Below are 114,438 nucleotides of genomic sequence, written 5' to 3'. Positions count from 1 at the left end.
ACCCCGGCCGGTGTGGTCACCGCGCTGATCGGCGCACCGTTCTTCCTCTTTCTTGCCAGGCGCGCCCTATGACCCGGCCACGATCGCGCTTATGGCTGCTGCTCGGCCTGTTGCTGCTGGCGACGTTGATCAGCCTCAGCGCCGGCACTGTGTGGCTCCTGCCTGACACCGTGCTGGAGCGCCTGCTGGCGCACGACGCCCTCGACTTCGAAGTGTGGAACCACCGCCTGCCACGCAGCCTGATCGCGATTCTGGCCGGTTGCGCCTTCGGCCTGGCCGGGGCGATTGTGCAGGGTGTGATCCGCAACCCGTTGGCCTCGCCGGAAATCCTCGGCGTGACCCAAGGCGCTGGTTTGGCGCTGACCGTGGCGATCATCAGTTGGCCGCACATGCCGATTGCATGGCTGCCGCTGGTGGCTTGCCTGGGTGGCGCCGGCGGCGCGCTGTTGCTGGCGCTGTACAACACCGGGGTGAGTTTTTCCGGGGTGCGCTTTGCGCTGTCCGGTGTGGCGATTGCGGTGACCTTGTCCAGCGTTACCGAGTTTCTGATCCTGTCCCATCCGTTGGACATCAACACCGCTTTGCTCGCGCTGACAGGCAGCCTGTGGAGCCGCAATTGGCACCATGTGGCGCTGGTGCTGCCGTTCCTGATGCTGATCCCCTTGGGCCTGTGCCTGGCCAAGCCGCTGAACCTGATCGCCCTGGGCGATGAAGCCGCCCACAGCCTCGGCACGGCACTCAGTCGCACGCGCTGGTTGGCGATGGTTTGCGCGGTGCTGCTGACCAGCCTGGGCGTCGGTGTTATCGGGCCGATTGGTTTTATCGGTCTGGTCGCGCCGCACATGGCGCGTCGGTTGGTGGGCGGGCAACACCAGTGCCTGCTGCCTGCTGCGATGCTGATCGGCGCGCTGTTGCTGGTGCTGGCCGACACCCTCGGGCGCACGCTGATCGCGCCCAGTGAAATCCCCGCCGGGGTGCTCACTGCGGTGATTGGCGCGCCGTATTTTCTTTGGTTGCTGGCACGGTTCAAGGGCTGATCACATGAGTATTCTTCACGCACGCGAGCTGGATATCGGTTACGGCACCACGCGCATTGTGCAGGGCTTGTCCTTTGCGCCGCCAACCGGAAAGGTCACCGCCCTGATCGGCCCGAATGGCTGCGGCAAGTCGACCCTGCTCAAGGCCTTTGCGCGCATCCTCAAGCCGACCGAAGGCGAACTGAGCTTGGATGGGCAGGCCTACGCCAGCCTGTCCGCTCGCCAATTGGCAAGGCAGATCGCGTTTTTGCCGCAGGTGCTGCCGGTGCCCGAAGGCGTCAGCGTGCGCCAGTTGGTCGCCTACGGCCGCAGCCCGCATAACTCGTTATGGGGGCGCTTGAGCGGCAGTGATCGGTCTCACGTGACCCAAGCCATGCAGCGCCTGGAGCTGGACGTGTTGGCTGATCGCGCATTGGCAGACCTCTCCGGCGGCCAGCGCCAACGTGCCTGGCTGGCGATGGTGTTGGCGCAGAATGCGCCGGTAGTGTTGCTGGATGAACCCACCACCTACCTCGACATCAGCCATCAGGTCGAACTCATGGACTTGATGGGCGAACTGGCCGCTGAAGGCAAGACTGTGATCACGGTGTTGCACGACATCAATCAGGCCTGCCGCTACGCCGACCACCTGGCCGTGATGCACGGCGGCAAGTTGGTGGCTGATGGTGCGCCGGGGGAGGTGATCAGTGCCGGGTTGATGCGGCAGGTGTTCGATGTGCAGGTGCAGGTGATGCAAGAGCCGGTCGCCGGTACACCGATGTGCCTGGTGGAAAAGAGCACGCGCACTCACGATTGATGCGGTTGAAAAGTGTAAGAACCAACAAAGTAAGGCGCTTGAGTTATTTGAGGGGTGTAAGTGCAATGAAGTGGCTAATTGCAACTCCTGGAGTGATGGCTATTAGCTGCTAAGGCTCTGGTGCAGGGGTCTTGGCCGTTATGTTTATTTTATTCCCCACCCTCCGGAACTAGAGCTATAACTTCCAGTCGATAACCCCGGCTTACTGTCGCCTGGGTTGTGGCTAACTAATGGCATGTTTCCGTAGTTTCAAATAGCCATACTTTCTCGCAATACAAGATCCCTGAATATTATGTCGTCAGCGCCTATCGATGCCTGCCAGATGCAGACTCCGCACACCGAACAGGTGTGCGCGTGGCTGATGCAGCATGCCGGGCTTAAAACGGTGGACCTGGAGCGCGCCCGCCGCCTGTCCACGGATGACTTGCTGAGCCTGCTGACACGCCTGGGCCTGGTCTCCGAAGTGGAACTGGCCCGTGCCTGGGCGGCATTGCTCGACGCCCCGCTGTTGCTGGCCGACGCCGCGCCGCCGCTGCTTGACCCCTTGCCGGCCTTGACCGAACGCTTCATGCGTCACTATCAAGTGGTGCCCATGGGCTGGAGCCAGGGCGGCCTGCGGGTGCTGGCGGCCAACCCGACGCAACTTTATCCGTTCCAGGCCCTGGCCTACGCGTGCCAGGTGCCGGTGTGGCTGACCATCGGCCCGCGCAACGAAGTCGACACCCTGATCGAGCGCTACTACGGCCAGGGCCGCTCGGCCATGGGCACACTGATCGAGAACCTCGATGAGCAGGGCGGCGCCCAGGAAGATATCGAACACCTCAAGGACATGGCCTCCGAAGCGCCAGTGATCCGCCTGGTCAACCTGATCCTGCAACGCGCCGTGGAACAGCGCGCCTCGGACATCCATATCGAGCCCTTCGAAAGCCAGCTCAAGGTGCGCTACCGCATTGACGGCGTGCTGCACGACGCCGAAGCGCCGCCCGCCAGCTCGTCGGCGGCGGTGATTTCGCGGGTGAAGATCATGGCGCGGCTGGACATCGCCGAGCGCCGGCTGCCTCAGGACGGGCGCATCATGCTGCGCATCCAGGGCAAGGAACTGGACCTGCGGGTGTCCACGGTGCCCACCAGTTTCGGCGAGTCGGTGGTGCTGCGCCTGCTGGACCGGCAGACCGTGCGGTTCGACTTCCCCAGCCTCGGCTTTGACGGCCAACGCCTGGCCACCTTCCTCGACCTGCTGGAGCGCCCCCACGGCATCCTGTTGGTCACCGGGCCCACCGGCTCCGGCAAGACCACCACGCTCTACACTGCGCTGTCGCGGCTCAACACGGCCGAGCGCAAGATCGTCACCGTGGAAGACCCGGTGGAGTACCAGCTTGAAGGTATCAACCAGATCCAGGTCAAGCCCGCCATCGGCCTGGACTTCGCCGGGGCGCTGCGCTCTATCGTGCGCCAGGACCCGGATGTGATCATGATCGGCGAGATCCGCGACCTGGAAACCTGCCGCATCGCCATTCAATCGTCGCTGACCGGGCACCTCGTGCTTTCCACCCTGCACACCAACAGCGCCGCGGCGAGTATCACGCGGCTGCTGGACATGGGCGTGGAAAGCTACCTGATCGCCTCGACCGTCAGCGGTATTCTTGCCCAGCGTCTGGTGCGGCGCCTGGATCCGGCCAGCCGCGTGGCCTTTGAAGCGCCGCCGGAACTGATCGCGGAACACGGCCTGGATCGCTTGACCGAACAACGCCCGATCCTGCTCTTTCGCGGTGACTATCACGGCCGCAGTGCCCTCACTGAACTGCTGGTGATGAACGATGAACTGCGCAGCCTGCTGATGCGTCATGCCGATGCCTCCACCTTGGAGCAGGCCGCTCGCCGGGCCGGTTTGCGCACTTTGTATGAGGAGGGGCTGCGTCAGGCGCTGGCGGGTATTACGTCACTGGAAGAAGTGCTGCGCGTCACCCGTGGAGAGGGCGCGTGAGTCTGTTCAAATTCCGCGCCCTGGACAGCCAGGGCGTGGCGCAGAACGGCACGCTGGAAGCCCGGGATCAGGCCGCTGCCGTGGCTGCCTTGCACAAGCGCGGTCTGTTGCTGTTGCAGATCGAAACGGCGGGCAGCCCTCTATTGCGCAGCGCGCGCGGGCGATTGAAAGGCGCAGCGCTGGTGAGTTTTACTCAGCAACTGGCCACGTTGCTCGGTGCTGGCCAGCCCCTGGAGCGCGCCCTTGGCCTGTTGCTCAAACAACCCGGCCAACCCCAGGTTCGCGCACTGATTGAACGCATCCGCGATCACGTCAAAGCGGGTAAACCGCTGTCTACCGCATTGGAAGAAGAGGGTGACACGTTCTCGCCGTTGTACCTGAGCATGGTGCGTGCCGGTGAGGCCGGTGGCGCGCTGGAAAGTACCTTGCGCCAACTCAGCGACTACCTGGAACGCAGTGAGCGTCTGCGTGGCGAAGTGATCAATGCGCTGATCTATCCGGCCTTCCTGGTGGTGGGCGTACTCGGTTCCCTCGCCTTGTTGCTGGCCTATGTGGTGCCGCAATTCGTACCGATCTTCCAGGACCTGGGTGTGCCGATTCCGTTGATCACCGAGGTGATTCTCGCCTTGGGTGAGTTCCTCGGCGCCTATGGCCTGGTGGTGTTGGCCGGGCTGATCGTGAGCGGCGGGTGTTGGGCGGCACGTCTGCGCAATCCGGCATTTCGAGAAAAATACGATCGTCGCCTGCTCGGTATTCGTGTGATCGGCCCGCTGCTGCAACGGGTCGAAGCGGCACGCCTGACGCGCACCCTCGGCACGCTGCTCAGCAATGGCGTGGCGTTGCTGCAAGCTTTGGTAATCGCACAGCAAGTCTGCACCAACCGCGCGTTGCAGGCCCAAGTTGGCCATGCGGCGCAATCGGTAAAAAGCGGCGGCACCCTCGCCAGTGCGTTCGGCAGCCAGCCGCTGCTGCCGGAACTGGCGCTGCAAATGATCGAAGTCGGCGAACAGGCCGGCGAACTCGACAGCATGTTGCTCAAGGTGGCTGACATCTTCGACGTCGAAGCCAAGCGCGGCATCGACCGTCTGCTTGCTGCCCTGGTGCCGTCCCTGACCGTGGTCATGGCAGTGCTGGTGGCGGTGATCATGTTGGCGATCATGCTGCCGCTGATGAGCCTGACCAGCAATATATGAAGGAGCTGAACTCATGAGAAAACCACGCCGCCAAAGCGGTTTCACCCTGTTGGAAATGCTCGCGGTGATCGTACTGCTCGGCATTGTCGCCACCATCGTCGTGCGCCAGGTCGGCGGTAATGTGGACAAGGGCAAGTACGGCGCGGGGAAGGCCCAGCTGTCCAGTTTGAGCATGAAGATTGACAGCTACGCCCTCGACGTCGGCGCGCCGCCCACCAGCCTGCAACAGCTGGTGGACAGGCCTGGTGGTTATGCCAAGCCTTCGGACCTCAAGGACCCGTTCGGGCATGCCTTCGGTTATCGCTTTCCCGGTGAGCATGGTGCGTTCGACCTGATCTTCTATGGCCAGGATGGCCAGCCGGGCGGCGAAGGCTACAGCGCCGACCTGGGCAATTGGGAGTAACGCGGCCATGTTCCAGCGCGGCTTTACCCTGCTGGAAATGCTGGTGGTGATCCTGTTGCTCAGCCTGGCTGCCGGTTTACTGGGGGTGGGTGTGCGCCAGGGTCTGCAAACGGCGAAAGAGCGTCGCGCGGTCGGGCAGATGGTGGAGGCGTTGCGCACCACACGGGCGGGGGCGATAGTCAGTGGGCAAGCCGCGCGCACTGAGTTTGACCTGCGAGATCGGACATTCCAGGCGCCGGGACGAGCGTTGCAACGTTGGCCGTCGCAGCTGCAAGTCACGCTGCACACTGCCGAACAGGTCGGCCCTGCCGTCGAGTTCTACCCTGACGGCAGCTCCACCGGCGGCAATCTTCTGTTGGTCAACGGCGCCCGGCGTTGGCGTATCGATATCGGCTGGCTCACCGGCAGCGTGCAATCCAAGGCGCTGCCATGAACCGCCAGGCTGGCTTCACGCTGCTGGAAATGCTCGCCGCGCTGACGCTGATGGCGGTGTGCAGCACGGTCCTGCTGGTTGCGTTCGGCCAGAGCGCGCGCTCGTTGTCCCAGGTGGCCCACAGTGACCGGCTCACCCATGCGGCGCTGACCATTTTCGATCAGGAAGCCGCAGGACGGTTGAGCAATGGCGTCAGCCAGGGCGAACTGGACGGCATCCACTGGCGACTGACAACCGCCCGGCAGCAAGCGCGTATTTTTCGTCTCGACCTGGTTCTCGACGAGGGCCCGCACCAGGCCCGTTTCAGCACGTTGAAGGCACGCCTGTGAAACGCCGCGAGCAGGGTTTTACCTTGCTGGAAATCCTCGTGGTGCTCAGCTTGCTGGGCGTGTTGCTGGTGCTGGTTGGCGGCGCATTGCTGGGCGCCAATCGTGCCGTGTCCAAGGCCCAGGCGTATACGGTGAGCCTGGATGAAGTGCGTGCCGCGCAGCAGTTTTTGCGCACGGCGATCAGCGAGGCGTTACCGCTGGCGGTGGGCGAAGGCGGTGGATTTTTCGTCGGCACGGCGCAGCGTCTGGAGTTCGTCTCGACCTTGCCCGGTGTGCTCGGTGGGGGGATCCAGCGGTTCAGCCTGCAACAGGTCGAACAGGATTTGCAGGTCGGGTTTGCTCAACGTGAGCCCCAGGTGCTGCTGAGAAGCATCGAGGGTCTGCAGTTCAGTTATCGCGGTACGTCACCGCTGGGCCAGCCCACCGGTTGGATCAATGAATGGCCATGGCCCAGGCGTTTGCCGGCCGCCGTGCGCATCGCCGCCAGCGTCGACGGCCCGGTGCCCTGGGTCACCCAGGTGATTGCTTTGCGCTTGAACCTGTCCAGCGGGAGTGTGGAAGAATGAGGCGCCAGCGCGGTGCGGCCCTGCTGCTGGTGCTGTGGGTACTGGCCTTGCTCAGCGTGTTGCTCGGCGGCCTGGCCGGCTGGGTGCAGCTGGAAAGTCGCCAGGCACTGTGGTTGCGCCAGCACACACAAACCGTGCTGGCCGCTGAAGCCGGTATCGCCATGGTCATGGCCGACCGGCGCTGGGTGGCCGATGGTCGTGACATCCCCTTGGTGTTTGACGACGCCCAGTTACACGTCAGCCTGCGCAGTGAGCGCGGCAAGCTCTACCTGATCAATGCCGAGGCACAGGATTTCACACGTCTGGCCCTGGCCTGCGGCGCCACCTCGGCCCAAGCTACACAGTTGACCAAGGCCCTCCAAGTGCGCCGTCAACAGGGGCTTGTGCCATTTCGGGTGCTGGAAGAAGTGCGCCAATTGCCTGGCATGACGCAAGCCCTCTATAGCCAATTGCTGCCCGAGATCACCCTGTGGAGCGACCTTGATCGCCCCGATCCCGCCTTCGCCAGCCCGTTGATGCGCAAGGCGTTGAACCTGCCGCGCCAGCACGCCGAAGGTGCCGACCCCGGCGAAGTGCTGGTGGTCGACAGCCGCGCCGAGCGCCCCGGTGGTTATCAGGCGCGGCTGCAAGTCACCGTTTTATTAAGCCCATCGGAGGACAGCGCACAGCCCTATCGGGTGTTGCGTTGGCAAGAATGAATCGACTGGAACCCATCGCCCGGCACTGGCGCGGCAGCCTGTTGCAACAGGCCTGGCGCCTATGGCTCGCGGAGCTGCGCGCCTGTGTGCCGAGTTGGCTGGCACGGCAAGAACCGCCGGAGCAGATCCACCACTGGCCGGTCGCAGCGCCTGTCGCGCCGGGCAGCGCGCGCCAAGTGCTGATGCTCGGCGCGGATGCTGTGCTGCTGCAACGCGTGCAACTGCCGTTGGCCGCCGGGCGCAATCTGAGTGTCGTGGTCGGTTATGAACTGGACCGCTATACCCCATTCGAGGCCGACCAACTCTACTTCGTCGCACGCCAGGAGCGGCGCACGCCCACCCACCTTGAGGTCACGCTGGTGGCGATGCTGCGCGAGCGCCTGGACCAGATTCTCACTGACTGTGCTGCCCTCGGCCTGCATCCCCATCGCGTGGACGCGGCCAACCTCGGTATCGATCTGTTGCCCGCGCCACTGCGCCCCCGTCAACGTCCGCCCGGCATGGGCTTGCAACGCAGCCTGCCGTGGTTGTGCGGGGCCTTGCTGATCGCGGCGATGCTGCTGTGGCTCAACGACCGCCAGCGCGTCATCGACGCCATGCACGCCAGCGTCCAGCAACAGAAAGCCCAGGTTGCCGAGGTGTATGCCCTGCGCCAGCAATTGCTCAATACCCGTGGCGCGGCGCAATACCTTACCCGGCGCAAACTGGCGCAACCGCCGCTGGCCGCGCTGCTCAATGACCTGACCACTTGCCTGCCCGGCGACACTTGGCTCGATCAGTTGGACGTGAAAGACGGCGAAATTTCCATCTCTGGCCAAAGCGCCAAGGCCAGTGCGCTGATCACCCGTATCAAAGGCTGCCGCAGCCTGGAAAATGCCCAGTTCGAAGGGGTGATCCAGCCCGATGCGCGCACCGGCAAAGACCAGTTTGCCTTGCGTGCCCACCTACGCCAGGAGACCGCCGATGCGCCGCCCCCTCACACCCCGTGAACGCCGATGCGCCGCCTTACTGGTGCTGGCCGTGGTGGTCGGCACAGCTTATTGGCTGTTGATCGACAGCTGGTTCGCCGGGCCCCTGCGCGATATGGGCGAGCAGGCTGAACAGCTGCGCGAGCAGCAACAGCGGTATGCCGGTGTATTACGCCAACGCGAGGCCTTGCGCCAGCAGCTTGAACAGGCCCGTCGAGACCCAGCCAGCAGCACCAGCCTGTTGCCGGGAGATGACCCCGACGTCGTGGCGGCCGACCTGATGCAACGCCTCGCTGACCTGATCAACAGCCACGCCAACCTCGGTGGCGGTTGCAGCCTCACCCAGCGCAAGCCCATCACACCGGACCAAGACGACGGCGAGCCGTATCGCCAAGTGAAAGTCAGCCTGACTCTCGACTGTGCCATCGAACCCTTGGAAGCATTGCTGCATGAACTGGAGTATCAGCCGCCGTTCCTGTTCGTGGATGAACTGCGCATCCGTCGCAGTCAGCAGGCGCCAGCCAATGGCGGTGCAGGCAAGTTGGTGGTGCACTTGCTGGTGCGCGGTTACCTGCAACCGGCGCCGGTGACGCCATGATCGGCAGACTACGCCCCGTGGAGTGGGGTTTGCTCGGCTTGTCGGGATTGCTGAGCGTGTTGATGGCGGTGATCCTCAGCAGCATCGGCGATGAACCGCAGTGGCTGCCTGAAGCGCCCACGCGTGCCCATCCCACCGCTCAGGTACAGGTCGCGCCGAGTGTCCCGTTGGAAAACCTCGCCGCCACTTGGCAGGCGCCGCTGTTCAGCCCGGACCGCAGCCCGGACCGCGTCGTGGGCAGAGCCCAGGTCACCAGCCTGGCCAACCTGACCCTCAGCGGCATCATGATCACCGGCAACCTGCAAATGGCCATGCTCAAGCAGGCCGACGGCCGTGCCCTGACCGTGCGTCTCGGTCAGGCCCTGCCCAACGGCTGGCGCCTGGACCACCTCACTCCGCAATACGCCCGATTCAGCCTGGATGGCCGCACGCAAACCTTGAGCCTCTACGCCAAACGCCTGCCGCCGCCGTCCAACCGGCCCCCCATCACTTTGCCCCGCGAGCCTCTCCCTTGATTGACATGCGCACCTCAACGTTTTGCCTGGCTACCGCTTTTGTCCTGAGCGGCTGTGGATCCTTCCCCGACCGCCTCGATCCGGACGACGATCTGCTGCACGAAGCCATGCAAGGCACCGGCTCGCAACGCCCGCCGACCGAGCAAGCCGCGCCGGAAAGTCCACCGCCTGCGATAAAAACCCCAACGCAGCGCCAACTGATCCGTGGCAACCAGCAGTTCGTGCGCGCGCCGGCAGCGCAGCCGGTGGCGAAAGAAGAGGGCGGCGATATCGTCTTCAACTTTGCCGACCAACCCATCGAAGCGGTGATCAACAGCGTGATGGGCGACCTGCTGCACGAAAACTACAGCATCGCCCAGGGCGTGAAGGGCAACGTGAGTTTTTCCACCTCCAAACCGGTGGACAAGCGACAGGCGCTGTCGATCCTCGAAACCCTGCTGTCCTGGACCGACAACGCGATGATCAAGCAGGGTGATCGCTACGTGATCCTGCCCGCCAGCCAGGCGGTGGCCGGCAAACTGGTGCCGCAGATGAGCGTGGCCGCACCGTCCAGCGGCCTGTCGGCGCGGCTGTTTGCGCTGCGCTATATCTCCGCCACCGAGATGCAGAAACTGCTCAAACCCTTCGCCCGCGAGAACGCGTTCTTGCTGGTGGACCCGGCGCGCAACGTGCTGAGCCTGGCGGGCACCCCGGATGAGTTGGCCAACTACCAGGACACCATCGACACTTTCGATGTGGACTGGCTCAAGGGTATGTCGGTGGGCGTGTTCGGTCTGCAACGGGCTTCCGTGGCCGAGCTGATGCCCCAACTGCAAAGCATGTTCGGCCCAGACAGCGGCATGCCCCTGGCCGGCATGCTGCGCTTTTTGCCGATTGAACGGACCAACTCGGTGGTAGCGATTTCTTCCCAGCCGCATTACCTCAGCGAAGTGGGCGACTGGATCCGTACCATCGACGAGGGTGGCGGTAACGAGCCGCAGATGTACGTCTACGACGTGCGCAATATGAAGGCCGCCGACCTGGCCAAGTACCTGCGACAGATCTACGGCACCGGCGCGATCAAGGACGATACACCGGCCAAGGTTGCGCCTGGCCTGCGCACGACGACTCTGTCGTCGCTCAATACCGGTGGCCTGCAGAACAACCCACCTGCTGCCGAAGAGCCGGAGCCGGAAGAAAAGCAAGTCGCGCCCATCAACGCTCTTGAAGCCGGCACCCGCATCACTGCGCAAAAGAGCAGCAACCAACTGCTGGTGCGCACCCGTCCGGCACAGTGGAAAGAGATCGAAGCGGCCATCAAACGGCTCGATAACCCGCCGCTGCAAGTGCAGATCGAGACGCGCATCCTAGAGGTCAAGCTCACCGGTGAACTGGACCTGGGCGTGCAGTGGTACCTGGGGCGTCTGGCGGGTAATTCCTCCAGCACCAGCGTGGCCAACGCTTCCGGCAGCCAGGGCGCACTGGGCGGCGGTGGGGCTGGGCTTGGGGCGACGGATTCGTTGTTCTATTCGTTTGTCAGTTCGAATTTGCAAGTGGCATTGCATGCGCTGGAAACCAATGGCCGCACGCAGGTGCTGTCGGCGCCGTCGCTGGTGGTGATGAACAACCAGCCAGCGCAGATTCAGGTGGGGGACAACATTCCGATCAACCAGACCACGGTGAATACCGGGGATGCGGATACCACCTTGAGCAGCGTCGAGTATGTGCAGACGGGGGTGATCCTCGACGTGGTACCGCGGATCAATCCGGGTGGGTTGGTGTATATGGATATTCAGCAGCAGGTCAGTGATGCCGAAAGCCAGAGTGCGAACAGCGACACGCCGGTGAATCCGCGTATTTCGACGCGGTCGGTGTCGACGCAGGTGGCGGTGCAGAGTGGGCAGACGGTGTTGCTGGGGGGGTTGATCAAGCAGGACAACGGAGAGAGTGTGAGTGCCGTGCCTTATCTTGGGAAGGTTCCGGGGTTGCGGTGGTTGTTTGGGAGTACCAGCAAGTCAAAGGATCGGACGGAGTTGATTGTGTTGATTACGCCTAAGGTGATTACCAGCAGTGGGCAGGCGCGGCAGGTGACGGATGATTATCGGCAGCAGATGCAGTTGTTGCGGCCTGGTCAGTAGGTGTTCATATCCGTTATTTAGGTAACGGCGGAACCAATAGCCGCCGTAACCTAAAAAACGGATATGTACTCAGCCGACCGATCGCCTGATATCGGCGCCGTGGCACATCGCACACCGTTGGGTAAATAGGGTTTTCCCGTTGAGGTTATCCGCGAAGGACAGTGAGGGTTGGGTGAGCGATAACATATCGAGCCAAGCGATAAGTACCCGTTTCATATCCATATGACCTTGTGGCTTGAATCAGATTGGGATCGAGGGAGAACCTGATGCCAGCGCGTTGAGTTTGAAAGGTCGCCATTCTCCTTGTTTTATCATGATCGTGTCCAAAGCCGCTTCAACGCCCCGCGACAGTGTTGCTATTTATTATGCCTTTTTCGAATGTTTTTTCTGAGTTTAAATCAGTAATTTTAATAATTGGCATGGATCTACAAAGCCTTTCACAAGCCCCGCCCGCGGGCATTAAGGTCATTCTCCACAGGCCAGCACCGCGGCCATCCACGGAGGAATACCTTGATGCCCATCTCACCCCGGCAACTCAAATTCGGCAACCTCCTATACCGAACCCTTCAACGTGGCGCGGCAGTTTGCGTCCCTGGACCACATCAGCGGCGGCCGCGCCGGCTGGAACGTGGTCACCACCGGCTTGGAAGGCGCGGCCGGTAACTTTGGCCGCGAGCAACACATCGACCACACCGAGCGTTATCGCCGCGCGGCCGAACACCTGGAGGTGGTGCAGGGCCTGTTGGACTCTTATGAAGACGACGCCTTTGTGCGTGACAAACAAACCAAGGTGTTCCTCGACCCGCAGCGCCAACACCGCCTCGATCACCACGGCGAGTTTTTCTCGGTCACCGGGCCGCTGAATATAGCCCATTCGGCCCAAGGCCAACCGGTGATTTTCCAGGCGGGAATCTCCGAATCCGGGCGCAGCCTGGCGGCGAACTATGCCGAGGGGATTTTCGCCGGCGTGGGCAATTTCGAAGATGCCCAGGCGTACTACAGCGACATCAAAAAACGCACCGCCGCCGCTGGGCGTAACCCTGACCACGTAACCATCCTGCCGGGTATTTCGCCAATCATTGCGGATACCGATGAGCAGGCCCAGGCCATCGACCGCGAGCGCAATGGCGAGCTGGATCTGCACAAAGCGTTGGTGCAGTTAGGCCGGCCATTCAATTACCACGACTTCTGCCGATCGCAAGTGTTTTGACGTTTCCGGACATAGCGCTACTGGTAAAGCTCAGAGTTGCTGCCAAGCTATCAGTTAGGCCACGGTCGACGTCAGCTACCAGCCACAGAAAGCCGATGGTGCCAAGGACGGTGGCCCAGTGAAGTTCGGCTGGAATATCCGGCAGAACGTCAAGGTTTGAGGCTTCTAGGAGAATTGCTATGAGGCTATCGGACAGCCGATCGCTTTGGTGTATCACAGCCGCTCTCATCTTTGTTGTAGGGCTTCATGGCTATCTCATTGTCGACGGGTTAATTCGCGGTGTGGCGATTTCTTACAGTCGCGTGGGGCCTTCCGTCACCTACACGCTTGTAGGGCAGCCGAAGTTGTTCTGGTTCACGATCATTTGGAACGTAGTATGTGAAGCCGTATTCATTGCTCTAACCCTTGGTATGGCTTGGGCCGCCAGGGAGATGTCTAAAAACGAGCGCCCCAAAAAACGTTGATATCCAGGCTCCATCGCTACTCCTGCAACTGCAACGCTTGCTGCTTGAGCTTGCGCTTTTGTTCGAACGGCAACTTCTCATCATCCCCATACGGCGCGCTGTACCAGTTGCCATAGGTCGGGTTGGGCAGCAGAAACCAGCGCTGCCCCAGCCAGTTCATGTAGGGCGCCACGGCTTTGCGTTGATCCGCGACGGTGTTGTGCTCGGCCTGGACGAAATCCCCCAGAGAATCGCCGGCCATCAACAACACGCGGGCATGGGCGGCGACCCATTGGCGGCGGCAGTTTTTGCCGTAGCCGGCGCTTTCGCAGTGGCCGGTGGGGGTGCTGGCGGCGAGGACGTGTTCGTCGCTTTCCACCGGGAAACCGCGCAGGCGCAGGTTTTTCACTGTGGCGGCGACCTGGCTGTGTTCGCGGTTGGTCAGGTAGTAGATCGTGATGCCTTTGTGTTGGGCCGCTTGCAGGAAGGCGACCGCGCCGGGCAATGCCTGGGCCTTGGCCTGGTCGACCCAGGTGTTCCAGCGGTCGTAGGAATAGATCTGGTTGTTGACCACATCGCGGGCGTTGAGCGGCACGTTGTCCAGCAGGGTTTCGTCGATATCGACCACGACCGCCGGTGGCAAGCCTTTCAGGTTGCGTGGCGGGAAGGGCAGGGCATCCCAGGTCGGATCCGCCAGGGCCACGTCGAGTTGGCGGGTGGCATTGGCAAAGAGCTGGCGGTAGATCAACTCATGCTCGATGGAGGTCTGGGTCCAGAGCACGGCGTCGAGCTGGTCGTTGGCCGGCGGCGTTTGTTGGCAGCCGGCCAGCAGGCAGAGGCTGGCGAAGATCAGTTTACGCATGGACAGTCTCGCAGATGAAGGTTGAATGGGCGCACATTAGCCTAATCACGGGCGCCATACAGGCATGTTGTCTTCATCAATTGTCCAGTGAGGCTGGCCAGGTCGCAGGCAGACACCACCGGCCCAGCGCACACGGCCGTTCAGCACGGCGTGCCCCAGCGTAGTCAACGCCAGCACCTGGCGTGGCCATTCGAGGTGCGTTTCAGTGGCCGTCAGCAAAGGAAAAAAAGAGGGTGTTGCAGGGTCTGGGGCGCAGCCCTTTCCGCGGAAGGTGGCGTAGAGCGCGCCAGGCCGGAAATATAGGCAGTGCTGCGCTCCATTGCAAATCAGTGGTATGTGTCTGGCTTGTGATCGAGCCAATGGGTCTTGATCCCCTTCGCCCATGCCACGGTGTAGAAACAGCTCAGCAACACAATCCCCCATTGTTCGGCATTGATTGATGACCAGAACCAGAACGGCTGACCAGCCATGCCGAACAGGCAGGCGTAGCGGCGCACTTTCAAGCGTTTGCTCTGGCTGAACCAGATGGCGACGACGCCGAGGGCGGCGATCATGATTTGCGCTATCACGGGCGGCTCCTTGAATGGGAAAAGGCAGCCTTGAGCACAAGGCTGCCAGGGCATTACTTGTCCTTGCGCGCATCCAGGGTCTTCTGATGCTCTGCCAGAAATGGCTGCTCCGCCGGATCAAAGCGGTCGATCCCGGCGGTAAAACGATGCCAGTATGGGTACAACGGCTGGCGTCGAGTCACGGCTTCGATGCGTGAGGATTGTTCCTGGGTCAGTTTCAGTTCTGTCGCGGCGAGGTTGTCGCGCAGATGCTCCTCGGTGCGGGCGCCGACGATCAGCGAAGTGATACCCGGTCGATCCTTGAGCCACGCCAGGCATGTGCGGGCTACCGAAACGCCGTGTTCACCGCCGACGGCGGCGAGGGTTTCAATGATGTCGAGCGCACGCTCCTGGTCATGCACATAGGGTTCCGGCCAGCCGCTGCCTTGGCGGGTGTTGGCAGGCGGCTTGTGGCCGCGGCGGGTAGAGCCGGTCAACAGGCCTTCGCCCATCGGGCCCCACACCAGCGTGCCCACCGACTGGTCCAGCGCCAGTGGCAGCAGTTCGTACTCGGCTTCGCGGGATTCCGGGGTGTAGTAGATCTGCTGGGTGATGGGTTTGAGCATGCCGTGCAGCTCGGCCTTGCCCAGGGTTTTCATCATCTGCCAGGCGGTGAAATTGCTGGTGCCGAAGTAACGGATTTTTCCCGAGCCCACTAGCAGCCGCAGAGCTTCGAGGGTTTCCTCGATGGGGGTCATGCCGTCCCAGTTGTGCAGTTGGTAGAGGTCGATATGGTCTGTGCCCAGGCGTTTCAAGCTGGCTTCGCACGCGCGAATCAGGTGGTAGCGCGACGAACCTGAGTTGTTGGGGTTGTTGTCCACGGGGCTGCGGCCCTTGGTGGCCAGCAGGATATCGTTGCGTTTGTCGCCCAGCGCTTTGCCGACCACCTCTTCGGCCAGGCCATGGGAGTAGAGGTCGGCGGTGTCGACCATGTTCACACCCGCGTCGAACGCGATATCGAACATGCGTTTGGCCAGGGGCACATCCACCGATCCGCATTTCTCAAACTCGGCGCGACCGCCAAAGGGCACGGTGCCCAGGATGATTTCGGATACCAGCAGGCCGGAATGGCCCAGTTGTCGGTATTGCATGTCGCCTCCTCGGTAACGTTGAACCTAGAGTTCTGAGCCACACCGGATGCGATAGTTTGAATTTTTTGAATGAAATCCTGGCGAGTGTGCCTCACCATTGCGCCATCCAGATTGAGAGGAACACCGCGTCCATGAGCGCATTGATCGAAACCCGCGCCCTGACGCGCCTGGACGAGCGCCGTCACGTGGCGTTGCTCCAGCCCACCGATTTCACCTTGAATGCTGCTGACCGCGTGTCGATCACCGGTTCATCCGGCTCCGGCAAAAGCGTGTTCCTGCGCGCTCTGGCCCTGCTGGACGCGCCCAGCTCCGGGCAGATCCTGTGGAATGGCAAGCCAATCGGCAACGCGCAGATTCCCCACTACCGCTGCCACATCAGCTACCTGTCGCAACGCCCGGCGCTGCTCGACGGCACGGTGGAAGACAACCTGCGTTTTCCCTTCAGCCTCAAGACGTCACGCAAACGCCGCTTTGACCTTGCCACGGTGATCACGCTACTGGGCCACGCCGGCAAGACGCCGGACTTTCTGGCCAAGCGCGCCGCCGATCTGTCGGGCGGCGAATCCCAGGTGGTTTCGCTGATCCGCACCCTGCAACTCAACCCCGAAGTACTGCTGCTCGACGAGCCCACCGCCGCCCTTGATCCCACCTCATCCCGCGAAGTGGAAGCGCTGATTGACGCCTGGTTTGACGCAGATCGCGCCCGCGCTTGTATCTGGGTGTCCCACGACCTGGCCCAGGCCCGGCGCATGAGCGACATCCATTTGCAAATGAGCGCCGGTGTATTGAGTGGAGTGCCCCAGCCATGAACTATCAGAACCTCACCGCACTGGACATGGGCATCGCCGCTTCGCTGATCCTGATCAACGGCGCGCTCTCTCTGCTGCTGCGCCTGGGCCTGGAGCGCCAGCTGTTCCGGGCGGCGGTGCGCACCGTGGTGCAACTGCTGGCCATCGGTTATCTGCTGGGCTGGGTGTTCGAATTTGCTTACTGGTACGTGGTGCTGCCGTTGATGTGCGCCATGACCCTGATCGCTGGTATCTCGGCGGCGGGGCGCGGGCGGCGGACTTACCGGGGGCAGCGCGTGGACAGCATCCTCTCGGTGTGGGGCAGTTCATGGCTGGTGACGGCGGTAGGTTTGTTCGCGGTAATCCGCATCCATCCTTGGTACGAGCCGCAATATGCAATCCCGATTCTCGGCATGATTCTCGGCAATACCCTGACCGGCGTGTCGCTGGGGATAGAGCGCATGACCCAGGAGCTGACATCGGGGCGCAACACCATCGAAATGATCCTGGCCCTTGGCGGCTCACGCTGGGAAGCCGCGCAGGAAGCCATCCGCCAGGCCGTGCGCGCCGGGATGATCCCGACATTGAACCAGATGACCGTGGTGGGCATCGTCAGCCTGCCCGGCATGATGACCGGGCAGGTGTTGGCGGGAGAGAGCCCGGTGGATGCGGTGCGGTATCAGATCGTAATCATGTTTCTGATCGCCGCGTCGTCGGCGTTGGGCACGGTGGGTGCGGTGCTGCTCACCTACCGGCGGTTGTTTTCGGTGAGCCATCGGTTTTTGCGCGATCGGCTTCAAGAACGCTGATCGAGATTGTTTCACCGGACGAAATGCTGGATTGTAAATCCTGGTGATTCCAACGGCCAGGGCAGCGGCGGAACATGTGGGGCGTTGGTACCCCACTTTATTGGAGCCTCTCATGATCAAACTCTACGGTTTCCCCTTGTCCGGCCACTCCCACCGCGTTGAGCTGATGCTGTCGCTGCTCGACCTGCCTACGGACTATGTGCTGGTGGACCTTAAGCAAGGCGCCCACAAAGCGCCCGAGTTCGTTGCCGCCATCAACCCGTTCGGCCAGGTGCCGGCGATCGATGACAATGGTGTCGTGCTGGCGGACTCCAACGCGATCCTGATTTACCTGGCGAACACCTACGGCAAAGGCCAATGGTTGCCGAGCGACCCGGTGGGGCAGGCCCGTGTGCAGCGTTGGCTGTCGACCGCTGCCGGCCAACTGCACGCCGGCCCTGCGTCTGCGCGGCTGGCCACGGTGTTTGGTGCCGAGGTCGATACTGCCGTCGCGATTACTCGCTCGCATGCCTTGCTGAAATTGGTGGAAGCGCAATTGAGCCAGAGCCGTTTCCTGGTCGGCGAGCAACCGACCATTGCCGATGTGGCTTTCTACACCTATACCGCTCACGCGCCGGAAGGCAATGTTTCGCTGGCCGACTACCCTCATGTACGCGCCTGGCTTGCCAGTATCGAGGCGTTGCCGGGGTTCGTGGGCATGCCGCGCACGGCGGTAGGCTTGCAGTCGCAATAACTTTCTAGAGGCGTGCCGATGGACCGATTCCATGAAATGCAGGTGTTCCTGGCCGTGGCCGAGGAGGAGGGCTTTGCCGCCGCCGCGCGCCGTCTGAAAACCTCGCCACCCAGCGTGACGCGGGCCATCGCCGCCATGGAGGAACGCATCGGCACCCAACTGCTGGCGCGCACCACCCGCAGCTTGCACCTCACCGAAGCCGGTCAACGTTATCTGGAAGATTGCCGGCGCATCCTCGCGGAACTCGATGAGGCCGAAGAAGCCGCAGCGGGCAGTTATTCGATCCCCTGCGGCCATTTGACGGTGACCGCGCCGGTACTGTTCGGCGAACTGTATGTGGCGCCGGTGCTGGGGGAATACCTGGACCGGTTCCCCTTGGTAAACATCAACGCCTTGCTGGTCGATCGCGTGGTCAACATGACTGACGAAGGCGTGGATGTGGCCGTGCGTATCGGCCACCTGCATGAGCCGGGGCAGCAGGCAATCAAGGTCGGTGAAGTGCGCCGAGTGGTGTGTGCATCGCCGGACTATCTCGAACAGTACGGGCGGCCTACGCATCCGTCACAGTTACGTGAGGCCAAGATCGCCACGTCGTCATCCAGCCAGTTGGTGAGTGGCTGGGAATTCGTCGACGGCGGCCAACCCTTGACCGTGTCCATTGAGCCACGTCTGGTGGTCACGGCGAACAATGCCGCAATCAACCTGGCGCGCTTGGGCTGGGGCATGACGCGGGTGTTGTCCTATCAAGTCGCAGCGGCGGTGTCGGCGGGTGAGTTGGAGATTGTCCTCCAAGCCTATGAGTCGGCGCCGTTGCCGATCCAGGTGGTGTTCCAGAAAAGCGGCCGGGTGCCGGCCAAGATCAACACCTTTGTCGACTTCCTCGCCCATCGCCTGGGCCAGGACGTCGCCTTGAACCCGGCGATGAAACGGCGCAACTGATGGAGCGTTATCGCGATATGCAGCTGTTCATGGCGCTGACCGGGCAGCCAAGCCTGGCCTCGGCGGCGCGTGACGCACAGGTTTCCGCCCCGACCCTGGTACGCGCGATCGCCCGCCTGGAGGCGCGTTTGCGCGTGCCGCTGCTGGAGCGCAGCACGCGCGGCGTAAGCCTCACCGACGCCGGCAGCGCCTACCTGGCGGACTGCGTGCGCCTGCTCGCTGCGGTGGACGCCGCCGAAGCGTCTGCCAAGGGGCTACACGTGCAGGCCCAGGGCAATTTGCGGGTGTTTTTGCCGTTGCTGTTCAGTCGTTATGTGATGGCGCCGGTCCTGGCTGACTACCTGGACCGCTATCCCGAGGTGAATCTGGTCGTCAGCTACCACGACTATTATCCGAACCTGCATGAAGAAGGGCTCGACGTCGCCATCCTTGTCGGTGATCTGCCCGATTCTTCACTGATTGCCCGGCCTGTGGGGCAGGTGCGGCCTATCCTTTGCGCCAGCCCCGGCTATCTCGCTGCTCACGGCGAACCCCTGCGCCCGGACGACCTCAAGCAGCACCGACTGATCGCCAGCGCCGATCAGGTGCACTGGGATTTCCACGGCTATCAACTCAAGGCCCGCGCCCGACTCGGCTGCGCCACCGTGCAGGGGGCGATCAATGCGGCGGTGCATGGCGCAGGGTTGATTCGCTGCCTGAGTTATCCGGTGCACGAACACCTGCAGAGCGGGCAACTGCGTCGCGTATTGCCGGATTTTGAACTGCCGCCACTGCCTGTGCAGGTGGTGTACCGGGAAGGTCGCAACGCGCCGATGCGCGTGCGCAGTTTTGTCGACCATTGTGTGACGGCGCTGCGCGAACACCCGGCATTTCAGCGAGCGTAATAGTGGATTGCCTGGCGTGGTGATTCTCACGCCGGCTGGCAGGGCGCAGCATCTGTATATCCAACCTGAGGTGCGCGCCATGAACCTGATCGAACAATCTCCCTGGCATGCCGGCGAACGGCACATACAAGAAGCGGTGGGCGTGGCCGACCGCATGGCTGTGGTCGGGCCGAAGGTGATCCGCGATCACCTGCCGGAACAGCATCGCGATTTCTACCCCTTGTTGCCTTACCTGATACTGGGTGCGGTGGACGAGCAGGGCATCCCGTGGGCGACGATGATCGAAGGCGCACCCGGTTTTGCCCACTCGCCGGACCCGCAGACCTTGCAGATCGACAGCCTGCCGTCCGCGACCGACCCGGCCCGCAACGCCTTGCGTATGGGGGCGGCCGTCGGCCTGTTGGGCATCGACCTCAATACCCGCCGCCGCAATCGCATGAATGGCCGTATCGGTGCGCTTGACCATGAGGGTTTTTCGGTCGACGTGGTGCACACCTTCGGTAACTGCCCCAAGTACATTCAGCTGCGCCCGGTCGACGGCGTCGCCCGTAAACCCGGAACAGTGATCGAACGCCTCAACGAGTTGGACACTGCCGCGCAAATCTTGATCCGCAATGCTGACACCCTGTTCGTCGCCAGTTACGTCGACATGGACGGCCAACGTTCGGTAGACGTCTCGCACCGGGGTGGTAACACAGGCTTTGTGCGGGTCGAAGGCAACGTGCTGACCATCCCGGACTTTGCCGGCAACCTGTTCTTTGCCACCCTGGGCAACCTGCAAGCCAACCCGGTGGCGGGGTTGTTGTTCATCGACTTTGAATCGGGCGATGTGCTGCAAGTGGCTGGGCGCACCTCATTGATCCTCGACGGCCCCGAAGTGGCTCTGTTTGAGGGCGCACAACGGCTGTGGACCGTGACGGTGGAGCATGTGGTGCGACGTCCGGCGGCATTGGCGTTGAGGTGGCAGTTCGAGGAGTTTTCGCCGTTCAGTCTGGCGATGGGGCGTTGGTAGGCGACGGCGCTCAAATGAGGGAGCTGGCTTGCCTGCGATAGCGGAGTGTCAGGTGGCGTTGCTGTGACTGATCACACCGCTATCGCGGGCAAGCCCGGCTCCCACAGGGGATTGCGTTTTCTGATGCAATTGCGTGGTTGATCAGGCCACCGGGCATTCCCGATTCAGCGCCTCATCGACCAACAACTGCGCAATCTCGACCATCTGCACCATCGCCAGCACCTTTTTACGGCTTGACCCATCAAGGTGTTCGGCGCAGTCATAGGCGCAGACAGACGCTGAATCAAGCATCTCGCTGGCATTGCTCAAGGCGGCTTCGGTGCTGAGTCCGGGACGGACGGTGAAAATGACATCGGGAGGGAGTTGCGGTTGGTCATCCGTGGTGGATGGCGGGGGATTGGGGGTGACTTTTTTCATGGTGAGACTCCTATGAATGAGTACCTCCATTTCGCTACCACACGAAGTAAGGAGGCGACTGTACACGGGGTGGTAGACCGGTCATAGAAACCCGGCAGGCCGAAGCCACCCATGCACAGCCGCCACAAAGCAGCCCGCACAAAAAAACGCCCTCGAGCGTTTTGGGGTCTATGAAAGAACTGGGCTACCACACCCGTTCGCTGAATTTGCAGCGACCCGCGAAGGTTAGCGGCGAGGTTCATCGGACGCAACCCGAAAATTATGTAAGAACGGTCCGATAAAAAGGGCCTTCTATGCCATTCGTGCCCCCCGGTTAACACTCAATTGCGCAACGCCCGGTGGTTACCCGCGCGTTATGAGGCAATACTCCCTCAGCTTTCCGCCCTGAGGTTCCAACCATGAATTTACCAAGCCGCCTTGCGCTCCTGATTGCCGCCGCCGCTGTTCTCAGCGCCTGTGGCGAAGCCTCCAAAATACCCTTCCAGGCCGGAGTCGGGCCTGCGCCGCAACTGCCCGAGCCCAGTACTTCTTTGATCCCCACGCTCAAGGTGTCCAAGGCCGTGGGCTGGCCTGACGGTGTGCAACCCACTGCCCCCCAAGGCTTCACCGTCACGGCCCTGGCCGACAACCTCGATCACCCGCGCTGGGTCTACACCCTGCCCAACGGTGATGTGCTGGTCGCTGAAAGTAATCACCCGCCCATGCCCGAAGGCGCCACCGACGGTGGCACGGGTGTGATCGCCTGGGCACGGCGCACGGCGATGGGAGTGGTAATGGGGCGTGTGGGCGCGGATGCGCCGAGCGCCAATCGAATTACCTTGCTGCGCGATGCCGATCACGATGGGCATGCCGAAGTGCGGACCGAGTTCTTGAGCGGCCTGATGTCGCCGTTCGGCATGGCGCTGTTGGGCAACGACTTGTATATCGCCAATGCCGATGCGGTGGTCAAGGTGCCTTACACCACAGGCCAGACGCATATCGACGCCACTCCGGTCAAGGTCACCGACCTGCCGGCCGGCATCAACCATCACTGGACCAAAAACCTGCTGGCGAACCCTGAAGGCACCCGGCTGTATGTCACGGTGGGATCCAACAGCAACGTCGGCGAAAACGGTCTCGACGCAGAAGAGGGGCGTGCCGCGATCTGGGAACTGGACGTGACCAGCGGCGAGAAACGCCTGTTCGCCAGCGGCTTGCGCAACCCCAACGGCCTGGCCTGGAAACCGGGTTCTACCCAACTGTGGACGGTGGTCAACGAACGCGATGAAATCGGCAGCGACTTGGTGCCCGACTACCTCACTTCGGTGCAGGACGGTGCATTCTACGGCTGGCCGTGGAGCTACTATGGCAGCCACGTCGACGTGCGCGTCCAGCCGCCACGCCCGGACAAAGTCGCCCAGGCCATCGCGCCGGACTACGCCCTAGGCACTCACGTCGCGCCGCTGGGCCTGACTTTTTCTGACCCGCGCGGCATGCCGGGCGCCTTTGCCGATGGGGTGTTTGTCGGCGAGCATGGCTCCTGGAACCGCAACCCGCAGGCGGGCTACAAGGTGGTATTTATTCCGTTCAAGGACGGCAAACCGTCGGGTACACCGGTCGACTTCCTCACCGGTTTTCTCAATGCCGAAGGTGAAGCGCAAGGCCGGCCGGTGGGTGTGACCCTGGACGGGCAGGGTGCGTTGTTGGTGGCGGATGATGTGGGGAACAAGGTGTGGCGCGTGACACAGAGCAAACCCTGACCCGATATGTTGCGGGATGTTGAACCGCCGGATTGAACGATGCCCTTGGGTTAGCCTTGTTTTCCTACAGACAACAAGGACGCGTCATGCAACCAAAGGTCATCAATCCCACGACGGTATTCAACTCCCTGCAATACGGCTTCAGCCAGGCCCTGGAGGTGCCGCGGGGCCGGCGCTTCCCGCATGACCCGCCGCCGTCTTCGTGGATTATCGTCAGCGGGTTGTCGTTGCCGGAGTGGCTGATCGAGATCGAGGCGGAGGCGGTGATTCCTCAGGGTTAAACGCGACAACCCCGCTCGCGTCCGCAAGGGCTTCTCCCCACGCACCGCCCAACGCCGTATACAACTTCACCTCCGCCACCAACTGCGCCAGGCGATCGATGATCAGCGCCTGCTGCGAGCTGAACAGCGCACGCTGTGCATCGAGGAAGGTGAGGTTGCTGTCCACGCCGCTGCGGTAGCGGTGTTCGGCCAGGTTGTAATACTGCTGGTTGGCCGCGACAAAATCCCGTTGCGCTTCCAGTTGGTCGGTAAAGGTCTGCCTCGCCGCCAGGCCATCGGCGACTTCCTGGAAGGCGGTCTGGATGGATTTTTCGTACTGCGCCACGCCGATATCTTTTTGCAGCTTGGCGTAGTCGAGGCTGGCGCGCAGGCTGCCGGCATTGAAGATCGGCAGGTTGATCTGCGGCTGGAACGTCCAACTGCCCGAGCCGCCTTTGAACAGTCCCGACAGTTCCGTGCTGGCGCTGCCGGCGTTGGCGGTGAGGCTCACGGACGGGAAAAACGCAGCGCGTGCGGCGCCGATATTGGCGTTGGCGGCGCGCAGTTGGTATTCGGCCTGGAGGATATCCGGACGGCGTTGCAGCAAGTCTGAAGGCAGGCCGGCGGGCACGCGTGCGACCAGATCATCGGCGAGTGGACGCGACGGCATTTTCTCATCTACCGGGCCGCCCACCAGCAGGGCCAGGCTGTTGAGGTCCTGGGCGACCTGGCGTTCATAACGGGCGACGCTGGCACGTGTGCTTTCAACGCTGGTACTGGCTTGCACCACGTCCAACGCCGACGCCTTGCCGGCGGTTTTGCTGCCGCTGGTAAGGCGCAGGCTGTGCTCGTTGGCGACCAAGGTTTGCCGGGCCAGGGCCAGCAGTTCCTGGTCGGCGCGCCAGGTCAGGTAGGCGTTGGCGACGTTGGCGACCAAGCTCAATTGCGCGCTGCGCCGAGCCTCTTCAGTGCCCAGGTAGGTGAGCATGGCCTGTTCGCTGAGGCTGCGGATGCGGCCGAATAAATCCAATTCATAGGCGCTGATGCCCAGGGTCGCGGAATAGCTCGACGTGATGGCCGGCTTGCCCGTGCCGTTCACATCCCCCGGCAAGCGCCGGCGCTGACCGGCCCCGGTCGCAGAGACGGCCGGGAACAGATCCGCACGCTGGATACGGTACTGCGCCTGAAAGGCCTCGACGTTCAGTGCCGCCACCCGCAGGTCTCGGTTGTTGATCAGGGCTGCGTCGATCAGCTGTTGCAGCGCCGAGTCATGGAACAGCTGCCGCCAGTCCGACGTGCCGGATTGCGCCCGTGCGTACACGCCTTCTTGGGGATATTGCGCCGGTACAGGTGCCTCGGGCCGTTGATAGTCCGGGATCAGCGAGCAGCCGCCGAGCATCCCTGCCATCGCGAATGCGCTCAATTTATTCATCAGGCGCCAACCATCCATTTGGCCAGACCATGTCGACCGCTCACGCCCAACTTGGCGGCGGCGCGCTTGAGGTAGGTTTCGATGGAGCTGTTCTTCACGCTGAGTTTTTCCGCCATTTGCGGCACAGTACCGCCGGTCAGCAGGCCCAGGCACACTTCTTGTTCGCGTGCCGACAGGGTGATTTCTCCGAGGGACAGCCGCTTGTAGAACTCACGCTGCAATTGGGATTGCTCCAGCAGGGTGTGGGCCGGTTCGGCGTCGGGGTGGGGCGCCTGGCGCAGACTCTGGGCGTGACACTCGATCAACGGCAGCAGGGTGTCTGACAGGCACTTGAGAAACGACAGCTCGGCCAGGGAAAACCCGCGATGGGTAGGCGGGCGATAAAACGAGATCACACAACGCCGGTTGCCCTGGCGCGACACCAGGTTGCACTGGTGCGAGGTGCCGCGAGGGAACGCGCTTTTGGCCTTGGCCTTCAGTTGGATCAGCAGCGGGTCCTGCATACCGAGCATTTCCCGCAATAGCGGGTGGTCGGCCATGGAGTTCAGCGCCAGGGGCGGCAGGTCCTGGGTCTGGCCGGCGCTGCCGAGCAGCTTGATATCGAGCACGCGGTCGCGCAACTCGTCGAGGGTCCATTCGCTGAGGTCCACCAAGTGGATCGGCACCCACTTGTCCACCAAGTGGAGCATGTGTGCGGCGAAGTCGGCGTGGCCACTGTGGGCAATCAACTCGCCCATTTCGGCATAGAAATTCGGGCTTTGCGGGTTGGCAATACTGCTGGTCAAACTCATAGCCATCTCATCCTTGATGTCGAAAACCGTCAACAGACTCTCTGGGCCTTTGCGGGGGCGATCCGTTGCTCACACACCAGAATCGGTAGTCGAGATTATATTTAGCCAGGGGATTCGTCCTACGTATGTAGCAGAAACGAGGGACACAACCTGCCATAAAAACCACGTCATTAATTCGACGTTTCTGAGAGGCAATTCCGTCTTAGAAAAAACAGTTGAGGTTTTTGTTTTTGATTAAGTATTTGATAAATAACAAAAAATAAATAATTTTAAAAATATAAATGAAGCTGGATTCGGCTAGATATAGCCAATTTCCTACACAGCTTTAATCGTTTCAGCAATGAAGCCTCAGCCAAGCCAGTTCCATCCAATTGGATGTCCGGGTTTAGGGTGACAGACAGCCCTGACGCCTCATGCTCCAATCCGGCCCATTCGTCGTAATGGGCCTCCCTGCGCGGCCAGTGACCCCCATGAGAAGGATCTTATGAAGCATTCCTCCAGCTTCCCCCTTACTGCCGCCCAACAGGACATCTGGCTCGACCAACTGCGCGTGGGCGATTCGCCGCTGTACAACATCGGCGGCTACGTGGACTTTTCCGGCCCCATTGCGCAAGACCTGATGCAGCGCGCCATCGAGTTGCTGGTGATCAAGCACGATGCCTTGCGCACGCAACTGCACACCGACGCCAACGGTTTACCTCGGCAGACCTTCGCCACCACGTTGTCCGTCGACCTGGCCCTGCATGATTTTTCCGACGAGCCTGATCCACAGGCTGCCAGCCAGGCGCTGATGCAGGCGCAGATGGCCCTGCCGTACAGGATGCAGGGCGCACCGCTGTTTCGTTTCTTCCTGGTCAAGCTTGACGATGATCACTACCGCCTCGGCACCCAGGCCCACCACCTGATCCTCGACGGCTGGGGCTTCGGCCAGATGCTGCAATCGCTCGCCCGGCTATACACAGACCTGGACCAAGGACGGCAACCGGAGGCGCTTGCGCCGTCCTACATCGACTTTATCGACGCAGATGAACGCTACCAGGCTTCGGCCCGCTACCCCCGCGACCGCGGGTATTGGCTGGACAAATACCGGGTGCTTCCAGAACCCTTACTGACGCCGCGGTATAACGCCAAGGCGTCCAGCAATACCCTGGTCCAAGGGTTTCCGGTGACGCTGCTCAACCGCATGGAACAAGTGGCCAGCCGTTACCAGGCCTCGGCGTTTCACGTGCTGTTGGCGGCCCTGTATGTGTATTTCACCCGCACGGCCCAGCGCCAGGAATGGGTGGTGGGGCTGCCGATTCTCAACCGCTCCAATGCGCATTTTCGCGCCACCGTCGGGCTGTTCACCCAGGTCAGCGCCGTGCGTCTGCAGTTCGATGAGCAGTTGCCGTTCTGCGAAGTGGTACGTGGGGTTCGCGACCAGCTCAAGCAGGATTTCCGCCACCAACGCTTTCCTTTGAGCGAGATGAACCGTGAACTGGGCTTGCGCCGCACTGATCGCGCTCAGTTGTTCGACCTGTCGGTGTCCTTCGAACAGGACGACCATGAACTGCGCTACGGCACCACCGAGGCCCGTGCGGTCAAGGTGTCCAATCACCACGAGCCGTTGCCGCTGGCGATCCACTTGCGCAGCAACCGCTATCAGGACACCGCGTGCCTGCATTGCGTCTACAACGAAGCGTACTTCCAGCACGACGAGGTGCTCGCCCTGGCGCAGCGCTTTACCTGGTTGCTGGAGCAGGGGCTGGAAGACACCGCGCTGAAGGTCCGTGACTTTTCCTTGGTAACGCCTGCCGAACACATCCAACTGCAACACTGGAATGCCACCGCCCAGCCCAGCGGGCAACCGCAAACCCTGCATGCGCGCATTGAAGCCCAGGCCGCACGTACGCCGGACGCGGTGGCGGCGGTGTACCAGGGCGATCAACTGAGCTATGCCCAACTCAACCAGCAGGCCAACGCCCTGGCCCATCAACTGTTGGAGCGCGGCGTGCAGCCGGATGACCGCGTGGTGATCCTAGCGCGGCGCGGTCTGGATACGCTGGTGGGGTTGCTGGCGATTCTGAAGTCCGGCGCCTGCTACGTACCGCTGGACCCTGCTCATCCTGGCGAACGTCTGAACTATCTGTTGCAAGACAGCGATCCGGTGGTGGTGCTGACCCAGCACGACCTGCTGCAGCGCCTGCCTGCGCTGAACGTGCCGGTGATCCAACTCGACCGCCCGACCTTCCACCTGGGCACCAACCCCCGAGTGCCAGTCAGCCCGTCCAACCTTGCCTATGTGATCTACACCTCCGGCTCCACCGGCTTGCCCAAGGGGGTGATGGTCGAGCATCACACGGTCTCGAACCTGGTGGACTGGCATTGCCAGGCCTTCGACCTGCACGCCGGCAGCCATACTGCCAGCGTCGCCGGTTTTGGGTTTGACGCGATGGCCTGGGAGGTCTGGCCTGCGCTCTGTGTAGGTGCCACGCTGCACCTGCCGCCCGCTCATGAAGGCGCTGAAGATATCGACGCGTTGCTGAGTTGGTGGCGCGCGCAGCCACTGGACGTGTGCTTCCTGCCAACGCCCGTGGCCGAGTACGCGTTCAGCCAGAGCCTGCAACATCCGACCCTGCGCACCCTGCTGATCGGCGGCGACCGCCTGCGTTCTTTCACCCAGTCGCAGTCCTTTGCGGTGATCAACAACTACGGGCCCACCGAAGCCACGGTGGTTGCCACCTCCGGGCGCATGGAAGTGGGGCAGCCGTTGCATATCGGCGCACCTATCGCCAATGCCACGGTGTATTTGCTCGATGAACAGCAACGCCCTGTGCCCATCGGTGTGGCGGGGGAGTTGTACGTCGGCGGCAAAGGCGTCGCGCGGGGGTACCTCAATCGCCCCGAGCTCAGCGCCGAACGCTTCCTCGACGACCCGTTTATCGAAGGCCGCATGTACCGCACCGGCGACCTCGCACGCTGGCTGCCGGAGGGTAACCTTGAATACCTGGGACGTAATGACGACCAGGTGAAAATCCGTGGCGTGCGCATCGAACTGGGCGAAATCGAATCCGCCCTGGCCACCCATCAGCACGTACAGGAAGCGGTGGTGCAGTCACGCGATGGGCAGTTGCTCGCCTGGTTCGTTTCCCGGGAAGTGGTGCAGATCGAAGCCCTGCGCACCCATCTGCAAGCCTCGCTGCCCAACTACATGCTGCCCGCCGCCTACACGCAACTGGACGCGTTGCCCCTGACCACCAACGGCAAGCTCGATCGCAAGGCGTTGCCGGCGCCGACCCAGGACGCCTTTGTCACCCGCTTGTATGAAGCCCCGCATATCGGCGTGGAATCCCTGTTGGCGCAGCTCTGGGCCGAGCTGTTGCAGGTGCAGCAGATAGGGCGTCACGACAACTTCTTTGAACTCGGCGGGCATTCGCTGTTGGCCGTGCAACTGGTGCAACGCATGCGCCAAGTCGGGTTGCGCGCCGATGTGCAGGTGCTGTTCGGTCAACCGACCCTGGCGGCCTTGGCGGCGGCGAGTGAATACGCGGAGGTGGACGCACCTGACCTGGCTGAGCTGGACCCAGCGAGCCTGGCGCGCATCGTCGCAACCATTCCCGGCGGTGCGGCCAATGTGCAGGACGTCTACCCACTGGCGCCGTTGCAGGAAGGCTTGCTCTACCACCACATTACCGATGAGCGCGATCCTTACCAGCAACAGGCGCTGTTCAGCTTTGCCCGCCGCGAGCAGTTGGACGCGTTTGCCCAAGCCCTGCAACAGGTGATCAACCGCCACGATATCCTGCGTACAAGTCTGGTCTGGGATGCCCTGGAGCAACCGATGCAGGTGGTGTGGCGCGAGGCGCAATTGCGCGTTGAGCCGCTACGCGAGGGCGATCAACCGCTGGATTTGCGTCAGGCACCGCTGATGGCCCTGGATTATGCGCAGGAGCCGCAGCACGAGCGTTGGGTTGCGCGGCTGCGCTTTCATCACCTGGTGAACGATGCCACGTCGACCACGATTCTGATGCAGGAAATCCGTGCCCACTTGCTCGGTCAACAGGCACAACTGCCGGTGCCGGTGCCCTATCGCAATATGGTGACGCAAGCCCGTTCGCCGGCCCGGCAGGCCGCGCATGAGGCTTTTTTTCGTGAGCAACTGGGGGATATCGACGAGCCGACGCAGGCCTTCGGTCTACAGGAACGCCAGGCGGACCGGTCGCACACTGATGAAGCCGAACGGGTGCTGAGCGACAGTCTCAATCAACGCCTGCGTGCCCAGGCCCGTGGGTTGGGCGTGAGCGCCGCCAGCCTGTTCCACCTGGCCTGGGCCCAAGTGCTCAGCCGTGTCGCGGGCCGCGATGACGTGGTCTTCGGTACCGTGCTGCTCGGCCGCTTGCAGGCGGGCGAGGGCGCGGACCGGGCCCTGGGCATGTTCATCAACACACTGCCGTTGCGGGTACGTCTGGCCGGGCAGACTGCGGCCAATGCCTTGCGCGACACTCACGCTCGGCTCAGTGCCTTGCTCGCCCATGAACAGGCCTCCCTCGCATTGGCCCAACGTTGCAGCAGTGCGTCGCCGTTGTTCAACAGCCTGCTCAACTACCGCCACACCGATGCCGAACGCGATCTGACGCTGGTGCCTGGCATCGCCTTGCTCAGCAGTGAAGACATCCTCAGTTACCCGCTGATGCTGACCGTGGACGATATCGCCAGCGGCTTTCAGATCAAGGCCAAAGCCCCGCGCAAGGTCGGTGCCGAGCGTCTGTTGGATTACCTTGAAACCGTACTGGTCAATCTGGCGGATGTGCTGGAGCAGGCACCGCAAGCCCTAATGCGTGAGGTGCAGGTACTGCCCGCCAGCGAGTTGAAAACGCTGTTGGTGGACTTCAACGCGACTGAGGTCGATTACCCCGAAACCCTCACCGTACAGGCGCTGTTCGAAGCCCACGCACGGCATATCCCCCACGCCGTGGCGGTGCAGGCCGGTGAGCGACAACTGACCTACCGCGAGCTTAACGAACGCGCCAACCAACTCGCGTTTTACCTGCGCGAACGCGGTGTGCACCCGGACGCCCGTGTGGCGCTGTGCGTCGAGCGTGGGCTGGATCTGGTGGTGGGCTTGTTGGCTATTCTCAAGGCCGGCGGCGCCTATGTGCCGCTGGACCCTGGCTACCCGCGCGAGCGTCTGGCCTACATGCTCCACGACAGCCAACCTGTGGCGTTGCTGGTGCACGCGGCCACCCGCGACTTGCCGGGCGAAGTGTCGATCCCGGTGATCGACTTCGACCACTGCGCCTGGAGCCAGGCACCTATCGGCAACCCGTTGGTGCCGGGATTGAGCATCGCCAACCTGGCCTACGTGATGTACACCTCGGGCTCCACCGGCACGCCCAAAGGCGTGATGATCGAACACCGCGGCCTCGGTAATCTGATGCACTGGGGCTCCCAACTGTGTCCCAACGCCGAGGGCGGCGCGCTGTTGCAACGGGCGCCGTTCAGCTTCGACGGCTCGGTGTGGGAGTTGTTCTGGCCGCTCACCAATGGCATGCGCCTGGTGCTGGCGCGGCCCGATGGTCATCGTGAGCCTGCCTACCTGGCGCAGGTGATTCGCGAACAGCAGATCACCGTGATCAAGTTCGTGCCGGCCATGCTCCAGCAATTTCTTGAACTGGAAGCGTCCGCCCTGTGCACCAGCCTCACCGATGTGTTGTGTGGTGGCGGTGAACTCACCGAAGCTTTGGCTCGTGGCGTGCAGGCGCGTTTGCCTAAGGTGCGTTTGCACAACGTCTACGGCCCCACCGAAGCCACGGTGGACAGCAGCGCCTGGACCCTGGAACCCGGCGCGCCGGTGCCTGCGCTGCAACTGCCGATTGGCCGGGCGATCAACAACACGCGCCTGTATGTATTGGACGAGCACGATGCGCCTGTGCCGATGGGCGTCAGTGGGCAGTTGCATATCGGTGGGGTCGGTGTAGCCCGTGGTTACCTGGGGCTGGAGCAGATGACTGCCGAGCGTTTTATCCAGAGCCCGTTTGTTGAAGGAGATCGGCTGTACCGCACGGGTGATCTGGTACGTTACCTGCCGGACGGAAACCTGGAATTCCAGGGACGCAATGACTTCCAGGTCAAACTGCGCGGCGTGCGTTTGGAACTGGGGGAAATCGCATCACGGCTGTTGGCGCATCCGGCGTTGCGCGAAGTGGCGGTGTTGATTCGGGATGAGCGTTTGGTCGCTTATTTCACTGTGCGTACAGGCGCTCCCAGCCTGGATGCGTTGCGTGCGCATGTGCTGGAGCAATTGCCGGAGTACATGGTGCCGGCGGCTTTTGTGCAGTTGGATGAGTTACCGCTCAATCCTGCCGGCAAACTTGACCGCAAGGCCTTACCGGAGCCGGGGTTGGAATCGGTGGTGAGCCGCGCGTATGAAGCTCCGATGGGGAAAGTGGAAACATTGATGGCCGGGATTTGGGCCGAAGTCTTGAAGCTGGAACGGGTCGGGCGGCATGACCATTTCTTTGAGTTGGGTGGGCATTCGTTGCTGGCGGTGAACCTGGTGGCACGGATGCGCAAGGCGGGGCTGGAGGTGGATGCGCGGACGCTGTTCAGTCATCCGACGTTGGCGCAATTGGCGGCGCAGACGGCGACGCAGGTGGAGCGGGTGGAGGTTCCTCAGGCGGCCATTCCCCAGCTCAACCGGCGACGCAGGATCTGACTGTGGCAACGCAGTTCTTATGGGGGCGCTGGCTTGCCCTACCGTCAGCTAACGACAAACGCTGTACCTGTTCACTGTATGTGTAGGAGCCAACATCTGTCGCGCCTAAGCCCGATCACTGAATTGGCAGTGACGGACCGCAGACTAACCATCGATCCCACCGCTCAAACAGGCAACGGCAGTCCCCATAGGCCTGCGTGGTAGCCATGCTGAAAGCATTCATCAAACTGCTGATAACCCTCCGTCGCCGGGCTGGGCCTGGAGTTGCCGCTGCAACACCCGGTCGAACGCCTCGGCCAGGCGGATCGCCAACTGCTGGTACTGGTTCGTGCCTTCACCCAGCAACCCCGGCTGGTGATCCTCGACGAACCCACCGCCGCCCTGTCCGAAAACGACGCCGAACGCCTGCTCGGCCTGATCGACAGCCAGCGCGCACGGGGCGTGGCCATCCTCTACATCTCCCAGCGCCTGTCCGACCTGCAACGGGTCACCAACCGCGCGATCGCGTTGCAGGAAGGACGGCTGACCAGCGACCTCAATACGCGACACCTACCAAGTGCCGCGTATACCTTGTTCGGGGATGTGGCTGAGCAACCGGCGGTGACATCGGACAAGGCCTTGCCGGTACCGTTTCTGGAGCGATTTACCCGTGTCGGATTTATCCGCAATCGAGCGGAGGGGCGGGCGGTGCAGGCGCAGGTGGCAGGTTTGCGAGCGGGCACGGACGAGGCCGATGTGCCGCGCAAGAGTGGGATCAATCCGCAGAGCTGATTTGCAGGCGTGGGCGCACCTCCATCACACTGACCCGCCACGTCGCCTCTCGAGGGGCTCGACATGCCTGACCCACCTTGTTTGAAAGGCTTCGCGGGCTAATTGATGAGGAAATACGGGAGAAGATCGACATGTTGAAGAAGTGAAATCTCTGTCTATTGACGCTCTGGTACAAACACCACGCTTTCATCCCCACGCTTGTGAGACCACCGTTCGCCATTATCCGGCTGGGTAGTGATTATCCGGTGGTCGTTGCCCGCACACGCCAAGGCACGACCACAATTGATATTGCACAATGCGCGTTTGGCCTCCTCTGTTCGCACATCCTCAGAACTAAGCAGTGCCACTTGTCGGATTTTCTCTGCGAGTCTGTAGGAATAAGTTTTGTTTTGCAAAAAATGCCTGCATTCGCATTGGTTTTTTCTAAAGGTTCGATAATTCCTAACTTATTAAATTTACATGGATTGATTTGTTGATGCGGGGTTGGCGGTATTTCTGGTCTTCTAGGTAATTGTTGAATTTCCTAAGTTTGTGAGTGAAATGTCCGAAAGATAGTAGTTATATTTCCTACGTAAAATTTTTATTTTTGTTGCGATATTCTCCCGCCGGCCTAGATTGGTTTCGTTGCTCGATGGTGAGCAACCTAAAGTCTATACATGCACGGAACTGGAGGTTTGAGATGAACGACGAAGAGTTTGGAGAGTTCGTTTTTAGTTTCGAAAGTGAGGAAGGATTCAACCCTTACGCAGGTAATGCCGGAGCGTCGGGGAGTCAAGGTGGGTGCGGTGGCAGCGGAGGATGTGGTGGCGGCGGCGGTTGTAATGGGGGAAGCGGGGGCTGCCATAATTCGATAATGGAGCCTCCATCGGCGGTTGAGTAAATTCACTATTCACTCACCTAATGAGGTTTTCTGGATTTTCAGAAAACCTCTGTAGGAGATCGTGCAATGAATATAATCATACCCAATTATGAGATTTTGAACTTTGAAACGGAGAGTCTTCTAATTTCCGATCTCGGAATTTCGAAAATTCGTTCTCAGTCGTTGTTAAACGCTCTTCGGGAACTGAAGCTATCGAAGTCGATGACGAAAGCCGAGTTGGATGAGGTGTTAGCGGAAAATGGATTGAATCAAAGTGATGCTTTTGCATTCTTGGAAAGAGTAATTCCTCTAAAGTCTGTTGAGGACATATATTTTGAGAAAACGATAGTTGTTCATGATTGGGCAGGTCGGGTTGATGTTGAAAGCCTATTCAGGAGTGAAGTGTCTACTTGTTTAGAGTTTAAGTCGTTTTCAAGTGAGTTGGTTGAGTTGGTCCGAGATCTTAAATGCTTCATCGTGCTGCTGTGCTATGTGTATGATTATGAGTATGTTAAAAAATTGTATTTTGATCTCGCACGTGCATCCCCTAAAAGCGCCATTAGCGTCTGTTGGCAAATGGGCAATGTTTTTTGCGTCGGTCAGCCTTATATCGCAGAAATAGGTAATCCGTGCCATTTTTGTAGCGTTGACAGGCTTATTCATAATCAGTCGGTTAGGACTGCAAAGAATAATTGGGCCAGTATTTTGGCGTTTTGTAAAAATAAACATGTCGGTGTGCCAGCTAAGGTGCTCAGTCTGTATCAGGAAATGACCATTGTTGGTGCAGTTATCAAAAAGGTAAAAATTTTCACGGAGCATAGTGATATGTATAAATATCAGGATGACATTCTGCATAGCTCATATCTTCAACTGATGGATGGGCAAGTTTCAGAAGAGTCTAATTCGCACTGGTATATGTGTGATTGTTTGAGGGCGAGTGAATGAAAAATATTCCGCATGATTACTATCTTAGATTTGTAGAGTCATCAGTTTACGATGAGGTGCTTGAATTTCATAATAAAGGTAATTTTACATTTCATGGGGCTACTAAAGGCCGCACAATTCTCCATCGATTGGATGAGAAAAGTCTTGAGAAACTGACGGGGAATGAATTGGCCCTTTATCCCGATATGGATCTGACGCTGGAGATAAATATATCCCAGAAGGACAGAGAAAAAACATTGTACAGGAATGAGTCGTGTGAGTATTTTTCACCTCTCTTATTAGAGTTTTCAGATGTGGAAAATTTGATATGTCCATTACTATCGAGGAATATGGACTCCTGCAAAAGAGGATATCCGAGTGGTGGTGCACTGTACCCGGTTGAAGTTTTTCTCTGCTCGATGATTGATGATAACCCTAGTTGGCCTTGTCCAGGGAAAGTACTCCATTTGCTTCCGAAGTCCCGAAAATTTGAGGTGATGCAGATTAAAATTGAGGTGGAGGAGCTCAAAGCGGCACTGCTGTTCTCTTCTAATAAAATTGGATCGCCCGGCTTGGCAATAGTCTACGCAGTCTATATGCCTAAAAATCTCTTCAAATATCGATATCGTGCGTATCGAATGGCCCTCATGGAGATTGGTTCAATTTACATGCTTGTCGAGCTGCAAGCCAAGTCGCTGGGTCTGTCATGTCGGCTATGGTCTGCTTATACGGATCTGATGCTGTGTAAGGTTTTGGGAATTAACCCTGCTCTGTTTTTACCAATGTGCGTTCATTTTATAGGTAAGCAGTATGAAGCTTATTAATGGTATGCATAATCCGGATTTGCCCGGAGTTATCCTCTTTCAGCCTGCGGGCGTACTCGGTCTGCCCTGCTCGGTAGAAATATCGGATTTCCTTTCAGTTAATGGATCTGGTGTCGGAGGAGGTTCGCATTCGATAAAAACTGCTACAGGTGAGTATTTCGAACGCCGTCATTTTTACAGGGAAGTTGTGGCAAAAGAACGCGGTTGTCTTAGTAAATATTTATCAGAAAGTGAAGCTCGTGGTTTTGCGGAAGCATTTACTCAGACTGCGAATAAGAAGACCTCTCTTGCAGAGGTTGGTGAGCACAGGTTCGCTTTAAGTCAAGTACTCAGGGCCTCTGACTTCTCTGCGTGTTTTATTCCAACTGCCTGTATTTCGCTCTCGTCCCATAGCGTCGGCGATGATAACTGGCTCTACCCTTTGCGTGACACCTGTGGGTGCAGTTTCCACTGGGGCCCAGATATAGCCTTTCTAGGGGCGATAAAAGAATACCTTGAGCGCCAATTTCTAATTAGATTCTGGTTAACGAAAATGTGTCGTTCGCAGATTCCTTCTAAACAGGTGAGGGAGTTATTGATGCGTCGAGAAGTAAGGCACTTATATGATGCTCTGTCCATGTCGGGGGATGTGACTTTTTTAGATATATCTGATACGAGGTTTCCAGGGTGTTGCGTATTGGTTGTTTATGGGCAGAGAAAAGTTGATCGCCATGTGAATTATTGCGCTGGTATGGCCTATTCTTCGAATATGACTATTGCTTTGGAAAAGTCTTTGCTTGAACTGTGGCAGACATTTCGCTTCATGAATTTGTTCAAGGCAACCGACTCTGATGAGGCGAAGCTTGAGGACTCATATATACGTTATTTTTTAAGTTGCAACGCTTATGAGACCTATCAAGATATTGTCAATGTGCAAGAGTGTGGAGGGGTAAGGTCTCTACAGGATTTTACATTGCCTGAATTTTTGTCAGTGCTGAAAAAGTTAGATGTCTCTGGCTATTTTTACTCAAAGTTTGAAGAGGTTGATGGGGTGGCGGGAGTCTTTGTTAAATTTGTCTCTCCTGACCTGTTTCTTCATATGAATAACTCGAAGCATTTTAATCTGATCAATAAGTATTCCAAAGATTTTGAGTCGTCGGTGCTTAGCGCTCGGCTAGGCGTTATGGTCCCGTTTCCATGAGGTGAATAATGGATTTCTATTTCGTGTCAAGGCCGGCCTTGCTAGCGGTATTATTCATAAAGGAACAACTCAGAGAGCCGGTTGCGTTGTTTTGGACAGTAGTGTCGCCAGCGGTTACCTATTATTTGATTACATACGCGCGCACGCCTCTGAGTGGTGGTGCAGTGGATTATCTTTCGAGCACTTCCTGGTTTTACGCATTCGTGTCTTCAAATGTAGCGCTGTTTGGGCTGGCATTTTACATAGTCGGTCGTAGGGAAAGTGGTTTTCTGCGGTCTTTTGTTTATACGGATCGTACGAAGGTGATCTTCTTGCTTGGGCAGTTTTCTGCATATTCAGTCGTTTCAATATTGTACTGCTCCGTTTTTTATATACTCACCCGCGTTTTTACAGGGGGGCTTGATATTGCGGAGTATCTCGTAATTGTAGGGCGATTTTATGTTTGTTTTCTTGTTTTCTCTATACCCGCACTGTTGCTGACACTGATCCCGCTAGGCTTTCAAAATGCGAGTACCCTATTTTCCATTTTGTCCCTTACGATGTTGGCTCTTGGGATCATCAGTAGTAGTCCAGTCAGTCCCACATTAGCTGCAGTTAGTTTTTTTAACCCGATGTGGTGGGCGAATAGGATTATGTTGGGCGGCGTGGTGGAGTGCGGGTTGGTTTTCTTGTTTGTTATCGTTTCACTTCTATTTTTGTTCTTAGTGATGTGTCGTTTTTTATTGATTAATCCTGTTTGGAGTCGTTATTGATGGCGAGGCTTCTCGTAGACTCTCTTGATGTCAGATATGGAACTCATATCGTATTTCATAAGGCTTCTCTGACAGTCGTTGCCGGCTCCATATCAGGCCTTCTCGGCCCAAACGGCTCCGGCAAAACCACGTTTTTTGATGTGCTGTGCGGCCTGAAAAAAACGGAGGGTGGTGAGATAAACAACTCCTTCTCCAAGCTGCTGTACCTGTCGCAGGTCATCAGTACGCCGCCGGTATTTCGCATGTTCGACATCTTCAAAATGGCCATGTTGTTTTGCTCCGACACCCAGGTCACTCAACAACATGCACTCGATAAAATCGAAAAATGGAGCCCCGGCATCGCAGAGCGTTACTGCGAGATCTGGAACAAAAAATCCGCCCTTTGCAGCTATGGGGAAAAGCGTTGGTTTTTTACGTTGTCCCTGCTCTGCGCCAACGCGGACCTGGTGATACTGGATGAACCCACGGCGGGTGTGGATCCCGAGTTTCGTTATCACATCTGGCGTTGTCTGGAGGGGGCAGCGGCAGAGGGTGTTGCGGTGCTGGTTTCATCACACAACGTCGATGAAGTCGTCGCGCATTGCGATGACTTTTATATGCTGAGTCAAAGACGATTCAACCGTTTCACTGACGCGTGCAGCTTTATGGCGGCGTACGGTGCCGACAGCCTGGATGAAGCGTTTATCCACGCCGCCAGCCTGTCGAAAGGATGAAGCGGACTTATTCACGTTGGGTCGCGTTGGTTCCCGCATTGCTCGCCGCATAGATGATCAGTTCAAGGGACCCCTTGTAGTAGCGTTTGCCCCCAGGCGGCAGTTGCCCGGCCTCGCGCATTTCACTGGTGCTGTTGACGCGCATCAGTACGCCGACCGAGCCGAGTTGGCGCTTCTCCTTGAGCCAAGCCTGTACCTCTTCCAACTCCACTTTGCGATGCGCCGAGCCCGCGTACTGCAAGCCATAGCGCAACTCGCCCTCGGTGTCATACAGCGCCACTTCCGGACGTTTCAGCCGCCAGGCCAGGGCGCTGGCGCTGCCCAGTTCATTGCTCAGCAGCGCTTGGGTCTGCTGCAACTCTTCCAGGTGGTCGAGCACAAACTGATCGGGCATTTCGTTATCCGCGATCCACGCCGGCATGCTCGCCGGCAGCAGGATGACCAGCAGGCCGATGCCCAGCGTTGGCATCGCCCACAGCGCCAGCGGGCGGAAGGCTTGCAGCAGGTTGGTGAGGATCCACACCAGCAACACGATAAACGCCAGGGACAGGCTGAACATCTCGGCGTGGCTGTTGCTGTACAGCGGCCGGGCGATTTGCAGGTAGATCAGGCCGATCATGGCGACCATGCCGATCACGAAGTTGAGCAGGCCGTTGAGGCAGATTGTGCGGGCTTTATGCTGATTAATCAGGTCGACCAGCGTATGCCCCATCAACAACGCCAAGGGCAGCAGGCACGGCATGATGTAGGTCGGCAGCTTGCCATTGCTCAGGCTGAAGAACCCCAGTGGCAGCAACAGCCACAGCGCCAGAAAGATGATCGACGGCTGGCGCTTTTCCTGCCAGGTCTTGCGCAGCGTGGCGGGCAGCAGCCCCGCCCAGGGCAGGCAAGACACAACGATGATCGGCAGGAAGAACCACCACGGCCGCACGTGTTGCGCGTTGTCGGCGCTGAAGCGGCGAATATGTTCATTCCAGAAGAAAAAGCGCCAGAAGTCCGGTTCCTGAAGGTGGATCGCAAGCATCCACGGTAGGCATACCAGTATCGCGACGACCATTGCCACTGGGCCATAACGCAGCAATTCTCCCAGACGTCGTTGCCAGAGCATGTAGGGCGCGGCAATCAGTACCGGCAGCACCCAGGCCAGGAAGCCCTTGGTCAGGAAACCCATGGCGCAGGCCAGGCCCACGATGGCCCACGCCCATAGGCGGCCACGCAGTGTCGCGCTGTCGAGTGCAAAACACAGGGCCACCAGGCTCAGGTTGACCCACAGGGTGAATTGCGGATCGAGGTTGGAATAGCCCGCTTGCCCGGCCACCAGGCCGAAGCTGAGGTAGAGCAGGGCGCAGGCGAAGCTTTTGCGTGGGTCATTCCACAAGCGACGGGCGATCAGGTAGGCCAGCAGTACGCTCAACCCAGTGGTCAGTGCCGAGGCGATGCGCGCACCGAACAGGTTCTGGCCAAAAACCGCCTGGCCCAAGGCGATCAACCAATAGCCGCCCGCAGGCTTCTCGAAATAGCGGACACCCATGAAATGTGGCGCCACCCAGTTGCCGCTCTGGAGCATCTCCTGGCTGATCTGGGCGTAGCGGGTTTCGTCCGGGATCCATAAACCGTGCAGGCCCAGAGGCAGCAGATAAAACGCGACAAAGGCCAGCAGTAATAGCGGCAGGGGTTTTAATCGAGTCATGCAAACGTCGCTCCCTGACGTTTAATTGTGGGGACTTTAAGTAATGGCGTAATAGAAGATACAGTCACAGCGTTCACTGAATTACGGAAAATAGTCATGACGTCCTTAGTTAAAAGGCGTAACTAAACATGCCAGATCAGGGCTGTCTTTTTGCTGAACAAACGGACAGGAAAGTTTCTAGAGTTGTTTTAACGCGGCGGGCCAATCCGGGCTGTTGATGATACCCAGGGTCTTGAATTTGCCGTTGGGCAATACCTGCACGAACAGGGCACTGCCATACCTGGGAAACGCGGCGTGGGGAAAGCCCTGGGAGGCCTCGAAGTCGGCGATGCAGCCGCTGTGGGTGACGAACACCAGGTTACGCCCTGAGGTCTTGTGGCTGAGCAATTCTTCACCCATGGCCGGGCCGCACACCGCTTGCTGGCCGGAGGTCAATTCGTTTTTGCCGAACATGAACCGCAACGTCTGGGCAGTGCGGATGGCAGGGCTCGCCAGCACGTCGCTGCCGTCCATGCCCAATGTTTTAAATGCCTTGCCCAGTGTTTCGGCCTGCTGGCTGCCGTTGATCGTCAGGCCTTCCACGGGACCCAGGCATGGGTTGGACGAACGGTCACAGCGCTCTTCGTGGCGCACCAGCACGATCAGGTCACCGTCGCGCCAGAGGGGCAGCACATGGGAAGTCAGCAGGCGGTTGCCGACGCCCAGGTCTTTCGGCGACGCGTGCCAAAGCAGGCTGGCTGCAAGCAGGAAGCCCGCCACGAGGAGCCCCAGCCAGAGCCGTCGCAGGCGCTTGATAAAGGCCCATCGCGAGCGCGGTTTGATCAGGATAAGGTCAACCACTTCATTCACCATGGGTCGTGTTGGCAGTGTTGTATTAGTTAGGCGCAACGTATTGGCGAATTCCGGCAGTGACACAAGAGGCTGTCACAGACTGGCTGTCTTTTCGCTGAACATCTTGCCTGTAAAAAGTTGTGAAGCATGGCAACTAACAAGTTGCCGACAAGTGATGCTTGGCGGGTAATTTAAAGCGCTCTGGGTAGGCAGCCGGTGAAAACCATGTGAAAAATTTGCGTGGCGTTGGGCGACAGCCGTTATTCTCGATTGCCACCCATCAAACGAGTGTTGCCATGTTGCAGGTGCAAAATGTGATTAAGAACTATGCCACCCCCCAAGGGCCGTTGACGGTATTGGCTGGTGTGGATCTGCACTTGGGCGAGCGCAGCAGCCTGGCGTTAATGGGCGAGTCGGGCAGCGGCAAGAGCACCTTATTGCACCTGGTGGCCGGGCTCGACCGGGTGGATGGCGGCAGCATTCAGGTGGGCAAGCAGCGTCTGGACCAACTCAACGAAGCACAACTGGCCCATTGGCGGCGCACGGAAATCGGGCTGGTGTTTCAGCAATTCAACCTGATCGGCAGTCTGCGGGTCGAGGACAACCTGGCGTTCCAGGCGCGGCTCGCGGGGCGTTATGACCCGCAGTGGCAGGCACAGTTGGTGGAGCGCCTGGGCCTGGCGGACATGCTCAAGCGCTACCCGGAACAACTCTCCGGTGGCCAGCAGCAACGGGTGGCGGTGGGGCGCGCGTTGGCGTCGCGGCCGGGTCTGCTGTTGGCTGACGAACCCACCGGTAACCTTGACGAAGCCACCAGCGACGAAGTGCTGCAATTGTTGCTGGACCTGCTTCGCGACAGCCCTACCAGTCTGTTGATGGTGACGCATAGCCCGCGAATTGCCGCACGCCTGGACCGGCAAGTGGTGTTGCATCATGGTCGAGTCATCCCCGCGGGCGCTGCTTGAAATGGCCGTGTTTTATTGGACCTTACGCGCGCTGCTCAGCCACTGGGGGCGGCATCCCGTACAGTTTTTCAGCGTGCTCACCGGCCTGTGGCTGGCCACCGCGCTGTTCATCGGCGTGCAAGCGCTCAACAGCCAGGCACGCGACAGCTATGCCCGCGCCAGTCAGTTGATCGGCGGTGAACCCCAGGCCAGCCTCAGTGCGCCGGACGGGGCAAGTTTCCCCCAAGTAGTATTTGCCCAATTGCGCCGTGCCGGTTGGCCTGTGTCGCCGGTGGTGCAGGGCCGGGTGCAACTCAAGGGGGTGGAGGATGTGCGTCTGCAATTGATGGGTATTGACCCGGTGTCGTTGCCCGGCAGTGGCGCGGTGGCGGGGCAGCGCTTGAGTCGGGCACAGATGCTGGCGTTTTTCGAGCCACCAGGGCGTACCTGGATCGCGCCGCAGACTTTGCACGCCTTGGGGCTGCACGAAGGTCAGCAGCCGACCACCCTGAATGGTCAAACCCTGCCGCCGCTGCAAGCGCAAGCGGATATGGCGCCTGGCCTGTTGCTCACTGATATCGCGTTTGCCCAACCGGTGCTGGAAATGCCCGAGCGCCTGTCGCGCCTGCTGGTGGACAAGACGTTCGCCGCCGGCCAGCCTACGCCGCCCGTCGGGTTGCAACTCAAGCAGGGCGAGGACAATAACCTTGCGCGCCTTACCGAAAGCTTTCACCTGAACCTCGACGCACTGGGCTTCCTGTCTTTTGTGGTGGGGCTGTTTATCGTGCACGCCGCCATCGGCCTGGCCCTGGAGCAGCGACGCGGGCTGCTGCGTAACTTGCGGGCCTGCGGCGTCAGTGCGCGGATGTTGATTGTCAGCCTGGGCGTCGAACTCGGCGTGCTCTCATTGTTAGGGGGCATATTGGGGGTTGCCAGCGGCTACCTGCTCGCCAGCCTGTTGCTGCCGGATGTGGCCGCCAGCTTGCGCGGTTTGTATGGCGCCGAGGTGTCGGGTCAGTTGAACCTGAGTGCGTGGTGGTGGGGCGCGGGGTTGAGTGTGAGCCTGCTCGGCGCCTTGCTGGCCGGTGCCGGCAGCCTTTGGCGGGCGGCGCGTCTACCCTTGCTGGCGCTCGCCAATGCCCAGGCCTGGCAGGAAGCCCATGGGCGCTGGTTGCGGCGTCAAGGCTGGGTGGCCGGTACTGCATTGCTGATCGCCGTGCTGGCGTTGTGGTTGGGTGACAGTCTGGCCGCCGGCTTTGTACTGATGGCCGCGTTGCTGCTCGGTGCGGCCCTTGGTTTGCCGGTGGTGCTCAATGGTCTGCTCAAGGCGGTGCTGGGACGCAGCCGTTCGGTGTTGGGCCAATGGTTTCTCGCGGACTGCCGCCAGCAATTACCGGCCTTGAGCCTGGCGCTGATGGCGTTGCTACTGGCCTTGGCGGCTAATATCGGCGCGGGCTCCATGACGTCGGGCTTTCGTCACACCTTCAACAACTGGCTGGAGCAACGTCTCACCGCCGAGCTGTACCTCAACCCGCAAAATCCGACGCAGGCGCAGCAGCTCAGCCGCTGGCTGGCGCAGCAACCACTGGTGCGAGCCGTGCTGCCCACCTGGCAGGTCGCGGTGCAATTGCAAGGTTGGCCGGCGGACCTGTTTGGCGTGGTCGACGATCCGACCTATCGCCAGCATTGGCCGTTGCTTGAAGCGACGAGCGAACCGTGGGACCAGTTGCGCCAAGACGACACCTTGATGCTTAGCGAGCAATTGGCGCGCAAGCTCGGTGTGCAGCTCGGCGACACCGTGAACATCCCCACACCACAAGGCGTGTGGGCGCCCAAACTGGTGGGGATCTACGCCGATTACGGCAACCCCAAGGGCCATATGCTGGTTAATTCCAAGCACCTGTTGACCCACTGGCCAACGCTGTCACCGGCGCGTTTCAACCTGCGGGTGTCACCGGCGGATGTGGCGCCGCTGACGCGTGAGGTGCAACGCGCCTTTGCTCTGGATGACAGCCGTATCGTCGATCAACAGCAACTCAAAGGCTGGTCCAGCCAGGTATTTGAACGCACCTTCGCGGCCACGGCGGCCCTGAACAGCCTGACGTTGGGCGTGGCCGGTGTGGCGTTGTTCATCAGCTTGTTGACACAAAGCCAGAGCCGACTTGGCCAACTCGCACCGCTGTGGGCGCTGGGCGTTACGCGCCGTCAGTTGATGCTGCTCAACCTCGGCCAGACCTGGCTGCTGGCAGTGCTCACGTTGGTATTGGCCTTGCCGCTCGGCCTGCTGCTGGCCTGGTGCCTGGATACGGTGATCAACGTGCAAGCCTTTGGCTGGCGCCTGCCGTTGCAGGTGTTCCCGTGGCAACTTGTTCAATTGTTCGGGTTGGCGATGTTCGCGACCTTGCTGGCTTCGGCGTTGCCCCTGTGGCAGTTGTATCGCAGCCGTCCGGCGGACTTGTTGAGGGCATTTGCCAATGAAGATTAAGTGCCTGCTGTGGACGTGCTTGTTACTGGCCGCTTGCGAAAAAGTCCCTGCGCCGCAGGAGAGCTTCGCCGGTCTGGGCAGTGACGCGGCGGACTTTGCCCAAGTGGTGCCTGGCAAGGTGTTCAGCTTCCCCGAAGACCATGGCTCCCACGCCGGCTTTCGGATCGAGTGGTGGTACGTCACCGCCAACCTCAAGGACGCGCAGGGCAATGTCTTCGGCGTGCAGTGGACGTTGTTCCGCAATGCGCTCAAGGCGGGGCCGACCGAGGCGGGCTGGCGTGATTCGACGATCTGGCTTGGCCACGCCGCCGTGACGTCCGCCACTCACCACTCTGCCGCCGAACGCTTTGCGCGCGGCGGCGTGGGCCAGGCCGGGGCCCAGGCGCAGCCGTTCAACGCCTGGATCGACGATTGGAACTTTGTCACCCGTCCCGGCGCCGCGAGCAGCTTGGCCGACATGCAACTCAAGGCCAGTGGTGCGCAATTCGCCTATGACCTGCACCTGACGTCCAGTCGCTCACTGGTGTTGCAGGGCGACAACGGCTACAGCCGCAAGTCCGACCAGGGCCAGGCGTCGTACTACTACAGCCAGCCGTTTTTCAGTGCCAGTGGTAGCGTCACTGTCGATGGCGAAGTCTATAAAGTCACCGGCCCGGCCTGGCTCGACCGCGAGTGGAGCAGCCAACCGCTGAGCGCCGGCCAGACCGGCTGGGACTGGTTTTCCCTGCACCTGGACCGGGGCGAGCAGTTGATGTTGTTTCGGGTACGGCAAGCCGACGGCGCTGGGTATCTCACGGGCACCTGGATCGACGCGCAAGGCCAGACGCAAACGCTGCACAACGCTGATATCCAACTGACACCGTTGGAAACCACCACGATTGATGGGCGCAAGATTCCCACGCGCTGGTCGCTGAAAATCCCTGGCAAACAGTTGGATATCATCACCCAAGCCGTCAACCCGAACGCCTGGATGAACCTGAGCATTCCGTACTGGGAAGGGCCGGTACGGTTTGACGGTGGGGTGGGCTACCTGGAAATGACCGGGTATTAAGGCTGTTTTTGTAGGCTCTATTTCACCGCTGCGTAGGCAGCTTCCCAAATGTAAAGCAGCCACCCTTGGCTTGTGTCCGGGGCGCAGTCGCTTGCTTATATTCCGACGCCATCTCAATTGCATCCTGGATGTAGGGCATGGCGCAGAGCTTTATCAACGACCGCGCAATGGACTACCAAAGCCTCAAATCCCGATTGATGGGCGGCAGCCTGAGCCGCCCGCGCTCGGATCATTTTGATGTGCTGAATCGGCACCTGCGGCCCGGCTTGGTGGCACCGGGGCAACTGGTGATTGTTCCCGACAGCCACAGCCTGAATTGTTCGGTCGAGGAAGCGTGGTTGATGTCAAAGTGGTTGGGCAAAGGGACTTACATAGGATTGGCGTTGGACGTAGGCGTGGCGAGTTTGGAGATCAAGGAGGCGTGTATGACGGGAAGGGAAGCTCAATGCAGAAGGGCTAAGTATGTTGAGACGGGGAGAATGGCGGGTGGAGTCGCAGGAGCCGCTTTTCTGGGAAAAGTCGGTGCAGACGCAGCTCGTCGGGCATGCACAATGTTCTTAGGCATTCGAATGAAGGGAAAAGGTGAACTCGCCTGTGGCGTTATCGGAGGTGCAGCGGGAGGGTTTGTGGGAGGTGATGAGTTCGGCAGTTTTGGTTCATTTTTGGGAGGGAGGATCGTGGACGCCGATGGGGATTTGATTTTCCTGCCCGAGGGGACCTGACCATGGACCTTTTTCTCATCTACTCCATCGTGTTGTTTGCTGGAATGTTTGTAATCGTGGGACTGATGATTTTTGCGGAATATACAAAGCTTGACGAGGTGGAAAGCCACTTCAGTCAAAATGAAAGGGTTCGCGACAATAAGCGCTTCTGGTGCCGAAACCAGTGGATCGACAGGCAATATCGCATGTTGTTGATTCTAGCGTTTTTCTCAGATTCAAAACGCTATATGGCGGCCGGTGTTGTGACTGAAGCCGAACTGGCGTCTGTCCCTTTGGCGCTCAAGCGTTGGGTGGTGTGGCCCTATTACGTTGGGTACATTTGGGCCTTAGGGACCGTTGTGTGGATCGTCTGGCGCTGGTGGTACGACATCCCGATTCCATAGGAATGATTTTTCCATAAAAAATACTGTACATATGTACAGCCATATTCTACATTCCATCCCAGGTGACCGGATGTCACCTGACCTTCAGTTTTTAACTATGGATGGATAAAAAATGAAATCGAAAAAAGCCTTTATGCTGGGCGCGGCCATGGCGGCCTCCTGCTTCGTTTCGGCCTTTGCCCTGGCCGAGCAATACCCTCAGAAACTCAATGTCGAAGCGGTCAGGCAGGCCGTGGACAAAGCCCTGAAATCCGGCGGCAAGCTGGACGCGGCGAATGTCCCGGCCAGCCTCAAGCAAAAGCTGAAGGCAGCCAAGACCGGTCAGTCCAAGGCTGTCACGCAGTCCGTCAAATCCGCGCCTTTCAACACCGTGGTCGGTGAGTTGAAAAAGCCCGGCCAGGCCGAGCTGAAGAGCGCTGCCGTTGCGGCCTTCGTCCCGCTGTTCCCCACCCTGGATATCAACACGCTCTACACCATCACGGGTGTGGCTCAAGGTGAAGAGTTCGCTTATCACTTCAACCTGCCAGAAAACGCGCGGGTCCAGGTGCAACTGGTCAACCAGAGCGCGGGCACCGACATGTCGCTGACCCTGTTCCAGGACGACGGCCAGGGCAACCTGAGCGTGGTGGGTTCCTCGGATGCCGCAGGCAATGCCGACGAGTACCTCAACGGCGTGCTGCCGGCCGGTGATTACTACTGGTACATGGTCGCCAAGGTCGCCAGCAGCTCGCAATTCAGCTTTGGCGTGGCGGTGGATACCAACGTCGATGCCTATGAACCCAATGACACGCCGCAAACCGCCTTTGTGCTGCCGGACTCGATGAACAAGGTGACCGGTAACCTCGACAACGCCAGCGATGTCGATTACTTCGACTTCAAGGCTGTGCGTGGCCAAAGCGTGAGCATGTACCTGGCCGGTGACGCGAACGGCAGCCGCAACCAATGGATTTTCGATCGTTTTGACGGGGTCAATTGGGTCACCATCCCTGCCGGTTCGACCTCGACCTACCCGAGTGTCACACCGGGCACCACGGTGAAGGTGCGTGTGCGGGCCAACCCTGCCGTGGTTCAGGACCCGACCAAGCAGTACCAGTTGAGCCTGGGCTCTACGCCTCGGCTGAACACGTCGGACGTGAAAGGTGACAACGTCGTGCGGGTGCCGGCATCGGTCTTCTGGATGGCGACCCAGGCTGCTCGTACGGTGAACTGGACCACCAACTGGTCCGACACCACTGGCGCTCCGCTGCTGGGTGTCACGCCCATCCTGCGTATCGACAAACGCTTCGACGGTGCCGAGTTCCACTGGACCGACTTCAAGGCCACCACCAACAGTGCGGGCACGTCCCAGGCCAGTGCCGCTATTGGTGACTGCTTCGGCGACTACCGTGTGGAGTACCCGGACAGCAGCACCGGCGTCAAATACAACTGGGCCACTACCTTCAACTTCGGCGGCTGGCGTATCGAGCTGGACGAGTTCCCCGGTGTGGGTGTGGGGGGTGAAAGTGTGCCTTACGTGACCTTCGGGCACATCTGCACCCAGGACATCATCCACTGATCCAACGGTGTAAGTGAGAAGGGGCAGCCTGACGAGGCTGCCCCTTTTTCATTCGCCCGCCAATGCCAGCGACAACGGCAAGCGCGCCATGCTTGTGTTTTTCAGCGAGCCCAGGTACAGCCAGTTTCCGTACTCCCGCGCGGTGGTGATCGGCGAGTAGTTCCCCGCGCTGCCATCCTGCAGGTTGGCGATGACCTTCCCCTCGGTATCCAACCCCAGCACAAAGGCTTTGCGCTCGATGGGCTTGGGCACCACCATCAGCGCCCGCACCATCACCTTGCGCAGCATTGGGTAGCCGGCAAAGCTGTCCAGCAAGGCAGTGCGAGGCGAGTACAGTGCCACCCAGAAACGGTCCTGGCCGTTGAAGCTGAGGTTGTCCGGCAGGCCGGGCAGGTTGTCGATGAACAGGTCATGGGTGCCAGCGTGCTCGCCTTTGAGCCAATAACGGCTGATGCGATAGGCGCCGGTTTCATTCACCAGCACGAAGTTTTCATCCGGCCCCAAGGCCACGCCATTGGCGAATTGCAGTTGCTCCAGTAGCACATCGGTGCTGCCGTTGCTGAAGTCATAGCGCAACAGTCGACCGTCGCCGCCGTGCTCGATCACCGCTTCGCCGTCCTGCCCATAGCCCCAGTGGCTCGAGGCATCGCTGAAGTAGGCATAACGCCCGCTGGCGTCCACGGTGACGTCATCGGTGAAGCCGAAGGGCACGCCGTTGGCGCTGGTGCTCAAGGTGGTCAGCTGACGCTTTGCATCGAGCGCGAGCAAACCCTTGATCCCATCGGCAATGATCAGGCGGCCATCCGGGTGCAGCGCCAGGCCCAGCGGCCGCCCGCCGGTATTGGCCAATACTTCCAGGCTGCGGCTGTCGGGCGAGGTACGGATGATGCGTCCGTCATGTAGCCCACTGATCAGATAACCCTGTGTATCCAACAGCAAGGCTTCGGGCCCGGCGATGTCCTGGGCGCCGATTTTCTGTACGCCCTTGAGGCGCTGATTCTCGGCGTAGGGGCCGCTCTTCATGGACGGTGCCTTGGGTGGCGTCCAGTTCACCGGTTGCACCTTTGTGGGCATCAACAGCAGAAAGGCGACCACCGCCAGAAACAATACAAACAGCAGATGACGCAGTTTTTTCGGACGGGTACTCATGACGATTCCTGTTTGTCGTGGGGGCGCGGCTCCCAATGCAGGGTGCCGAACAGGTAATCCATCAGGGGGAGGACGATGTTGAAGTTGCGCCCCTGCATCAGCTCACGGCGGTGATGCAGCGCGTGCAAGTGATGCATCTGGCGGATCCACGGCAGGCGAGCCACGGGGTGGTCTACGGGCAAGTGCTCGCAGGCGTGAAACACTTCGTAAAGTAAATACCCGAGGATCATGCACCCGGCGAATAGCCCGGCGATGTTAGGGCTCAGGTGTTGGAGCAACCACCAGGCGGGCAGGGTGATAGCCAGGCTGTGCAGCACGATGAGCCAGGCTGGGAACAGGATCACGCGCCAGTCGCGGGGGCTGTCGTAGGTCATGTGGCCGGGGGTGAAGAAACTGTGATGATCGCCGGTGTGGCGTGCGTAGAACAGCCGGGCCAAGGCGTGTTTGTGGTGGCCGAGGTGGCGGTGCACGAGGTAGATGCAGAGGTTGAAGAACACCAGGGTAGCGGGCACGGTGAGCCATTGCACAGCGCTGATCTGATGCGTGGATGACCAGGCCAGGGCCATGCATACAATGCCGTAGCCGAACACGAAACTGGCGTGCAACCAGGGGTTGTAGTGGGGCGCAACCGTGGCGCGGTAACGGGCGCGAAAGGTCTCGGTGGGGTGGACCATGGCGGGGTGCTCAGTGGTTTTTTTATTGGGGCATGAGCTTAGTTGGTACTCGAATTTGTGCGAGTTTTTGCGTAGTACACCAATCCAGTGTGGGGGCGGCCGACCAGTGGCCCCTTGCGCCCCTCCAATTTCCTTGTTAGCTTCTCGCAAAATGTTAACGATAACATTTGCTCTAACAATAAAAACAAAACAGAGAATCACGCCATGAAAATGCTCCCGAAAACCCTGTGTTTATTGGCTGTAAGCATCACCCTCGGCTCCGCTGCCCCAGCATTTGCCGACGCTGCCAAACCGATCCGCATCGGCGCCTCCTTCCAGGAAATCAATAACCCCTATTTCGTCACCATGAAAAATGCCCTGGAAGAAGCCGGGGCGACCATCGGCGCCAAACTGATCATCACCGACGCCCGCCACGACGTGTCCAAGCAAGTCAGCGACGTCGAAGACATGCTGCAAAAAGGCATCGATATCCTGCTGATCAACCCCACGGATTCGGTCGGCGTGCAATCTGCGGTCAAGTCCGCCCACGCCGCCGGTGTCGTGGTCGTCGCGGTAGACGCCCAGGCCGACGGCCCGCTGGACTCCTTCGTCGGTTCGAAAAACTTCGACGCCGGCTTCCAGGCCTGTGAGTATCTGGCCAAGCACATCGGCGACAAAGGCAATATCGCCATCCTCGACGGCATTGCCGTGGTGCCGATCCTGGAGCGTGTGCGCGGTTGCAAAGAGGCCGTGGCCAAGCACCCGGACATCAAGATTGTCAGCATCCAGAACGGCAAGCAGGAGCGCGACCAGGCGCTGACCGTCACCGAGAACATGTTGCAGGCCCAGCCCACCCTCAAGGGCATTTTCAGCGTGAATGACAACGGCTCCCTCGGTGCACTATCAGCGATCGAAGCCAGTGGCCTGGACGTGAAACTGGTCAGTGTCGACGGCGCGCCGGAAGCGATCAAGGCGATCCAGAAGCCCGGCAGCAAGTTCATCGCCACCTCAGCGCAATACCCGCGCGACCAGATCCGCCTGGCCCTGGGCATTGCCCTGGCCAAGAAGTGGGGCGCGCAGGTGCCGGCTACCATTCCAGTAGACATCACCCTGATCGATCAGGCCAAGGCCAAGGATTTCAGCTGGTAAATCACCCAGGCCCCACGCCAACCGTGGGGCCCAGGTCATCCTTCTGAATACGAGGTCGGCGGTATGAGCAGTCTTCTGAAGTTGGAAAACATCTGTAAGCGGTATCCGGGCGTACAGGCCCTCAAGTCCATCAACCTGCAAGTCGAGCGCGGTGAGATTCATGCCTTGCTCGGCGAAAACGGCGCGGGCAAATCGACGCTGATGAAGATCCTCGGCGGCGTCGAGCACCAAGACGAAGGCCAGATCCTGATCGACGGCCAGGCGCAGCAGTTCGCGACCTATCGCGATGCGATTGCCGCCGGCATCGGCATCGTGTTCCAGGAATTCAGCCTGATTCCCTACCTCACGGCGGTGGAAAACATCTTCCTCGGCCATGAGCTGAGCAACCGCTTCGGCCTGCTGCGCAAGCGCGAAATGGTCGAGGCCAGCGAGGCGTTGTTCAAGCGCCTGGGCGTGACCATCGACCTGCAATGCGCGGTCAAGCACCTGAGCGTGGCCGAGCAGCAGTTTGTCGAAATCGCTAAAGCCCTGGCCCTGGATGCGCGCCTGCTGGTGTTGGATGAACCGACTGCCACGCTGACACCGAGCGAGGCTGAGCTGCTGTTTGACATCATGCGGGAACTCAAGCGCCAAGGCGTGGCGGTGATTTTCATCTCCCATCACCTGGAGGAGATTTTCCAGGTGTGCGACCGCATCAGCGTGTTGCGCGACGGCGGCAATGTGGGCGTTACCGATGTGGCTGACAGTGATATCGACCGGCTGGTCGAGATGATGGTCGGGCGCCGCCTGGAATGCAGTTTTCCACCCAAACCGAACATCGAGCGCGGCCCGCTTTTGCTGGAGGTCAAGGACATCCAACTGGTGCGCAACGGCCCGCACAACAGCTTTCAGCTGCACAGGGGCGAGATCCTCGGCTTTGCCGGACTGGTCGGTTCCGGTCGTACCGAACTGGCCCTGGGCATGATGGGTGCGCTGCCGTCGGTGAGCAAAGACGTGTGGCTGCGCGGTGAGAAAATCACCCTCGACGACCCGGCCCAGGCTCTGGCCCACGGCATCGGCCTACTGCCGGAAAGCCGCAAGAGCGAAGGGCTGATCACCGACTTCAGCATTCGCGAAAACATCTCGCTGAACAACCTGCCCAAATACCAGAACGCCTCGGGCCTGATCGACAAGAACCGCGAATGCGCCAGCGTCGAAGGCCTGATGAAGCAACTGTCGATCAAGGCCCCCAGCAGCGAAAGCCGGGTGTTCAACCTCAGCGGCGGCAACCAGCAAAAGGTGGTGATCGCCCGCTGGATCAACCACCAGTGCGACGTGCTGGTGTTCGACGAACCTACCCGTGGCATCGACGTGGGGGCCAAGGCGCAGATTTATGCGCTGATGCGCAGCCTCACCGAACAAGGCTACGCAATCATCATGATTTCCTCCGAATTGCCGGAAGTCATCGGCATGTGCGACCGCGTCGCCGTGTTCCACAAGGGCGCCATCGTCAAGGTACTCGAAGCGTCTGCCGTCAATCCTCAAGAGGTCATGCGCCATGCAACAGGGGGCTCAAGTGAATACGTCCATTAGTACCGGCGACAGCAGCCGGTTGCGCCTGAACCTGGCGCGGCTGGTGCGCTCGCCGGCGTTCTATCCGTTCGTGGGGCTGGTGGTGGTGACCCTGGTGATGATCCTCGCCAGCGACACTTTCCTCACCGCCAGCAACCTGTCGAACATCGCCCGCCAGGTGTCGATCAACGCGATCATCGCCGTGGGCATGACCTGCGTGATCCTCACCGGCGGCATCGATCTGTCGGTAGGACCGGTGATGGCCTTGTCCGGCACGCTCACGGCCGGGTTGATGGTCGCGGGCCTGCCGCCCGGCCTGGCGATTGGCGCGGGCATGTTGATCGGCGTGGCCTTTGGCATTGGCAACGGCCTGTTCGTCGCCTACCTGCACATGCCGCCGATCATCGTCACCCTGGCGACCATGGGCATCGCCCGGGGCCTGGGCCTGATGTACACCGACGGCTACCCGATTTCCGGGCTGCCGGAGTGGTTCGGCTTCTTCGGTCGCCAGAGCCTGTTCGGCATCGAAGTGCCGATCCTGATCATGCTGATCACGTATGCCGCCGCCTATGTGCTGCTGCAACACACGCGTATCGGCCGCTACATCTATGCCATCGGCGGCAATGAGGAAGCGGTGCGATTGTCTGGCGTGCGTGCGGCGCGCTTCAAGTTGCTGGTGTACGGCATCAGCGGCCTGACGGCGGCAATTGCCGGGCTGGTACTCACCTCACGGCTGATGAGCGGCCAGCCGAATGCCGGTGTGTCGTTTGAGCTGGACGCGATTGCTGCCGTGGTACTCGGCGGCGCGTCGATTGCCGGTGGGCGCGGCGTGATCGTCGGCACCTTGCTCGGCGCCATGCTCCTCGGCGTGTTGAACAACGGATTGAACATGCTCGGCGTGTCGCCCTACGTCCAAAGCGTGATCAAGGGCGGGATCATTTTGCTGGCGATTTTCATCAGCCGTCAGCGCCATAAATAAACTCAAGACAGGACCGAACACCATGGACAAGCACACCGAAATGCAAGCCGTCGTCTGCCACGGCCCCAAAGACTACCGCCTGGAACGCATCGGCAGACCCCAGGCACGCGCCAATGAACTGGTGATCCGCATCGCCGCCTGTGGCATCTGTGCCAGTGACTGCAAGTGCCACTCCGGCGCTGCGATGTTCTGGGGCGGTGACAACCCGTGGGTCAAGGCGCCGGTGGTGCCGGGGCATGAATTTTTTGGCTATGTGGTGGAAGCGGGCGAGGGTGCCGAAGAACACTTCGAAGTCGCGGTGGGCGATAAGGTGATCGCCGAGCAGATCGTGCCGTGCGGCAAGTGCCGCTTCTGCAAATCCGGCAAATACTGGATGTGCGAAGTGCACAACATCTTCGGCTTCCAGCGGGAAGTGGCCGAAGGTGGCATGGCCCAGTACATGCGTATTCCCAAGACCGCCATCGTGCACAAGATCCCTGAGTCGGTATCGCTGGAGGACTCGGCGCTGGTGGAGCCGATGGCCTGCTCGATCCACACCGTCAACCGTGGCGATATCCAGCTCGACGATGTGGTGGTGATCGCCGGTGCCGGCACCCTTGGTTTGTGCATGGTCCAGGTCGCTGCGCTGAAAACCCCGAAAAAACTGGTGGTGATCGACATGGTCGACGAGCGTCTGGAGCTGGCAAAAAAATTCGGTGCTGATGTGGTGATCAACCCGTCGCGGGACAACGCCCGCGAGATCATCAACGGCCTCACCGACAACTATGGCTGCGATGTGTACATCGAGACCACCGGCGTACCGGCGGGCGTGACCCAGGGCCTGGACCTGATCCGCAAGCTCGGGCGCTTTGTCGAGTTCAGCGTGTTTGGCGCCGAGACTACGGTCGACTGGTCGATCATCGGCGATCGCAAGGAGCTGGACGTGCGCGGTGCCCACCTCGGGCCTTACTGCTACCCGATCGCAATCGACCTGTTTGAACGCGGCCTGGTCACCTCCCAAGGCATCGTCACCCATGATTTCCCGTTGGATGATTACGCCGAAGCGTTTGAGCTGGCCAACTCGACCAAGTCAATCAAGGTACTGTTGAAGCCGGTGATCTGAAGATGAACTACGTGATGGGTGTCGACATAGGAACCCAGAGCACCAAGGCGCTGCTGGTGGATGGTCAAGGCATGATCATCGCCCAGCACAGCCTGGGGTATCGCGTGGATACCCCCAAAGTGCGCTGGGCCGAACAATGGCCGCAGGTCTGGCTGGACGCTGTCGAGGCCTGCGTGGCGCAGTGCATGGCCAAAGCGGGCGTGGCGGCGGAGCAGGTCAAGGCGCTGTGCATCAGTAGCCTGTATGGCGGTTCGGGGATTGCGGTGGATGCACAGATCACACCGCTGCACCCGTGCCTGATCTGGATGGACCGCCGTGCCGGTGAGCAGGTGGACTGGGTCCGCGAGCAGGTGGACCGGGAGCGGCTGTTCGCTGTGACCGGCAATTCGGTGGACAGTTACTACGGCTTCACCAAGATGCTTTGGCTCAAGCAGCACCAGCCGCAGGTGTGGGCGAAAACACGCTACCTTCTGCCGCCCAACAGCTATATCAACTGGTGCTTCACTGGTGAGTTGGCGGTGGATCATAGCAGCGCCGGCAATATCGGCGGCGTTTACGACGTGAAGGCGCGCGACTGGTCTGGCGAGATGCTCGATGCGCTGGGCATACCGCAGGCGATGATGCCGGAGCGCCTGGTGTATTCCGGCGAAATCGTCGGCGGTTTGTTGGAGAGTTGGGCGGCGCGCCTGGGGCTCCAGGCAGGTACACCGATTCTTGCCGGTGGCGTCGATGCGGCCATGGCAACCTTGGCTGCAGGTGTGACTCAGCCAGGCAACCACGTGGCGATGATCGGCACCAGCATGTGTTGGGGTTACCTCAACCAGCAAGTAGATGCACACCATGGTTTGGTGAGCATGCCCCATGTCTACAACGGCCACCGCGACCTGTACATCTTCGGCGGCGCGATCACGGCTGGTGCTTCGGTCAGCTGGTTTCGCGAGCACTTCTGCCAGGCCGAAGAGCAGCAGGCCAAGGCCGACGGCCAGAACAGTTTGGTGCTGTTGGAGCAGCGCGCAATGAACATTCCGGCGGGCAGCGAAGGCCTGTTGTTCCTGCCGTACCTGATGGGCGAGCGCAGTCCGGTGTGGGATGACCGCGCCAGTGGCAGCTTTGTCGGCTTGAACCTCTATCACAGCCGCATTCATCTATATCGCGCGGTGCTGGAGGGGGTGAGTTTTGCCCTGCGCCACAACATCGAAGCGGGCACGCGCGGTGCGCATTCCCTGGACCCGCGCTTGATCGTGGTGGGCGGGGCAAGCCATTCGGATTTGTGGATGCAGATCATCGCCGATGTGACGCGTTACCCGGTATACACCATTGTCCAGGAGGTGGAAGCGGCGCTGGGAGCGGCGTTGTTGGCGGCGCACACGGTGGGGTTGGTGAGTGATGGAGAGATGGACAGGGGATGGGTGCAGTTGGAACTGCGGGCTGAGCCCAAGGTGGAAAATGTCCAGGCGTATGACCGGGCGTTTGCCGAGTATCTGAAGCTGTATCCCGCCCTGAAACCGATCATGCACAGCCTTCAGGAGAACTGAATGAACGCAGCCTTCGATTTCACCCATCACCGCATCCTCGTCACCGGCGCCAGCAGCGGCATCGGCCGCGAAATCGCGTTGCAACTGATCGCCAGCGGCGCTGATGTCTTTGCCCTCGGCCGCGACGCCCGCGCGTTGGCGGAACTGGGCTGCCACACCCTGTGCCTGGACATCGCCGACAGTGACGCCCTCGACAAAATCCTGCACGACCTGCCGCCGCTGCACGGCCTGGTCAATTGTGCCGGCATCTCACGCCTGGAGCCTGCCGCCGCCATCAGTGCCGACGCATTCGACCAGGTCATGAACGTCAACGCCCGTGCCGCTGCGCAAGTCGCCAGCCGCGTCGCCGCCAAGATGATCGAAGCGCAAATCGCCGGCAGCATCGTCAACGTCTCCAGCCAAGCCTCGCTGGTGGCCTTGGACGATCATCTCGGCTACTGCGCCTCAAAGGCCGCGCTGGATGCGATTACCCGCGTGCAATGCGCCGAGTGGGGCCGTTTTGGGATTCGCGTCAACAGCGTCAACCCAACGGTGACGCTTACACCGATGGCTGCCATGGCCTGGTCCGAACCGTCCAAGCGCGACCCGGCTCTGGCGGCCATCCCGTTGGGGCGTTTTGCTGAAACCGTGGAGGTGGCCTTGCCGGTGCTGTTCCTGCTGAGCCGCGCCGCCAGCATGATCAGCGGCGTCAGCCTGCCCGTCGATGGTGGTTATACCAGCCGTTAGCCGTTCTCCAGCCGACCGGCGATCACCACTTTGTCCCGTGGCTTGAACGGGTCTTCCACGCGGTCGAGCAACAAGCGTACCGCGCTGCTGCCGGCCAGGGAGGCGTCGTGGGCCACGCAGGCGATGGGCACGCCGAAGATATCGGCGAAGGGCAGGCGGTCGATGCCGCAGATGGTCAGGCTGTCGTGAGGGATGTTGTGCATGCGCAATGCGCGCAGGGCACCGAGGGTGATCAACTGGTTGAAACCCATGATCGCGTCCGGCGCCGAATGTTCGGCCAGGTAGTCGAGGGTATGCAGGTAGGACGGCATCAGCGTGTAATCGCCGGCGTGCACTTCGACCTGCACCTGAGGATGCTCGACCAACACTTCGCGCAGGCCTTTGAGGCGCTCCACGGTGATGCGTGAGTGCTCGGGGCCGGTCAGCACCAGCAGGCGCTTGAGCGCGGGCGTCTGGCGCAGCAAGTACTGCGCAGCCTGGATGCCGCTGTGGTAGTTGTCGAGCACCACGCGGCTGAACGGGCTGTCGTGGATCGTGCGATCGAGCAGCACCACCGGCGTCTTGCCGTTGCCCAGGCGTTCGAGGTAGTCGGGCTGGTAGCTCGGCTCATCCGAGACCGGCGACAGGATGATCCCCGCCACGCGGTAGCCCAGCAGGGTGTCCACGGCTTTGCTTTCCAACTCTTCCAGCTCGTCGGTGTCTACCAGCATGATGGTGTAGCCGTGCTGTTTGGCCTCGCGGGAAATCGCCTTGATCATTTCGCTGTAGAACGGGTTGTCCACCGAGGCGGTGATCACGCCGATGATCAGGCTTTCACTGCGCTTGAGCCCGCGCGCGAAGACGTTGGGCACGTAGTCCATCTCGCGGGCCACTTCGAGGATACGCGCCAGGGTGGCCGGCTTGACCAGGTCGGGTTTGCTCAGTGCGCGGGACACCGTGATGGTGGTCATGCCGACCCGTTTGGCAATGTCGCTGATGGTGACGGACTTTTTCTTGTTCATCGGTAAGGCTGCGATAGGAAACACCCGCAGGCTAGCATGCGCGCGGGGATAGGGTGATTCAAATCAACGGGTCCCAGCGCTGCGACCAGTCACTTTCGGCTTTGACCACTTCGCGCAGCAACGCCAGCGCCTGTTGCAACACGGCTGAATCCCGTGCCCGTGAATACACCAGATAGGTGGGGAAGCTGAACTCCGGCGCCTTGGGCACACGCTGCATCACACCGCTGTCCAGGTAGCTCTGCACCACGCGAGTACGGAAATAGCCGGCGCCGCCGTTCTCCAGGATGTACTGCAACGCCAGCGGCCCGAGGTTGAAACTCAGCGCGGCGCGGGCCTTGTCGGGCAGGGCGGCGTCGTGTTGCTGGCGAAAGCCCGGTCCCCAATCGATATACACGTAGGGCGCCGGGTTGCTCACCAACTGCACCAGGATCAGTTTCTCTTCCAGCACCTGCTCCACCTGCAGCCCCGGCCAGTACTGCGGCTGGAACACCAGTGCGGCGTCGAGTACGCCCAGCTCCAGCTGACGCAACAGGTAGTCGCCTTCGCGCACTTCGGTACGCAGTGCATGGCCGGGGATGTGTTGGCGCAGGGCCTGGGCCCAGCCGAGCATCAACGGGTTGCACAGGCTGACTTCGCCGCCGATGTGCAGCACGTTGCGATAGCCATCGGGCAGCGGCAGGTCGCGTTTTGCGGCTTCCCAGGTTTGCAGCAATTGGTTGGCGTATACCACGAAGGCCTCGCCGTCGGCGGTCAGCCTGGCGCCGGCGCGGTTGCGCACGAACAGTGTGCTGCCTAGCTGGCTTTCGAGGCTTTTGACTCGCGCGGTGATGGCGGTCTGGGTGACGTGCAGTTTCTCGGCTGCTGCGGCCAGGCTGCCGCAGCGGGTGATTTCGAGGAAGGTGCGTGCCAGTTCGATGTCCATGAAGCCCCCGGGGATGAATGGGGGACAGTGTAATGGAATGTGGTTGAAACTGTGGGAGGGGGATTGGCTGCGATGGCGGTGGTGATGTGGACATATCCGTTGTTTAGGTAACGGCTGGTATGGGTTCCGCCCTTACGGCGGGTCACTTTGGAAAAGAGCCCCAAAGTAACCAAAGGGCTCTTGCCCCAACACTCGGCACCTCGCCTAGGCTCGGTGTGCCCGTAATCCGACAGGTATTTGGGGGGCCGCCGCCACGCGCCATCCATGGCGCGGGGCGGCTAAACCGGCATCCCTGCCGGTTTACCCCCCAAATCCCTGTCGAATTCCGGCCAGCGTGTTTGACGGGGCGCCTAAGATCAAAAGCAAGATCAGAAGCGACTCGCTTCGCATCGTGGATACGCGGTCTTGTAGGAGCCGGCAAGCCGGCTCCTACAGGGAGTGCCTTTCAGGTTGGGGTTTGTGGGGCTTGGAGGTGCTGGGTCGGGAAGGCCTTCGCGTAGGCGTGGCACACCCGCAACACCTGGTCGTCGGCAAACCGCGCGCCCACGACATGCAAGCCCACCGGCAAGCCATTCGCCGCCAACCCACACGGCACCGATGCCGCCGGCTGTTGGGTCAGGTTGAAGGGGTAGGTGAAGGGCGTCCACTGTGTCCATTCCTGTAAGCCGGAGCCGGGGGGGACGTCGTGCCCGGCGTCGAATGCGGTGATGGGCATCATCGGCGATACCAGTACATCGTAGTGCTCATGGAACGCTGCCATCCGCGCCACCAGGGCGGCGCGGGCTTCAAGGGCTGCGTTGAAGTCATCCAGGCTCAACCGCTCGCCGCGCTGGGCGATGCGCAGCAGGCCAGGGTCCAGCTGTTGTTTTTGTGCCTCGCTCATGGGCCCGGTCAGGCGTGCCGCGCCGGCTGCCCATAAGGTGCTGAACACCTCCAGGGGGTCGCTGAAACCCGGGTCGATCTGCTCGACCTGCGCGCCCAGTTGCACCAGGCCTTGCACTGCCTGGGCGACCACCTTGGCCACCTGCGGGTCGACATCCACGTAACCGAAGTTGGGGCTGTAGGCCACGCGCAAGCCTTTCAAATCCGCTGCGCCCGACAGCCACGGTGTGGTGCGTGGCGCGCCGATCAAACCATCGCGCGCGTCCGGCTGGGCGATGGTTTGCAGCATCAACACGCTGTCTTCCACCGTGCGGGTCATCGGCCCCAGGTGCGACAGGATGGTCATGGAGCTGGCCGGCCATTGCGGCACATAACCGAAGGTCGGCTTGATCCCGAAGGTGCCGGTGAATGCACAGGGAATCCGGATCGAACCGCCCGCATCGCTGCCCTGGTGCAACACGCCGAGGTTCAACGCCGCCGCTGCCCCTGCGCCGCCGGACGAGCCGCCCGCCGTGGTGCGGGTGTCCCAGGGGTTGCGGGTGATGCCGTACTGCGGGTTGTCGGTGACGCCTTTCCAGCCGAATTCCGGGGTGGTGGTCTTGCCCAGCAGCACCGCGCCGGCCTTGCGCATAAAGGCTGTGAATGGGGCGTCGACGTCCCACGGGCCTTCGGCCGATGTGGTGCGCGAGCCCTTGCGGGTTGGCATGCCGACGGTCAGCGTCAGGTCTTTGATCGACGCCGGCACACCGTCCAGCGCGCCGCAGGGTTGGCCGTTAAGCCAGCGTTGTTCCGACGCGCGCGCGGCGTTCAGCGCGCCTTCCGGGTCCACGTGGCAGTAGGCGTTCACCACCGGGTTGTAGCGTTCGATCCGCAGCAAGGCGTCTTCGGTGACCTCCACCGGCGACAAGGTCTTGTCGCGAAAATGCTGCAGGAGTTGCACTGCCGTCAGTTGGCCGATCTCACTCATGCGATTTCCCCCTGGGCTGCATTAACCATGGCCCGCAGCAATACCGCGCAGCCCGCCGCCAGGTCGTCCGGCGCGGCGTTTTCGATTTCGTTATGGCTGATGCCGCCTTCGCACGGCACGAAGATCATCCCGGCCGGGCCGAGTTCGGCGACAAAAATCGCGTCGTGCCCGGCGCCGCTGACGATGTCCATATGGCTCAAGCCCAAGGCCTCGGCGCCTTCACGCACGGCGTTGACGCAGGCCGGGGCGAAGTCCAGCGGTGGGAAGTCGGCGGTGGGGGTCAGTTCGAACGTCAACCCGTGCCTGGCGGCCGTGGCTTCGATCACGCCGCGCACTTCATCGACCATGGCTTGCAGCGTGTCCGCGTGCAGGTGGCGCAGGTCGAGGGTCATGTGCACCTGGCCGGGAATCACGTTGCGCGAACCGGGGTGCAGGTTCAGGCACCCCACCGTGCCGCAGGCGTGGGGTTGCTGCTGATGGGCGATGCGGTTGACCGCGCTGACCACCTCGGCGGCGCCGACCAGGGCGTCCTTGCGCAGGTGCATCGGCGTCGGGCCGGCGTGGGCTTCGACGCCGGTGAAGGTCAGGTCGAACCACTTCTGGCCCAGGCAACCCATCACCACGCCAATGGTGGTGGCCTGGTCTTCCAGCAACGGGCCCTGTTCGATATGCGCCTCGAAATACGCACCCACCGGATGGCCGAGTACCGCGCGGGAACCTGCATAGCCGATGCGCTGCAATTCTGCGCCGACCGACAGGCCCTGATCATCCAGCTTGTCGAGGGTGTCCTGCAAATCGAACTTACCGGCAAACACCCCGGAGCCCATCATGCACGGCGGGAAACGCGAGCCTTCTTCGTTGGTCCACACCACGACTTCAATCGGCGCCTGGGTTTCGATGTTCAAATCATTCAAGGTACGGATGACTTCCAGTCCCGCCATCACCCCGTAGCACCCGTCGAACTTGCCACCGGTGGGTTGAGTGTCGATATGGCTGCCGGTCATTACCGGGGGCAGGGCGGGGTTGCGCCCGGTACGGCGCGCAAAGATGTTGCCGATGGCGTCGATGCTCACGCTGCACCCGGCGGCCTCGCACCATTGCACAAACAGATCGCGAGCCTGGCGGTCGAGGTCGGTCAGTGCCAGGCGACACACGCCGCCCTTGGCGGTGGCGCCCAGTCGGGCCAGGTCCATCAGCGATTGCCACAGGCGGTCGCGGTTGATCAGCGGGGCGTTGCTCTTGAGCGGTTGCGCAAAACTATTCATCTGCAATCTCCGGTCAGGCACTCAGGGCCAAATAACGGTTCTTGATGGTCGGGTCGGCGCGGAAGGCGGCGGCGCTGCCCTCGTAGACCACGCGGCCTTGTTCGAGCACGTAATGGCGGTCGGCGAGCTTGTCGCAGACCATCAGGTTCTGTTCCACCAGCAGCACCGGCAGGCCGTCGTCCTTGACCTTGCGCAGGATCTTCACCAGCTCGTCGACGATCACCGGGGCCAGGCCTTCAGTGGGTTCATCAAGGATCAGCAGCTTGGGGTCGTTGAGCAGCGCGCGGGCGATGGCGAGCATCTGTTGCTCGCCGCCGGACAGCGCGTGGCCGGCGTTTTTGCGCCGTTCCTTGAGGCGCGGGAACATGCCGTAGACATCTTCGAGCTGCCAGCGGCTGGTCTTGCGCGCGGCGATGCGCAGGTTTTCCTCGACCGTGAGCATGCGGAAAATCCCACGGTTCTCCGGCACCAACGCCAAGCCCTGGCGGGCGATTTCAAAGATCTTCTGGCCCACCAGCGCCCGGCCGTTGAAGTGGATCTGGCCCTGGCGCGGGCTGATGATGCCGAGGATGCTGCGCAGGGTGGTGGTCTTGCCGGCGCCGTTCCGCCCCAGCAGCGTCACCAGTTCACCGGGGTTGACGGTCAGCGACACGCCTTCCAGTACGTGACTCTTATCGTAGTAGGAGTGGATATTCTCGACGATCAGCATCAGGCAGCCTCCCCAAGGTACGCAGTGCGCACACGTTCATCGGCGCGCACGAATTCCGGCGTACCTTCCACCAGGATCTGGCCGTGGCTCATCACTGTGATGCGTTGGCTGATGGACATGACAATGCTCATGTTGTGTTCGATCAGCAGCACCGTGTGGTCGCGGCCGAGGTCGCTGATCAGTTGGGTCATGATCGGTATGTCGTCGATGCCCATGCCCGAGGTCGGCTCATCCAGCATCAGCAGTTTTGGTTTCGAGCAGATCGACATGCCCACCTCCAGCACCCGCTGTTGGCCGTGGGACAGCTCGCCGGCCAGGGTGTCGGCGCGCGCGGTGAATTGCAGTCGCTCCAGCACCTGGTCGGCCATTTCCAGGTGTTCGCGCTTGCTGTCCACACGGCGCCAGAAATTCAAGGCGCGCGCACCGTCGCGGCCCTGGGCGGCGAGGCGCAGGTTTTCACGCACGCTGAGGTTCTGGAACAGGCTGGTGAGCTGGAAAGAGCGCGCCATGCCCAGGCCGACGCGGCCGTGGGCGGGTTTACGTATCAGGTTTCTGCCGTCGAAATGTATCGCCCCAGCGGTGGCCTGGCGTTCGCCGGTGAGGCAGTGGAACAGGCTGGTCTTGCCAGCGCCGTTGGGCCCGATGACGGTGTGGATGGTGCCGGCCTCGACCTTGAGGTTCACGCCGTTCACCGCGTGGAACGCGCCGTAGGCCAGTTCCAGGTCTTTGGTTTCCAAAAGGATGCTCATAGCCCCTCCTCCTTGGCGACAACGGCGGTGTTGCGATTGCCGCGTACCTTTTCGAACAGTGACGCCAGGCCGCCCCACAAACCGCCGCGCATGAAGATCACCACCAGGATCAGAATCACCCCCAGCAGCATCAGCCAACGCGGCCACAAGTCGGAGAGGAAATCACCGAGCAGCACGATGGAGCTGGCGCCCAGCAACGAGCCGAACAGCGAGCCGGTGCCGCCGACGATGGTCATGATCAGGATGTGCTCGGACATCGCCAGGTCGATATTCGACAGCGGCACAAAGTGCAGCAGCATCGCGTACAGCGCCCCGGCAATTCCGGTGACGGCGCCGGACAGCACAAACACCAGAATCTTGAAGTGGCGCGTGTCGTAGCCGATGGCCGAGGCACGGGCTTCGTTTTCGCGGATCGCCATCAGCGTGCTGCCGAAGGGCGAGGCAATCACCCGGCGTGCGCCGATGAAGATCAGCAGGAACAGCACCGCGACAAAGCCGTAGAAGGCGCGGGCGTCGGCCAATGACAGCAGCACGGTTTCACCCAGGCGGATTTCCGGGCGCGGCACGCTGAGCAGGCCGTTGTCGCCACCGGTCCAGTCGCTGAGGGTGTAGGCGACGAAGTAGGCCATCTGGCTGAACGCGAGGGTGAGCATCACGAAGTAGATACCGGTGCGACGGATCGCCAGGGCGCCCACCAGCAGGGCCAGGAAGCCACCGGCCACGGCAGCGCCGAGCAACGCAGTGAACAGGCCCATTTGCAGGTGGATCATCAGCAATGCTGCGCAGTACGCGCCGGCGCCGAAGAAGATACCTTGGCCAAACGACAGCAGCCCGGTGTAGCCCAACAACAGGTTGCAGGCGAGGGCGGCCATGGCAAAGATCAGGATCTCGGTGGCCAGGGTCGCCGAGGGCAATATCAAGGGCAGGCCGATCAGCACCGCCAACACCCACAGCAACATCGCGCGCGATTGCGTCTTGGCAAACGGCAGGGGATTTTTCTCGCTCATGTCAGGCTCTCCCGAACAGGCCGTAGGGACGGACCAGAATCACCACGGCCATCGCGCCGTAGATCATCAGGCTCGCCCCCTGGGGCCAGAGTGTGGTCATCAGGCTTTGCACCACGCCCACCAGTAAACCGCCGACCAGCGCGCCGCTGAACGAACCCATGCCGCCAATCACCACCACCACGAAGGCCACCCCGAGAATCTCAGGGCCGACAAAGGGCTGGGCACCGCGCAATGGGGCGAACAGCACGCCCGCAACGCCGGCCAGGGCCACGCCGAGGGCGAAGGTCATGGAGAACAGGCGGAAAATATCGGTGCCCAGCAGCGACACGGTTTCGGTGCTTTCACTGCCGGCCCGCACCAGGGCGCCGAAGCGCGTGCGCTCCAGCAGCAGCCACAGGCCCAGGCCGACCAGCCCGGAGAACACAATCAGAAACAGGCGGTAGTAGGGGTAGACGAAGTCACCCACCACCAGCACGCCGCGCAGCAGGTCCGGCACGGCGACGCTTTTACCCACCGGGCCCCAGATCATCACGCTGGCTTCCTGGATGATCAGCGCGATGCCCAGCGTTACCAGGATCTGGAACATGTGCGGCAAATGATAGATCCGCTGGATCAATAATCGCTCGATGGCCCAGGCCAACGCCGCCACCACCAGCGGCGCGATCAGCAGCGCCAGCCAGAAGTTGCCGGTGAGGCTCACGGCGGTGTAGCAGATGTAGGCGCCGAGCAAAAAGAACGCGCCGTGGGCGAAGTTGACGAAGTTGAGCAGGCCGAAAATGATCGTCAGCCCGACCGCGATCAGGAAGTAGATCATCCCCAGCCCGAGGCCGTTGAGGATCTGGAACAGGTAAAGATTAAGCATGCAGTAACCCTCTGCAGGAGGCCGTTTGCACGACCCTGCGCTACCAAATTCAGGGGATCAGCCGAGCGTGCAGCCCGTGGCTTCCACGGGCGGGAACGACTGGCCGGCGCTGAGCACCTTGGCCAGATCATCCTTGTCGGCCATGTCGGCAGTGGCCTTGCCGATCAGCAGGTAGTAGTCCTTGATCACCTGGTGATCGCCGGCGCGGATCGACTCCTTGCCGGTGGGTCCTTCGTAGCTCAGGCCCTGCAGGGCCTTGGCCACGGTCGGCCCGTCTACGCTGCCGGTGGAAATGATGGCTTCGAGCATGACCTTGGTGCTGATGTAGTCGGCGGCCAGCGGGTAGGTAGGGTTAATGCCGTATCTGGCTTGGGTGAGCTTGACCAATTCACGGTTGAGCGGGGTATCGACCTGGTGCCAGTACTGCGCGCCAAGGTACACGCCTTCCAGCACATCGCTGCCCAGTTCCTGGAACTGGTCGAGGCCGGCCGACCACACCAGCAGCACTTTCATGCGTTCCTTGATGCCGAAGTTGACCGCCTGGCGCAGGGTGTTGGAAGACTGGCTGCCGAAGTTGAGCAGCACCAGTACATCGGGTTTGGCGGCGATGGCATTGGTCAGGTAGCCGGAGAATTCCTGCTCCTGCAACGAGTGGTAACTGTTACCGATGTGTTCCAGGCCGTTTTCCTTGAGGACATTCTTCGCGCCTTCGAGCAGCGCTTCGCCGAACACGTATTGCGGGGTGATGGTGTACCAGCGCTTGGCGTCCGGCAGCAGCTTGATCAACGGCACCATGGTTTCGCGGATCGCGCCATAGGTGGGCACCGACCAGCGGAAGGTCGCCTTGTTGCAGTCCTTGCCGGTGACTTCATCGGCGCCCACGGGGGTCATGAATACACCACCGACCTTGTCCACTTCCTTGGCCACCGCCAGCGCCGAGGACGATAGGGTGCAGCCCTGGAAGAACCGCGCGCCGTCCTGCTGGATGGCCTCCTGTACCTTGCGCACGGCCTTGCCGGCGTTGCCTTCGGTGTCGATCACCTTGTAATTCAGCGGGCGGCCGAGCAGCTCGGGGTGCTGTTCCACTGCCAGGCGCGAACCCATGTCGGCAAACTTGCCATAGCTGGCAAAGGCGCCAGACATGGACTTGAGGCCGTAAAAGGTAAAGGGCTCGGCGGCGAATGCAGGCCGAATGCCCAGCGGGAGGCTGAGGGTGGCGGCTGCGGTGAGACTGGCTTTCAACAACGTACGACGCTGCATGGGGTGACTCCCTGGTTTAGTTATTGGCAGGAGTGGCAATGGCGATACGGTGGAGCAAGGGCCTGTGGGCAGGCCTGTTATTGGATGGGGCGTGTCAGTGGTGGTGATCGAACTCCAATAGAAAGTGCGGGCTGACTTGGCCTTCAAGGGCGGTCATGTGGTGTTCGGCATCGCACATGTGTTCATGCATCAAGCTGCGCACCGCGCTTTCATCCCCGGCACGAAAGGCGATCAGCAGCTGTTTGTGATAGTCGAGGTTGGCGGCGTCGAACTTCTTGCGCTTGGGCTTGTAGGCTTTTTTCAGCACCACCAGGTCGCGCAGCAGGTCATTGAGGAACTGCGCCATGAAACTCAGCAACGGGTTGGGGCAGGCCTTGGCCAGCAGGTTATGGAATTCCAGTTCCGCAAGGCGCTGTTCACGCTGGCCGGCTTCGCTGTCTTCGGGCGCGCTGCAAAAATCCACGTTGTCTTGCAGGGCCTGGTAGTCGTCTTCGCTCAAGCGTCCGAGCACCGACACCGCCAGCTCCACCTCGATAACTTTGCGCAGCTGGTACACCTGCTCACCGTCCAGGTGCTGGAAGTGCAGGTAGTTACGCAACGCCCGGCTGGCCGGCTCGGTGCCGGCCTGGTTCAGGTAGGCGCCGCCGCTGGGGCCGGTGCGTGTGCTCACCAGGCCTTCCACTTCCAGCGCCTTGAGCGCTTCGCGGGCCGAGCCTTTGGAGCACTGGAAGCTTTCCATCAACTCGCGTTCGGTAGGCAGGCGGTCACCGGGTTTCAAGGCATCAGTGACAATGGAGCGCTTGACCGACTCGACAATCACATCGGACAGCTTCTGGCGTTTGCGTCGTAGCGGGCGGCTGAGCATTGGATTCTATTTATCCTATTAATGCGGATAAATTGACCTTAGGCGGATGATCTACAACACGTCAATCGGGGCGCGACGGATATGTCGTTTTCAATGAGCTTCGGTCGTAATTCGGGTAGTGGCCAGTGGCATGCGGAAAGCGGGCGGTTGCTGAAAAATCTGATTGAGGAGGCGTACGCGGGCAGCCGACGAGCTGACTCGCACTGGGGACTGATGGCACGATGTTAACGGAGACGGGGAGACAGATGTTTCCTATCAATTCAGAAAAACCGCCAGCCCACTATCAGTGACCGAGCACAAAATGTGATGACGGGCAATGGAGGCAAGAATACCTACCGGTTTCTGAGCACCAAGTAATCGACGCCGGACCGGCCCGATAGAATCACTGATTTTGTTTCAGGAAAGGACAAGATTGACCTGTCCGAGCTACATCGAAAATCCGCTCGCGACGACTTGACCACCCGCCCTACATTGGAGGTGGGGCGCTGACTGGCTCATTGCGGTGTGCGGGTGTCCAGGCATCGGGATGAAAGCGGCGGATGTTTGCCATGGATCAGATAGTCGCCAACCCAGCGGTTGATACAACCGCTGGCGTTGTGCTCGACGGGCTCTTTGAGGCGCAATTGTTCGACCAGTGGAGTGGCCGTATCAGTCGGTTGCGCGTTGATCAGCACCATGCGTACAACCCGCTCGGGGAACAGGGCGGCGTAGCGGTTGCCCAGGCGCGCGCTGTCGGCATTGCCCAGATAACGCAATTGAGCTTCCCCGAGTTGGGAGCGTACGAACTCCAGGTCCTGGGTGGCCTGCTCGATTCCATTCTCGGTACTCAGGTCGCGGGTGCTGAGCTCGATGATGTCGTAACGGTCCACCAGCTTGCGATAGGTCTGGTGGGCGTGTGAGCTCCACAGGCTGGCCAGGTGGATGACAAAGGTGCCGACCTGATTCTTTTTGGCGGCGTCGCCGGCCAGGGCAATGATCACGCCTTCACGGCTCAGCGGATCGCGGGCACCGACGCGGGTAACGTACAGACGCAGCCTGCCCTGGCGGGGCGCGGCATGATTGCGCGGTACGCTCACTGTGCCGCATTGGGTACGTTCCAGTACCGCCCGGTCCAGGCGTTCAAGGGTGGGCAAGGGACAGTCCAGCAGCCAGTCAATGGCGGTGGGGGGGATCAGCGGTTGGGCTGAGGCAAGCCTTGCTGTCAGCCAGAGGCAGGCACACATCAGGTGTTTCGCAGCAATCATTTAGAGGTCCTGGGCAACCGTGTGATAGCGGCTTTTTACCAAGGACCTTAGGCAGAAGAATGTAGGGGTATTAGGCGGACTGTGTGGGAATTTGGAGTTTTGTTTATCGGATCGTTGTCTGCCACCCACCCCCCAGTGCCTTGTACAGCGCGATGCCGGCTTGCAGGCGCGCCAGCCGCAGCTGTACGTTCTGGTCCTGGGCCGCGTACAGGGTGCGCTGGGTTTCCAGTACGGTGAGCAGGTCTTCGGCGCCGGCCTGGTAGCGGCTTTCAGCGATCTGGAACGCACTCTGTGCCTGTTGCAGTTCTTCGCTTTGCCATTGTCGCTGCTGGTCGAGGCGGGTAATGCTGCTGAGGGATTTTTCCACGTCGGCAAAGCCGTTGATGATCGCCCCACGATAGCTTTGCAGCAGTTCATCCTGACGTGCGCGGGCCTTGTCGCGTTCAGCACTTAAACGGCCATTGTTGAAGATTGGTCCCACCAGGCCGGCGGTCAGTGTGTAGTAGGGGCTGCGCAGCACATCCAGGGCTTTGTAGGCATCGGAACCCAGGGTTGCGCCGAGGGTGAGGGCGGGCAGCATGGCGGCGCGGGCCACGGTGACGTCGGCCTGCGCCGCCGCCAGTTGCGCTTCGGCCTTGGCAATGTCAGGTCGGCGACTGAGCAATTGGCTGGGCATGCCTGCGCCGATGGTTGGCCAGGTCAGGGCCTGGAAGGTTTCAGAGCCCAGGTCCAGGGCCTGCACCGGCTGGCCGAGCAGGGCGGCCAGGGTGATCCGCGATTCTTCGGCCAATTGCTGGATCAGCGGCATCTGGCGTTGCTGGCTGGCCACCAGGCTTTTTTGCTGGGCCAGTTCCAGGGCGGTGGCGGAGCCGGCGTCATAGCGGGTCTGCACCAGATCGAGCACGTTGCGCGCATTGGTCAGGTTCAGCGCGGCGATCTGCTCGCGCTGGTGGGCGGCGAGGGTCTGGGCATAGCGGTCCGCCACGCTGCTGAGCAAGGTCAATTCCACGGTGGCCTGGTCAAACTCGCTGGCGCGCAGGCTGTGCAGGGCGCTGTCACGGGCGGCAGCGCGGCCACCCCAGAAGTCCACTTCGTAACTGGCGGTGAGGTTGGCGCCGAAGTTGTCGACGGCGTCATCGCTGCGGGTCGCGTCAAGGTCCGGTCCGCCCGGACCACGCAGTAATTTCTGGTGGCTGGTGGCGAGGTTTAACTTCACCTCCGGCAGCAACGGCGCGCCGGCTATCACGGCGCTGGCTTGGGCTTGGCGCACGCGCGCGGTGGCGGCGGCCACATCGAAACTGTCACGGCGCGCCTGATCGACCAGGCGGTTGAGTTGCGGGCTGCCAAATTGTGTCCACCATTGCTGGTTGGTCGTTTGGGCGGTGACGCGTTCGGCATATTGCCAGGCGGTGGGCGGCGCTATACCACTGTCGACGGATGGCGGGTTGCCAGTGCAAGCGCTGAGTAACACGCACAAGCCGGGTAGGTAAATGGATCGTTTATTCACTGGTCAACGCCTTAACCGGATCGAGCCGGGCAGCTTTACGGGCCGGCATAAAGCCGAATACAACGCCGGTGACCAACGCGCAACCAAATGCACCAAACACCGCCACCAGGGAAAACTGCACCGCCACCTCTGCCAGCACCAGCACGCCGCCCACCAGCAGGGCCAGGGCGATGCCGCACAGGCCGCCGACCACTGAGAGCATCACCGCTTCGGTGAGAAACTGGCGCAGGATGTCGCGCTGGCGAGCGCCGGTGGCCATGCGAATACCGATCTCACGGGTGCGCTCGCGCACCGTCATCAGCATGATGTTCATCACGCCGATGCCACCCACCAACAGGGAAATCGCGGCAATCGAGCCGAGCATCAATGACAGCGTGTTCTGCGTGCGTGCTTCTGCCTGGATCATCGCCGCGTTGTTGGTCAGGTGATAGTCGGTTTTTCCGTTGTGCAAACGTTGCAGCAGTTGATCGATCGCCCGTTCGGTTTCACGCACCCGGGTGGCGTCCGCGGCGGCAATCACCACGTACTCGGGGTTGTAGCTGCCAAACAAGCGAATGCTGGCGGAAGAGTACGGAATGGCGATGCGGTCGTCGCTGTCCTTGTTGCCGGAGCTGGAGCCTTTTTCTTCAAGGACGCCGATCACCTGGAACGGCACGTTCTCGATCAGGATGTATTGGCCAACGGGGCTGACAACGCCCTTGAACAGTTTCTCGCGCACCCGTGCGCCGATCACCGCGACCGTGGCGGCGGAACGTTCATCGGCTTCGGTGAAGTAGCTGCCCTCCACCACGGGCCAGTTGAAAATAGTCGGGAAATTGGTGTCATTACCACCGACATAGGCCATGTAGTCGATGTTGCCGAAACGCACACCGGCCTCGGCGCCGTTGACCGGCATGATCCGCTTGACCTGCGGTAAGGTGGCCAGGGCGGCCACGTCTTGGGGCGTGATAATGCCCAGGGGGGTGCGCGGGTTGGGCGAGGAGCCGCTGACGTAGAGGATATTGGAACCGAACGCGCCCATCTGCGCCATGACCTGGCGCTTGCTGCCTTCGCCCACCGCCAGCATCACCACCACTGACGCCACGCCGATGATGATGCCCAGCAGGGTCAGCGCGGTGCGAAAACGGTTGATCCACATCACGCGCCAGGCCGCACGTACCGCGTCAAGCAGTTCGGCTTTCCACGCGCCGTTATGCTCGGCGCCGTCAGCCAGGCGCTGGCGCAGGTCCACGGCTTGCAGGGCGCCGTTGGCTACTGTGGGGGCAGCGTCGCTGCCGTCAGCGGAGTCACTGATGATCAAGCCATCGCGGATCTCGATGATACGGTTGGCCCGCGCCGCTACCTCACGGTCGTGGGTGATCAGGATCACCACGTGGCCCTGGCTGGCCAGTTCGTCGAGCAGGGTCATGACCTCGGCACCACTGTGGCTGTCGAGGGCGCCGGTGGGTTCGTCAGCGAGGATGATATGGCCGCCATTCATCAGCGCACGGGCGATGGACACCCGCTGCTGCTGTCCACCGGAAAGCTGGTGCGGGCGGTTGCCGGTGCGCTCCGCCAGGCCCAGGCGGGTGAGCAGGGCGTTGGCCCGGGCATGACGCTCGGCGGCGCTGATACCGGCATAGATCGCCGGCATCTCGACATTTTCCTGGGCCGAACCTGAAGGGATCAGGTGGTAGCCCTGGAACACAAAGCCAAAGGCTTCGCGCCGGAGCCAGGCCAGTTCGTCGCTGTCCAGGTGTGCGACATTTTCTCCGGCGAACAGGTAATCGCCCGTGCTGGGGCGGTCGAGGCAGCCGAGGATGTTCATCAGCGTGGACTTGCCGGAGCCGGAAGCGCCGACGATGGCGACGAATTCCCCGGCATGGATCGACAAATCGATACCGCGTAATACATCGACCTGCGGGCTGTCGCCGCCGCCGTAAGACTTGCGGATGTGCTTGAGTTCGATCAGGGGCGTGGTCAACTCAACCCCCGTTGCCGTCGGCAGGGCCGATCAGCAGGTGATCGCCTTCGTTCAGGCCTTCAAGCACCTCGACTCGCAGGCGGTCGCTGATACCCAGGCGCACTTCGCGATCCTCGATGCGACCATTTTTTGCCACGATTCGGGCAATTTGCCGGTCGGCACTCGACGTGCCTTGCAGGGCGGCAACCGGTGCGGTGAGGGCGTCCTTGACCTGGCTGGCGACGAAAAACACCTGGGCAGTCATTTCGGCCATCAGCGTGTTGTCACTGTTGTCCACATCCAGCAACACGGTGTACAGCACCACGCGGCCGCTGCCGCTTTTACTCGAGCTGTTGGGGCTGCCGCTGCCTTGGGTTTCATTCAGTGGCTTGGGCGGAATCGGCAGGATCTGCCGCACGGTACTGGTCCAGCGCCGGTTACCGCCGCTCAGGGTGGTGAAATAGGCAGTCATGCCCGGTTTTACATGCCCGATATCGGCTTCCGAGACTTCAGCCCACACGGTCATCGGCGACAATTTGGCGATGCGCAGGATCAGCGGGGTCTGCTGCTGGGCGTTGAGGGTCTGACCGACCCGCGCGTCTACAGCCACCACGGTGCCGGTCATGGGCGCGTAAATGCGCGTGTAACCCAACTCCGCCTCATCGCTGCGCAGGCTGGCCTGGGCTTGCAGGATCTGCGCCTGGAACATGTCGACCCGGGCCTGGGTGGCGCGCAATTCAGCCTTGGCGGTTTGCACATCTTCCTCGCGGGTGGCGTTACCGGCGGCCAGGCGTTGCTGGCGTTGGTACTTCTGGCGCGCCAGTTCGTGCTGGGCCTTTTGTTCCTGCAACTGGGCTTTCAGATTTTCGATGGCGTAGCGGCTGGCGTCGAGCTTGGCTTTTTGCGTGGAAGGATCGATCTCCACCAGCAATTGGCCTTCCTGGACTTGGTCGCCGGCCTCGACGTGGATCTTGCGGATCTGCCCCGACGCCTGGGCGCCCACGTCCACATAACGACGCGGTTGCAGGGTGCCCAAGGCGGTCACGCTGTTCTCGATATTGCCGCGGGTGACAGTGATGGTGGTGAGGGTGTCACGCCCCGGCGGCAGCACCTGCCAGGCGGCGACGGCAAGGAGGGGGATCAGGCACGCGATAACAAGCAAGGCGCGTCGGGCAGGTCGAGGGCGTTTCATGCTTAGGTTCCAGCCAGGAAAGTTCGGACCGCAGTTGCGGGGAGCTGACAAGTAAACGAGAAAATTGCGCGGGGATTTAGGCGGTTACATACGCAGTTACAGCTCCTTTGAAGAAAAAAATCGTCCGTTGATGCAAGTCTGCTTAAAAGTAGATGAGAATTACTATAAATTGCACATACCCAAACTGCCATTACCTAACCGCTGTCTTTGTTGCGCCCAAGGACCTAATGCCGCCCCCGGCGGTCGGGAGTCATGTTGGAAAACTACTATCGCGAGCTGGTGTGTTTCCTCAACGCCAAGCTGGGCAACCGCCAGGTGGCCGAGGATGTGGTGCATGACGCTTATGTCCGGGTGCTGGAGCGTTCCAGCGACACCCCCATCGAGCAGCCCCGCGCCTTTTTGTACCGCACCGCGCTCAACCTGGTGATTGACGGCCATCGACGCAACGCCTTGCGTCAGGTCGAGCCCCTGGATGTGCTTGATGCCGACGAGCGCTTCGCCACCTGTTCGCCCCATACCACCCACGACCACGGCCAGCGCCTGGAACTGCTCGAACGCGCCCTGGCCGAGCTGCCAGCGACCTGCCGTGACAGTTTCCTGCTGCGCAAGCTCGACGGGCTGACCCATCTGCAAATCGCTGAACGGCTGTGCATTTCCCGCGCGCTGGTGGAAAAACACATCGTCAACGCCATGAAGCACTGCCGCGTGCGGATGCGCGAGTGGGAAGCGCACTGATCACTGATCAGTTAAATTTTATTTCACTGTCCTCGTTTCCTATCAACACATGGCCTGTTGTGCAGGTCTTGAAAGGTATTCCCGCCCCACCGCCAAGGGGCTTATCCAGAGGACACTGGAATGACACAGGCAATTGCTTCGCCCGCGGTTCACGACCTGATCGGTATCGGTTTCGGCCCTTCGAACCTGGCGCTGGCCATCGCCCTGCAGGAGCGCGAAAAGGCCCAGGGCAAACTGGACGTACTGTTCCTGGACAAGCAGGCCGACTACCGCTGGCACGGCAATACCCTGGTCACCCAGAGCGAGCTGCAGATCTCGTTCCTCAAGGACCTGGTGACCTTGCGCAACCCCACCAGCCCGTACTCCTTCGTCAATTACCTGAAAGCCCACGACCGCCTGGTGGAGTTCATCAACCTGGGCACCTTCTACCCGTGCCGCATGGAGTACAACGACTACCTGCGCTGGGTCGCCGGTCAGTTTCAGGCCCAGGCGCGCTACGGTGAAGAAGTGCTGGCCATCGAGCCGATCCTGCACCAGCAGCAGGTCGAAGCCCTGCGCGTGATCTCCCGCGATGCCCTGGGCGAGCAGCATGTGCGCACCACTCGTTCGGTGGTGGTCAGCGCCGGTGGCACGCCACGTATTCCCGAGGCGTTCAACGCGCTCAAAGGCGACAGCCGGGTGTTCCACCATTCCCAATACCTGGAGCGCATGGCCAGCCAGCCGTGTGTCGACGGCAAGGCCATGCGCATCGCCATCATCGGCGGCGGCCAGAGTGCGGCCGAAGCCTTTATCGACCTGAACGACAGCTTCCCGTCGGTGCAGGTCGACATGATCGTGCGCGGCTCGGCGCTCAAGCCGGCCGATGACAGCCCGTTCGTCAACGAAGTGTTCTCGCCGGCCTTTACCGACCTGGTGTTCCAGCAGGAGGGCGCCGAGCGCGAGCGCCTGGTGGCCGAGTACCAGAACACCAACTATTCGGTGGTGGACCTGGACCTGATCGAGCGCATCTACGGCATTTTCTACCGCCAGAAAGTTTCCGGCATCGCCCGCCAGGCGTTCCGCACCATGACCGTAGTGGAGAAGGCCACCCCAGGTCCGCTAGGCATTGAATTGGTGTTGCGCAACAACGCCAACGGTGACACCAGCATCAATCACTATGACGCGGTGATCCTGGCCACTGGCTACGAGCGCCAGACGCACCGCGCCTTGCTCGCGCCGCTGGAAGACTACCTGGGCGACTTTGAGGTGGCGCGTGATTACCGCATCGTCACCGACGAGCGTTGCAACGCCGGTATCTACATCCAGGGCTTCAGCCAGGCCAGCCACGGTTTGAGCGACACCTTGCTGTCGGTGCTGCCGATTCGCGCGGATGAGATCGCGGCGTCGCTGTATGCACTGGACCGCGGGCGCGGCCAGGGGCGTTCGGTGCAGGACCTGTTACTCGCCACCGCGAGCTGAGTTCCAGTTCCAGTTGCAAGCGGCAAGCAGCAAGCAGCAAGCAGCAAGCAGCAAGCAGCAAGCAGCAAGCAGCAAGCTTGCAGCTGGAAACTTGCAGCTTGCAGCTTCTCCCTGATACTGTACAAAAAACCAGTATCGGTAGCCCTCCATGCAGTTGATCGAAAAACTCAGCATCCTCGCCGACGCCGCCAAGTATGACGCCTCGTGCGCCAGCAGTGGCGCGCCCAAGCGCAGTTCCGAGGGCAAGGCGGGGCTGGGTTCCACCGATGGCATGGGCATCTGCCATAGCTATACGCCGGATGGGCGTTGCGTGTCATTGCTCAAGGTGTTGCTCACCAACTTCTGTCTCTACGATTGCCAGTACTGCGTCAACCGCCGCTCCAGCGACGTGCCCCGTGCGCGTTTCAGCCCGGAGGAGGTGGTCACCCTGACCCTGGATTTCTACCGGCGCAACTGCGTCAGCGGGTTGTTTCTCAGTTCCGGCATCATCCGTTCGTCCGACTACACCATGGAGCAACTGGTGCGGGTCGCCAAACTGCTGCGTGAAGAGCATGACTTTCGTGGCTATATCCATCTCAAGACCATTCCCGATGCTGACCCGGCACTGATCGCCGAAGCGGGGCGTTACGCCGATCGCCTGAGCGTGAACATCGAACTGCCCACCGAGGCCAGCCTGCAGACCCTGGCGCCGGAAAAAAAGATCGTGTCGATCAAACAGGCCATGCAGACCATCTACACCGGCGAGCAGACGGTACGCAACGAACCGCGCGCGCCGCGTTTTGCCCCGGCCGGGCAGAGCACGCAGTTGATCGTCGGCGCCGACGACACCGATGACAGCACCATCCTCCACGGTGCCGAGGCGTTGTACGGCAACTTCAAGCTGCGCCGCGTGTATTACTCGGCATTCAGCCCCATTCCCAACAGCCCGAAAAGCGTGCCTCTGGCAGCACCGCCGTTGATGCGCGAGCACCGCTTGTACCAGGCCGATTTCCTGTTGCGCAGCTATGGGTTCAACGCCAATGAACTGTTCAAAGGTCCCGGCCACCTGGCCCTGGACATCGATCCCAAGCTGGCCTGGGCCCTGGATAACCGCGACGTGTTCCCCCTGGATCTGAATCGCGCCGAACCGACCCTGATCGCGCGTATTCCAGGCATTGGTTTGCGCACCACCCAGCGCCTGGTGGACCTGCGCCGCGAGCGCAAGATCCGCTTCGAAGACCTGGCGCGCATGCGTTGTGTACTGGCCAAGGCCAAGCCGTTTTTCATCACCAGCGACTACCACCCGCAACAGGCCGACAGCACCAGCGTGCTGTTGCGCGAGCAACTGCGTGACCGTCCACAGCCGCAACAAATGGGGTTGTGGGGATGATCAGCCTGGAATGCAACAACCTGTTCAGCACCTGGCGCGAGCAGGCGCGCTGGCTGCTGAGCCATCAGGTCGACCCCAGCCAGGTGAGCTGGGGCGAGGCCGAGGTGGCGGACCTGTTTGCTACCGATGAACCGATTCCCGAGGGGCTGGGGCCTTTCCAGACGCGAGTGCCCAAGACCCTGCTGGAATTGCTGGAATCGGCTGCCTGTTACCACGGCGACCAGCGCTGGAGCCTGTTGTATGAAGTGTTGTGGCGTGTCAGCCATGGTGACCGCACCGCCATGCTGGCAGGGGACAAGCTGGGCAGTGAGTTGCAACGCCGGATCAAGCAGGTCAGCCGCGAGGCGCATCACTTGCACGCGTTTGTGCGGTTCATCGCGCTACCGGACGGGGCTGGTCCCGAGCTGCCGGAATACGTGGCGTGGCATGAGCCTGCCCATGACATCCTCAAATCGGCCAGCCAGCATTTTATCGGGCGCATGGGGCGCCATCGCTGGATGATCGCCACGCCGTTGGACGGGGTGTACTACAACGGTGAGCAGTTGATTCATCAGCGCGAGTGTCCCGAGGTGTGGCGGCAATTGGCGCAGAATGTCGAAGACCCCCACAGTGCGATGTGGCTGACCTACTACAGTCATATCTTCAACCCGGCCCGGTTGAATCCCAAGGTGATGGAAGGGCATTTGCCCAGCCGGTTCTGGAAGAATCTGCCGGAGGGCAAGTTGATACCGGGGTTGATCAGTGAGGCGCGTACCGGCAAGCAAAAGGATGGGCAGGCGAAGCTGATAGGGGAGAGGCCCGGCAAACGTATCTCAAGCGGGCACAGTTAAAAATGTGGGAGGTTGGTGCGGCGATTCCACATTGGTATTGTGCGGGTTGTTAAAACGCCGTCAGCCAGGAGGAATCATGTCTATCGCCGTTCGTCTTGCCCAGGCAGCCGATGCCGAAGGGATCAGCCAGGTCATCCTGGCAGCCTTGCACAGCAGCAATGCGCGGGATTATCCGGCGGATGTGATTGCACGGGTGGCCAGTAATTTCACACCGGATGCCGTGTTGGCCTTGCTCAAGCGCCGCCTGGTACTGGTGGCAACTCAGGATCAATTGATCATCGCCACCGCCGCCCTCGACGGCAATGTGGTGCGCTCGGTGTTTGTCAACCCAGCGCTGCACGGGCAGGGAATCGGTCGCCTGTTGATGGTCGAGATCGAACTGCGCGCTCGTGAGGCCGGGGTGACGGTATTGAGCGTGCCGTCATCACTGACGGCCGAGCCGTTCTACACCAAGCTTGGGTTTAACACCGTGCGCGACGTTTACCACGGCAACGAGCGCACGCTGGTGATGGAAAAGGCGCTGCTGTCCCGGCATCCCATTGGGCCGTATCGTGACCGCCAACATCGGGCGCAAGTGGTTGCGCTATGGCAGCAGGCTTTTGGCTATGACACTGCCCATAACGTGCCGGCCCTGGCGATCGATAAGAAACTGGCCGTCAACGATGGGTTGTTCTTCGTGGCGACGGATAAAAAGGCGGTGATCGGGACGATTCTGGCCGGCTATGACGGCCATCGTGGCTGGCTGTATTCAGTGGCGGTACACGCGGATTATCGGCGCCACGGCTTGGGGTCTTCACTGGTGCGCCATGCGGAACAGGCATTGACTGCCCTGGGGTGCATGAAGATCAACCTGGAGATCACCGGCGGCAACGACGCGGTGGTGGGGTTCTACGAGGCGTTGGGGTATGGGGTGGAGCCGAGGATCAGCATGGGCAAGAAGATTGCCGAAAACATCCCGATACGGTCTTGAGAACAAATGTGGGAGCGAGCAAGCCCGCTCCCACATTTTGGTTTTGCGTTCTTGTGGGTTAGACCTTGACGATCCAGCCTTCTGGCGCTTCAACGTCACCGGTCTGCACACCGGTCAGCTCTTTGTAGAGCTTCTGGGTGATCGGGCCGACTTCAGTCTCGCTGTGGAACACGTGCAGCTTGCCGTTGTACTGGATGCCGCCGATCGGTGAGATCACCGCTGCGGTACCGCAGGCGCCGGCTTCCTTGAACTGGTCCAGCTTGTCGATGAACACTTCGCCCTCGACCACTTTCAGGCCCAGGCGGGACTGGGCCAGTTCGATCAGCGACAGGCGGGTGATGCCTGGCAGCACCGAAGGCGACTTCGGCGTGATGAACTGGTTGTCGTGAGTGATCCCGAAGAAGTTGGCCGAGCCGACTTCTTCGATTTTCGAATGGGTCATCGGGTCCAGATAGATTGCGTCGGCAAAACCGGATTTCTTCGCTTCGGAACCTGGCATCAGGCTGGCGGCGTAGTTGCCACCGACCTTGGCGGCACCAGTGCCTTGTGGCGCGGCGCGGTCGAAGGTGGAAATCTGGAAGTTGTGTGGCACCAGGCCACCTTTGAAGTAGGCGCCGACCGGGATGGCGAACACAGAGAAGATGAACTCCGGCGCAGTACGCACGCCGATGTTGTCACCCGTGCCGATCACGAAGGGACGCAGATACAGCGCGCCGCCGCTGCCGTACGGCGGGATGAAGCGTTCGTTGGCCTTGACCACTTGCTTGCAGGCGTCGATGAACACGTCAGTCGGCACAGGTGGCATCAGCAGGCGGGCGCAGCTGCGTTGCATGCGGGCGGCATTCTGGTCCGGGCGGAACAGGTTGATCGAACCGTCCTTGCAGCGGTAGGCCTTGAGGCCTTCAAAGCATTGCTGGCCATAATGCAGGGCGGTGGAGCCCTCGCTGATGTGCAGCACGTTGTCGTCGGTCAGGGTGCCTTCTTGCCATTCGCCGTTTTTCCAGACTTGAAGAAACCGCTTGTCGGTCTTGATGTAGTCAAAACCCAGCTTGTCCCAATTGATGCTTTCGTTACCCATGACACCCTCTATCTCTGGTCAACCGCCTGGTCAAAGGCAGGCTTGTCGGTTTTTTTCTGGATGGGCGCAACAATACTTCATTCTTGCTTTGTGTGGGAGCGGCGGTTTTACAGGTGCAACGCGTGCCCCAACGCTCTTAATGCGGCTTCCTGTACCGCTTCACCGAGGGTTGGGTGGGCGTGGATGGTGCCCGCCACGTCTTCCAGGCGCGCACCCATTTCCAGGCTCAGGCCAAAGGCGGTGGACAGTTCCGAGACGCCAACCCCCACAGCCTGCCAGCCGACGATCAGGTGATTGTCACGCCGTGCCACCACCCGCACGAAACCGGTTTTGGACTCCAGGGTCATCGCCCGGCCATTGGCCGCGAACGGGAAGCTCGACACAATGCAGTCCAATCCGGCGGCCTTGGCTTCGTCCGGTGTTTTGCCGACCACCACCAGTTCCGGGTCGGTAAAACACACCGCCGGGATTGCTGCCGGGTTGAATTCGCGGGTTTGACCGCTGATCAGTTCGGCCACCATCTCGCCCTGGGCCATCGCTCGGTGCGCCAGCATCGGTTCGCCGCTCAGGTCGCCGATGGCATACACATTGCGCATGCTGGTCTGGCAGCGGCTGTCGATCTTGATCGCCGCGCCGTTCATCTCCAGGTTCAACGCCTCAAGGTTCCAACCCTGGGTGTTCGGTTTGCGACCAACGGCAACCAGCACCTGATCAGTGGCCAGCGACAGGGTGTCGCCATTCGGGTCGCGTACTTGCAGGTTGCCATCGGCAAAACCGGTGACACTGTGCTCGAGGTACAGCTTCACGCCCAGTTGCTTGAGGGACTCGTTCACCGGTTGGGTCAACTCGGCGTCGTAGGCCGGCAGGATGCGGTCCTGGGCCTCGACCACGCTGACCTCGGCGCCGAGCTTGCGGTAGGCAATCCCCAGTTCCAGGCCGATATAACCGCCGCCCACCACGATCAAGCGCTTGGGCACGCTTTCCGGTGCAAGGGCTTCGGTCGAGGAGATGATCGGCCCGCCAATCGGCAGCATTGGCAGGTCGACGCTTTTCGAACCGGTGGCCAGCAACAAATGTTCGCACTGGATGCGTTGGTCGCCGACCTCGACGGTCTTGCCGTCCACTACCTTGCCCCAGCCGTGGATCACTTGCACCTTGTGCTTCTTCAGCAGCGCCGCGACGCCGGTGGTCAGGCGATCGACGATGCCGTCTTTCCATTCCACACTTTTGCGGATATTCAGGGTCGGCACATCCACTTCGATGCCCAGTTGCGAGCCCTGGCTATGGTGGATGGTTTGCTGGAACTGCTCGGCCACATGAATCAAGGCCTTGGAGGGAATACAGCCGATATTCAGGCAGGTGCCGCCCAGCGCCCGGCCTTCCACCAGGATGGTCGGGATGCCCAGTTGCCCGGCACGGATAGCTGCTACGTAGCCGCCAGGACCGCCGCCAATGATCAGCAGCGTGGTATTCAATGTCTGCGTCATGCCTTACTCCAGGAACAGGCTGGCGGGTTGTTCGAGCAGGCCGCGAATGGCCTGGATGAATTGCGCCGCGTCCATGCCATCGACCACCCGGTGATCAAAGGAGCTGGAGAGGTTCATCATCTTGCGCACCACGATCTGGCCTTTGATCACCATCGGCCGTTCGACGATGCGGTTGACGCCAACGATGGCCACTTCCGGCAGGTTCAGCACCGGTGTGCTGACGATGCCGCCTAAAGCGCCCAGGCTGGTCAGGGTGATGGTGGAGCCCGACAACTCATCACGGCTGGCCTTGCCATTGCGCGCCGCCTTGGCCAAGCGCGTGATTTCTTCGGCAGTGCCCCACAGGCTGCGGGCTTCGGCGTGACGCACCGCCGGCACCATCAAGCCAACGTCGCTCTGGGTGGCGACGCCCACGTGCACGGCGCCGAGGCGGGTGATGACCTGGGCCTCGTCGTCGTAACGCGCGTTGATCTGCGGGAAGTCACGCAGTGCCACCACCATGGCGCGCACGATGAACGGCAGCAGGGTCAACTTGCCGCGCGTGGCGCCATGTTTCTCGTTGAGGTGCACGCGCAACTCGTCGAGGGCGGTGACGTCGATCTCTTCCACATAGCTGAAATGCGCGGCGCGCCGGGTGGCGTCCTGCATGCGCTGGGCGATCTTGCGGCGCATGCCGATCACCGGGATCTGTTCTTCGGTATTGCGTTCGGCGTAGAGGTTGGCGGCGGTCGAAGGTTTTGACGCACCTTGTAGCAGGTAGGCGTCGAGGTCTTCGTGCAGGATGCGTCCCGCCGGGCCTGTGCCTTGGACCAGGCGCAGTTGGATCCCGGCATCCAATGCATGTTTGCGCACGGCAGGGGAGGCCAGCGGACGTTCGTCGGCTTCGCGCGCCACCGGCGCTTGGGCTGCAACAACCGGCGCAGGTTTGCGTTCAACCGCCACCGGTGCAGGCTTGGCTTCAACCACAGAGGCGACCTTCGGCGCCTCCTTCACTGCCGGCGCTTCCTTGGCGTTGCCCGCGCCTTCCACTTCAATGCTGATCAGAATACTGCCCACGGCCATGATTTCACCCGGCTCGCCGCCAAGGGAAATCACCTTGCCGTGCACCGGCGAGGGGATGTCCACCATCGCCTTGTCGGTCATTACATCCGCCAGCACCTGGTCTTCGACGACCATGTCGCCGACCTTCACGTGCCACACCGACAGTTCAACTTCCGCGATGCCTTCGCCAATGTCCGGCATCTTGATAACGTGCGTGCCCATTCAGACCTCCATGACCCGTTTCAACGCCGCGCCCACTCGGGACGGCCCTGGGAAATACGCCCACTCTTGCGCATGCGGGTAGGGGGTGTCCCAACCGGTGACGCGTTCGATCGGCGCTTCCAGGTGGTGGAAGCAATGCTCCTGCACCAGCGACACCAGCTCGGCACCAAAGCCGCAGGTGCGGGTGGCTTCATGCACCACCACGCAACGGCCGGTCTTCTTCACGGATTTGACGATGGTTTCCAGGTCCAGCGGCCACAGGCTGCGCAGGTCGATGACCTCGGCGTCGATGCCGGTTTCTTCGGCGGCGACTTGCGAGACATACACGGTGGTGCCGTAGGTCAGCACAGTGACGGCTGAGCCTGGGCGCACGATGGCGGCCTCGTCCAGCGGCACGGTGTAGTAACCGTCCGGCACTTGGGCTTGCGGGTGCTTCGACCAGGGGGTCACCGGACGGTCGTGATGGCCATCGAACGGGCCGTTGTACAGGCGTTTTGGCTCCAGGAAGATCACCGGGTCATCGTTTTCGATGGAGGCGATCAGCAGGCCTTTCGCGTCATAGGGGTTCGAAGGCATCACCGTGCGCAGGCCGCAGACCTGGGTGAACACCGCCTCGATACTCTGGCTGTGGGTCTGGCCGCCGTAGATGCCACCGCCGCAAGGCATGCGCATGGTCAAAGGCGCGGTGAACTGGCCCGCCGAGCGATAACGCAGGCGCGCGGCTTCGGAGATGATCTGGTCGGTGGCGGGGTAGACGTAGTCCGCGAACTGGATTTCGGCCACCGGGCGCAGGCCATAGGCGCCCATGCCCACCGCCACACCGATGATGCCGCTTTCGGAGATCGGTGCGTCAAACACCCGCGAGCTGCCATATTTGGTCTGCAAGCCTTCGGTGCAACGGAACACACCGCCGAAATAACCGACGTCCTGGCCGAACACCACCACGTTGTCGTCACGGTCGAGCATCACATCCATGGCCGAGCGCAGGGCCTGGATCATGGTCATGGTGGTGGTGGTCATGGCGGTTTCCACTTCAATGCTGTTGTTGTGATCGTTCATGTCAGATCCCCAACTCTTGACGCTGGCGCTTCAAATGCTCCGGCATCTCTTTATAGACGTCTTCGAACATGGTCGCGGCGCTTGGAATCTGGCCGCCGGCGAGGGTGCCGTACTGTTCGGCTTCTTTCTGTGCCTTGACCACCTCGGCTTCAAGTTCGGCACTGACCGCCGCATGTTCCTCTTCGGACCACTGGCCAATCTTGATCAGGTGCTGCTTGAGGCGCGCAATCGGGTCGCCCAGGGGAAAGTGGCTCCAGTCGTCGGCGGGACGGTATTTCGAAGGATCATCAGAAGTGGAGTGCGGACCGGCGCGGTAGGTGACCCACTCGATCAGCGTCGGGCCCAGGTTGCGGCGCGCACGTTCGGCGGCCCAGGCAGAGGCGGCGTACACCGCGATAAAGTCGTTACCGTCCACCCGTAGGGAGGCAATGCCGCACCCGACGCCGCGTCCGGCGAAGGTAGTGGCTTCACCCCCGGCGATCGCCTGGAAGGTGGAGATGGCCCACTGGTTGTTGACCACGTTGAGAATCACCGGCGCGCGGTATACATGGGCGAAGGTGAGGGCGGTATGGAAGTCGGATTCGGCGGTGGCACCGTCGCCGATCCAGGCGGAGGCGATCTTGGTATCGCCCTTGATCGCCGAGGCCATGCCCCAGCCCACGCCTTGTACGAATTGGGTAGCGAGGTTGCCGGAAATGGTGAAGAAGCCGGCGTCTTTCACCGAGTACATGATCGGCAGCTGACGCCCCTTGAGCGGATCACGCTCGTTGGACAGCAGTTGGCAGATCAGGTCCACCAGCGGCACTTCACGGGCCATCAGGATACTTTGCTGGCGGTAGGTGGGAAAACACATGTCGTCGATGTTCAAGGCCAGCGCCTGGGCGCTGCCGATGGCTTCTTCGCCAAGGCTCTGCATGTAGAACGACATTTTCTTCTGGCGCTGGGCGACCACCATGCGGTTGTCGAAGATCCGCGTCTTGAGCATGGCGCGCATGCCTTTGCGCAGGATCTCGACGGGAACGTCTTCAGCCCACGGGCCCAAGGCCTGGCCCTGATCGTCGAGTACGCGAATCAGGCCTTTTGCCAGGTCGGCGGTGTCGGTGGGTTCTACGTCGATGGCGGGTTTGCGCACCAAGCCGGCGTCGGTCAGGCGCAGGTAGGTAAAGTCGGTTTTGCAGCCTGGTCGGCCCGAGGGTTCAGGGACGTGCAGGCGCAGGGGTTCATACTGCTGGGTCATGGCTTTCTACGCTCTATCTTGTGAATTTCTTGTAGTGGGCGCGCTAGCTGACAGTCAGCCTCCGGATAGGAGAAATCTTGTCCTACAACAATCATAGGCGGGGCGTAGAAGAATATTTATCTGTGTTTCATTGCGCTCAGGATCATTTGCGGATAAAAAAACTGCATAAACATAATAAACAGGTGATTTTGTCTCATGCGTAAACTGGACCGTACCGATATTGGCATTCTCAACGCCCTTCAGGAGAACGCCCGCATCACCAACGCCGACCTGGCCCGCTCGGTCAACCTGTCGCCCACGCCGTGTTTCAATCGGGTGAAGGCAATGGAAGAATTGGGCTTGATTCGCGACCAGGTCACGCTGCTGGACGCCGATTTGCTGGGGCTGCACGTCAATGTGTTCATCCACGTCAGCCTGGAGAAACAGAACGAACTGGCGTTGCAACAGTTCGAAGGCGCGATCTCCGACCGCCCCGAGGTGATGGAGTGCTATTTGATGGCCGGCGACCCGGACTATCTGATCCGGGTACTGGTGCCGACGATCCAGTCGCTGGAGCGCTTCATGATGGACTTTTTGACCAAAGTGCCGGGCGTCGCCAACATCCGCTCAAGCTTTGCGCTCAAGCAAGTGCGCTACAAAACCGCACTGCCACTGCCGGCCAACGGCATCAGCCTGGGTTCCTGATTCAACGCTCCCACATTTAAGTCGCATTTCAGAGTTGGTTGAGGGGGATTTTCAGGTAGGTCACGCCGTTGTCTTCCGCCGGCGGCATATTCCCCGCCCGCACATTCACCTGGATCGCCGGCAGCAGCAGCGTCGGCATTCCCAGTCCCGCATCGCGTGTGGTGCGCATCTGCACAAACGCCGGCTCATCCACCCCATCATGCACATGAATATTCCCCGCCCTCTGCTCAGCCACTGTCGTCAGGCACTTCGCCTCACGGCCTTCAGGCGGGTAGTCATGGCACACATACAGTTGGGTCTCGGGTGGATAGGCCAGCAACTTGCGCATCGACGCATACAACTGCCGCGCATCCCCCCCAGGAAAATCACAACGCGCCGTGCCCACATCCGGCATGAACAGCGTGTCACCCACCAGGATCAGTCGGTCATCGATCAGGTAGGCCATGTCCGCCGGCGTGTGCCCGGGCACATGCAGGGCCTGGGCCTTGATGTTACCGATGTGAAACACCTCATCCGGCGCAAACAGATGATCGAACTGTGAGCCATCCACACGAAACTCCGGCTCCAGGTTGAACAGGTTCTTGAACACGTCCTGCACTTTGCTGATGGACTGGCCAATCGCGATCTTGCCGCCCAACGTGCGGCGCAGGTAAGGCGCGGCTGAGAGGTGATCGGCGTGGGCGTGGGTTTCCAGCAGCCATTGCACCTGCAGCCGATGTTCGCGCACATAGGCGATCACTTTGTCGGCTTGGCGCGTGTCGGTGCGCCCGGAAGCCGGGTCGTAATTGAGCACCGAGTCGACAATGGCACAGGGGCCATCATCTGCTTCATGCAGGACATAGGTGTAGGTCGACGACGCCTCGTCCAGAAAGGCTTGAATCAATGCGGGCATGGCGGCGGTCCTTGGTGGTGGATTGCGGCTTACATTCGAGATGTTTTCCACATAGGCTTGCGAGCTTAAGGGAAAAAAACGGTCCGAGGCAAAGGATCGACCTGTAACGGGACGTAACGCCATACGGCAACGCCCCTTGTGTGCATTGACGATAAAAGGCGATAGACCATGACCGACCAACACTGGGGCCCTACCATCAGTGGCGACATCGTAGTCATCGGCGGCGGCTCGGCGGGCATCGGCCTGCTGGCCAGCCTGCTCAAGCGCGACCCCCACTTGAACATCACCCTGATCGAACCGAGCGATCATCATTGCTACCAGCCCGCCTGGACCCTGGTGGGCGGCGGCGCCTATGACCTGAAAAAGACCCGCCGACCGCTGGCCGACGTCCTGCCCAATGGCGTTACCTGGATACAGGCTGCCGTCACCGAGCTGCTGCCCGACGAGCAGGCCCTGATCCTCGACAGCGGCCAGCGTGTCAGCTGGCAAAACCTGATCGTCTGCCCCGGCCTGCGCCTGGCGTGGGAGAAGGTCGAAGGGCTGCAAGAGACACTCGGCCAGAATGGCGTCACGTCCAATTACAGCTACCAATACGCCGACTACACCTGGCAACTGGTGCAGCAACTCAAGGGCGGCAAGGCGATTTTTACCCAGCCGGCCATGCCGATCAAATGCGCGGGGGCGCCGCAGAAGGCCATGTACCTGTCTTGCGACCACTGGCTGAAACAGGGCGCTCTGAAACACATCGATGTCGAATTCAACCTGGCCGGCACCGCGCTGTTTGGTGTGGCGACTTTCGTACCGCCGTTGATGAAGTACGTGGAAAAGTACAACGCCCGCCTGGCGTTCAATTCCAACCTGGTGAAAGTCGATGGCCCGGCGCGCAAAGCCTGGTTCGACGTGAAGGACACCGATGGCACTGTCAGCGTTGAAGAAAAGTCCTTCGACTTGCTGCATGTAGTCCCACCGCAAGTCTCGCCGGATTTCATCCACCAAAGCCCGTTGGCCGACGCGGCCGGTTGGTGCGAAGTGAACCCACACAGCTTGCAGCACCTGCGCTACCCGCACATCTTCGGGCTGGGCGACGTGTGCGGCACCACCAATGCGAAGACTGCCGCTGCGGTGCGCAAGCAGATCGTGGTGGTTGCCGAAAACCTGTTGGCCCTGCGCAAGCAGGCGCCGCTGCCGCTTAAATACGATGGCTATGGTTCCTGCCCATTGACGGTGGAGAAGGGCAAGGTGGTGCTGGCCGAGTTCGGCTACGGCGGCAAACTGCTGCCGACCTTCCCCCTGGACCCGACCCAGGCGCGCCGCTCGATGTGGTTTCTCAAGGCCACCTTGCTGCCGTGGTTCTATTGGAACGGCATGCTCAAGGGCCGCGAATGGCTGACCCGCTTGAGCAAGGTGGACTGAATGCTGCTGGCCAGTGTGTTGGGATTATTGATGGGCCTGGTCATGGGCCTGACCGGTGCCGGTGGCGGCATCCTTGGGGTGCCGGCGCTGGTGCTGGGGTTGGGCCTGAGCATGACCCAGGCCGCGCCGGTGTCGCTGCTCGCCGTTGGCGCGGCGGCAGCGGTGGGTGCGATCGACGGTTTGCGCCATGGTTTGGTGCGCTATCGCGCAGCACTGTTGATCGCCTTGCTCGGTGCGCTGTTTTCGCCGGTCGGGGTGTTTCTCGCCCACCAACTGCCCGAAGCGCTGCTGATGGGGCTGTTCAGCGCATTGATGGTGTTGGTGGCCTGGCGCATGTTGCAGCGCGAAAAACGCGAGGCCGGGCCGAGTGACCATGGTACCGCGTCCTGGGGCCAGAAAAACTGCATGCTCGATCAGCAGACCGGGCGCTTCGCCTGGACCGCCAAATGCAGCGCAACCCTGGCGGCCCTCGGCGCGGTGACCGGTGCCGTGTCCGGCCTGCTCGGCGTCGGCGGTGGCTTCCTGATCGTGCCGGCGTTCAGGCAACTCACCGATGTGCAGATGCGCGGTATCGTCGCCACGTCCTTGATGGTCATCAGCCTGCTCTCGCTGATCGGTGTGGCCGGTGCGCTCCATGCTGGTGTGCGCATCGAACCGGTGGGCTGGGTGTTTATCGGTGCAAGCATTGTCGGCATGCTGGCTGGCCGACGCCTGTGTGCGGTGATCCCTGCGCGTGTCTTGCAGGTAGGTTTTGCAAGTTTGTGTGTGGTGGTGGCCGCCGGAATGCTGTTCAACGCGTTTCTCTGAAACACAGGCAGAGCCGTGTTGAGAGAGGTATCGGCCCAGGGCATTGATACCTGTTAACACCGCCTGCGGCATTTTGCGCCATGCTCGCAGCCTGATTTGAGGGCTGACGGAGCCCGCCACAACCGCTGCATCATTCAAGTTACCCCTGGGCCTGGTGATTGCCGTGCTGGTGATGACTGGGGCGCTGCTCACTTCGCTGATGGCCTTTCTGCTCGGCACGGCGCCGTTGTTGCAAGACCCCACTCATTTGATCGGCACCCGCCCGGCGATCAGCATGGCGCTCACCGGCTTCTCCAATCTGGCGCTGGTGGCGGGCGCATTGACACCACCTCGACCACGTACGCGGGGTTGGTGTTGCTGTTGCTGCCGGGTATCGGCGTGATGACCTGGAAGGATGTGCAGTCACGGATTCCTTGGGGCACGGTGATTGTGTTTGGGGTGGGCATCAGCCTGGGTCCGGCGCGGCTAACCCGGCGGCCCCCCCAAATCCCTGTCGGATTACGGGCATACCGAGCCTAGGCGAGGTACCGAGTGTTGGGGCGAGGACCTTTTGGCGCTCTTCCAAAAGTGACCCGCCGTAATAGCGGAACCATAAGCGCCGTGACCGCAGCAACGGATATGTACACCCCCCACATGACAAGATGAACTCCCCTCAGGTTTACTACTCTCTGAGTATGCTTTCACCGACTCCCCTCAGTCGGCTCATCTAGGTCACCGAATGAACAAATACACCCCCCACACCTGGGAACCCCACGAGCGCCCAAGCCTCCCAGGTTCACCGTCTACCCCACTGCACCCCACGCACAAGCGTTGGCTGTTCGCGATGGTCGGCGTGCTGGTGGCAATCACCGGGGGCCTGGGTAACGCGCTGGTCATCGCCAACCTGCAATACCTGCAAGGCGCCCTCGGCGCGACCACCGCCGAAATGGCCTGGCTGCCCGCCGCCTATGTGATGACCAACGTGTGCATGAACCTGCTGCTGGTGAAGTTCCGCCAGCAGTTCGGCCTGCGTGCGTTCACCGAGGTGTTCCTGGTGCTGTACGCGCTGGTCACCTTCGGCCATTTGTTCGTCAACGACCTCAACTCGGCCATCGCCGTACGGGCAGCCCATGGCATGGTCGGCGCGGCGCTGAGTTCGTTGGGCTTGTACTACATGATCCAGGCGTTCCCGGCCAAGTGGCGTTTGAAGTCACTGGTGTTGGGGTTGGGCACCGCACAACTCGCGTTGCCCTTGGCGCGCCTGTTCTCCGAAGACCTGCTGCAAATCGCCGAATGGCGTGGCCTATACCTGTTCGAGCTGGGCATGGCGCTGATCTGCCTGGGCTGTGTGTTCCTGCTTAAACTTCCGCCCGGCGACCGCTTCAAGACCTTTGAAAAGCTCGACTTCCTCACCTTTGCCATCCTCGCCACCGGCGTCGCCTTGCTCTGCGCGGTGTTGTCCCTGGGCCGCATCGACTGGTGGCTGGAGGCGCCCTGGATCGGCATTGCCTCGGCCTGTTCACTGGTGCTGATCATGGCCGGCCTGGCCATCGAGCATAACCGCGCCAACCCGATGTTGATGACCCGCTGGCTGGGCAGCGGCGTGATGATCCGCCTCGCGCTGGCGGTGATCCTGATTCGCATGGTGCTGTCCGAGCAGTCCACCGGCGCGGTGGGGTTCATGCAGATGTTGAACATGAGCTACCAGCAAATGCACACCCTGTATGTGGTGATGCTGGCCGGGGCAATTGCCGGGCTGATGGTCAGCGCGTTGACGATCAATCCGGCGCATTTGCTGATGCCGCTGGTGATTTCCCTGGCGCTGATGGCCACCGGTTCGGTGATGGACAGTTTTTCCAGTAACCTGACGCGGCCTCAGAACCTCTACATCAGCCAGTTCCTGCTAGGCTTCGGCGGTACATTCTTCCTCGGCCCGACCATGGTGCTGGGTACCAAGAATGTGCTGACCAACCCGCGTAACCTGGTGAGTTTTTCGGTGATGTTCGGTATTTGCCAGAACCTGGGCGGCCTGATTGGCGCGGCGTTGCTCGGCACGTTCCAGATTGTGCGCGAGAAATATCACTCGAGCATGATCGTCGAACACCTGACCCTGCTCGACCCACGTGTGGCCGCGCGGGTGCAGAGCGGCGGTTCGGCCTACGGCGGCATTGTCGCCGACCCCGAGATGCGCAACCTGATGGGCATTCGCAGCCTGGCCACGGCGGCGACCCGTGAGGCGAACGTGATGGCCTACAACGATGTCTTCATGCTGATCGCGATCATCGCGGTACTGACCATGATCTGGATCTTTATCCGCAGTCTGTGGCTGATGAGCACTACTAAAGCAGCAGCCACTCCCGTTCAACCCAGCGGCGCTTCTTCATGACCGAACCGACTTCCACCACCACGACCACCAACGCCATCGCCTCTACCCCGGAAGGCAGCACACCGCCCGGCGCCACAGTCACCGAGCCGCGCTCCTTGCGGGTGCGCATCGTCTCGTCCCTGGGCTTTGCCGCAATTGCCATCGTCGGGGTGCTGATCGTGTTGTATGCCTGGCAGTTGCCACCGTTCAGCAGTGCGGTGGAAACCACCGAGAACGCGCTGGTGCGTGGGCAGGTGACGATTATCGGGCCGCAGCTCAGCGGCTATGTGTTCGAAGTGCCGGTGCAGGACTTCCAGTATGTAAAGGCCGGTGACCTGCTGGTACGTCTGGACGACCGCATCTACAAGCAGCGCCTGGACCAGGCGTTGGCGCAATTGGCGGTGCAGCAGGCGTCGTTGGCGAATGTGGTGCAGCAGCGCAACAGTGCCGAAGCCACCATCAAGTTGCGCCAGGCAGCCTTGGCGGACAGCCAGGCGCAGGCGCGCAAGAGCACCGCCGATTTGCGCCGCAATGAAGAGTTGATCAGCGACGGCTCGGTGTCCAAGCGCGAGCTGGACGTGACCCGCGCCGCCAACGCGCAGACCATCGCCGCCGTGGCGCAAGCACAGGCCAGCCTGGAAATCGCGCGGCAGGATCTGCAGACGGTGATCGTCAACCGCGGCTCTCTGGAAGCGGCCGTGGCCAGTGCCGAGGCGGCGGTGGAGTTGGCGCGAATCGATCTGTCCAACACCCGCATCACCGCGCCCCGCGATGGTCAGCTTGGGCAGATCGGCGTGCGGCTCGGGGCCTACGTCAACTCAGGTGCGCAGTTGATGGCGCTGGTGCCGCCGCAGTTGTGGGTGATCGCCAATATGAAGGAAACCCAGATGGACAACGTGCAGGTCGGCCAGCCGGTGACCTTCACGGTGGATGCGCTGAACCACCGCAAATTCCACGGCACGGTACAGCATATTTCACCCGCCACCGGCTCGGAGTTCAGTCTGTTGCAGGCCGACAATGCCACCGGCAACTTCGTCAAGATCGCCCAGCGCGTGCCGGTGCGGATCATGGTTGACCCGGACCAGGCCGAGAGCGAGCGGTTGCGGCCTGGGTTGTCGGTGGTCGTCAGTATCGATACGGCGGGGCGGTTAAAGAACAGCCCGCCCTGACAGCGCTTGATACGTGAGGGTAAAGGCCAATTCCGCCGACTGGCCTTGCTCCAACAGCTTCAGCCCAGGCCGTCCTGGCAGGTGGTGAGCATTCACCGGATGATTCACCGGCTCGATGCAAAAGAACCCCAGCCCCGGCGGGCAGTACAGTAGAAAGTATTCACTCCCGGTGGCCTGGCATTCCAGTGTGTAGCCCAGTTCCGGCTGCTCGATCAGGCAGTGGCCGTCCCAGTGGCAAAAGCCGTTGTCCACCAAGCCTTCAGGCAGGGTTTTCAACTGCTGGAAATTCCAGTCGGCGGGCACCGGCGCCAGCCCTGTCGGTAACTTGGACGTGTCACTCATCCACACTTGCAACGCCTTGGCCTGCAACCGCGTACCTGCTGTGCGCGGCAGATACGGATGCAATCCCAGCCCATGCCACGCGGGTTTTTCCGCCAGATGGGTCACGCGCAAAGCGATGCTCAGTTCACCGTTCTCCAACCGAAATCGCTGCTCGGCGCGATAGGCGAACGGCACGTCGCACATCACCTCCAGTACAACTTCATCCGCTGCCTGGCTGACCACCCGCCACGCCCGTTGCCAGGCCGAACCGTGAATCGGCAGCGGGTCGGTCAAGCTATTGGGCGCCAGCGCCAGCCAACCGTCGGGGTTGGCGAAACCGCCATCGGCAATCCGGTTGGACCAGGGCGCCAAGGGATAACAGCCGAGCTTGCCTGGCAACCCGGTGTTGATCGCGTGCGCATCGCTGTGCCGCAACAGTGGCTGGCCGGTGGCGCGCACCGTCCAGTTGACGATGCTGCCTCCCGTGCCTGGCGCGAGGGTGAGGTGGGTCAGGTTGTCCTGCAGTTCAATCAGCATCAGAGCACCACGCTTGGCAGCCACAACGACAGCGCCGGAATGTAGGTCACGGCCATCAGTACCAGGAACAACACGCCATAGAACGGCAGCAGCGCCTTCACGGTTTTCTCGATGCTGACCTTGCCCACCGCCGCACCGACGAACAGCACCGCGCCCACGGGCGGAGTGATCAGGCCGATACCGAGGTTGACCAGCATGATCATGCCGAAGTGCACCGGATCGACGCCGATACCCAGCACCACCGGCAGCAGGATCGGTGTAAGGATCAAGATCAGCGGCGCCATGTCCATCACCGTGCCGAGCAACAGCAGCATGGCGTTGATGCACATCAGGATCACGTAGCGGTTGTCCGACAGGGTCAGGAACATCGTGGTGATTTTTGCCGGGATCTGCATCAGGGTCATGATGTAGCCGAAGCTGGCGGCAAAGGCGATCAGGATCATCACGATGGAAATGGTGCGCACCGTGCGATGCATCAGCTTGGGCAGCTCGCTCCATTTGTAGTCGCGGTAGATGAACATGGTCACGAAGAACGCCCACAGCACGGCAATCGCGGCAGATTCAGTGGCGGTGAAAATCCCCGAGAGGATACCGCCCAGGATGATCACCATGGCCATCAGGCCCCAGAGCGCATCGGCGCAGATTTTCAGCGCCTGCTTGAGCGCAATGACTTCACCCTTGGGGTAGTTGCGCTTTTTCGCAAAGATCAGGCACAGCACCATCAGACACGCGCTCATCAGCAAGCCCGGCACCACGCCGGCCATGAACAGCGACGCAATCGACACCGTACCGCCGGCCGCCAGGGAGTAGAGCACCGAGTTATGGCTGGGCGGGGTCAGCAGTGCCTGTACCGAACCACTGACGGTCACCGCCGTGGCGAATTCACGCGGGTAGCCACGGCGTTCCATTTCCGGGATGAGCACTGAGCCGACAGAGGCGGTGTCCGCCACCGACGAGCCGGAAATCGCGCCGAAAAACGTCGAGGCCATGATGTTCACCAACGACAGGCCGCCGCGTACAAAGCCCACCAGCACGCCGGCAAACGCCACCAGCCGCCGTGACATGCCGCCTTCGGCCATGATCGCGCCGGCCAGCACAAAGAACGGAATCGCCATCAGCGAAAATTTGTTCACCCCGCCGGCCACCTGGATCATCAAGGCCTGGAACGGGATGTCGATCCACCACGCGCCGATCAGCGCCGACAAGCCCAGCGCGTAGGCCACCGGCATGCCGATCAGGATCAAGGCGATAAAGCTGCCCAACAGAATCAATGCGTCCATATCAAGCGGCCCCTTCGCTTTCTTCTACCAGGTCGAAGCGCACGACCCGACGGTTGCTCTGGTCACCGATCAGGAGTTTCTCCACCACAAAAATCAGGGTCAGCAGCCCGCCAATCGGGATCGGCATGTAAGTGATGCCCACGCGCAGGGTAGGGATGGCACTCATGAACTGGTTCCAGGTGGACAGGCACAGCTTGGTGCCCCAGATCGTCATGAACAGGCAGATGGTGCCCATCAGCAATTGCGAGACCACGCCGATGATCTGGCGTTGGCGGGGTGGCAGGCGGTCAGTGACCATGGCCACCGACATATGCGCGCCGGCGCGGTAACTGGCGGCGGCGCCGATAAAGGTGAATACCAGCATCAACAGGATGGCGGTGGGCTCCGGCCAGCTGGAACCGGTGCCGAGGACGTAACGGGCGAAGATGCCCCAGGGTATGATCAGTGCGACCCCCAATACCGAGAGGCCGGCGACCCAGATGCAGGTCATGTAGATGCGGTCGTTGATGCGCAGCAGTAAATTCTTCATGGCGTTCACCGTAACCGGGCGTGTCGATGCCGACCGCGCCGGGCCTTGCTAGAGAAGGAGGGTGTTACTGGACGGCGTCGATACGCTTGATGATGTCGGCGTAAGCCGCACCGTACTTGGCGCGAACCGGCGCGGTGGCGTCATAGAAGGGTTTTTTGTCGACGGTGATGAACTCCACGCCGGCGGCCTTGAGCTTGGTCTCACTGCTGGCGGACTTGGCGTCCCACAACACGCGTTCGTCAGCCTGGGCGGCCTTGGCGGCTTTTTTCACCATGGCCTGTTGCGCGGGGGTGAGTTTGTTCCAGGTGATTTTCGACATCACGATGGGCTCGGGCAAAATCAGGTGTTCGGTGAGGGTGTAGTACTTGGCGTTCTGGAAATGGTTGTGCTCCAGCAGGGTCGGCGGGTTGTTTTCTGCGCCATCGATCACGCCGGTCTGCAGGGCACTGAAGATTTCGCCGGTGTCCATGGCGACGGCATTGGCCCGCATTTCATTGAAGGCCTCGATGAACAGCGGGTTGCCTTGCACGCGGATCTTCATGCCCTTGAGGTCTTCGATCTTGCGTACCGGTTTCTTGGTGTAGAGGTTGCGCGTGCCGCCGTCCATCCAGGCCAGGGCGACCAGGCCGAATTCGGAGTCGGTGATTTTGGCGAGGATCTCGTCGCCGATCTCGCCGTCGATGACCTTGCGCATATGCGCCTGGTCGCGGAACACGAACGGCAGGTTGAACACGTTCACGTCCGGCACCACCGGGCCGACAATGCCGAGGCTGACGCGGGTCATCTGGATGGCGCCGACTTGCGCCTGTTCGACCACTTCTTTCTCGGAGCCGAGGACACCGCCGGGGAAATACTTGAAGGTCAGTTCGCCATTGCTTTCTTTGGTCAGGGCCTTGCCCATGTTCTCTTCGGCAACAACGGTGGGGTAGCCGGCGGGGTGGATGTCGGCGAATTTGATTTCCAGCGCGTGGGCGGCGCTGCTGAGGGTAAAAAATGCGGCGGCGAGCAAAGTGCGGTTGAAGTCCATGGGGGTTCATTCCTGTCTTGTTATTGTTGTATTCAAGGCACAGCGATGCAGCTAGAGGGTGAAGGTGGGCTCCGGCACTCCGACAACGCCGGGGTTGAGGGCGAACACGCCGCCGGACAGTGACTGTTCACTCTGGTCATCGCGGATCGAGGTGACGAACAGGGTGTCCAGGCGACTGCCGCCAAAGGCGCACATGGTGGGTTTTTTCACCGGTACGGTGAGGGAGCGATCGAGGCGACCGTCCGGGGTGAAGCGATGGATCAGCCCGGCGTCGTTGGCGCAGATCCAGTAGCAGCCATCGGCATCCACGGCCGCGCCGTCGGGGCGGCCGAGGTACTTGTGCATGTCCACGAACACGCGGCGATTGGACGGCGTGCCGGTGTCGATGTCGTAGTCGAAGGCCCAGATCTGCTGCACCAGCGGATGGGAGTCGGAGGCATACATCGTGCGGCCATCGGGGCTGAAAGCCAGGCCATTCAAGGTGATAAAGCCGTCCAACTGAGCCTGGGGCGCCGCACCGGATGCGTAGCGATACAAGGTGCCCTCGGCCGCATTCAAGCCCATGTTCAGCACCATGCTGCCGGCCCAGAAGCGACCCTGGCGATCGCAGCGGCCGTCGTTCAGGCGCATGTCCTGGCGTGGGTGCTCGACACCCGCCAGAGGCGTCGTGTCGAGGCTGCCGTCGTTGTGCGGGGTGAGCTGGAAGAAGCCGGTCTCCATACCGGCGACCCAGTTGCCCGCGTCAGTGCGAGCGATGCAGGCAAGCATCTGTGGGGCTGTCCAGGCGGCCATGTGGCCGTTGGCAGCGTTCCAGCGTTGCAGGCCACCCTTGGGGATATCCACCCAGTACAGGGCGTTTTCCTCGGGCACCCACACCGGGCATTCGCCTACGGCATTGCGGGCATCGACGATCAGTTCAGCGGTCATGGTCAGTCCCCAAAAGGACCGGCCGCGCAGAACGCACCGCCCTGGTAGACCTTGGCCGGGTCATCGGCGGCGACCGGTGGTTGGGTTTCGACCTGGGCGCGGAACACTTCGGAGCTGTCTTTGGGGACAAAGCCCAAGTGCGCGGCGTAGCGGTTGTCCCACCAGGTGTCGAGGTTATCCGACATGCCGTAGACCACCGTGTGGCCGACGTTGGGGGTGTACAGCGCGCGCTCAAGCAATTGAGTCAGGTCGTCGAAGCTCAGCCAGGTGTGCATCATGCGGCGATTCTGTGGCTCCGGGAACGACGAGCCAATGCGGATGCTGACGGTCTCGATGCCGTAGCGGTCAAAGTAGAAGCTGGCCATGTCTTCGCCGTAGGACTTGGACAAGCCGTAGTAGCTGTCCGGGCGGCGAGGGGAGTGGGCGTCGAGTTTCTCACCTTGCTTGTAGAAGCCGATCACGTGGTTGGAACTGGCGAAAATCACGCGCTTCACACCGTGGCGGCGCGCGGCTTCATAGATATGGAAAATGCCGCTGATGTTCGCGCCGAGCACTTCTTCGAAAGAGCGCTCAACCGATACGCCGCCGAAGTGCAGGATCGCGTCGACGCCTTCCACCAAGTGGTGCACGGCTTGTTTGTCGGCGAGGTCGCAGGGTTGCACTTCTTCGCACGCGTCGGCAGCCGGGGCCATGTTGGCGATGTCCGACAGACGCAGTACCTGGGCGTAAGGGCGCAGGCGCTCGCGCAAGACTTTACCCAGGCCGCCCGCAGCACCGGTGAGCAGCAGGCGATTGAATGGAACGGGCGTGGTTGTGGTGGTGGTCATGAGGGTTCCATTGTTGTTGTAGGTTGTCGTATGACTATGCCGAAGTATCGTTAGGGATTCCCTAGGTTGTCAACGTTCTTCCGGTTAAGTAAGGGCCGGAAATATGGGAGCGAGCTTGCTCGCGAATACGGTATGTCGGTCGACTCGTCCGGTGCTGATGTGCCGCATTCGCGCGCAAGCCCGCTCCCGAAAGGCGGGGGCGTTGACTGAAAGTTCCCGTCCGATCCGAAACCTTACAGCAGTGAAATCGGGTAGCTGATAAACAGCCTATTTTCATCAAACTCGTTGTTGCTGAAATCCCGACGCATGGTCGAGTTGCGCCAGCGCACGTTCAGATCCTTTAGCGCACCGCTCTGTACCGTGTAGGCCAGTTCCGATTCCCGGCCCCATTCCTTACCGTCGGTGATCGCCCCGGTATGCACGTTACTGCCGCTGATGTAGCGGTTCATCATGGTCAATCCCGGAATACCCAGCACTACGAAGTTGAAGTCATGGCGCACCTGCCAGGATTTTTCCTTGGCATTATCATAGCTGGCGTTGTAGCTGTCGTTGGCCAGGGTGCCGCCGCTGGTGCCGTTGACACGCATCCACACGCTGTCACCAGTGAGTTTCTGCAGGCCCACATAGAAGGTGTTGCCGTTGTATTTGGCCGAGAGCAGGGCGAAAGCGGTCTTGTTGTCGAGGTCACCGGCCAGGGCGCTGCCGTCTTCCTTGCCGGTGAAAAAGCCGAGGTTGGCGCCCAGGGTCCAGTCGCCCACGGGTTGGCTGTGAGTCAGGTTGAAATACTGTTGTTGGTAGATATCGCTGAGTTCGGCGTACCACACGCCGACCTGGGTGCGTTTGTCATTGAAGCTGTATTCGCCGCCGCCGAAGTTGAAGCGGTCAGAGGTGAACGCGGCTTTGCCGTTCATGAACATGTCTTCCATGCTCGCGTCATTGCGCGGGCTGTTACCGCGAAACTGCCCGCCGTAGAGCGTCAGGCCGGCGATTTCATTGGATGTGACCTGACCACCACGGAACGTCTGGGGCAGTGAGCGGCCGTCGTCAGAGCGCAGGATCGGCAGCACCGGCATCCATTCGCCGACCTTCAATTCCGTCTTCGATAACTTGGTTTTCAGCGCCACGCCCAGGCGCCCGAAGTTGTCGGCCGGGCGGCCGTCGCTGTGGATCGGTAGCAATTGCGTACCGCCGGTGCCTTTACCGCCATCGAGCTTTTGCGAATACAGGCCGAGCACATCGATGCCGAAGCCCACGGTGCCCTGGGTAAAGCCGGACTTGGCGTCGAGAATGAAGTTCTGCGTCCATTCTTCGGCCTTGCCCTGGGGGTTGGTCGGGTTGGTGAAGTTGCGGTTGAAGTAGGCGTTGCGCAGGTTGATTGTGGCCTTGGCGTCGTCGACGAAGCCATCGGCCGAAGCGGCAAGGGGCAGGGTGAAAGCCAGGCTGCCAAAACCGATAAAACCCAGACGAACGGAGGAATTGCGGGCGAGTGAACTCACAGTGAAGCTCCCTTTCTTTTGTTGTTTTTATTATTTGTTATACGTTGTCGTACAACATTGAATCGGATATTTGCGGGGTTTTCCGGGATTGTCAATCAGAAGTTATGCGATGACTTGCTTGGGGACGGAGGCGGTAAGGTCTTCAACCCGCCATCACCATGGGGGGCAAGGTGCCAAGAAGGGAAACGGCCGCGACTGCGGCAACACCCAGTAACCATTCCAGCATCACGCTGGACTTCAGACTGCGCAGATGTTGTTCACAGCGCTCTATGCACAGCCGGTTAAGCAGCGCCAACGCCAGCATGCCCAGCACCAGCAGCACCTTGATCAACAGAATCAGCGCGAACCCATTGAACAACGGCGTAGGCCACAGTTGCCCAGTCAGTACGCGCACGTTGATCAAGCCGGTCACCAGCAAACCGGCGACCAGGCCGTAGCCCACGCCGCTGAACCGCCGCAGGATCGGCTCCAGCGCCAAGGCTGGCGATTGCCTGAGGATCAACACCAGCAACAGCAAGCCGCCGAGCCAGGCACCGACGCAGACCAGATGTACCACCTGGTTGAGGATCAGCAATCGCCCGCTGAGCCCATCGAGCATGGCGCCATGGCCGACCGGCGCCAAGGTCGCCAACAACAGCGCAATGACCGGCAGTCGCAGCGTCCGCCAGGGTTTGATCAGCACGATCACCAGAACCAGGTTCAGCAACAGGTGCCACACCCACACTTGGCCAAAGAAGGTCTTGCCCAGCACCAACTGCACGGTGGCCGGCTGCAGCGCCGCATCCCAGCTGCCCGCCATGCTGGCGGTAATCAACAATAGCCAGGCCACGCCGGAAAACAGCCCCAGCCAAGCCAGCCCACGGGTGGTACGGTGAAGTTGCCGGTCGAGTACCGGTTGCGGTTCAGCGCCCATCAGCCAAGGCCTGAACACACAGGCCCCGAACATCAACAACACGACGATGAAATGCACAAAGCGGCACAGCACCAGCAGCGTCGCCATGGGTTACTGGCCAACCTTGAAGCTGTATTCACCGTTGCTCTTGTGAGTGTCGACCGAAACCGCGTTCCACACCACTTTGTAGGTGCCGGCGGCCAGTGGTGCGGCTGGGGTGACGATCAAAACTTTCTTGTCGGCGTCCGGGGTTTCCAGGCCCTTGATAGCGACCTCGGTGCCGTCCTTGCTCAGGGACACCTTGGTGAAGGTGGACTCGACACCTTCGCTGAAGGTCAGGCGCAGGTCTTTAGGCGCGGCGACGCGGCTGTCGGCTGCCGGTTCCGCGCTCTTGAGGTGAGCATGGGCAAACGCCGCCGAGGCGCCCAGCAGAGAGGTGAGCAGGACGATGGTGTTGAGGCTTTTCTTGATCAACATTGTTCAATACCTTCAGGGTCTGGGAGTCGGTAGAGCCATGTGCAGCAAGGGAAAGGGCTTGCCTTCGCCATCCAGCGGCGAGCGCGCGACCTGGATAAAACCATAGTGCAGGTAGAACCCCACGGCCTGGGGGTTTTGTTCGTTCACATCCACCGTGAGGGTGTCGTGTCGCGCGCGGGCGTGGTCCAGCAGCTGGCGGCCGATGCCTTGGCCACGGCGGTCGGGTTCGATGAACAGCATCTCCACATTGTGCCCGCCGGTGCCGATGAAACCGGCAATGCCGTGTGGATCTTCATACACCCACACATCCAGTGCGGGCATTGGCAGGTAGGTATCGCGTACCAGCGGCAGCAGACGTTGAATGTCATCCTCGGGGAGGAAGTCATGAGTGGCCCGCACCGAGCGCTCCCACAGTGCGCCCAGCACCGGGTCGTCGGTGGCCACGCGAGGTCGAATAGTCATTGCAATGATCCTTCATGGGGACCGCGATCCTAACCAATCCGATTTCCAGGGGAAAGGTTCGCGTCAGAAGTTTCATTATGGCCTGTCGCCGCGATCTAGAGCCGATGGTAGTCTTTAAGCCTAGTTGTTGTCAGGGAGCCCTTATGGGCAATCACAAGATCGGAATTCGTCGGGTCAACGTCGAGAAAATCCTGCTGGCCGCGGAGAAAGTCTTCGCTGAAAAAGGCTATGGCAGCACTGCCATGGCCGACATCGCCGAAGAAGTGCAACTGCCGCGCTCCAACCTGCATTACTACTTCACCACCAAGAGCGAGCTGTACAGCGCGGTGCTGTTCGACCTGCTGGAAGTGTGGAAGCAGGACGCCCTGAGCTTCGAAACCTTCGACGATCCACGGGTGGTGCTCAGCAGCTACATCCGCGCCAAGATGCAACGCTCGCGCACTCGGCCTTATGGTTCAAAAGTCTGGGCCAATGAAATCATCCACGGCGCGCCGACGCTCGGTGAGGCGTTGGATGAAAGCCTGTACGACTGGGCCAAGATGAAGGAAGCGAAAATTCGCCAATGGGTTGAAGACAAACGCATCCTGCCGGTGGAGCCGTCGAGCCTGCTGTACATGATCTGGGCGTCGACCCAGCACTACGCCGACTTTGATCATCAGGTGAAGATCCTGAATGACCACCAGCCGCTGTCGGACATGCAGTTCGAGAAGGCGATTCAGACGGTGACAGGTGTGATTTTGCGGGGGATTGGGTTGGAGCCTTGATATCGGTTAGCTGATCCCATTTTTGTGGTGAGCGGGCTTGCCCCGCGCGAGGCAAGCGCGCTCACCACAATATTTCGGATTACACAGCCTCTCGATACGGGTTGCGCGGATCCTGCGTCCAATTCAAGAACGGCTTGCCCGTGTCCATCGGCACCATCTCGATACAGTCCGCCACCGGGCAGGTGATCTGGCAAAGGTTGCAGCCCACACACTCATCATCGATCACCTCGTATTTATGCGTGCCATCCGCCTGTTTCAAGCTGGCGATGGCCTGGTGCGACGTGTCCTCACAGGCAATGTGGCAACGTCCGCAGCCAATGCACGCTGCCTGATCGATCTTTGCGATGACCTGATAGTTGATGTCCAGGTACTTCCAGTCCGTCGTGTTGCCCACCGCGCGCCCGGAAAAGTCCTGCAGGCTTTTGTAGCCTTGGCTGTCCATCCACCGTGACAACCCGTCCTTCATCTCTTCGACAATCCGAAACCCATGCAGCATCGCCGCCGTGCACACCTGCACCGCACCGCAGCCCAAGGCGACGAATTCCGCCGCATCACGCCAGTTGCCGATGCCGCCAATGCCGCAAATCGGCAGGCCCTGGGTCTGCGGGTCGCGGGCGATTTCGGCGACCATGTTCAGCGCGATCGGCTTGACCGCCGAACCGCAATAGCCGCCATGGGTGCTTTGGGTACCGACCACCGGCAGCGCGACCATGCGTTCCAGGTCGACGCTGGTGATGGAGTTGATGGTGTTGATCAGCGACACCGCATCCGCGCCGCCGCGATACGCCGCCCGTGCCGCCACGCGGATGTCGGTGATATTCGGCGTGAGCTTGACGATCACCGGCAGCGAGCAATAGGTCTTGCACCAGCGCGTTACCTGTTCCACATATTCCGGCACCTGGCCCACCGCCGCGCCCATGCCGCGTTCGGGCATGCCGTGGGGACAGCCGAAGTTCAGTTCGATACCGTCGCAACCCGTGGCTTCCACCAGGGGCAGGATGTTTTTCCAGGATTCTTCAACGCACGGCACCATCAACGACACGATCAGCGCACGGTCGGGCCAGTCCTTTTTCACCTGGGTGATTTCCTGCAGGTTGATCGCCAGGGAGCGGTCCGTGATCAGCTCGATATTGTTGATGCCCAACACTTCCCGGTTAGCGCCGTAGTGCGCTGAGTAGCGTGACGACACGTTCACCGCGGCCGGATCCTCGCCCAGGGTTTTCCACACCACGCCGCCCCAACCGGCTTCGAAGGCACGCACCACGTTGTAGGCCTTGTCAGTGGGTGGCGCGGAGGCCAGCCAGAACGGGTTGGGGGCTTTGATACCGGCAAATACAATCGAGAGATCGGCCATTACGCAGCCTCCACATTCAGCATGAGTTGGGCGTGCATGGCCTCGGCGGCCAGCTTGCCGTGTTGCACGGCCTGCACGGTGAGGTCCTGGCCGAGGCTGACGCAATCGCCACCCGCGTACACACCTGGAATACTGGTGCGCAGGTGTTCGTCGACGAAGATCCTCTCCCCGACACGGTGCAGTTGCTGGGCCAGCGGGTCATGCAGCGCTTCATTGTCGAAGCCCTGGCCGATGGCTTTGAAGATCGCATCAGCGGCCAGTTCGAAGGTTTCGCCAGTGGGGTGCAGACGGCCATTTTCCATACGGGTGCGCAAGAAGCGCATGCCACGTACATGGCCCTGATCATTCAGTAGCACTTCTTCCGGCTGGGCCCAGGTCAGCAGGCGTACCTGGTTGGCCTTGGCGATGTCCTGTTCGTGATGGGTCGCGCCCATGTCCGCCAAACCACGGCGGTAGACGAGGTTGACGTCGCGGGCACCAAGGCGGGCCATTTGCACGGCCATGTCGATGGCGGTGTTGCCGGCGCCAAGCACGATGCAGCGGTCGGCCAGCGGCAGTTGGGTCAGGTCGTCGGCCTGGCGCAGTTCGCGGATGTAGTCAGTGGCGGCGAGCAGTCCGGGGGCGTCCTCAAAGGGTAGCCCGAGCTGTTTGCTCGCGGCCAGGCCGAGGCCGAGGAACACTGAGTCGAATTGCTGATGCAGTTCGCTGAGGGTGAGATTGTCCCCCAGGCGCTGGCCATGACGGATTTCGATGCCGCCGATCTGCAGCAGGAAATCCAGTTCCTTCTGCGCGAAGTCATCCACCAGTTTGTACTTGGCGATCCCGTATTCATTCAGGCCGCCGGCCTTTTCCCGCGCTTCGAAGATCACCACGTCGTGGCCGTGCAAGGCGCTGCGGTGGGCGCAGGCCAACCCGGCAGGCCCGGCGCCGACCACGGCGATGCGCTTGCCTGTTGGAGCGGCACGCTGGAAAGGGTGTTCGGTGAAGTGCGCATTGTCGACGGCATAGCGTTGCAGCAGGCCAATCAGCACTGGGGCGCATTCTTCGGCGTTGTTACGCACGCAGGCCTGCTGGCACAGGATCTCCGTAGGGCACACCCGCGCACAGCTGCCGCCGAGGATGTTGGCCGAGAGGATTTTCTGCGCGGCGCCCTGCACGTTTTCGGTGTGGATGTTGCGGATGAACGACGGGATATCGATCTCGCTGGGGCATGCGTTCACGCAGGGCGCGTCGTAGCAATACAGGCAGCGCGAGGCTTCCAGTTGCGCCTGGCGGGCATTGAGCGGTGGCGCCAGGTCGGTGAAATGGCTGGCGAGGGTGGCGCCATCCTCAACGGGATGGGGGAGGTGGGTCAGGGTCTGGATCACGGTGGTGGCCTCACGGTTATTTTGGTGCTGCCTCTGACGGGCATTGGTTTTTGTGTTGCCTGTGCTGGCCTCTTCGCGAGCAAGTCGAATCGTCGCACCGCCGCTCCCCCATTCGATCCCGTTTTGTCTGGAGGAATACGTTCAAATGTGGGAGCGGGCTTGCTCGCGAATGCGGTATCAGCGTTTCACAGCAGTGGGCCTGGAACGCTCCGCGCGCTTGCTCAGTTGCTCAAACACCGGCGGATACGTCGGCCGCTCTACATACCGCCCGGCACCTTGCTCGGCGCGCAGGTCGCCATCGGCCCACACAAGCTTGCCCTGGCTGATGGTGTGGCTCGGCACGCCGCGCACGGTCTTGCCTTCGAAAATGTTGAAGTCGACTTTCTGGTGATGGGTCTTGGCGGAAATGGTCCGCGTACCCTCGGGATCCCACAGCACCAGGTCGGCATCCGCACCCACGCGGATTGCGCCTTTGCGCGGGTAGAGATTGAAAATCTTCGCGGTGTTGGTGGAGGTCAGCGCGACGAATTCCTGCATCGACAGGCGCCCGGTGTTGACGCCTTCGTCCCACAGCAGCGCCATGCGGTCCTCGATGCCGGCGGTGCCATTGGGGATTTTGCTGAAGTCGTCACGGCCGGCGGCTTTTTGCTCGGCGCAGAAGCAGCAGTGGTCGGTGGCGGTGGTGTGCAGGTTGCCGGATTGCAGGCCATGCCACAGCGCTTCCTGATGACCGCGCGGGCGGAACGGCGGGCTCATCACGTATCCGGCGGCGGTTTGCCAGTCCGGGTGCTGGTAGACGCTGTCGTCCAGCAGCAGGTGGCCGGCCAGCACCTCGCCGTAGACCGGTTGGCCTTTGCTGCGTGCGTAGGTGATTTCATCCAGCGCCTCCTTGGTGGATACATGCACCAGATAGAGCGGTGTGCCGATGGTCTCGGCGATACGAATGGCGCGGCTGGCGGCTTCGCCCTCGACTTGCGACGGGCGCGATAGCGGATGCGCCTCGGGCCCGGTGATGCCCTGGGCCATCAGCTTGCGTTGCAGGTGGTACACCAGCTCGCCGTTTTCTGCATGCACGGTGGGCACTGCGCCCAGTTCCAGGCAGCGTTCGAAGCTGGCGACGAGGGTGTCGTCCGCTGCCATGATCGCGTTCTTGTAGGCCATGAAGTGCTTGAAGCTGTTGATACCGTGGTGGCTGACCAACTCGGCCATTTCCTCGCGCACCTGTTCGCTCCACCACGTGATCGCGACGTGGAAGCCGTAGTCCGAAGCGGATTTTTCCGCCCAGCCGCGCCACTGGTGAAAGGCTTCCAGCAAGGATTGCTGTGGGTTGGGAATCACAAAGTCGATGATCGATGTGGTGCCTCCCGCCAGGCCTGCCGCTGTGCCGCTGAAAAAGTCTTCACTGGCCACGGTGCCCATGAAGGGCAGTTGCATATGGGTATGGGGGTCGATACCGCCGGGCATCAGGTATTGGCCGTTGCCATCGAGTGTTTCAGTGCCGGCGGGAATATCCAGGTTCGTGCCGATAGCCCGAATTAGACCGCCTGCGCATAAAACATCGGCACGGTAACTTTCATCATGGGTAATAACGGTGGCGCCACGGATCAACAGCGACATGTCGAGTTCCTCACAGGCTTGACCGGCTTGTGCCAGTTCTAAGTGTTGTAGTGCTGCTAACCGATGGCTGATCAATTCCTGTCATCGGTGACAGGAATAGAAACTAGCCCGAGTTTTTCGATTGAGCAAGAAGATTTTTCATAAGCATATGCATCTATTAACTATTTGATTTATAAAGATAAAAATATAAAATCACCAAAATGTAGCAAGCGTTCACCCTTTTGACGCACTTGACAGGTTCTTGAATTGAGCAACATTTCTTATTGCAAATCAGACGCTTGAGACGTGCCTCTTGACGGAGCCGGCAAATAAAAATAATTGTGTTGCACCAGATTGAGTCCTGATGGTTCGGACAACTTTCGTATTATTTAGCCTGAGTAACGCGGCAAGTACCGAAGGACTTATCGGAAAGCTGATAAACATCAGCGAGTTATATAAGCGGTGCGGGTATGGTAACGGTTGGCGGCACGGATATTGAGTGCAGTGACGGCTGGCCGGGCCCGTGATGTCATGTTGTTTACGAGGTACTCCGGCCACCGGCACATACCGTGCAGGTGAGCAAAAATAATTCGAAAAAACCGTGGAGCGGCCATGCAACAGAACAAATCGCAAGTCATTGAGCGCAACGGCCTGTACGAACTCGACGCGGGCCCCGACGTCCTCGACAGCCCTCGCTACAACCACGACATGGCACCAACCAAGGTGCAGGAGCGCACCTGGAACAAATGGCACATCACCGCACTATGGGTCGGTATGTCGATCTGCGTGCCCACCTACACCTTGGGCGGGGTACTCACCGCGTATTTCGGCTTGTCGGTGGGCGAGGCGCTGATGGCGATTTTGCTGGCGAACATCGTGGTGCTGATCCCGCTCACGCTTAACGCCTTCCCTGGCACTAAATATGGCATACCGTTTCCAGTGCTGCTGCGCTCATCGTTCGGCATCCTCGGTTCCAACGTGCCGTGCTTGATCCGGGCGCTGGTGGCCTGTGGCTGGTTTGGTATCCAGACGATGTTTGGCGGGCTGGCGATCCACCTGTTCCTGGGCTCGATTTTCGAGGGATGGAAGTCCCTCGGCGGCACCGGCGAAGTGATCGGTTTCATGATTTTCTGGTGCCTGAATTTGTGGGTAGTGCTGCGTGGCGCCGAGTCGATCAAACGCCTGGAAACCCTGTCGGCGCCGTTGCTGGTGGCGGTGGGCATTGGCCTCTTGGTGTGGGCGATGCCCAATGTGTCGATCAGCGAGTTGATGGCGATTGCGCCCAAACGTCCGGAAGGCGCGAGCCTCACGGGTTACTTCATGGCCGGCCTTACGGCGATGGTGGGTTTCTGGGCCACCCTGTCGCTGAATATCCCGGACTTCAGCCGCTACGCCAGAAGCCAGAAGGACCAGATCCTCGGACAGATTTTCGGCCTGCCGCTGACCATGTTCCTGTTCGCCGCCCTCGGCGTGATCATGACCGCCGCTTCGGTGAAGCTGGTGGGTGTCAGCGTGTCCGACCCGGTGACCCTGATCGGCCATATCCAGAGCCCGGTGTGGGTGGCCATCGCCATGGCGCTGATCATCATCGCCACCTTGTCCACCAACACGGCGGCGAACATTGTGTCACCCACCAACGACTTCCAGAACATCGCCCCCAAGCTGATCAACCGCACCACGGCCGTGATCCTTACCGGCCTTGTCGGGCTCGCGCTGATGGGCCATGAGCTGCTGAAAAAGCTCGGGCTCATCGTTTCCGATGTGAGCCTGGAAACCGTGTATTCCAATTGGTTGTTGGGCTATTCAAGCCTGTTGGGGCCCATCGCCGGAATCATGGTGGTGGACTACTTCATCACCCGCAAACAGCAGCTGGACCTGGCTGGCCTTTACCGCGATGACGTGTACCCGGCGTGGAACTGGAGCGGATTTTTTGCCTTCGGCGTACCGGTGGTGCTGACCTTGCTGTCGCTGGGCAGTGATGCGTTCAGCTGGTTCTACAGCTATGGCTGGTTTACCGGTTCGGCGTTGGGCGGCCTGTTGTATTACGGCCTGAATGCCAAGCGCGGGGCCTGCCCCGTGCCTGCCAAATCCCCGCTGTAGCTGAAGTGAAATGCAATCCAAATGTGGGAGCGGGCTTGCTCGCGAAGGCGGTGTGTCAGTCGCCGCATTTATCAACTGACAGCCTGCTTTCGCGAGCAAGCCCGCTCCCACATTTTTGACCGCATTCCAATCATAAGTAGTCAAGCCTGAGGAGATCCCCCATGAACGCTGCCCTCGACGTTCTGCAATCCACCCATCAGCACATCAATCGCGACCGTTTGTGGCAGTCGCTGATGGACCTGGCCAAACTCGGTGCCACTCCCAAAGGTGGCGTATGCCGCCTGGCCCTTACCGACCTCGACCGCAAGGCTCGCGACCTGTTCGTACAGTGGTGCGAGGAGGCTGGTTGTACCGTGAGCATCGATGGCATCGGCAACATCTTCGCCCGCCGCCCCGGCCGGAATCCCAGCCTGCCACCGGTGATGACCGGCAGCCATATCGACACCCAGCCCACCGGTGGCAAGTTCGACGGTTGTTTTGGTGTGCTGGCGGGCGTGGAAGTGCTGCGCACGCTCAATGACCTGAACGTGGAAACCGAGGCACCGCTGGAAGTGGTGGTGTGGACCAACGAAGAGGGCTCGCGCTTTCCGCCGTGCATGATGGGCTCCGGCGTGTTCGCCGAGAAGTTCACCCTGGCGGATACGCTGGCCAAGGTCGATGTGGACGGTGTAAGCGTCGGCGATGCATTGAATGCGATTGGCTACGCGGGCTCGCGGCCGGTCAGTGGGCATAAGGTGGGGGCGTATTTCGAAGCACACATCGAACAAGGGCCGATTCTCGAGGACGAGAAGAAAACCATCGGTGTGGTGCTCGGCGCACTGGGGCAGAAGTGGTTTGACCTGAAGCTGCGTGGGGTTGAAGCGCATGCGGGACCAACGCCGATGCACCTGCGCAAGGATGCCCTGGTAGGCGCGGCAGCAGTGGTGGCGGCGGTCAATGCGGCAGCGCTGGGTCATCAACCCCATGCGTGTGGGACGGTGGGTTGCTTGCAGGCTTATCCGGGATCGCGCAACGTCATTCCAGGCGAAGTGCGCATGACCTTGGACTTGCGTCATCTGGAACCGGCCCGACTGGATTCGATGATTGCCCAAGTGCGCAAGGTCATCGACGAGACCTGTGCCAAGCACGGGCTGAGTTTCGAAATGGAGCCCACGGCGGACTTCCCGCCGCTGTATTTCGACAAAGGTTGTGTGGACGCTGTACGCAATGCGGCAAATAGCCTGGGCTTGTCGAACATGGATATCGTCAGCGGGGCAGGGCACGACGCTATCTTCGTCGCAGAACTGGGGCCGGCGGGGATGATTTTCGTGCCGTGTGAAGGCGGTATCAGCCATAACGAAATCGAGAATGCAGCACCGGATGATTTGGCAGCGGGGTGTGCAGTGTTGTTAAGGGCAATGGTGGCGGCGTCGGCGGCAATCGCCAGCGGCAAGCTCGCCGCCTAAGCCATTACATCCACTGAGCCGGCTTGCCGGCTCCTTGTTGATTGGCGGTGTCATCAAGCGCCGGGTTGCCAGCCGCCACCGAGGGCAGTCACCAGCCCGACACTCGCCTGCAACTGCCTTGTCTGCACCGCCTGCAACGTCCGCTGTGCCAGCAACGCCGCGGTCTGCGCCGTCACCACATCCAGGTAGCTCACCGCGCCCGCTTGATAGCTGTTCATCGCCAGTTCCTGCGTGTGCAGCGCTGCATCCGCCGCCGCTTGTTCGTCCTGGGCTTCCTGCTGCAAATCCCGCAGTTGTGCCAGGTTGTCTTCCACTTCACGCACGGCTTTCAGCACCTGGCTGCGGTATTGCGCGGACGCCTCTTCAAATTCGGCCTTGGCTTGGCGTTCGTTGGCGCTTAGACGACCGCCATCGAAGATCGGCAAATTGACCAACGGCCCCAATGCCCAATAGCGATTGCCGGCGGACAGCAGGTTGCCGACGCCTTGAGTCTGCCCGCCAATCAACCCGTTCAAACTGAAATCCGGGTACCACGCCGCCTTCGCCACACCGATGTTGGCGTTGGCGGCAAAGACTCGCCGCTCGGCCGCTGCAATGTCCGGGCGACGTTGCAGCAGGTGACTTGGCAATTGCGAGGGTATCCCCGGCAAGGCGATCAATTGGTGGCTGGGTGGCAATGAGAAATCGCTGGCTGCCACACCGACCAGTTCGCCTATGGCGTGCTCGGTCAAGTTGCGTTGCCCACGCACTTCGTCCCATTGCGCCTTGGCCTCGGCCAGTTGATTCTGCGCACGTGTAAGGTCCAGCTCCGAAGCGATCTGCCCTTCATACCGGCTACGGGTCAGCTGCAACGCCTGGCCGAAATCCTCCAGCGAACTGTTGAGAATCCGCGCCTGCGCATCCAGCCCATTGAGCTGCACATACAAAGTCGCCAACTGATGTTGCAGGCTCAAGCGCGCCACGGCCAGGTCATCGCCGGACGCCTGTGCCTGGGCATCACCAGCCGCCACCTGGTTGCGGATTTTGCCCCACAGGTCCAGGTCGTAACTCAGGGAAAAACCAGCCGTGTTGCTGTTGTAGACCGAGGGTTGGATATCCCCGCGCAATGGCCTCGAATCCGATTGCCGCTGGCGCAAGGGCTGCGCGCTGGCGGTGATCTGTGGGAACAATCCGGCGTGCAATTGGCTGACGTAGGCCTGGGAGGCATCGAAGTGCGCGAGTGCCGCCGCCAGGTCCGGGTTGGCGTTGAGCAGTTGCTGTTGCAGGTTGTTCAGGCGCGCGTCGTTGTAAAGCGTCCACCATTCGGGCGCCAGTTGATCGGAGGGTTGCGCGCTGTGCCATGGGCCATCGCTGGTCTGTTCGCGATAGCCGGCTGGCAGGTTAACGGTGGGCACTTTATAGGTCGGCGCCATCGAGCAACCCTGCAACGCCAGCAGCATCAACGCCGCAAACGGCTTAAGCCTTGGGTACATGCGCACCTCCAGAGGCGTCGGCCAGTTGCACCGGGTCGCCTTCGCGCAGGGCGTCCGGCGGGTTGTCGACCACGCGGTCGGCGGGTTTCAGGCCTTGGTCGATGACCAGGCGTTCTCCCAGGTCCAGGCCGATGTGAATGTCCTGCAGGTGCACGTGATTCTGCGCGTCCAACACCGCCACTTGGGTGCCTTGGGCACGAAAGATCAACGCGCTGGCGGGGATGCTCACCCCATGAGTGTCCACCGGAATCGGCAAGGTGGCTTCGGCGTAGTCACCGGGCAGCAATTCGCCGTTGGGGTTGTCGGCCACGAACTGCGCGAGCAGGGTGCCGGAACGACGGTCAATGGCGGTGGAGTCGCCGATCAGGCGTGCCTTGAAGTGCCCGCCGGGATGCTCGGGGACAGTCAATTCGGCTTCAAGGCCAGGGTGGATGACCGCCGCGTAGTTCTGCGGCACCGGTACATACAGGCGCAATTGGTGGGTGTCGGCAATGTTGAACAGCTCGGGATCACTGTCGGTGTCGGCCTTGATCAACTGGCCGATATCGGTGTTGCGCGCGGTGATGGTGCCGGCGAATGGCGCGCGGATCGTCTTGTAGCTTTCCAGTGCGGACAGCCGTGCATAGTCGGCAGCGGCGGCTTCGGCGTTGGCCTTGGCAGCGGCGGCGTTGGAAGTTTTTTCATCGGCCTCCTGGCGCGATACCGAGTGGCTGGCGAGCAGGTTTTGCCAGCGCGTTGCGGTGGTTTCGGCCAGACGTGCGTTGGCCTGTTCCTGCACCAGGCGTGCATGGGTTTGCGCCAGTTGCTGGTCCAGGTCGGGGCTGTCGATCTCGGCGAGGATTTGCCCGGCTTTGACCTGGGTGCCGATGTCGGCTTTCCAGTCCTTGAGGTAGCCGCTGACCCGGGCATGGATCGGCGCCTTGCTCCAGGCTTCCAGGTGCGCCGGCAAACGCAGGGTATCGCCGGCAGCATTCTGCTGCGGTTGGAATACCATCACCTGCGGGATGGCGGCGGTCTCGGTCCAGGCGGTGACCGACTGCTCGTGCAAGGTGCGGGCGTGCAGGCCGTTGGCGACCAACAGGGCGACCAGGGTCAGGCCGCCGACACCCAGGAGCATCAGACGCTTGCGCGAGGGTTTGTGATCAGACGACATGAGGCGTTTCTCCAGCAGTGGCGCGAGTAGGGTGACGACCGTGGACCAGACTGAAAACCACGGGCACAAACAACAGGGTGGCGATGGTGGCGAAGATCAGGCCACCGATGACCGCACGGCCGAGGGGGGCGTTTTGCTCTTCGGAAATGGCCAGGGGCAACATGCCGATGATCATCGCCAGGGCGGTCATGCACACCGGGCGGAAACGCGTGTAGCCGGCCTCCAGCGCGGCTTTGAGCGCGTCACCATGTTCGGCCAGGCGTTCACGGCAGAAGCTCACCACCAGGATGGAGTTGGCCGTGGCTACCCCCATACACAGAATGGCGCCGGTCAATGCGGGCACCGACAGCGAGGTGCCGCTGAGGAACAGCATCCACACGATTCCTGCCAACGCCGCCGGTAGCGCGGTAATGATCACGAACGGATCAGCCCATGATTGGAAATTGACCACGATCAGCAGGTAAATCAGCACCACCGCACCGAGCAGGCCCAAGCTCAGGCCGCTGAACGCTTCATGTAGCGCGTCGATCTGTCCGTGCAGGCTGATCACTGCGCCTTTGGGGCGCATGGACGCGGTGTCATCCAGCACTTTTTGCACATCACGGGCCACGCCGCCGAGGTCGCGGCCTTGCACATTGGCGTACAGGTCCAGGGTCGGTTCGATGTTGTAGTGAGTCACCACTGCCGGGCTTTGCACGCGGGAGATGGTGGCCACACCGCCGAGGATCTGCGATTGGCCGTCGGCGCCGGTCACCGGCAGCGCTGCCAGTGAGGGCAGGCTGTCGAGGCGGTATTGCGGGGTGGCGGCGACGATGGAGTAGGACACGCCGTTGGCCGGATTGAGCCAGAAGGTCGGTGCCACTTGGGAGCTGCCGGCGAGGGAGGCGACCATGCTATTGGTCACGTCACGCTCGGTAATGCCCAGGCCGTTGGCGCGCAGGCGGTCGACGTTCACTTGCAGCGACGGATAGCCGGTGGACTGCTGGATACGCAGGTCGGCAATGCCCGGTACGTGTTGCAGGCGCCGCTCCAGTTCCACCGCATAGGCGCGGTTTTCTTCATCGTTGTGCCCGGAGATTTTGACGTCCAGCGGGGCAGGGGCGCCGAAGTTGAGGATCTGGCTGCTGATGTCCGCCGGCAGGAACGCGAAGTGGCTGCCGGGGAAACTTTCCGGCAAGGCTTCGCGCAGTTTTTTCACGTAATCGGCGGTGGGGGCGTGGTCCTTTTTCAGGGTGACCTGAATATCGCCGTCCTGCGGGCCGATGGTGCCGCTGTTGCTATAGGCCATGTCGATGCCGCTGAGTGGGATACCGATATTGTCGACGATGGTGTCGAGTTCTTCGGCTGGAATCACTTCACGGATTCGCGCTTCGATGCGGTCGAAGGCGGCGGCGCTTTCTTCGATACGCGTGCCCAGTGGCAAACGCACGTGAAGGGCCAGGGCGCCTGCGTCGGTGGTCGGGAAGAAGTCCTGGCCCAGGCTGGGCAACAGCAGGAAGGACGCCAGTACACAGGCCAGGAAACCGACGATAAACCGCTTGCGATTGCCCAGGGCCAGGGTCAGCAGGGCGTGGTAGGTGTCGCGGATGTTCGAGAAATGCCGTTCGAAACCCTGCTGGAAATTCAGCACCGATTGCAGCACGGCATTGCGCTGTTTCTGATGGTGTTCACCCTCGTGATGATTGATGAATTCATCTTCCGGATGATGCCCTTCACCTTGCTCCGGCGTGTGCGGCTTGAGCAGGAACATCGCCAGGGTCGGCACCAGCGTCCGCGAGAGGATGAACGAACTGGCCATGGCAAAGATTACCGCCAGGGCCATCGGCCGGAACAGGTAGCCGGCGATGCCTTGCAGCAAGAACATCGGCACGAACACGATGCAGATGCACAGTAGCGAGACAAATGCCGGGCCGACGATTTGCGCGGCACCGTCGAGGATCGCCGTCTTCACCGCCTTGCCTTGCTCCAGGTGCCAGTTGATGTTTTCGATGGTTACCGTGGCGTCGTCCACCAGGATGCCCACGGCCAACGCCAGCCCGCCCAACGTCATCACGTTGAGGGTTTGCCCGCTGACCGCCAGCAGCGCGATGGCCGAGAGCACGGCGAGGGGAATCGACGCGGCGATGATCAGCGTCGAGCGCCAACTGCCGAGGAACAGCAGGATCATCGCACTGGTCAGCAGCGCGGCGATGATGCCTTCCTGGGCCACGCTGCCCACCGATTGCTTGACGAACACAGAGGCATCGCCCAGCAGCGAGGTCTTCAGCGACGGCGGCAGGGTTTCGTTGATGCGTGGCAGCATCTGGCGGATGCCGTCGATGATCGACAGTGTGGAAATGCTACCGTTTTTCAGCGCCGGCATCAGT

100 protein-coding genes and 6 pseudogenes (2 of these 106 running past the window's edge) are annotated in these 114,438 nt (G+C 61.0%); 59 read left to right on the top strand and 47 right to left on the bottom strand.

Annotated elements, in window-relative coordinates:
* The 14 genes from fecC to gspD form a co-directional block, all read left to right on the top strand.
* A protein-coding gene (gene fecC / locus LVW35_RS18200; protein ID WP_233891420.1) for an iron-dicitrate ABC transporter permease FecC crosses the window boundary here: on the top strand, positions 1-72 show its end. Its footprint begins 918 nt before the window's first position; 72 of the gene's 990 nt are visible here — the last part of the coding sequence; its start codon lies off the left edge, out of view; its stop codon occupies positions 70-72.
* Complete coding sequence (locus LVW35_RS18195) at positions 69-1,037, top strand: iron chelate uptake ABC transporter family permease subunit (RefSeq protein WP_233891419.1); 969 nt, start codon at positions 69-71, stop codon at positions 1,035-1,037. The genes fecC and LVW35_RS18195 overlap by 4 nt, the downstream gene beginning before the upstream one ends.
* Positions 1,038-1,041: 4 nt before the next feature.
* A complete protein-coding gene (fecE, locus tag LVW35_RS18190; protein WP_233891418.1) occupies positions 1,042-1,833 on the top strand; it encodes a Fe(3+) dicitrate ABC transporter ATP-binding protein FecE in 792 nt (263 codons plus the stop codon).
* Between the two features lie 322 nt (positions 1,834-2,155).
* A complete protein-coding gene (gene gspE / locus LVW35_RS18185) occupies positions 2,156-3,817 on the top strand; it encodes a type II secretion system ATPase GspE (protein ID WP_233896512.1) in 1,662 nt (553 codons plus the stop codon).
* The gene (gene gspF, locus LVW35_RS18180) at positions 3,814-5,010 is read left to right on the top strand and encodes a type II secretion system inner membrane protein GspF (RefSeq protein WP_233891417.1); all 1,197 of its coding nucleotides are present in this window, start codon (positions 3,814-3,816) and stop codon (positions 5,008-5,010) included. Before gspE ends, gspF begins: the two co-directional genes overlap by 4 nt.
* 13 nt (positions 5,011-5,023) lie before the next feature.
* Positions 5,024-5,413: a type II secretion system protein GspG gene (locus LVW35_RS18175; RefSeq protein ID WP_233891416.1), complete on the top strand. Its 390-nt coding sequence runs from the start codon at positions 5,024-5,026 to the stop codon at positions 5,411-5,413.
* A 7-nt stretch (positions 5,414-5,420) separates the two neighbouring features.
* Positions 5,421-5,846: a GspH/FimT family pseudopilin gene (locus LVW35_RS18170; protein ID WP_233891415.1), complete on the top strand. Its 426-nt coding sequence runs from the start codon at positions 5,421-5,423 to the stop codon at positions 5,844-5,846.
* Positions 5,843-6,175 carry a type II secretion system protein gene (locus LVW35_RS18165; RefSeq protein ID WP_233891414.1) on the top strand — a complete coding sequence of 111 codons (333 nt, stop codon included), beginning with the start codon at positions 5,843-5,845 and terminating at the stop codon, positions 6,173-6,175. Before LVW35_RS18170 ends, LVW35_RS18165 begins: the two co-directional genes overlap by 4 nt.
* Positions 6,172-6,741, top strand: a complete 570-nt coding sequence (locus LVW35_RS18160; protein WP_233891413.1) for a prepilin-type N-terminal cleavage/methylation domain-containing protein — start codon at positions 6,172-6,174, stop codon at positions 6,739-6,741. The genes LVW35_RS18165 and LVW35_RS18160 overlap by 4 nt, the downstream gene beginning before the upstream one ends.
* Positions 6,738-7,439 (top strand): general secretion pathway protein GspK, encoded by a 702-nt coding sequence (locus tag LVW35_RS18155; protein WP_233891412.1) that lies wholly within the window; start codon positions 6,738-6,740, stop codon positions 7,437-7,439. Before LVW35_RS18160 ends, LVW35_RS18155 begins: the two co-directional genes overlap by 4 nt.
* Positions 7,436-8,428: a PilN domain-containing protein gene (locus tag LVW35_RS18150; RefSeq protein ID WP_233891411.1), complete on the top strand. Its 993-nt coding sequence runs from the start codon at positions 7,436-7,438 to the stop codon at positions 8,426-8,428. The genes LVW35_RS18155 and LVW35_RS18150 overlap by 4 nt, the downstream gene beginning before the upstream one ends.
* Positions 8,403-9,005 carry a type II secretion system protein GspM gene (gene gspM / locus LVW35_RS18145; protein WP_233891410.1) on the top strand — a complete coding sequence of 201 codons (603 nt, stop codon included), beginning with the start codon at positions 8,403-8,405 and terminating at the stop codon, positions 9,003-9,005. Before LVW35_RS18150 ends, gspM begins: the two co-directional genes overlap by 26 nt.
* A complete protein-coding gene (locus LVW35_RS18140) occupies positions 9,002-9,520 on the top strand; it encodes a general secretion pathway protein GspN (protein ID WP_233891409.1) in 519 nt (172 codons plus the stop codon). Before gspM ends, LVW35_RS18140 begins: the two co-directional genes overlap by 4 nt.
* A 5-nt stretch (positions 9,521-9,525) precedes the next feature.
* A complete protein-coding gene (gene gspD, locus LVW35_RS18135; RefSeq protein ID WP_233891408.1) occupies positions 9,526-11,637 on the top strand; it encodes a type II secretion system secretin GspD in 2,112 nt (703 codons plus the stop codon).
* An 84-nt stretch (positions 11,638-11,721) separates the two neighbouring features.
* Here gspD and LVW35_RS18130 read toward each other — a convergent pair.
* A pseudogene (locus LVW35_RS18130) lies at positions 11,722-11,853 on the bottom strand (c-type cytochrome); the annotation flags it as partial.
* A gap of 331 nt (positions 11,854-12,184) precedes the next feature.
* Between LVW35_RS18130 and LVW35_RS18125 the strand changes: the two are divergent.
* Together LVW35_RS18125 and LVW35_RS18120 are read left to right on the top strand one after the other, a co-directional pair.
* Positions 12,185-12,826 (top strand): annotated as a pseudogene (locus LVW35_RS18125) (NtaA/DmoA family FMN-dependent monooxygenase); the annotation flags it as partial.
* Positions 12,827-12,905: 79 nt separating this feature from the next.
* A pseudogene (locus LVW35_RS18120) lies at positions 12,906-13,007 on the top strand (type VI secretion system tube protein Hcp); the annotation flags it as partial.
* Between the two features lie 320 nt (positions 13,008-13,327).
* On the opposite strand, the gene LVW35_RS18115 reads toward LVW35_RS18120, so the two are convergent.
* The 3 genes from LVW35_RS18115 to LVW35_RS18105 form a co-directional block, all read right to left on the bottom strand.
* Complete coding sequence (locus tag LVW35_RS18115; RefSeq protein ID WP_233891406.1) at positions 13,328-14,152, bottom strand: 5'-nucleotidase, lipoprotein e(P4) family; 825 nt, start codon at positions 14,150-14,152, stop codon at positions 13,328-13,330.
* A gap of 326 nt (positions 14,153-14,478) precedes the next feature.
* Positions 14,479-14,721, bottom strand: a complete 243-nt coding sequence (locus LVW35_RS18110) for a hypothetical protein (protein ID WP_233891405.1) — start codon at positions 14,719-14,721, stop codon at positions 14,479-14,481.
* Between the two features lie 53 nt (positions 14,722-14,774).
* On the bottom strand, positions 14,775-15,851 hold the full coding sequence (locus tag LVW35_RS18105; RefSeq protein ID WP_233891404.1) for an aldo/keto reductase: 1,077 nt from the start codon (positions 15,849-15,851) through the stop codon (positions 14,775-14,777).
* A gap of 131 nt (positions 15,852-15,982) precedes the next feature.
* Here LVW35_RS18105 and LVW35_RS18100 point away from each other — a divergent pair, with 131 nt between their 5' ends.
* The 6 genes from LVW35_RS18100 (at position 15,983) to LVW35_RS18075 (ending at position 21,016) form a co-directional block, all read left to right on the top strand.
* Positions 15,983-16,660, top strand: a complete 678-nt coding sequence (locus LVW35_RS18100; RefSeq protein WP_233891403.1) for an ABC transporter ATP-binding protein — start codon at positions 15,983-15,985, stop codon at positions 16,658-16,660.
* A complete protein-coding gene (locus LVW35_RS18095) occupies positions 16,657-17,448 on the top strand; it encodes an ABC transporter permease (RefSeq protein ID WP_233891402.1) in 792 nt (263 codons plus the stop codon). The genes LVW35_RS18100 and LVW35_RS18095 overlap by 4 nt, the downstream gene beginning before the upstream one ends.
* A gap of 112 nt (positions 17,449-17,560) precedes the next feature.
* Complete coding sequence (locus LVW35_RS18090) at positions 17,561-18,181, top strand: glutathione S-transferase family protein (RefSeq protein WP_233891401.1); 621 nt, start codon at positions 17,561-17,563, stop codon at positions 18,179-18,181.
* Between the two features lie 18 nt (positions 18,182-18,199).
* Complete coding sequence (locus tag LVW35_RS18085) at positions 18,200-19,120, top strand: LysR family transcriptional regulator (protein ID WP_233891400.1); 921 nt, start codon at positions 18,200-18,202, stop codon at positions 19,118-19,120.
* Entirely contained in the window at positions 19,120-20,004 is an 885-nt protein-coding gene (locus LVW35_RS18080; RefSeq protein ID WP_233891399.1) for a LysR family transcriptional regulator, read from the top strand. Before LVW35_RS18085 ends, LVW35_RS18080 begins: the two co-directional genes overlap by 1 nt.
* Before the next feature lie 79 nt (positions 20,005-20,083).
* Complete coding sequence (locus LVW35_RS18075) at positions 20,084-21,016, top strand: pyridoxamine 5'-phosphate oxidase family protein (protein WP_233891398.1); 933 nt, start codon at positions 20,084-20,086, stop codon at positions 21,014-21,016.
* A 141-nt stretch (positions 21,017-21,157) separates the two neighbouring features.
* Here the strand turns inward: LVW35_RS18075 and LVW35_RS18070 are convergent, their stop codons facing one another.
* Complete coding sequence (locus LVW35_RS18070; protein ID WP_233891397.1) at positions 21,158-21,433, bottom strand: DUF6124 family protein; 276 nt, start codon at positions 21,431-21,433, stop codon at positions 21,158-21,160.
* 398 nt (positions 21,434-21,831) lie between these two features.
* Here LVW35_RS18070 and LVW35_RS18065 point away from each other — a divergent pair, with 398 nt between their 5' ends.
* A complete protein-coding gene (locus LVW35_RS18065; RefSeq protein ID WP_233891396.1) occupies positions 21,832-23,172 on the top strand; it encodes a PQQ-dependent sugar dehydrogenase in 1,341 nt (446 codons plus the stop codon).
* Positions 23,173-23,258: 86 nt separating this feature from the next.
* On the top strand, positions 23,259-23,453 hold the full coding sequence (locus tag LVW35_RS18060; protein ID WP_233891395.1) for a hypothetical protein: 195 nt from the start codon (positions 23,259-23,261) through the stop codon (positions 23,451-23,453).
* Here the strand turns inward: LVW35_RS18060 and LVW35_RS18055 are convergent.
* Both LVW35_RS18055 and LVW35_RS18050 read right to left on the bottom strand, forming a co-directional pair.
* On the bottom strand, positions 23,386-24,864 hold the full coding sequence (locus LVW35_RS18055; protein ID WP_233891394.1) for an efflux transporter outer membrane subunit: 1,479 nt from the start codon (positions 24,862-24,864) through the stop codon (positions 23,386-23,388). The genes LVW35_RS18060 and LVW35_RS18055 overlap by 68 nt on opposite strands.
* The gene (locus LVW35_RS18050) at positions 24,864-25,655 is read right to left on the bottom strand and encodes a helix-turn-helix transcriptional regulator (RefSeq protein ID WP_233891393.1); all 792 of its coding nucleotides are present in this window, start codon (positions 25,653-25,655) and stop codon (positions 24,864-24,866) included. The genes LVW35_RS18055 and LVW35_RS18050 overlap by 1 nt, the downstream gene beginning before the upstream one ends.
* A 484-nt stretch (positions 25,656-26,139) precedes the next feature.
* Here LVW35_RS18050 and LVW35_RS18045 point away from each other — a divergent pair, with 484 nt between their 5' ends.
* From LVW35_RS18045 to LVW35_RS18015, 7 genes and pseudogenes are all read left to right on the top strand, one after another.
* Entirely contained in the window at positions 26,140-32,349 is a 6,210-nt protein-coding gene (locus LVW35_RS18045; protein WP_233891392.1) for a non-ribosomal peptide synthetase, read from the top strand.
* Between the two features lie 246 nt (positions 32,350-32,595).
* Positions 32,596-33,120: pseudogene (locus LVW35_RS18040) on the top strand (sugar ABC transporter ATP-binding protein); the annotation flags it as partial.
* A 946-nt stretch (positions 33,121-34,066) separates the two neighbouring features.
* Positions 34,067-34,924: an McbB family protein gene (locus LVW35_RS18035; RefSeq protein ID WP_233891391.1), complete on the top strand. Its 858-nt coding sequence runs from the start codon at positions 34,067-34,069 to the stop codon at positions 34,922-34,924.
* Positions 34,921-35,727, top strand: coding sequence for a SagB/ThcOx family dehydrogenase (locus LVW35_RS18030; protein ID WP_233891390.1), 807 nt, complete (start codon positions 34,921-34,923; stop codon positions 35,725-35,727). Before LVW35_RS18035 ends, LVW35_RS18030 begins: the two co-directional genes overlap by 4 nt.
* Positions 35,714-36,907 (top strand): YcaO-like family protein, encoded by a 1,194-nt coding sequence (locus LVW35_RS18025; RefSeq protein WP_233891389.1) that lies wholly within the window; start codon positions 35,714-35,716, stop codon positions 36,905-36,907. The genes LVW35_RS18030 and LVW35_RS18025 overlap by 14 nt, the downstream gene beginning before the upstream one ends.
* A gap of 8 nt (positions 36,908-36,915) precedes the next feature.
* On the top strand, positions 36,916-37,659 hold the full coding sequence (locus LVW35_RS18020; RefSeq protein ID WP_233891388.1) for an ABC transporter permease: 744 nt from the start codon (positions 36,916-36,918) through the stop codon (positions 37,657-37,659).
* A complete protein-coding gene (locus tag LVW35_RS18015; RefSeq protein WP_233891387.1) occupies positions 37,659-38,372 on the top strand; it encodes an AAA family ATPase in 714 nt (237 codons plus the stop codon). The genes LVW35_RS18020 and LVW35_RS18015 overlap by 1 nt, the downstream gene beginning before the upstream one ends.
* 7 nt (positions 38,373-38,379) lie before the next feature.
* Here LVW35_RS18015 and arnT read toward each other — a convergent pair whose 3' ends face one another.
* Complete coding sequence (arnT, locus tag LVW35_RS18010; protein WP_233891386.1) at positions 38,380-40,062, bottom strand: lipid IV(A) 4-amino-4-deoxy-L-arabinosyltransferase; 1,683 nt, start codon at positions 40,060-40,062, stop codon at positions 38,380-38,382.
* A 177-nt stretch (positions 40,063-40,239) separates the two neighbouring features.
* Entirely contained in the window at positions 40,240-40,914 is a 675-nt protein-coding gene (locus LVW35_RS18005; RefSeq protein ID WP_233891385.1) for a histidine phosphatase family protein, read from the bottom strand.
* Positions 40,915-41,189: 275 nt separating this feature from the next.
* Here LVW35_RS18005 and LVW35_RS18000 point away from each other — a divergent pair, with 275 nt between their 5' ends.
* From LVW35_RS18000 to LVW35_RS17975, 6 genes are all read left to right on the top strand, one after another.
* On the top strand, positions 41,190-41,858 hold the full coding sequence (locus LVW35_RS18000; protein ID WP_233891384.1) for an ABC transporter ATP-binding protein: 669 nt from the start codon (positions 41,190-41,192) through the stop codon (positions 41,856-41,858).
* 1 nt (position 41,859) lies between these two features.
* Positions 41,860-44,322 (top strand): ABC transporter permease, encoded by a 2,463-nt coding sequence (locus LVW35_RS17995; protein WP_233896510.1) that lies wholly within the window; start codon positions 41,860-41,862, stop codon positions 44,320-44,322.
* Complete coding sequence (locus tag LVW35_RS17990) at positions 44,312-45,373, top strand: lipocalin-like domain-containing protein (RefSeq protein WP_233891383.1); 1,062 nt, start codon at positions 44,312-44,314, stop codon at positions 45,371-45,373. Before LVW35_RS17995 ends, LVW35_RS17990 begins: the two co-directional genes overlap by 11 nt.
* Before the next feature lie 137 nt (positions 45,374-45,510).
* A complete protein-coding gene (locus tag LVW35_RS17985) occupies positions 45,511-46,095 on the top strand; it encodes a hypothetical protein (RefSeq protein ID WP_233891382.1) in 585 nt (194 codons plus the stop codon).
* Positions 46,096-46,097: 2 nt separating this feature from the next.
* Positions 46,098-46,478, top strand: a complete 381-nt coding sequence (locus LVW35_RS17980; protein ID WP_177075407.1) for a hypothetical protein — start codon at positions 46,098-46,100, stop codon at positions 46,476-46,478.
* Positions 46,479-46,590: 112 nt separating this feature from the next.
* On the top strand, positions 46,591-48,033 hold the full coding sequence (locus tag LVW35_RS17975; RefSeq protein ID WP_233891381.1) for a PPC domain-containing protein: 1,443 nt from the start codon (positions 46,591-46,593) through the stop codon (positions 48,031-48,033).
* Positions 48,034-48,081: 48 nt separating this feature from the next.
* Here the strand turns inward: LVW35_RS17975 and LVW35_RS17970 are convergent, their stop codons facing one another.
* Both LVW35_RS17970 and LVW35_RS17965 read right to left on the bottom strand, forming a co-directional pair.
* Positions 48,082-49,182 (bottom strand): SMP-30/gluconolactonase/LRE family protein, encoded by a 1,101-nt coding sequence (locus LVW35_RS17970; RefSeq protein WP_233891380.1) that lies wholly within the window; start codon positions 49,180-49,182, stop codon positions 48,082-48,084.
* On the bottom strand, positions 49,179-49,856 hold the full coding sequence (locus LVW35_RS17965) for a sterol desaturase family protein (RefSeq protein WP_233891379.1): 678 nt from the start codon (positions 49,854-49,856) through the stop codon (positions 49,179-49,181). Before LVW35_RS17965 ends, LVW35_RS17970 begins: the two co-directional genes overlap by 4 nt.
* 204 nt (positions 49,857-50,060) lie before the next feature.
* Here LVW35_RS17965 and LVW35_RS17960 point away from each other — a divergent pair, with 204 nt between their 5' ends.
* The 6 genes from LVW35_RS17960 to LVW35_RS17935 all read left to right on the top strand — a co-directional run bounded on the left by LVW35_RS17960 (position 50,061) and on the right by LVW35_RS17935 (position 56,877).
* On the top strand, positions 50,061-50,984 hold the full coding sequence (locus LVW35_RS17960) for a substrate-binding domain-containing protein (protein ID WP_233891378.1): 924 nt from the start codon (positions 50,061-50,063) through the stop codon (positions 50,982-50,984).
* Positions 50,985-51,047: 63 nt separating this feature from the next.
* Positions 51,048-52,556 (top strand): sugar ABC transporter ATP-binding protein, encoded by a 1,509-nt coding sequence (locus LVW35_RS17955; RefSeq protein WP_233891377.1) that lies wholly within the window; start codon positions 51,048-51,050, stop codon positions 52,554-52,556.
* Positions 52,522-53,514, top strand: a complete 993-nt coding sequence (locus tag LVW35_RS17950) for an ABC transporter permease (RefSeq protein WP_233891376.1) — start codon at positions 52,522-52,524, stop codon at positions 53,512-53,514. Before LVW35_RS17955 ends, LVW35_RS17950 begins: the two co-directional genes overlap by 35 nt.
* Before the next feature lie 22 nt (positions 53,515-53,536).
* The gene (locus tag LVW35_RS17945; RefSeq protein ID WP_233891375.1) at positions 53,537-54,616 is read left to right on the top strand and encodes an alcohol dehydrogenase catalytic domain-containing protein; all 1,080 of its coding nucleotides are present in this window, start codon (positions 53,537-53,539) and stop codon (positions 54,614-54,616) included.
* 2 nt (positions 54,617-54,618) lie between these two features.
* Positions 54,619-56,151, top strand: coding sequence for an FGGY-family carbohydrate kinase (locus tag LVW35_RS17940; protein ID WP_233891374.1), 1,533 nt, complete (start codon positions 54,619-54,621; stop codon positions 56,149-56,151).
* A complete protein-coding gene (locus LVW35_RS17935; RefSeq protein WP_233891373.1) occupies positions 56,152-56,877 on the top strand; it encodes an SDR family oxidoreductase in 726 nt (241 codons plus the stop codon).
* Here the strand turns inward: LVW35_RS17935 and LVW35_RS17930 are convergent.
* The 10 genes from LVW35_RS17930 to LVW35_RS17885 all read right to left on the bottom strand — a co-directional run bounded on the left by LVW35_RS17930 (position 56,874) and on the right by LVW35_RS17885 (position 67,366).
* Positions 56,874-57,878 carry a LacI family DNA-binding transcriptional regulator gene (locus LVW35_RS17930; protein ID WP_233891372.1) on the bottom strand — a complete coding sequence of 335 codons (1,005 nt, stop codon included), beginning with the start codon at positions 57,876-57,878 and terminating at the stop codon, positions 56,874-56,876. The two genes, LVW35_RS17935 and LVW35_RS17930, sit on opposite strands and share 4 nt — an antisense overlap.
* 58 nt (positions 57,879-57,936) lie before the next feature.
* Positions 57,937-58,800 carry a LysR family transcriptional regulator gene (locus LVW35_RS17925; protein ID WP_233891371.1) on the bottom strand — a complete coding sequence of 288 codons (864 nt, stop codon included), beginning with the start codon at positions 58,798-58,800 and terminating at the stop codon, positions 57,937-57,939.
* A 445-nt stretch (positions 58,801-59,245) separates the two neighbouring features.
* On the bottom strand, positions 59,246-60,649 hold the full coding sequence (locus LVW35_RS17920) for an amidase (protein ID WP_233891370.1): 1,404 nt from the start codon (positions 60,647-60,649) through the stop codon (positions 59,246-59,248).
* A complete protein-coding gene (locus LVW35_RS17915; RefSeq protein WP_233891369.1) occupies positions 60,646-61,914 on the bottom strand; it encodes a Zn-dependent hydrolase in 1,269 nt (422 codons plus the stop codon). The genes LVW35_RS17920 and LVW35_RS17915 overlap by 4 nt, the downstream gene beginning before the upstream one ends.
* Before the next feature lie 13 nt (positions 61,915-61,927).
* Positions 61,928-62,623: an ABC transporter ATP-binding protein gene (locus LVW35_RS17910; RefSeq protein WP_233891368.1), complete on the bottom strand. Its 696-nt coding sequence runs from the start codon at positions 62,621-62,623 to the stop codon at positions 61,928-61,930.
* Positions 62,623-63,372, bottom strand: a complete 750-nt coding sequence (locus tag LVW35_RS17905; protein ID WP_233891367.1) for an ABC transporter ATP-binding protein — start codon at positions 63,370-63,372, stop codon at positions 62,623-62,625. The genes LVW35_RS17910 and LVW35_RS17905 overlap by 1 nt, the downstream gene beginning before the upstream one ends.
* Complete coding sequence (locus LVW35_RS17900; protein ID WP_233891366.1) at positions 63,369-64,379, bottom strand: branched-chain amino acid ABC transporter permease; 1,011 nt, start codon at positions 64,377-64,379, stop codon at positions 63,369-63,371. Before LVW35_RS17900 ends, LVW35_RS17905 begins: the two co-directional genes overlap by 4 nt.
* A gap of 1 nt (position 64,380) precedes the next feature.
* The gene (locus LVW35_RS17895) at positions 64,381-65,241 is read right to left on the bottom strand and encodes a branched-chain amino acid ABC transporter permease (protein ID WP_233891365.1); all 861 of its coding nucleotides are present in this window, start codon (positions 65,239-65,241) and stop codon (positions 64,381-64,383) included.
* Positions 65,242-65,298: 57 nt separating this feature from the next.
* On the bottom strand, positions 65,299-66,501 hold the full coding sequence (locus LVW35_RS17890) for an ABC transporter substrate-binding protein (RefSeq protein WP_233891364.1): 1,203 nt from the start codon (positions 66,499-66,501) through the stop codon (positions 65,299-65,301).
* Between the two features lie 94 nt (positions 66,502-66,595).
* Positions 66,596-67,366 carry a FadR/GntR family transcriptional regulator gene (locus LVW35_RS17885; RefSeq protein ID WP_233891363.1) on the bottom strand — a complete coding sequence of 257 codons (771 nt, stop codon included), beginning with the start codon at positions 67,364-67,366 and terminating at the stop codon, positions 66,596-66,598.
* 369 nt (positions 67,367-67,735) lie between these two features.
* Between LVW35_RS17885 and LVW35_RS29235 the strand changes: the two are divergent.
* Positions 67,736-67,855 (top strand): annotated as a pseudogene (locus tag LVW35_RS29235) (M10 family metallopeptidase C-terminal domain-containing protein); the annotation flags it as partial.
* 5 nt (positions 67,856-67,860) lie between these two features.
* Here LVW35_RS29235 and LVW35_RS17880 read toward each other — a convergent pair.
* The 4 genes from LVW35_RS17880 to LVW35_RS17865 all read right to left on the bottom strand — a co-directional run bounded on the left by LVW35_RS17880 (position 67,861) and on the right by LVW35_RS17865 (position 73,251).
* Positions 67,861-68,610 (bottom strand): alpha/beta hydrolase, encoded by a 750-nt coding sequence (locus LVW35_RS17880; RefSeq protein ID WP_233891362.1) that lies wholly within the window; start codon positions 68,608-68,610, stop codon positions 67,861-67,863.
* A gap of 103 nt (positions 68,611-68,713) precedes the next feature.
* Positions 68,714-70,117, bottom strand: a complete 1,404-nt coding sequence (locus tag LVW35_RS17875; RefSeq protein WP_233891361.1) for an efflux transporter outer membrane subunit — start codon at positions 70,115-70,117, stop codon at positions 68,714-68,716.
* Positions 70,110-72,080 (bottom strand): MacB family efflux pump subunit, encoded by a 1,971-nt coding sequence (locus LVW35_RS17870; RefSeq protein ID WP_233891360.1) that lies wholly within the window; start codon positions 72,078-72,080, stop codon positions 70,110-70,112. Before LVW35_RS17870 ends, LVW35_RS17875 begins: the two co-directional genes overlap by 8 nt.
* 1 nt (position 72,081) lies before the next feature.
* Positions 72,082-73,251 carry an efflux RND transporter periplasmic adaptor subunit gene (locus tag LVW35_RS17865; RefSeq protein ID WP_233891359.1) on the bottom strand — a complete coding sequence of 390 codons (1,170 nt, stop codon included), beginning with the start codon at positions 73,249-73,251 and terminating at the stop codon, positions 72,082-72,084.
* 252 nt (positions 73,252-73,503) lie between these two features.
* Between LVW35_RS17865 and LVW35_RS17860 the strand changes: the two genes are divergently transcribed.
* The 5 genes from LVW35_RS17860 (at position 73,504) to LVW35_RS17840 (ending at position 78,613) form a co-directional block, all read left to right on the top strand.
* Positions 73,504-73,986, top strand: coding sequence for a sigma-70 family RNA polymerase sigma factor (locus LVW35_RS17860; RefSeq protein WP_326489588.1), 483 nt, complete (start codon positions 73,504-73,506; stop codon positions 73,984-73,986).
* Positions 73,987-74,106: 120 nt separating this feature from the next.
* On the top strand, positions 74,107-75,444 hold the full coding sequence (locus tag LVW35_RS17855) for a lysine N(6)-hydroxylase/L-ornithine N(5)-oxygenase family protein (protein ID WP_233891357.1): 1,338 nt from the start codon (positions 74,107-74,109) through the stop codon (positions 75,442-75,444).
* 148 nt (positions 75,445-75,592) lie between these two features.
* The gene (locus LVW35_RS17850) at positions 75,593-76,813 is read left to right on the top strand and encodes a putative DNA modification/repair radical SAM protein (protein WP_058426732.1); all 1,221 of its coding nucleotides are present in this window, start codon (positions 75,593-75,595) and stop codon (positions 76,811-76,813) included.
* Positions 76,810-77,643 carry a TIGR03915 family putative DNA repair protein gene (locus tag LVW35_RS17845; protein ID WP_233891356.1) on the top strand — a complete coding sequence of 278 codons (834 nt, stop codon included), beginning with the start codon at positions 76,810-76,812 and terminating at the stop codon, positions 77,641-77,643. Before LVW35_RS17850 ends, LVW35_RS17845 begins: the two co-directional genes overlap by 4 nt.
* A 76-nt stretch (positions 77,644-77,719) precedes the next feature.
* A complete protein-coding gene (locus LVW35_RS17840) occupies positions 77,720-78,613 on the top strand; it encodes a GNAT family acetyltransferase (RefSeq protein WP_233891355.1) in 894 nt (297 codons plus the stop codon).
* A 58-nt stretch (positions 78,614-78,671) separates the two neighbouring features.
* Here the strand turns inward: LVW35_RS17840 and LVW35_RS17835 are convergent, their stop codons facing one another.
* The 5 genes from LVW35_RS17835 to LVW35_RS17815 form a co-directional block, all read right to left on the bottom strand.
* Entirely contained in the window at positions 78,672-79,691 is a 1,020-nt protein-coding gene (locus LVW35_RS17835; protein WP_233891354.1) for a branched-chain amino acid aminotransferase, read from the bottom strand.
* A 107-nt stretch (positions 79,692-79,798) separates the two neighbouring features.
* The gene (gene lpdA / locus LVW35_RS17830; RefSeq protein ID WP_233891353.1) at positions 79,799-81,178 is read right to left on the bottom strand and encodes a dihydrolipoyl dehydrogenase; all 1,380 of its coding nucleotides are present in this window, start codon (positions 81,176-81,178) and stop codon (positions 79,799-79,801) included.
* 3 nt (positions 81,179-81,181) lie between these two features.
* Positions 81,182-82,441, bottom strand: coding sequence for a dihydrolipoamide acetyltransferase family protein (locus LVW35_RS17825; protein ID WP_233891352.1), 1,260 nt, complete (start codon positions 82,439-82,441; stop codon positions 81,182-81,184).
* Positions 82,442-83,500 carry an alpha-ketoacid dehydrogenase subunit beta gene (locus LVW35_RS17820; RefSeq protein ID WP_233891351.1) on the bottom strand — a complete coding sequence of 353 codons (1,059 nt, stop codon included), beginning with the start codon at positions 83,498-83,500 and terminating at the stop codon, positions 82,442-82,444.
* A 1-nt stretch (position 83,501) separates the two neighbouring features.
* Entirely contained in the window at positions 83,502-84,737 is a 1,236-nt protein-coding gene (locus LVW35_RS17815; RefSeq protein WP_233891350.1) for a 3-methyl-2-oxobutanoate dehydrogenase (2-methylpropanoyl-transferring) subunit alpha, read from the bottom strand.
* Positions 84,738-84,932: 195 nt separating this feature from the next.
* Here LVW35_RS17815 and bkdR point away from each other — a divergent pair, with 195 nt between their 5' ends.
* Entirely contained in the window at positions 84,933-85,421 is a 489-nt protein-coding gene (bkdR, locus tag LVW35_RS17810) for a Bkd operon transcriptional regulator BkdR (protein ID WP_017136255.1), read from the top strand.
* Positions 85,422-85,449: 28 nt separating this feature from the next.
* On the opposite strand, the gene LVW35_RS17805 is transcribed toward bkdR, so the two are convergent.
* Positions 85,450-86,313: an MBL fold metallo-hydrolase gene (locus tag LVW35_RS17805; RefSeq protein WP_233891349.1), complete on the bottom strand. Its 864-nt coding sequence runs from the start codon at positions 86,311-86,313 to the stop codon at positions 85,450-85,452.
* 168 nt (positions 86,314-86,481) lie between these two features.
* Here LVW35_RS17805 and LVW35_RS17800 point away from each other — a divergent pair, with 168 nt between their 5' ends.
* From LVW35_RS17800 to LVW35_RS17775, 6 genes and pseudogenes are all read left to right on the top strand, one after another.
* Positions 86,482-87,726 carry an NAD(P)/FAD-dependent oxidoreductase gene (locus LVW35_RS17800; RefSeq protein WP_233891348.1) on the top strand — a complete coding sequence of 415 codons (1,245 nt, stop codon included), beginning with the start codon at positions 86,482-86,484 and terminating at the stop codon, positions 87,724-87,726.
* Complete coding sequence (locus tag LVW35_RS17795) at positions 87,727-88,533, top strand: sulfite exporter TauE/SafE family protein (RefSeq protein ID WP_233891347.1); 807 nt, start codon at positions 87,727-87,729, stop codon at positions 88,531-88,533.
* A 163-nt stretch (positions 88,534-88,696) separates the two neighbouring features.
* Positions 88,697-88,915 (top strand): hypothetical protein, encoded by a 219-nt coding sequence (locus tag LVW35_RS29230; protein ID WP_233891346.1) that lies wholly within the window; start codon positions 88,697-88,699, stop codon positions 88,913-88,915.
* Positions 88,855-89,019, top strand: a pseudogene (locus LVW35_RS29225) (anion permease); the annotation flags it as partial. The gene LVW35_RS29230 and the pseudogene LVW35_RS29225, both read left to right, overlap by 61 nt.
* 232 nt (positions 89,020-89,251) lie before the next feature.
* Positions 89,252-90,898, top strand: coding sequence for an MFS transporter (locus tag LVW35_RS17780; protein WP_233891345.1), 1,647 nt, complete (start codon positions 89,252-89,254; stop codon positions 90,896-90,898).
* Positions 90,895-92,046, top strand: a complete 1,152-nt coding sequence (locus tag LVW35_RS17775) for an HlyD family secretion protein (RefSeq protein ID WP_233891344.1) — start codon at positions 90,895-90,897, stop codon at positions 92,044-92,046. The genes LVW35_RS17780 and LVW35_RS17775 overlap by 4 nt, the downstream gene beginning before the upstream one ends.
* Here the strand turns inward: LVW35_RS17775 and LVW35_RS17770 are convergent.
* The 10 genes from LVW35_RS17770 to LVW35_RS17725 form a co-directional block, all read right to left on the bottom strand.
* Entirely contained in the window at positions 92,026-92,904 is an 879-nt protein-coding gene (locus tag LVW35_RS17770; RefSeq protein WP_233891343.1) for an aldose 1-epimerase, read from the bottom strand. The two genes, LVW35_RS17775 and LVW35_RS17770, sit on opposite strands and share 21 nt — an antisense overlap.
* On the bottom strand, positions 92,904-94,184 hold the full coding sequence (locus LVW35_RS17765) for a TRAP transporter large permease (RefSeq protein ID WP_233891342.1): 1,281 nt from the start codon (positions 94,182-94,184) through the stop codon (positions 92,904-92,906). Before LVW35_RS17765 ends, LVW35_RS17770 begins: the two co-directional genes overlap by 1 nt.
* A gap of 1 nt (position 94,185) precedes the next feature.
* Complete coding sequence (locus tag LVW35_RS17760; RefSeq protein ID WP_233891341.1) at positions 94,186-94,713, bottom strand: TRAP transporter small permease; 528 nt, start codon at positions 94,711-94,713, stop codon at positions 94,186-94,188.
* 64 nt (positions 94,714-94,777) lie between these two features.
* Entirely contained in the window at positions 94,778-95,740 is a 963-nt protein-coding gene (locus LVW35_RS17755; RefSeq protein WP_233891340.1) for a TRAP transporter substrate-binding protein, read from the bottom strand.
* A 51-nt stretch (positions 95,741-95,791) separates the two neighbouring features.
* Complete coding sequence (locus LVW35_RS17750; RefSeq protein ID WP_233891339.1) at positions 95,792-96,667, bottom strand: SMP-30/gluconolactonase/LRE family protein; 876 nt, start codon at positions 96,665-96,667, stop codon at positions 95,792-95,794.
* A gap of 2 nt (positions 96,668-96,669) precedes the next feature.
* Positions 96,670-97,494 carry an NAD-dependent epimerase/dehydratase family protein gene (locus LVW35_RS17745; protein ID WP_233891338.1) on the bottom strand — a complete coding sequence of 275 codons (825 nt, stop codon included), beginning with the start codon at positions 97,492-97,494 and terminating at the stop codon, positions 96,670-96,672.
* Between the two features lie 233 nt (positions 97,495-97,727).
* Positions 97,728-98,990 carry an OprD family porin gene (locus LVW35_RS17740; RefSeq protein WP_233891337.1) on the bottom strand — a complete coding sequence of 421 codons (1,263 nt, stop codon included), beginning with the start codon at positions 98,988-98,990 and terminating at the stop codon, positions 97,728-97,730.
* A 142-nt stretch (positions 98,991-99,132) separates the two neighbouring features.
* Complete coding sequence (copD, locus tag LVW35_RS17735; RefSeq protein WP_233891336.1) at positions 99,133-99,990, bottom strand: copper homeostasis membrane protein CopD; 858 nt, start codon at positions 99,988-99,990, stop codon at positions 99,133-99,135.
* 3 nt (positions 99,991-99,993) lie between these two features.
* Positions 99,994-100,359: a copper homeostasis periplasmic binding protein CopC gene (gene copC, locus LVW35_RS17730; protein WP_233891335.1), complete on the bottom strand. Its 366-nt coding sequence runs from the start codon at positions 100,357-100,359 to the stop codon at positions 99,994-99,996.
* Between the two features lie 12 nt (positions 100,360-100,371).
* Positions 100,372-100,821, bottom strand: a complete 450-nt coding sequence (locus LVW35_RS17725) for a GNAT family N-acetyltransferase (RefSeq protein WP_233891334.1) — start codon at positions 100,819-100,821, stop codon at positions 100,372-100,374.
* A 143-nt stretch (positions 100,822-100,964) separates the two neighbouring features.
* Here LVW35_RS17725 and LVW35_RS17720 point away from each other — a divergent pair, with 143 nt between their 5' ends.
* Positions 100,965-101,585 carry a TetR/AcrR family transcriptional regulator gene (locus LVW35_RS17720; RefSeq protein ID WP_041160967.1) on the top strand — a complete coding sequence of 207 codons (621 nt, stop codon included), beginning with the start codon at positions 100,965-100,967 and terminating at the stop codon, positions 101,583-101,585.
* 79 nt (positions 101,586-101,664) lie between these two features.
* On the opposite strand, the gene preA is transcribed toward LVW35_RS17720, so the two are convergent.
* The 3 genes from preA to hydA all read right to left on the bottom strand — a co-directional run bounded on the left by preA (position 101,665) and on the right by hydA (position 105,923).
* Complete coding sequence (gene preA / locus LVW35_RS17715) at positions 101,665-102,939, bottom strand: NAD-dependent dihydropyrimidine dehydrogenase subunit PreA (RefSeq protein ID WP_233891333.1); 1,275 nt, start codon at positions 102,937-102,939, stop codon at positions 101,665-101,667.
* Positions 102,939-104,306 (bottom strand): NAD(P)-dependent oxidoreductase, encoded by a 1,368-nt coding sequence (locus tag LVW35_RS17710; RefSeq protein ID WP_233891332.1) that lies wholly within the window; start codon positions 104,304-104,306, stop codon positions 102,939-102,941. The genes preA and LVW35_RS17710 overlap by 1 nt, the downstream gene beginning before the upstream one ends.
* A 177-nt stretch (positions 104,307-104,483) precedes the next feature.
* On the bottom strand, positions 104,484-105,923 hold the full coding sequence (gene hydA / locus LVW35_RS17705) for a dihydropyrimidinase (protein ID WP_233891331.1): 1,440 nt from the start codon (positions 105,921-105,923) through the stop codon (positions 104,484-104,486).
* 591 nt (positions 105,924-106,514) lie between these two features.
* Between hydA and LVW35_RS17700 the strand changes: the two genes are divergently transcribed.
* A complete protein-coding gene (locus LVW35_RS17700) occupies positions 106,515-108,002 on the top strand; it encodes an NCS1 family nucleobase:cation symporter-1 (protein WP_233891330.1) in 1,488 nt (495 codons plus the stop codon).
* Between the two features lie 161 nt (positions 108,003-108,163).
* Positions 108,164-109,447, top strand: a complete 1,284-nt coding sequence (locus tag LVW35_RS17695) for a Zn-dependent hydrolase (protein WP_233891329.1) — start codon at positions 108,164-108,166, stop codon at positions 109,445-109,447.
* Between the two features lie 53 nt (positions 109,448-109,500).
* Here LVW35_RS17695 and LVW35_RS17690 read toward each other — a convergent pair whose 3' ends face one another.
* The 3 genes in view from LVW35_RS17690 to LVW35_RS17680 are tightly spaced (each overlapping or abutting the next) and all read right to left on the bottom strand, a layout consistent with a single transcriptional unit that may run on beyond the window.
* Complete coding sequence (locus tag LVW35_RS17690) at positions 109,501-110,919, bottom strand: efflux transporter outer membrane subunit (RefSeq protein ID WP_233891328.1); 1,419 nt, start codon at positions 110,917-110,919, stop codon at positions 109,501-109,503.
* The gene (locus LVW35_RS17685; protein ID WP_233891327.1) at positions 110,903-112,072 is read right to left on the bottom strand and encodes an efflux RND transporter periplasmic adaptor subunit; all 1,170 of its coding nucleotides are present in this window, start codon (positions 112,070-112,072) and stop codon (positions 110,903-110,905) included. Before LVW35_RS17685 ends, LVW35_RS17690 begins: the two co-directional genes overlap by 17 nt.
* On the bottom strand, positions 112,062-114,438 hold the 3' portion of the coding sequence (locus tag LVW35_RS17680; protein WP_233891326.1) for an efflux RND transporter permease subunit. Its footprint extends 845 nt past the window's final position; only the last 2,377 of its 3,222 coding nucleotides appear in the window; its start codon lies beyond the right edge, outside the window; it ends in the stop codon at positions 112,062-112,064. The genes LVW35_RS17685 and LVW35_RS17680 overlap by 11 nt, the downstream gene beginning before the upstream one ends.

It is taken from the genome of Pseudomonas sp. HN11 (assembly GCF_021390155.1).
GTDB lineage: Bacteria > Pseudomonadota > Gammaproteobacteria > Pseudomonadales > Pseudomonadaceae > Aquipseudomonas.
This window is presented reverse-complemented; position numbering and strand designations above follow the sequence as displayed.

Excerpts from the sequence above, each read along its gene's own strand:
- LVW35_RS17840 (WP_233891355.1), top strand. The coding sequence starts at position 77,720 with ATGTCTATCGCCGTTCGTCTTGCCCAGGCAGCCGATGCCGAAGGGATC.
- LVW35_RS17955 (WP_233891377.1), top strand. The coding sequence starts at position 51,048 with ATGAGCAGTCTTCTGAAGTTGGAAAACATCTGTAAGCGGTATCCGGGC.
- LVW35_RS17905 (WP_233891367.1), bottom strand. The coding sequence starts at position 63,372 with ATGAGCATCCTTTTGGAAACCAAAGACCTGGAACTGGCCTACGGCGCG.
- fecE (WP_233891418.1), top strand. The coding sequence starts at position 1,042 with ATGAGTATTCTTCACGCACGCGAGCTGGATATCGGTTACGGCACCACG.
- LVW35_RS17770 (WP_233891343.1), bottom strand. The coding sequence starts at position 92,904 with ATGCTGATTGAACTGCAGGACAACCTGACCCACCTCACCCTCGCGCCA.
- LVW35_RS18005 (WP_233891385.1), bottom strand. The coding sequence starts at position 40,914 with ATGGTGAATGAAGTGGTTGACCTTATCCTGATCAAACCGCGCTCGCGA.
- LVW35_RS18165 (WP_233891414.1), top strand. The coding sequence starts at position 5,843 with ATGAACCGCCAGGCTGGCTTCACGCTGCTGGAAATGCTCGCCGCGCTG.
- LVW35_RS17975 (WP_233891381.1), top strand. The coding sequence starts at position 46,591 with ATGAAATCGAAAAAAGCCTTTATGCTGGGCGCGGCCATGGCGGCCTCC.
- LVW35_RS18075 (WP_233891398.1), top strand. The coding sequence starts at position 20,084 with ATGAACCTGATCGAACAATCTCCCTGGCATGCCGGCGAACGGCACATA.
- preA (WP_233891333.1), bottom strand. The coding sequence starts at position 102,939 with ATGGCCGATCTCTCGATTGTATTTGCCGGTATCAAAGCCCCCAACCCG.
- LVW35_RS17865 (WP_233891359.1), bottom strand. The coding sequence starts at position 73,251 with ATGAAACGCCCTCGACCTGCCCGACGCGCCTTGCTTGTTATCGCGTGC.
- LVW35_RS17920 (WP_233891370.1), bottom strand. The coding sequence starts at position 60,649 with ATGAGTGAGATCGGCCAACTGACGGCAGTGCAACTCCTGCAGCATTTT.
- LVW35_RS17765 (WP_233891342.1), bottom strand. The coding sequence starts at position 94,184 with ATGGACGCATTGATTCTGTTGGGCAGCTTTATCGCCTTGATCCTGATC.
- LVW35_RS17950 (WP_233891376.1), top strand. The coding sequence starts at position 52,522 with ATGCAACAGGGGGCTCAAGTGAATACGTCCATTAGTACCGGCGACAGC.
- LVW35_RS18035 (WP_233891391.1), top strand. The coding sequence starts at position 34,067 with ATGAATATAATCATACCCAATTATGAGATTTTGAACTTTGAAACGGAG.
- LVW35_RS18050 (WP_233891393.1), bottom strand. The coding sequence starts at position 25,655 with ATGAGTTTGACCAGCAGTATTGCCAACCCGCAAAGCCCGAATTTCTAT.
- LVW35_RS17985 (WP_233891382.1), top strand. The coding sequence starts at position 45,511 with ATGGCGCAGAGCTTTATCAACGACCGCGCAATGGACTACCAAAGCCTC.
- LVW35_RS18080 (WP_233891399.1), top strand. The coding sequence starts at position 19,120 with ATGGAGCGTTATCGCGATATGCAGCTGTTCATGGCGCTGACCGGGCAG.
- LVW35_RS17990 (WP_233891383.1), top strand. The coding sequence starts at position 44,312 with ATGAAGATTAAGTGCCTGCTGTGGACGTGCTTGTTACTGGCCGCTTGC.
- LVW35_RS17885 (WP_233891363.1), bottom strand. The coding sequence starts at position 67,366 with ATGCTCAGCCGCCCGCTACGACGCAAACGCCAGAAGCTGTCCGATGTG.
- LVW35_RS18085 (WP_233891400.1), top strand. The coding sequence starts at position 18,200 with ATGGACCGATTCCATGAAATGCAGGTGTTCCTGGCCGTGGCCGAGGAG.
- LVW35_RS17800 (WP_233891348.1), top strand. The coding sequence starts at position 86,482 with ATGACCGACCAACACTGGGGCCCTACCATCAGTGGCGACATCGTAGTC.
- LVW35_RS18000 (WP_233891384.1), top strand. The coding sequence starts at position 41,190 with ATGTTGCAGGTGCAAAATGTGATTAAGAACTATGCCACCCCCCAAGGG.
- LVW35_RS18020 (WP_233891388.1), top strand. The coding sequence starts at position 36,916 with ATGGATTTCTATTTCGTGTCAAGGCCGGCCTTGCTAGCGGTATTATTC.
- arnT (WP_233891386.1), bottom strand. The coding sequence starts at position 40,062 with ATGACTCGATTAAAACCCCTGCCGCTATTACTGCTGGCCTTTGTCGCG.
- LVW35_RS17725 (WP_233891334.1), bottom strand. The coding sequence starts at position 100,821 with ATGACTATTCGACCTCGCGTGGCCACCGACGACCCGGTGCTGGGCGCA.
- LVW35_RS17825 (WP_233891352.1), bottom strand. The coding sequence starts at position 82,441 with ATGGGCACGCACGTTATCAAGATGCCGGACATTGGCGAAGGCATCGCG.
- LVW35_RS17880 (WP_233891362.1), bottom strand. The coding sequence starts at position 68,610 with ATGATTGCTGCGAAACACCTGATGTGTGCCTGCCTCTGGCTGACAGCA.
- LVW35_RS17980 (WP_177075407.1), top strand. The coding sequence starts at position 46,098 with ATGGACCTTTTTCTCATCTACTCCATCGTGTTGTTTGCTGGAATGTTT.
- LVW35_RS18055 (WP_233891394.1), bottom strand. The coding sequence starts at position 24,864 with ATGAATAAATTGAGCGCATTCGCGATGGCAGGGATGCTCGGCGGCTGC.
- LVW35_RS17900 (WP_233891366.1), bottom strand. The coding sequence starts at position 64,379 with ATGAGCGAGAAAAATCCCCTGCCGTTTGCCAAGACGCAATCGCGCGCG.
- LVW35_RS17925 (WP_233891371.1), bottom strand. The coding sequence starts at position 58,800 with ATGGACATCGAACTGGCACGCACCTTCCTCGAAATCACCCGCTGCGGC.
- LVW35_RS17755 (WP_233891340.1), bottom strand. The coding sequence starts at position 95,740 with ATGGACTTCAACCGCACTTTGCTCGCCGCCGCATTTTTTACCCTCAGC.
- LVW35_RS17860 (WP_326489588.1), top strand. The coding sequence starts at position 73,504 with ATGTTGGAAAACTACTATCGCGAGCTGGTGTGTTTCCTCAACGCCAAG.
- LVW35_RS18095 (WP_233891402.1), top strand. The coding sequence starts at position 16,657 with ATGAACTATCAGAACCTCACCGCACTGGACATGGGCATCGCCGCTTCG.
- LVW35_RS18155 (WP_233891412.1), top strand. The coding sequence starts at position 6,738 with ATGAGGCGCCAGCGCGGTGCGGCCCTGCTGCTGGTGCTGTGGGTACTG.
- LVW35_RS17745 (WP_233891338.1), bottom strand. The coding sequence starts at position 97,494 with ATGACCACCACCACAACCACGCCCGTTCCATTCAATCGCCTGCTGCTC.
- LVW35_RS17750 (WP_233891339.1), bottom strand. The coding sequence starts at position 96,667 with ATGACCGCTGAACTGATCGTCGATGCCCGCAATGCCGTAGGCGAATGC.
- LVW35_RS17915 (WP_233891369.1), bottom strand. The coding sequence starts at position 61,914 with ATGAATAGTTTTGCGCAACCGCTCAAGAGCAACGCCCCGCTGATCAAC.
- LVW35_RS17685 (WP_233891327.1), bottom strand. The coding sequence starts at position 112,072 with ATGTCGTCTGATCACAAACCCTCGCGCAAGCGTCTGATGCTCCTGGGT.
- LVW35_RS18045 (WP_233891392.1), top strand. The coding sequence starts at position 26,140 with ATGAAGCATTCCTCCAGCTTCCCCCTTACTGCCGCCCAACAGGACATC.
- LVW35_RS18015 (WP_233891387.1), top strand. The coding sequence starts at position 37,659 with ATGGCGAGGCTTCTCGTAGACTCTCTTGATGTCAGATATGGAACTCAT.
- LVW35_RS17795 (WP_233891347.1), top strand. The coding sequence starts at position 87,727 with ATGCTGCTGGCCAGTGTGTTGGGATTATTGATGGGCCTGGTCATGGGC.
- LVW35_RS17960 (WP_233891378.1), top strand. The coding sequence starts at position 50,061 with ATGAAAATGCTCCCGAAAACCCTGTGTTTATTGGCTGTAAGCATCACC.
- hydA (WP_233891331.1), bottom strand. The coding sequence starts at position 105,923 with ATGTCGCTGTTGATCCGTGGCGCCACCGTTATTACCCATGATGAAAGT.
- LVW35_RS17940 (WP_233891374.1), top strand. The coding sequence starts at position 54,619 with ATGAACTACGTGATGGGTGTCGACATAGGAACCCAGAGCACCAAGGCG.
- LVW35_RS18060 (WP_233891395.1), top strand. The coding sequence starts at position 23,259 with ATGCAACCAAAGGTCATCAATCCCACGACGGTATTCAACTCCCTGCAA.
- LVW35_RS18090 (WP_233891401.1), top strand. The coding sequence starts at position 17,561 with ATGATCAAACTCTACGGTTTCCCCTTGTCCGGCCACTCCCACCGCGTT.
- LVW35_RS17945 (WP_233891375.1), top strand. The coding sequence starts at position 53,537 with ATGGACAAGCACACCGAAATGCAAGCCGTCGTCTGCCACGGCCCCAAA.
- LVW35_RS17910 (WP_233891368.1), bottom strand. The coding sequence starts at position 62,623 with ATGCTGATCGTCGAGAATATCCACTCCTACTACGATAAGAGTCACGTA.
- LVW35_RS18140 (WP_233891409.1), top strand. The coding sequence starts at position 9,002 with ATGATCGGCAGACTACGCCCCGTGGAGTGGGGTTTGCTCGGCTTGTCG.
- LVW35_RS18115 (WP_233891406.1), bottom strand. The coding sequence starts at position 14,152 with ATGCGTAAACTGATCTTCGCCAGCCTCTGCCTGCTGGCCGGCTGCCAA.
- LVW35_RS17700 (WP_233891330.1), top strand. The coding sequence starts at position 106,515 with ATGCAACAGAACAAATCGCAAGTCATTGAGCGCAACGGCCTGTACGAA.
- LVW35_RS17890 (WP_233891364.1), bottom strand. The coding sequence starts at position 66,501 with ATGCAGCGTCGTACGTTGTTGAAAGCCAGTCTCACCGCAGCCGCCACC.
- LVW35_RS17855 (WP_233891357.1), top strand. The coding sequence starts at position 74,107 with ATGACACAGGCAATTGCTTCGCCCGCGGTTCACGACCTGATCGGTATC.
- LVW35_RS18195 (WP_233891419.1), top strand. The coding sequence starts at position 69 with ATGACCCGGCCACGATCGCGCTTATGGCTGCTGCTCGGCCTGTTGCTG.
- lpdA (WP_233891353.1), bottom strand. The coding sequence starts at position 81,178 with ATGACGCAGACATTGAATACCACGCTGCTGATCATTGGCGGCGGTCCT.
- LVW35_RS17805 (WP_233891349.1), bottom strand. The coding sequence starts at position 86,313 with ATGCCCGCATTGATTCAAGCCTTTCTGGACGAGGCGTCGTCGACCTAC.
- LVW35_RS18025 (WP_233891389.1), top strand. The coding sequence starts at position 35,714 with ATGAAGCTTATTAATGGTATGCATAATCCGGATTTGCCCGGAGTTATC.
- LVW35_RS17815 (WP_233891350.1), bottom strand. The coding sequence starts at position 84,737 with ATGACCCAGCAGTATGAACCCCTGCGCCTGCACGTCCCTGAACCCTCG.
- LVW35_RS17780 (WP_233891345.1), top strand. The coding sequence starts at position 89,252 with ATGAACAAATACACCCCCCACACCTGGGAACCCCACGAGCGCCCAAGC.
- LVW35_RS17820 (WP_233891351.1), bottom strand. The coding sequence starts at position 83,500 with ATGAACGATCACAACAACAGCATTGAAGTGGAAACCGCCATGACCACC.
- LVW35_RS17760 (WP_233891341.1), bottom strand. The coding sequence starts at position 94,713 with ATGAAGAATTTACTGCTGCGCATCAACGACCGCATCTACATGACCTGC.
- LVW35_RS18100 (WP_233891403.1), top strand. The coding sequence starts at position 15,983 with ATGAGCGCATTGATCGAAACCCGCGCCCTGACGCGCCTGGACGAGCGC.
- LVW35_RS17995 (WP_233896510.1), top strand. The coding sequence starts at position 41,860 with ATGGCCGTGTTTTATTGGACCTTACGCGCGCTGCTCAGCCACTGGGGG.
- bkdR (WP_017136255.1), top strand. The coding sequence starts at position 84,933 with ATGCGTAAACTGGACCGTACCGATATTGGCATTCTCAACGCCCTTCAG.
- LVW35_RS18150 (WP_233891411.1), top strand. The coding sequence starts at position 7,436 with ATGAATCGACTGGAACCCATCGCCCGGCACTGGCGCGGCAGCCTGTTG.
- LVW35_RS17935 (WP_233891373.1), top strand. The coding sequence starts at position 56,152 with ATGAACGCAGCCTTCGATTTCACCCATCACCGCATCCTCGTCACCGGC.
- LVW35_RS17720 (WP_041160967.1), top strand. The coding sequence starts at position 100,965 with ATGGGCAATCACAAGATCGGAATTCGTCGGGTCAACGTCGAGAAAATC.
- LVW35_RS17695 (WP_233891329.1), top strand. The coding sequence starts at position 108,164 with ATGAACGCTGCCCTCGACGTTCTGCAATCCACCCATCAGCACATCAAT.
- gspM (WP_233891410.1), top strand. The coding sequence starts at position 8,403 with ATGCGCCGCCCCCTCACACCCCGTGAACGCCGATGCGCCGCCTTACTG.
- LVW35_RS18030 (WP_233891390.1), top strand. The coding sequence starts at position 34,921 with ATGAAAAATATTCCGCATGATTACTATCTTAGATTTGTAGAGTCATCA.
- LVW35_RS18105 (WP_233891404.1), bottom strand. The coding sequence starts at position 15,851 with ATGCAATACCGACAACTGGGCCATTCCGGCCTGCTGGTATCCGAAATC.
- LVW35_RS17965 (WP_233891379.1), bottom strand. The coding sequence starts at position 49,856 with ATGGTCCACCCCACCGAGACCTTTCGCGCCCGTTACCGCGCCACGGTT.
- LVW35_RS17845 (WP_233891356.1), top strand. The coding sequence starts at position 76,810 with ATGATCAGCCTGGAATGCAACAACCTGTTCAGCACCTGGCGCGAGCAG.
- LVW35_RS17835 (WP_233891354.1), bottom strand. The coding sequence starts at position 79,691 with ATGGGTAACGAAAGCATCAATTGGGACAAGCTGGGTTTTGACTACATC.
- LVW35_RS17690 (WP_233891328.1), bottom strand. The coding sequence starts at position 110,919 with ATGTACCCAAGGCTTAAGCCGTTTGCGGCGTTGATGCTGCTGGCGTTG.
- gspD (WP_233891408.1), top strand. The coding sequence starts at position 9,526 with ATGCGCACCTCAACGTTTTGCCTGGCTACCGCTTTTGTCCTGAGCGGC.
- LVW35_RS17930 (WP_233891372.1), bottom strand. The coding sequence starts at position 57,878 with ATGAACAAGAAAAAGTCCGTCACCATCAGCGACATTGCCAAACGGGTC.
- LVW35_RS18065 (WP_233891396.1), top strand. The coding sequence starts at position 21,832 with ATGAATTTACCAAGCCGCCTTGCGCTCCTGATTGCCGCCGCCGCTGTT.
- copD (WP_233891336.1), bottom strand. The coding sequence starts at position 99,990 with ATGGCGACGCTGCTGGTGCTGTGCCGCTTTGTGCATTTCATCGTCGTG.
- LVW35_RS18170 (WP_233891415.1), top strand. The coding sequence starts at position 5,421 with ATGTTCCAGCGCGGCTTTACCCTGCTGGAAATGCTGGTGGTGATCCTG.
- LVW35_RS17775 (WP_233891344.1), top strand. The coding sequence starts at position 90,895 with ATGACCGAACCGACTTCCACCACCACGACCACCAACGCCATCGCCTCT.
- LVW35_RS17895 (WP_233891365.1), bottom strand. The coding sequence starts at position 65,241 with ATGCTTAATCTTTACCTGTTCCAGATCCTCAACGGCCTCGGGCTGGGG.
- copC (WP_233891335.1), bottom strand. The coding sequence starts at position 100,359 with ATGTTGATCAAGAAAAGCCTCAACACCATCGTCCTGCTCACCTCTCTG.
- LVW35_RS17850 (WP_058426732.1), top strand. The coding sequence starts at position 75,593 with ATGCAGTTGATCGAAAAACTCAGCATCCTCGCCGACGCCGCCAAGTAT.
- gspE (WP_233896512.1), top strand. The coding sequence starts at position 2,156 with ATGCAGACTCCGCACACCGAACAGGTGTGCGCGTGGCTGATGCAGCAT.
- LVW35_RS17970 (WP_233891380.1), bottom strand. The coding sequence starts at position 49,182 with ATGAGTACCCGTCCGAAAAAACTGCGTCATCTGCTGTTTGTATTGTTT.
- LVW35_RS18175 (WP_233891416.1), top strand. The coding sequence starts at position 5,024 with ATGAGAAAACCACGCCGCCAAAGCGGTTTCACCCTGTTGGAAATGCTC.
- LVW35_RS18070 (WP_233891397.1), bottom strand. The coding sequence starts at position 21,433 with ATGAAAAAAGTCACCCCCAATCCCCCGCCATCCACCACGGATGACCAA.